108 protein-coding genes, 3 tRNA genes and 1 other RNA gene (2 of these 112 cut by a window edge) are annotated in these 112645 nt (G+C 74.5%); 51 read left to right on the top strand and 61 right to left on the bottom strand.

The window, feature by feature from the left end; translation table 11 throughout:
• From acs to J3473_RS06540, 3 genes are all read left to right on the top strand, one after another.
• Window positions 1-222 carry the end of an acetate--CoA ligase gene (gene acs, locus J3473_RS06550; RefSeq protein WP_207022401.1) on the top strand. 1746 nt of this gene lie to the left of the window's left edge, so only the last 222 of its 1968 coding nucleotides appear in the window; its start codon lies off the left edge, out of view; the stop codon is at window positions 220-222.
• Window positions 223-444: 222 nt separating this feature from the next.
• Window positions 445-1812 (top strand): Na+/H+ antiporter NhaA, encoded by a 1368-nt coding sequence (gene nhaA / locus J3473_RS06545; protein ID WP_207022400.1) that lies wholly within the window; start codon window positions 445-447, stop codon window positions 1810-1812.
• Between the two features lie 48 nt (window positions 1813-1860).
• Window positions 1861-2250, top strand: coding sequence for a phage holin family protein (locus J3473_RS06540; protein ID WP_207022399.1), 390 nt, complete (start codon window positions 1861-1863; stop codon window positions 2248-2250).
• 16 nt (window positions 2251-2266) lie between these two features.
• On the opposite strand, the gene J3473_RS06535 is transcribed toward J3473_RS06540, so the two are convergent.
• Entirely contained in the window at window positions 2267-3478 is a 1212-nt protein-coding gene (locus J3473_RS06535; protein ID WP_207022398.1) for a MarP family serine protease, read from the bottom strand.
• Window positions 3475-4179: a CoA pyrophosphatase gene (locus tag J3473_RS06530; RefSeq protein WP_207022397.1), complete on the bottom strand. Its 705-nt coding sequence runs from the start codon at window positions 4177-4179 to the stop codon at window positions 3475-3477. Before J3473_RS06530 ends, J3473_RS06535 begins: the two co-directional genes overlap by 4 nt.
• A gap of 172 nt (window positions 4180-4351) precedes the next feature.
• Here J3473_RS06530 and J3473_RS06525 point away from each other — a divergent pair, with 172 nt between their 5' ends.
• Window positions 4352-6073 (top strand): thiamine pyrophosphate-dependent enzyme, encoded by a 1722-nt coding sequence (locus J3473_RS06525; protein ID WP_207022396.1) that lies wholly within the window; start codon window positions 4352-4354, stop codon window positions 6071-6073.
• A 3-nt stretch (window positions 6074-6076) separates the two neighbouring features.
• Here the strand turns inward: J3473_RS06525 and nth are convergent, their stop codons facing one another.
• The gene (gene nth / locus J3473_RS06520) at window positions 6077-6865 is read right to left on the bottom strand and encodes an endonuclease III (RefSeq protein WP_030526532.1); all 789 of its coding nucleotides are present in this window, start codon (window positions 6863-6865) and stop codon (window positions 6077-6079) included.
• 114 nt (window positions 6866-6979) lie between these two features.
• Between nth and J3473_RS06515 the strand changes: the two genes are divergently transcribed.
• A complete protein-coding gene (locus J3473_RS06515; RefSeq protein ID WP_286175981.1) occupies window positions 6980-7657 on the top strand; it encodes a Crp/Fnr family transcriptional regulator in 678 nt (225 codons plus the stop codon).
• 124 nt (window positions 7658-7781) lie between these two features.
• On the opposite strand, the gene J3473_RS06510 is transcribed toward J3473_RS06515, so the two are convergent.
• The 4 genes from J3473_RS06510 to J3473_RS06495 all read right to left on the bottom strand — a co-directional run bounded on the left by J3473_RS06510 (window position 7782) and on the right by J3473_RS06495 (window position 10041).
• Entirely contained in the window at window positions 7782-8618 is an 837-nt protein-coding gene (locus J3473_RS06510) for an MBL fold metallo-hydrolase (protein WP_207022395.1), read from the bottom strand.
• Between the two features lie 95 nt (window positions 8619-8713).
• A complete protein-coding gene (locus J3473_RS06505) occupies window positions 8714-9421 on the bottom strand; it encodes an NUDIX domain-containing protein (RefSeq protein ID WP_242525719.1) in 708 nt (235 codons plus the stop codon).
• The gene (locus J3473_RS06500; RefSeq protein WP_207022394.1) at window positions 9414-9887 is read right to left on the bottom strand and encodes a RidA family protein; all 474 of its coding nucleotides are present in this window, start codon (window positions 9885-9887) and stop codon (window positions 9414-9416) included. Before J3473_RS06500 ends, J3473_RS06505 begins: the two co-directional genes overlap by 8 nt.
• A 1-nt stretch (window position 9888) precedes the next feature.
• Window positions 9889-10041, bottom strand: a complete 153-nt coding sequence (locus J3473_RS06495; protein WP_157577275.1) for a DUF4177 domain-containing protein — start codon at window positions 10039-10041, stop codon at window positions 9889-9891.
• A 47-nt stretch (window positions 10042-10088) separates the two neighbouring features.
• On the opposite strand from J3473_RS06495, the gene J3473_RS06490 reads away from it, so the two are divergent.
• The 3 genes from J3473_RS06490 to J3473_RS06480 are packed head-to-tail and all read left to right on the top strand — an operon-like array spanning window position 10089 to window position 13096.
• Entirely contained in the window at window positions 10089-10877 is a 789-nt protein-coding gene (locus J3473_RS06490) for a S9 family peptidase (protein WP_207022393.1), read from the top strand.
• Window positions 10878-10907: 30 nt separating this feature from the next.
• Window positions 10908-11921 (top strand): ArsA-related P-loop ATPase, encoded by a 1014-nt coding sequence (locus tag J3473_RS06485; RefSeq protein WP_207022392.1) that lies wholly within the window; start codon window positions 10908-10910, stop codon window positions 11919-11921.
• Window positions 11921-13096, top strand: a complete 1176-nt coding sequence (locus J3473_RS06480; protein WP_207022391.1) for an ArsA family ATPase — start codon at window positions 11921-11923, stop codon at window positions 13094-13096. The genes J3473_RS06485 and J3473_RS06480 overlap by 1 nt, the downstream gene beginning before the upstream one ends.
• Before the next feature lie 181 nt (window positions 13097-13277).
• Here J3473_RS06480 and J3473_RS06475 read toward each other — a convergent pair whose 3' ends face one another.
• Complete coding sequence (locus J3473_RS06475; RefSeq protein ID WP_051750177.1) at window positions 13278-13601, bottom strand: WhiB family transcriptional regulator; 324 nt, start codon at window positions 13599-13601, stop codon at window positions 13278-13280.
• A 235-nt stretch (window positions 13602-13836) separates the two neighbouring features.
• Here J3473_RS06475 and J3473_RS06470 point away from each other — a divergent pair, with 235 nt between their 5' ends.
• Window positions 13837-16257, top strand: coding sequence for a transglycosylase domain-containing protein (locus tag J3473_RS06470; RefSeq protein WP_207022390.1), 2421 nt, complete (start codon window positions 13837-13839; stop codon window positions 16255-16257).
• Window positions 16258-16329: 72 nt separating this feature from the next.
• On the opposite strand, the gene J3473_RS06465 is transcribed toward J3473_RS06470, so the two are convergent.
• Window positions 16330-16794 carry a GatB/YqeY domain-containing protein gene (locus J3473_RS06465; RefSeq protein ID WP_207022389.1) on the bottom strand — a complete coding sequence of 155 codons (465 nt, stop codon included), beginning with the start codon at window positions 16792-16794 and terminating at the stop codon, window positions 16330-16332.
• Between the two features lie 79 nt (window positions 16795-16873).
• Here J3473_RS06465 and J3473_RS06460 point away from each other — a divergent pair, with 79 nt between their 5' ends.
• Both J3473_RS06460 and J3473_RS06455 read left to right on the top strand, forming a co-directional pair.
• Complete coding sequence (locus J3473_RS06460; protein ID WP_207022388.1) at window positions 16874-17854, top strand: metallophosphoesterase; 981 nt, start codon at window positions 16874-16876, stop codon at window positions 17852-17854.
• Between the two features lie 109 nt (window positions 17855-17963).
• Window positions 17964-18037, top strand: a tRNA-Pro gene (locus J3473_RS06455).
• 263 nt (window positions 18038-18300) lie between these two features.
• On the opposite strand, the gene J3473_RS06450 is transcribed toward J3473_RS06455, so the two are convergent.
• The gene (locus tag J3473_RS06450; RefSeq protein WP_242525718.1) at window positions 18301-20199 is read right to left on the bottom strand and encodes a potassium transporter Kup; all 1899 of its coding nucleotides are present in this window, start codon (window positions 20197-20199) and stop codon (window positions 18301-18303) included.
• A 169-nt stretch (window positions 20200-20368) separates the two neighbouring features.
• Window positions 20369-21517, bottom strand: a complete 1149-nt coding sequence (locus J3473_RS06445; protein ID WP_207022387.1) for an ROK family protein — start codon at window positions 21515-21517, stop codon at window positions 20369-20371.
• A gap of 94 nt (window positions 21518-21611) precedes the next feature.
• On the opposite strand from J3473_RS06445, the gene J3473_RS06440 reads away from it, so the two are divergent.
• Window positions 21612-22922 (top strand): DUF1479 domain-containing protein, encoded by a 1311-nt coding sequence (locus tag J3473_RS06440; RefSeq protein ID WP_030526518.1) that lies wholly within the window; start codon window positions 21612-21614, stop codon window positions 22920-22922.
• A gap of 46 nt (window positions 22923-22968) precedes the next feature.
• On the opposite strand, the gene J3473_RS06435 is transcribed toward J3473_RS06440, so the two are convergent.
• A complete protein-coding gene (locus J3473_RS06435; protein ID WP_207022386.1) occupies window positions 22969-24558 on the bottom strand; it encodes an alpha-amylase family glycosyl hydrolase in 1590 nt (529 codons plus the stop codon).
• A gap of 258 nt (window positions 24559-24816) precedes the next feature.
• Between J3473_RS06435 and J3473_RS06430 the strand changes: the two genes are divergently transcribed.
• The gene (locus J3473_RS06430; protein ID WP_207022385.1) at window positions 24817-26163 is read left to right on the top strand and encodes an HNH endonuclease signature motif containing protein; all 1347 of its coding nucleotides are present in this window, start codon (window positions 24817-24819) and stop codon (window positions 26161-26163) included.
• Window positions 26164-26174: 11 nt separating this feature from the next.
• Here the strand turns inward: J3473_RS06430 and J3473_RS06425 are convergent, their stop codons facing one another.
• Window positions 26175-26597 (bottom strand): hypothetical protein, encoded by a 423-nt coding sequence (locus tag J3473_RS06425; RefSeq protein ID WP_207022384.1) that lies wholly within the window; start codon window positions 26595-26597, stop codon window positions 26175-26177.
• A gap of 64 nt (window positions 26598-26661) precedes the next feature.
• Between J3473_RS06425 and J3473_RS06420 the strand changes: the two genes are divergently transcribed.
• Window positions 26662-26868, top strand: coding sequence for a hypothetical protein (locus J3473_RS06420; protein WP_207022568.1), 207 nt, complete (start codon window positions 26662-26664; stop codon window positions 26866-26868).
• 65 nt (window positions 26869-26933) lie between these two features.
• On the opposite strand, the gene J3473_RS06415 is transcribed toward J3473_RS06420, so the two are convergent.
• The 4 genes from J3473_RS06415 to J3473_RS06400 are packed head-to-tail and all read right to left on the bottom strand — an operon-like array spanning window position 26934 to window position 32309.
• Entirely contained in the window at window positions 26934-29105 is a 2172-nt protein-coding gene (locus J3473_RS06415; protein WP_207022383.1) for an alpha-galactosidase, read from the bottom strand.
• Window positions 29102-30031 carry a carbohydrate ABC transporter permease gene (locus tag J3473_RS06410; protein ID WP_207022382.1) on the bottom strand — a complete coding sequence of 310 codons (930 nt, stop codon included), beginning with the start codon at window positions 30029-30031 and terminating at the stop codon, window positions 29102-29104. Before J3473_RS06410 ends, J3473_RS06415 begins: the two co-directional genes overlap by 4 nt.
• Window positions 30028-30936 (bottom strand): carbohydrate ABC transporter permease, encoded by a 909-nt coding sequence (locus J3473_RS06405; protein WP_207022381.1) that lies wholly within the window; start codon window positions 30934-30936, stop codon window positions 30028-30030. The genes J3473_RS06410 and J3473_RS06405 overlap by 4 nt, the downstream gene beginning before the upstream one ends.
• Window positions 30937-30956: 20 nt before the next feature.
• Window positions 30957-32309, bottom strand: coding sequence for an ABC transporter substrate-binding protein (locus J3473_RS06400; RefSeq protein WP_030526509.1), 1353 nt, complete (start codon window positions 32307-32309; stop codon window positions 30957-30959).
• A 235-nt stretch (window positions 32310-32544) separates the two neighbouring features.
• On the opposite strand from J3473_RS06400, the gene J3473_RS06395 reads away from it, so the two are divergent.
• The 6 genes from J3473_RS06395 to J3473_RS06370 all read left to right on the top strand — a co-directional run bounded on the left by J3473_RS06395 (window position 32545) and on the right by J3473_RS06370 (window position 38742).
• On the top strand, window positions 32545-34533 hold the full coding sequence (locus J3473_RS06395) for a beta-galactosidase (RefSeq protein WP_207022380.1): 1989 nt from the start codon (window positions 32545-32547) through the stop codon (window positions 34531-34533).
• A complete protein-coding gene (locus J3473_RS06390; RefSeq protein WP_030526507.1) occupies window positions 34533-35336 on the top strand; it encodes a DeoR/GlpR family DNA-binding transcription regulator in 804 nt (267 codons plus the stop codon). Before J3473_RS06395 ends, J3473_RS06390 begins: the two co-directional genes overlap by 1 nt.
• A complete protein-coding gene (gene galT, locus J3473_RS06385; protein WP_207022379.1) occupies window positions 35333-36451 on the top strand; it encodes a galactose-1-phosphate uridylyltransferase in 1119 nt (372 codons plus the stop codon). Before J3473_RS06390 ends, galT begins: the two co-directional genes overlap by 4 nt.
• A gap of 231 nt (window positions 36452-36682) precedes the next feature.
• Window positions 36683-37315 carry a ScbR family autoregulator-binding transcription factor gene (locus J3473_RS06380; protein WP_207022378.1) on the top strand — a complete coding sequence of 211 codons (633 nt, stop codon included), beginning with the start codon at window positions 36683-36685 and terminating at the stop codon, window positions 37313-37315.
• Between the two features lie 37 nt (window positions 37316-37352).
• A complete protein-coding gene (locus J3473_RS06375; RefSeq protein ID WP_030526504.1) occupies window positions 37353-37961 on the top strand; it encodes a flavodoxin family protein in 609 nt (202 codons plus the stop codon).
• Window positions 37962-38061: 100 nt separating this feature from the next.
• Window positions 38062-38742: an HNH endonuclease family protein gene (locus J3473_RS06370; RefSeq protein ID WP_242525717.1), complete on the top strand. Its 681-nt coding sequence runs from the start codon at window positions 38062-38064 to the stop codon at window positions 38740-38742.
• Between the two features lie 87 nt (window positions 38743-38829).
• Here J3473_RS06370 and J3473_RS06365 read toward each other — a convergent pair whose 3' ends face one another.
• The 7 genes from J3473_RS06365 to J3473_RS06335 all read right to left on the bottom strand — a co-directional run bounded on the left by J3473_RS06365 (window position 38830) and on the right by J3473_RS06335 (window position 46490).
• On the bottom strand, window positions 38830-39135 hold the full coding sequence (locus J3473_RS06365; protein WP_207022377.1) for a hypothetical protein: 306 nt from the start codon (window positions 39133-39135) through the stop codon (window positions 38830-38832).
• A 47-nt stretch (window positions 39136-39182) separates the two neighbouring features.
• Entirely contained in the window at window positions 39183-39911 is a 729-nt protein-coding gene (locus tag J3473_RS06360) for an aspartate/glutamate racemase family protein (RefSeq protein WP_030526501.1), read from the bottom strand.
• Window positions 39908-41152, bottom strand: coding sequence for a carboxylate--amine ligase (locus J3473_RS06355; protein WP_207022376.1), 1245 nt, complete (start codon window positions 41150-41152; stop codon window positions 39908-39910). Before J3473_RS06355 ends, J3473_RS06360 begins: the two co-directional genes overlap by 4 nt.
• 94 nt (window positions 41153-41246) lie before the next feature.
• Complete coding sequence (locus J3473_RS06350; protein ID WP_242525716.1) at window positions 41247-41993, bottom strand: class F sortase; 747 nt, start codon at window positions 41991-41993, stop codon at window positions 41247-41249.
• Window positions 41990-42958 carry a DUF4397 domain-containing protein gene (locus J3473_RS06345; protein ID WP_207022375.1) on the bottom strand — a complete coding sequence of 323 codons (969 nt, stop codon included), beginning with the start codon at window positions 42956-42958 and terminating at the stop codon, window positions 41990-41992. The genes J3473_RS06350 and J3473_RS06345 overlap by 4 nt, the downstream gene beginning before the upstream one ends.
• 68 nt (window positions 42959-43026) lie before the next feature.
• Window positions 43027-44454 (bottom strand): hypothetical protein, encoded by a 1428-nt coding sequence (locus tag J3473_RS19720; RefSeq protein WP_207022374.1) that lies wholly within the window; start codon window positions 44452-44454, stop codon window positions 43027-43029.
• Between the two features lie 356 nt (window positions 44455-44810).
• Window positions 44811-46490 (bottom strand): phospholipase D family protein, encoded by a 1680-nt coding sequence (locus J3473_RS06335; RefSeq protein WP_207022373.1) that lies wholly within the window; start codon window positions 46488-46490, stop codon window positions 44811-44813.
• A gap of 112 nt (window positions 46491-46602) precedes the next feature.
• On the opposite strand from J3473_RS06335, the gene J3473_RS06330 reads away from it, so the two are divergent.
• Window positions 46603-47292 carry a response regulator transcription factor gene (locus tag J3473_RS06330; protein ID WP_207022565.1) on the top strand — a complete coding sequence of 230 codons (690 nt, stop codon included), beginning with the start codon at window positions 46603-46605 and terminating at the stop codon, window positions 47290-47292.
• Between the two features lie 2 nt (window positions 47293-47294).
• On the top strand, window positions 47295-48515 hold the full coding sequence (locus tag J3473_RS06325; RefSeq protein WP_207022372.1) for a sensor histidine kinase: 1221 nt from the start codon (window positions 47295-47297) through the stop codon (window positions 48513-48515).
• Between the two features lie 232 nt (window positions 48516-48747).
• On the opposite strand, the gene J3473_RS06320 is transcribed toward J3473_RS06325, so the two are convergent.
• The 5 genes from J3473_RS06320 to J3473_RS06300 form a co-directional block, all read right to left on the bottom strand.
• Window positions 48748-48981 carry a hypothetical protein gene (locus J3473_RS06320; protein WP_030526495.1) on the bottom strand — a complete coding sequence of 78 codons (234 nt, stop codon included), beginning with the start codon at window positions 48979-48981 and terminating at the stop codon, window positions 48748-48750.
• A gap of 13 nt (window positions 48982-48994) precedes the next feature.
• Entirely contained in the window at window positions 48995-50194 is a 1200-nt protein-coding gene (locus J3473_RS06315; RefSeq protein ID WP_207022371.1) for a pyrophosphate--fructose-6-phosphate 1-phosphotransferase, read from the bottom strand.
• A gap of 173 nt (window positions 50195-50367) precedes the next feature.
• Window positions 50368-51054: a YoaK family protein gene (locus tag J3473_RS06310; protein ID WP_207022370.1), complete on the bottom strand. Its 687-nt coding sequence runs from the start codon at window positions 51052-51054 to the stop codon at window positions 50368-50370.
• Between the two features lie 7 nt (window positions 51055-51061).
• A complete protein-coding gene (locus J3473_RS06305; RefSeq protein ID WP_207022369.1) occupies window positions 51062-52147 on the bottom strand; it encodes an aspartate-semialdehyde dehydrogenase in 1086 nt (361 codons plus the stop codon).
• Between the two features lies 1 nt (window position 52148).
• Complete coding sequence (locus J3473_RS06300; protein WP_207022368.1) at window positions 52149-53423, bottom strand: aspartate kinase; 1275 nt, start codon at window positions 53421-53423, stop codon at window positions 52149-52151.
• A 299-nt stretch (window positions 53424-53722) separates the two neighbouring features.
• On the opposite strand from J3473_RS06300, the gene J3473_RS06295 reads away from it, so the two are divergent.
• Together J3473_RS06295 and J3473_RS06290 are read left to right on the top strand one after the other, a co-directional pair.
• Entirely contained in the window at window positions 53723-54853 is a 1131-nt protein-coding gene (locus tag J3473_RS06295; RefSeq protein WP_207022367.1) for an NAD(P)/FAD-dependent oxidoreductase, read from the top strand.
• 130 nt (window positions 54854-54983) lie between these two features.
• On the top strand, window positions 54984-55616 hold the full coding sequence (locus J3473_RS06290; protein WP_207022366.1) for a DUF5994 family protein: 633 nt from the start codon (window positions 54984-54986) through the stop codon (window positions 55614-55616).
• A gap of 37 nt (window positions 55617-55653) precedes the next feature.
• On the opposite strand, the gene J3473_RS06285 is transcribed toward J3473_RS06290, so the two are convergent.
• The 5 genes from J3473_RS06285 to J3473_RS06265 form a co-directional block, all read right to left on the bottom strand.
• A complete protein-coding gene (locus J3473_RS06285; protein WP_207022365.1) occupies window positions 55654-56229 on the bottom strand; it encodes a DUF5063 domain-containing protein in 576 nt (191 codons plus the stop codon).
• Complete coding sequence (gene recR / locus J3473_RS06280) at window positions 56222-56824, bottom strand: recombination mediator RecR (RefSeq protein WP_030526487.1); 603 nt, start codon at window positions 56822-56824, stop codon at window positions 56222-56224. The genes J3473_RS06285 and recR overlap by 8 nt, the downstream gene beginning before the upstream one ends.
• A 68-nt stretch (window positions 56825-56892) precedes the next feature.
• Window positions 56893-57114 (bottom strand): heavy-metal-associated domain-containing protein, encoded by a 222-nt coding sequence (locus tag J3473_RS06275; RefSeq protein ID WP_030526486.1) that lies wholly within the window; start codon window positions 57112-57114, stop codon window positions 56893-56895.
• A 74-nt stretch (window positions 57115-57188) separates the two neighbouring features.
• Window positions 57189-57884, bottom strand: a complete 696-nt coding sequence (locus tag J3473_RS06270; RefSeq protein ID WP_207022364.1) for a 1-acyl-sn-glycerol-3-phosphate acyltransferase — start codon at window positions 57882-57884, stop codon at window positions 57189-57191.
• Entirely contained in the window at window positions 57881-60082 is a 2202-nt protein-coding gene (locus tag J3473_RS06265; RefSeq protein ID WP_207022363.1) for a DNA polymerase III subunit gamma and tau, read from the bottom strand. The genes J3473_RS06270 and J3473_RS06265 overlap by 4 nt, the downstream gene beginning before the upstream one ends.
• Before the next feature lie 85 nt (window positions 60083-60167).
• Here J3473_RS06265 and J3473_RS06260 point away from each other — a divergent pair, with 85 nt between their 5' ends.
• Genes J3473_RS06260 through J3473_RS06250 form a run of 3 tightly spaced genes read left to right on the top strand, consistent with a single transcriptional unit; the run spans window position 60168 to window position 63124 of the window.
• Window positions 60168-60812, top strand: a complete 645-nt coding sequence (locus tag J3473_RS06260; protein ID WP_242525715.1) for an ABC transporter ATP-binding protein — start codon at window positions 60168-60170, stop codon at window positions 60810-60812.
• Window positions 60809-62257: a hypothetical protein gene (locus J3473_RS06255; protein ID WP_207022361.1), complete on the top strand. Its 1449-nt coding sequence runs from the start codon at window positions 60809-60811 to the stop codon at window positions 62255-62257. Before J3473_RS06260 ends, J3473_RS06255 begins: the two co-directional genes overlap by 4 nt.
• Window positions 62258-62293: 36 nt before the next feature.
• A complete protein-coding gene (locus J3473_RS06250) occupies window positions 62294-63124 on the top strand; it encodes a DsbA family oxidoreductase (RefSeq protein ID WP_207022360.1) in 831 nt (276 codons plus the stop codon).
• Between the two features lie 22 nt (window positions 63125-63146).
• Here J3473_RS06250 and ffs read toward each other — a convergent pair.
• Window positions 63147-63243, bottom strand: an RNA gene (ffs, locus tag J3473_RS06245) — signal recognition particle sRNA small type.
• Between the two features lie 211 nt (window positions 63244-63454).
• Between ffs and J3473_RS06240 the strand changes: the two genes are divergently transcribed.
• From J3473_RS06240 to J3473_RS06230, 3 genes are all read left to right on the top strand, one after another.
• On the top strand, window positions 63455-64816 hold the full coding sequence (locus J3473_RS06240) for an MFS transporter (protein ID WP_207022359.1): 1362 nt from the start codon (window positions 63455-63457) through the stop codon (window positions 64814-64816).
• 255 nt (window positions 64817-65071) lie between these two features.
• On the top strand, window positions 65072-66196 hold the full coding sequence (locus tag J3473_RS06235; RefSeq protein ID WP_207022358.1) for a ScyD/ScyE family protein: 1125 nt from the start codon (window positions 65072-65074) through the stop codon (window positions 66194-66196).
• Between the two features lie 129 nt (window positions 66197-66325).
• Window positions 66326-66790, top strand: coding sequence for a DUF3817 domain-containing protein (locus J3473_RS06230; RefSeq protein ID WP_036828659.1), 465 nt, complete (start codon window positions 66326-66328; stop codon window positions 66788-66790).
• Between the two features lie 4 nt (window positions 66791-66794).
• Here the strand turns inward: J3473_RS06230 and J3473_RS06225 are convergent, their stop codons facing one another.
• Complete coding sequence (locus J3473_RS06225; RefSeq protein WP_207022357.1) at window positions 66795-67562, bottom strand: hypothetical protein; 768 nt, start codon at window positions 67560-67562, stop codon at window positions 66795-66797.
• Window positions 67559-68377: a hypothetical protein gene (locus J3473_RS06220; protein ID WP_207022356.1), complete on the bottom strand. Its 819-nt coding sequence runs from the start codon at window positions 68375-68377 to the stop codon at window positions 67559-67561. Before J3473_RS06220 ends, J3473_RS06225 begins: the two co-directional genes overlap by 4 nt.
• Before the next feature lie 101 nt (window positions 68378-68478).
• On the opposite strand from J3473_RS06220, the gene J3473_RS06215 reads away from it, so the two are divergent.
• From J3473_RS06215 to J3473_RS06195, 5 genes are all read left to right on the top strand, one after another.
• Window positions 68479-68566: transfer RNA gene (locus J3473_RS06215), tRNA-Ser, on the top strand.
• Between the two features lie 257 nt (window positions 68567-68823).
• Window positions 68824-69543: a hemerythrin domain-containing protein gene (locus J3473_RS06210; protein ID WP_207022355.1), complete on the top strand. Its 720-nt coding sequence runs from the start codon at window positions 68824-68826 to the stop codon at window positions 69541-69543.
• Complete coding sequence (locus J3473_RS06205) at window positions 69540-70478, top strand: GNAT family N-acetyltransferase (protein WP_207022354.1); 939 nt, start codon at window positions 69540-69542, stop codon at window positions 70476-70478. Before J3473_RS06210 ends, J3473_RS06205 begins: the two co-directional genes overlap by 4 nt.
• A gap of 56 nt (window positions 70479-70534) precedes the next feature.
• Window positions 70535-71215, top strand: a complete 681-nt coding sequence (locus J3473_RS06200; RefSeq protein WP_207022353.1) for a hypothetical protein — start codon at window positions 70535-70537, stop codon at window positions 71213-71215.
• An 8-nt stretch (window positions 71216-71223) separates the two neighbouring features.
• On the top strand, window positions 71224-74397 hold the full coding sequence (locus J3473_RS06195) for an AfsR/SARP family transcriptional regulator (protein ID WP_207022352.1): 3174 nt from the start codon (window positions 71224-71226) through the stop codon (window positions 74395-74397).
• A 128-nt stretch (window positions 74398-74525) separates the two neighbouring features.
• Here J3473_RS06195 and J3473_RS06190 read toward each other — a convergent pair whose 3' ends face one another.
• The 11 genes from J3473_RS06190 to J3473_RS06140 all read right to left on the bottom strand — a co-directional run bounded on the left by J3473_RS06190 (window position 74526) and on the right by J3473_RS06140 (window position 87546).
• Window positions 74526-75611 (bottom strand): hypothetical protein, encoded by a 1086-nt coding sequence (locus J3473_RS06190; protein ID WP_207022351.1) that lies wholly within the window; start codon window positions 75609-75611, stop codon window positions 74526-74528.
• Window positions 75612-75625: 14 nt separating this feature from the next.
• Complete coding sequence (locus J3473_RS06185) at window positions 75626-76558, bottom strand: BadF/BadG/BcrA/BcrD ATPase family protein (protein WP_207022350.1); 933 nt, start codon at window positions 76556-76558, stop codon at window positions 75626-75628.
• A 13-nt stretch (window positions 76559-76571) separates the two neighbouring features.
• Entirely contained in the window at window positions 76572-77507 is a 936-nt protein-coding gene (locus tag J3473_RS06180; protein ID WP_084696521.1) for a carbohydrate ABC transporter permease, read from the bottom strand.
• Entirely contained in the window at window positions 77504-78403 is a 900-nt protein-coding gene (locus J3473_RS06175; RefSeq protein ID WP_036828654.1) for a carbohydrate ABC transporter permease, read from the bottom strand. The genes J3473_RS06180 and J3473_RS06175 overlap by 4 nt, the downstream gene beginning before the upstream one ends.
• A 97-nt stretch (window positions 78404-78500) precedes the next feature.
• Window positions 78501-79793, bottom strand: coding sequence for an ABC transporter substrate-binding protein (locus J3473_RS06170; RefSeq protein ID WP_207022349.1), 1293 nt, complete (start codon window positions 79791-79793; stop codon window positions 78501-78503).
• A complete protein-coding gene (murQ, locus tag J3473_RS06165) occupies window positions 79790-80788 on the bottom strand; it encodes an N-acetylmuramic acid 6-phosphate etherase (protein WP_207022348.1) in 999 nt (332 codons plus the stop codon). Before murQ ends, J3473_RS06170 begins: the two co-directional genes overlap by 4 nt.
• A 57-nt stretch (window positions 80789-80845) precedes the next feature.
• The gene (locus J3473_RS06160; RefSeq protein ID WP_030526470.1) at window positions 80846-81721 is read right to left on the bottom strand and encodes a MurR/RpiR family transcriptional regulator; all 876 of its coding nucleotides are present in this window, start codon (window positions 81719-81721) and stop codon (window positions 80846-80848) included.
• Between the two features lie 9 nt (window positions 81722-81730).
• Window positions 81731-83455: a serine hydrolase gene (locus J3473_RS06155; protein WP_207022347.1), complete on the bottom strand. Its 1725-nt coding sequence runs from the start codon at window positions 83453-83455 to the stop codon at window positions 81731-81733.
• Complete coding sequence (locus tag J3473_RS06150; protein WP_207022346.1) at window positions 83452-84756, bottom strand: exo-beta-N-acetylmuramidase NamZ domain-containing protein; 1305 nt, start codon at window positions 84754-84756, stop codon at window positions 83452-83454. Before J3473_RS06150 ends, J3473_RS06155 begins: the two co-directional genes overlap by 4 nt.
• Before the next feature lie 32 nt (window positions 84757-84788).
• Complete coding sequence (locus J3473_RS06145) at window positions 84789-86606, bottom strand: glycoside hydrolase family 3 protein (protein WP_242525713.1); 1818 nt, start codon at window positions 86604-86606, stop codon at window positions 84789-84791.
• A 97-nt stretch (window positions 86607-86703) separates the two neighbouring features.
• Complete coding sequence (locus J3473_RS06140) at window positions 86704-87546, bottom strand: helix-turn-helix transcriptional regulator (protein ID WP_207022345.1); 843 nt, start codon at window positions 87544-87546, stop codon at window positions 86704-86706.
• A gap of 53 nt (window positions 87547-87599) precedes the next feature.
• Here J3473_RS06140 and J3473_RS06135 point away from each other — a divergent pair, with 53 nt between their 5' ends.
• From J3473_RS06135 to J3473_RS06125, 3 genes are all read left to right on the top strand, one after another.
• A complete protein-coding gene (locus J3473_RS06135) occupies window positions 87600-87971 on the top strand; it encodes a VOC family protein (RefSeq protein ID WP_207022344.1) in 372 nt (123 codons plus the stop codon).
• A gap of 217 nt (window positions 87972-88188) precedes the next feature.
• A complete protein-coding gene (locus J3473_RS06130; RefSeq protein ID WP_207022343.1) occupies window positions 88189-90096 on the top strand; it encodes a propionyl-CoA synthetase in 1908 nt (635 codons plus the stop codon).
• Between the two features lie 104 nt (window positions 90097-90200).
• A complete protein-coding gene (locus tag J3473_RS06125) occupies window positions 90201-90593 on the top strand; it encodes a hypothetical protein (protein WP_030526463.1) in 393 nt (130 codons plus the stop codon).
• 19 nt (window positions 90594-90612) lie between these two features.
• Here J3473_RS06125 and J3473_RS06120 read toward each other — a convergent pair whose 3' ends face one another.
• Window positions 90613-92262, bottom strand: a complete 1650-nt coding sequence (locus J3473_RS06120; protein ID WP_207022342.1) for a helicase HerA-like domain-containing protein — start codon at window positions 92260-92262, stop codon at window positions 90613-90615.
• A gap of 71 nt (window positions 92263-92333) precedes the next feature.
• Here J3473_RS06120 and J3473_RS06115 point away from each other — a divergent pair, with 71 nt between their 5' ends.
• The 3 genes from J3473_RS06115 to J3473_RS06105 are packed head-to-tail and all read left to right on the top strand — an operon-like array spanning window position 92334 to window position 93413.
• On the top strand, window positions 92334-92624 hold the full coding sequence (locus J3473_RS06115) for a type II toxin-antitoxin system VapB family antitoxin (protein WP_030526461.1): 291 nt from the start codon (window positions 92334-92336) through the stop codon (window positions 92622-92624).
• 7 nt (window positions 92625-92631) lie between these two features.
• Window positions 92632-93177 (top strand): LytR C-terminal domain-containing protein, encoded by a 546-nt coding sequence (locus J3473_RS06110; protein WP_207022341.1) that lies wholly within the window; start codon window positions 92632-92634, stop codon window positions 93175-93177.
• 50 nt (window positions 93178-93227) lie between these two features.
• Window positions 93228-93413 carry a hypothetical protein gene (locus J3473_RS06105; protein ID WP_207022340.1) on the top strand — a complete coding sequence of 62 codons (186 nt, stop codon included), beginning with the start codon at window positions 93228-93230 and terminating at the stop codon, window positions 93411-93413.
• Window positions 93414-93417: 4 nt separating this feature from the next.
• On the opposite strand, the gene J3473_RS06100 is transcribed toward J3473_RS06105, so the two are convergent.
• From J3473_RS06100 to J3473_RS06085, 4 genes are all read right to left on the bottom strand, one after another.
• A complete protein-coding gene (locus J3473_RS06100) occupies window positions 93418-94041 on the bottom strand; it encodes a DedA family protein (protein ID WP_242525749.1) in 624 nt (207 codons plus the stop codon).
• Between the two features lie 394 nt (window positions 94042-94435).
• Window positions 94436-94525, bottom strand: a tRNA-Ser gene (locus J3473_RS06095).
• Between the two features lie 125 nt (window positions 94526-94650).
• Window positions 94651-94905: a GlsB/YeaQ/YmgE family stress response membrane protein gene (locus tag J3473_RS06090; protein ID WP_030526458.1), complete on the bottom strand. Its 255-nt coding sequence runs from the start codon at window positions 94903-94905 to the stop codon at window positions 94651-94653.
• Window positions 94906-95010: 105 nt separating this feature from the next.
• On the bottom strand, window positions 95011-95460 hold the full coding sequence (locus J3473_RS06085; RefSeq protein WP_207022563.1) for a nucleoside deaminase: 450 nt from the start codon (window positions 95458-95460) through the stop codon (window positions 95011-95013).
• Between the two features lie 52 nt (window positions 95461-95512).
• Between J3473_RS06085 and upp the strand changes: the two genes are divergently transcribed.
• The 5 genes from upp to J3473_RS06060 all read left to right on the top strand — a co-directional run bounded on the left by upp (window position 95513) and on the right by J3473_RS06060 (window position 100108).
• Window positions 95513-96154, top strand: a complete 642-nt coding sequence (gene upp, locus J3473_RS06080) for a uracil phosphoribosyltransferase (protein WP_030526456.1) — start codon at window positions 95513-95515, stop codon at window positions 96152-96154.
• 131 nt (window positions 96155-96285) lie between these two features.
• Entirely contained in the window at window positions 96286-96453 is a 168-nt protein-coding gene (locus J3473_RS06075) for a hypothetical protein (RefSeq protein WP_169742028.1), read from the top strand.
• 3 nt (window positions 96454-96456) lie between these two features.
• On the top strand, window positions 96457-97455 hold the full coding sequence (locus tag J3473_RS06070) for a PH domain-containing protein (RefSeq protein ID WP_207022338.1): 999 nt from the start codon (window positions 96457-96459) through the stop codon (window positions 97453-97455).
• A 73-nt stretch (window positions 97456-97528) separates the two neighbouring features.
• Window positions 97529-99016: an amino acid permease gene (locus J3473_RS06065; RefSeq protein WP_030526454.1), complete on the top strand. Its 1488-nt coding sequence runs from the start codon at window positions 97529-97531 to the stop codon at window positions 99014-99016.
• A gap of 156 nt (window positions 99017-99172) precedes the next feature.
• Window positions 99173-100108 carry a hypothetical protein gene (locus J3473_RS06060; protein ID WP_207022337.1) on the top strand — a complete coding sequence of 312 codons (936 nt, stop codon included), beginning with the start codon at window positions 99173-99175 and terminating at the stop codon, window positions 100106-100108.
• Window positions 100109-100194: 86 nt separating this feature from the next.
• Here J3473_RS06060 and purF read toward each other — a convergent pair whose 3' ends face one another.
• Window positions 100195-101811 (bottom strand): amidophosphoribosyltransferase, encoded by a 1617-nt coding sequence (gene purF, locus J3473_RS06055; protein WP_207022336.1) that lies wholly within the window; start codon window positions 101809-101811, stop codon window positions 100195-100197.
• 79 nt (window positions 101812-101890) lie between these two features.
• Window positions 101891-102133, bottom strand: a complete 243-nt coding sequence (locus J3473_RS06050) for a hypothetical protein (RefSeq protein WP_030526451.1) — start codon at window positions 102131-102133, stop codon at window positions 101891-101893.
• 182 nt (window positions 102134-102315) lie between these two features.
• On the opposite strand from J3473_RS06050, the gene J3473_RS06045 reads away from it, so the two are divergent.
• From J3473_RS06045 to J3473_RS06030, 4 genes are all read left to right on the top strand, one after another.
• Window positions 102316-103902 carry a molybdopterin-dependent oxidoreductase gene (locus tag J3473_RS06045; RefSeq protein ID WP_207022335.1) on the top strand — a complete coding sequence of 529 codons (1587 nt, stop codon included), beginning with the start codon at window positions 102316-102318 and terminating at the stop codon, window positions 103900-103902.
• A gap of 381 nt (window positions 103903-104283) precedes the next feature.
• On the top strand, window positions 104284-104931 hold the full coding sequence (locus tag J3473_RS06040; RefSeq protein ID WP_207022334.1) for a fasciclin domain-containing protein: 648 nt from the start codon (window positions 104284-104286) through the stop codon (window positions 104929-104931).
• Window positions 104932-104953: 22 nt separating this feature from the next.
• Entirely contained in the window at window positions 104954-105556 is a 603-nt protein-coding gene (gene sigK, locus J3473_RS06035; protein WP_207022333.1) for an ECF RNA polymerase sigma factor SigK, read from the top strand.
• A complete protein-coding gene (locus J3473_RS06030) occupies window positions 105553-106335 on the top strand; it encodes an anti-sigma factor (RefSeq protein ID WP_030526447.1) in 783 nt (260 codons plus the stop codon). The genes sigK and J3473_RS06030 overlap by 4 nt, the downstream gene beginning before the upstream one ends.
• 22 nt (window positions 106336-106357) lie before the next feature.
• Here the strand turns inward: J3473_RS06030 and J3473_RS06025 are convergent, their stop codons facing one another.
• On the bottom strand, window positions 106358-107221 hold the full coding sequence (locus J3473_RS06025) for an LLM class flavin-dependent oxidoreductase (RefSeq protein WP_242525712.1): 864 nt from the start codon (window positions 107219-107221) through the stop codon (window positions 106358-106360).
• Window positions 107218-107595 (bottom strand): sterol carrier family protein, encoded by a 378-nt coding sequence (locus J3473_RS06020; protein WP_030526445.1) that lies wholly within the window; start codon window positions 107593-107595, stop codon window positions 107218-107220. The genes J3473_RS06025 and J3473_RS06020 overlap by 4 nt, the downstream gene beginning before the upstream one ends.
• Window positions 107596-107638: 43 nt before the next feature.
• Between J3473_RS06020 and J3473_RS06015 the strand changes: the two genes are divergently transcribed.
• The gene (locus J3473_RS06015; RefSeq protein WP_207022332.1) at window positions 107639-108445 is read left to right on the top strand and encodes a spermidine synthase; all 807 of its coding nucleotides are present in this window, start codon (window positions 107639-107641) and stop codon (window positions 108443-108445) included.
• 23 nt (window positions 108446-108468) lie between these two features.
• Here the strand turns inward: J3473_RS06015 and J3473_RS06010 are convergent, their stop codons facing one another.
• From J3473_RS06010 to J3473_RS05995, 4 genes are all read right to left on the bottom strand, one after another.
• Window positions 108469-110589 (bottom strand): xanthine dehydrogenase family protein molybdopterin-binding subunit, encoded by a 2121-nt coding sequence (locus J3473_RS06010; RefSeq protein WP_242525711.1) that lies wholly within the window; start codon window positions 110587-110589, stop codon window positions 108469-108471.
• Window positions 110586-111587 (bottom strand): xanthine dehydrogenase family protein subunit M, encoded by a 1002-nt coding sequence (locus J3473_RS06005; RefSeq protein ID WP_207022331.1) that lies wholly within the window; start codon window positions 111585-111587, stop codon window positions 110586-110588. Before J3473_RS06005 ends, J3473_RS06010 begins: the two co-directional genes overlap by 4 nt.
• Window positions 111584-112090 carry a 2Fe-2S iron-sulfur cluster-binding protein gene (locus J3473_RS06000; protein WP_030526441.1) on the bottom strand — a complete coding sequence of 169 codons (507 nt, stop codon included), beginning with the start codon at window positions 112088-112090 and terminating at the stop codon, window positions 111584-111586. The genes J3473_RS06005 and J3473_RS06000 overlap by 4 nt, the downstream gene beginning before the upstream one ends.
• Before the next feature lie 151 nt (window positions 112091-112241).
• Window positions 112242-112645, bottom strand: the 3' end of a protein-coding gene (locus tag J3473_RS05995; RefSeq protein ID WP_207022330.1) for a winged helix DNA-binding domain-containing protein. Its footprint extends 715 nt past the window's final position; 404 of the gene's 1119 nt are visible here — the last part of the coding sequence; its start codon lies off the right edge, out of view; the stop codon is at window positions 112242-112244.

Below are 112645 nucleotides of genomic sequence, written 5' to 3'. Positions count from 1 at the left end.
GTCCAGGAGCTGCGCAACCACGTGGCGAAGGAGATCGGCCCGATCGCCAAGCCGCGCCAGGTGATGATCGTCCAGGAGCTGCCGAAGACGCGCTCGGGCAAGATCATGCGCCGCCTGCTCAAGGACGTCGCCGAGAACCGCGAGGTCGGGGACGTCACGACGCTCGCCGACAGCTCGGTGATGAACCTCATCAAGCAGGGGATGTCCTCCGGCTCCGACTGACGCCGGACCCTCCCGACGGGGCGCCACCCACGGCGGGTGGCGCCCCGTCGCGGGTCCGGCTCCGCGGCCCACGCCTCGACGGGCGGGCGTCCGGCTCGTGGCCGACCGGGAGGGGCCCGCCCGCGCCCCGGTAGACTCGGAAGCGGTGCGCCGGGAAGTCTGGTCGGCAACGACCTCGCCGCGCCCGCCCGCGGCCCCCGCCCCTCCGTCAGGAGCCGCCCGATGACCTCCGCACCGCCCGGCCGCCGCCCCGAGGGCCACCGCCTCCTCTCCCGCCCCTCGACCTGGGCCGAGACCCAGTTCGTCGCCAACGCCCTGCGCACCGAGACCATCGGCGGGGCCGTCCTCCTCGGCGCCGCCGTCGTCGCGATCATCCTCGCCAACAGCCCCCTGAGCGACGCCTACTTCTCGCTGCGCGACACCGAGATCGGCACCGACTGGTTCCACCTGCGCCTCAGCCTCGGCCACTGGGCGGCCGACGGCCTGCTCGCGATCTTCTTCTTCGTCGCCGGGCTCGAGCTCAAGCGCGAGTTCCTCGTCGGCGACCTCCGCTCGCCCGCCAAGGCGGCCGTGCCGGTCGTCGCCGCGTTCTGCGGCGTCGCCGTCCCCGCCGTCGTCTTCGTCGGCGTCGTCACCCTCATGGGGGGCGAGGGGGACGCGCTGCAGGGCTGGGCCATCCCGACGGCCACCGACATCGCCTTCGCCCTCGCGGTGCTCGCGGTCATCGGCTCGCACCTGCCGTCCGGGCTGCGCTCGTTCCTCCTCACGCTCGCCGTCGTCGACGACCTCATCGCCATCACGATCATCGCGGTCTTCTACACCTCCGACCTCGACCCGATGATGCTCCTCCTCGGGCTCGTGCCGCTCGCCGCGTTCGCGGCCCTCGTCCAGCGCCGGATCGCGGCCTGGTGGCTGCTCGTGCCGCTCGCCGCGCTCACCTGGGCCTTCGTCCATGCCTCCGGCGTCCACGCCACCGTGGCCGGCGTCCTCCTCGGGCTCGTCGTCCCGGTCCGCCCGCGCAAGCGCGGGGTGCCCGCGGTGAGCACGCTGCCGGCCGACACCGACGTCGCGCACCGCTTCGAGCACCGCATCCGCCCGCTGTCGGCCGGCGTCGCGGTGCCCGTGTTCGCGTTCTTCGCCTCCGGCGTGGCGGTGCTCGGCGGCGGTTTCGGCGAGACGCTGCGCGACCCGGTGGCCATCGGCGTCGTCGCCGGCCTCGTCGTCGGCAAGCTCGTCGGCGTCCTCGGGTCGACCTACCTCATGGCCCGGTTCACCCGCGCCCGGCTCGACGACGACCTCGCGTGGTCCGACATCGCCGGCCTCGCCATCCTCACCGGGGTCGGGTTCACGGTCTCGCTGCTCGTCGGCGAGCTCGCCTTCGGGGCCGGCTCCGCGCGCGACGAGCACGTCAAGCTCGGCATCCTCCTCGGGTCGCTCACCGCGGCCGCGCTCGCGTCGGTCATCCTCCGGCGGCGCAACGCCGTCTACCGGCGCATCCACGAGCAGGAGACCCGCGACGACGACGGCGACGGCGTGCCGGACTGCTTCCAGGAGGAGCACGCGGGCCCCGGCTCCACGAGCACTCGGTAAGGTCGGCACGTACCGCTCCGCAGGACCCACGACACGAGCTGAGGACGCATGGCACCCGAGAGCACCGAGCGCACCATCGGACAGCTCGTCGCCGACGCGACGCACGACGTCCAGGGCATCGTCAAGGGCGAGATCGCCCTGGCCAAGGCCGAGGTCGCGCAGGGCGCCAAGAAGGTCGGCGTCGGGGCCGGGCTGCTCGCCGGGGCGGCGTTCGTCGGCCTGCTCGGGCTGGTCTTCCTCTTCCACACCCTCGCCCAGGTCCTCGCGATCTGGCTGCCCCTGTGGGCCGGCTACCTCATCGTCACGGTGCTGATGTTCGTCGTCGCCGGAGTGCTCGCCCTCCTCGGCAAGAACGCGCTGCAGAAGGCGAAGCCCGCGCCCGAGAAGGCCATCGCCCAGGGCAAGGAAACGGTGGCCGCGCTCAAGCACCAGGGCTGAGCGCCGGCCGGTCCGCTCAGGCCGCCCCGCGGCACTGGCCGGTCGAGACCGTCGGGTCGCCGACCGACGAGCCGCGCACGACGGGCGCGAGCTCTGAGTACGTCATCGCGTACCCGGTCTGCGGGTCGTCGAGCGAGGTCGCGAAGACCATCCCCACGACGTGGCCCTCGGGGTCGACCATCGGGCCGCCGGAGGCGCCGCGGCGGACCTCGGCCCGCAGGGAGTAGATCTGGCGGACCGTGCCGTCGCCGCCGTAGATGTCGCCGCCCTTCGCCTCGAGGACGCTGCGGACCCGGGCCGGCCCGACCCAGAGGCCGTGGTCGCCGGGGAAGCCCGCGAGCACGGCGTCGTCGCCCCGGCCCAGCGCGTCACCGCGGGTCAGCGCGGGCGCGTCGAGCTTCGAGGTGACGACGACGGCGACGTCGCGGTCGGGGTCGAAGCGCACGACCCGGCCGGTCACCTCCGGGCCCGTGCCGCGCACGCTGAGCCGCACCGTCCGCGCCCCCGCGACGACGTGCGCGTTGGTGACGACGACCCCCGGCGAGAGCACCCACCCGGAGCCCACCTGGGTCTGCCCGCACCGCGGCGAGGAGGCCCGCACGTGGACGACCGAGCGCAGCGCCCGCGACACGACGGCGTCCTCGACGAGCGCGCGGTCAGGCGCCTGCACCGAGGCGATCGGCTCGGGCCCCAGCCCCTCGAAGACGCGGGGGAAGCCGCCGCGGTCGAGGGCCTCGGTGAGGTCGTCGACGAGGGTCTGCGCCGAGCGCGGCACGACGGCGTCGACCGTGCGCACGACTGCCGAGGAGGCGATGGCGTTGCGCAGGCCCACCGGGCCGCTGACGCGCGCGGCCCCGGCGACCACCCAGACGACGAGGACGGACGCCACGAGCACCGCGACCGCGCCGAGGAGGTTGTCGACGAGCCGCAGCCCGGCCATCCCGATGACGGTGCGGACCCGCGAGGCGAGCAGGAGCATGAGCCACTGCCCGAGCGTCGCGGCGACGAGGACGATCCCGATGAGCAGGAGCGTCCCGGCCGGGCTGCCGAGGTCGATGCCGCCCCGGCCGTCGATCAGCCCCGGGGCGACCTTGACCGCGGCGAAGGCCCCGGCGAGCAGCCCGACGAGCCCGAGGACGGCGGCGACCAGCCCCTGGCGCCATCCGCTCCAGGCGTAGGCGAGCAGGACGAGGGCGAGGACGACGTCGAGGACGGTCGAGCCGGTCACGGCGCGTCCTCGGTCTCCGGCGGGTCGGGGCGCTCCTCGGCCCCGCGCATCCACGGGGAGCGCACGCGGTCGGGCAGCGCCCGCTCGTGGGCGTGGTCCCACGGCCGGGTCAGGCCGGCGAGGTCGAGGAGGGTGTCGAGGAGCATCGCGGTGAAGCCCCAGACGAAGAGGCCGTCCACCTCGAACCCGGGGCCCCGGTAGGGGCCGAAGACGGTGGTGAAGCGGTGGCGGGGGTCGAGCAGGTCCTCGACCGCCACGCGGTCGACGCGCGCGACCTCGGCGGTGTCGACGACCCCGACCGGCACCGGGCGCGGCCACCAGCCGAGGACCGGGGTCACGGCGTTGCCGCTCGGTGCCAGGTGCAGCGCCGGCAGGGCCGCGAGCACCTCGACACCCGCCGGCTCGAGACCGACCTCCTCCTGCGCCTCGCGCAGGGCCGCGCCGACCGGGCCGTCGTCACCGGGGTCCATCCGGCCGCCGGGGAAGGAGACCTGCCCCGGGTGCGAGCGCAGCGTGTGCGCGCGCTCGGTGAGGACGACGTCGGTGCGCCCGTCGGGGCCGGGGCCGAAGAGCACGAGGACCGCCGAGGACCGGGCACCCTCCGGGGGCGCCGGGTGCTCGGCGAACCAGGGGTGGGCCGCGACGTCCGCCCGGGTGGCGAGCCGCCTCAGCCACGCGGGTGCGGAGGTCATGGGCGTCATCGTAGGCACGCCGGATGTGCGTGACCCGGGAGTCCGCCGGGAGCGCCCGGGCGCGGGCGCGACCGGCCCGGCGGTGTCGCGGGCGGCCGCGCGGGGTAGCGCTGAGGTGACGGGCCGGGCACCGCCCCGCGCGGCGCCCGGTCCACACCCATCCGCCACCGGGAGGACCCCCATGAGCACCGTCGCCGAGCACATCGTCACCGCCCTCGCCGAGCACGGCGTCACGCACGTCTGGGGTGTCGTCGGCGACGCCCTCAACCCGCTGACCGACGCCATCCGCCGGGAGGAGCGGGTCGAGTGGGTGGGCGTGCGGCACGAGGAGGTGGGCGCCTTCGCGGCGAGCGCCCAGGCGCAGCTCGGCGCCCCGCTGGGCGTCGTCATGGGCACGGTCGGGCCGGGCTCGGTCCACCTGCTCAACGGTCTCTACGACGCGAAGAAGTCGCACGCGCCGGTGCTCGCGATCTGCGGCCAGGTGCCGTCGGGCGACATCGGCACCGACTTCTTCCAGGAGGTCGACAACGACGTCCTGTTCTCGGACGTCGCGGTGTGGGCCCGCACGCTCACCTCCGTCGAGCAGCTGCCGCACGTCCTCGAGCAGGGCGTCAACGCGGCGCTCGCGCAGGGCGGCGTCGCGGTCCTGACGATCCCCGGGGACGTCGGTGACCTCGAGCTGCCGCAGGACACCCCGCTCCCCCGCTTCGCCCCGGCCGGGGTGCCCGCCCCGGCGCCCGAGGTGCAGGTCGCCGCCGTCGCCGAGCTGCTCGCGGGCGACGCCGAGGTCACGCTGCTCGTCGGGCACGGCGCCCTCGGTGCGCGCGAGGAGGTGCTCGAGCTCGCCGAACGCCTCGCGGCCCCGATGGTCCTCACCCTCAAGGCCAAGGAGGGGCTCGAGCGCGACAACCCCTACGAGGTCGGCCAGTCCGGGCTCATCGGCAACCCGGCCGCCGCGCACGCGATGGACTCCTGCGACGTCCTCGTGCTCATCGGCAGCGACTTCCCCTACCGCGACTGGTACCCGAGCGGGAAGACCGTCGTGCAGCTCGACGTGCGCGGCTCGCACATCGGTCGGCGCGTGCCCGTCGACCTCGCGCTCGTCGGCGACGCCGCGGGGACGCTGCGGGCCCTGCTGCCCCGCCTCACCCCGCGCACGGACCGCGGCCACCTCGACGCGGCCCGTCGCGAGTACGAGCAGTGGCACGAGCGGCAGCGCTCGCTGCTCGACCCGGGCCACGACCGGCGCCTGCTCGGCCGGGTGCGCGCGGTCTTCGACAACCCGGACACCCGGATCCGGCCCGAGGCCGTCGCCGACGCGGTCGACCGGCACGCCGCCGACGACGCCGTCCTCACCGCCGACACCGGCATGTCGACGGCCTGGGTCGCGCGCCACGTGACGATGCGCGGCACCCGCCGCCTCGTCGGGTCCTTCAACCTCGGGTCGATGGCCAACGCGGTGCCGATGGCCCTCGGCGCGTCGGCGCTCGACCGTGACCGCCAGGTCGTCGCGATGGCCGGCGACGGCGGCCTGATGATGCTGCTCGGCGACCTGCGCACGGCCGTCACCTACCGGCTGCCGGTCACCGTCGTCGTCTTCGACAACGGGCGGCTCGGGATGGTCAAGCTCGAGCAGGAGCAGGGCGGCCTGCCCGAGTTCGGCACCGAGCTGGACAACCCCGACCTCGCCGCGGTGGCCACGGCGATGGGCCTGACCGCGCGGCGGGTCGAGGACCCCGCCGACCTCGACGACGCCGTGCGGTGGGCGCTCGGGCACGACGGGCCGACGCTCCTCGACGTCGTCACCAACCCCGACGAGGTCGCGGTGCCGCCGAAGCCGACCGTCTCGCAGGGCTGGGGCTTCGCCATCGCGAAGACGAAGGAGGCGTTCGAGAGCCGGTGAGGGTCAGGCGTCGTCGGGCAGAGGGCCCGGTGGGGGGTCGGGCAGGACGGCGCCCGGGGCCAGCTCGAACTTGAGGAGCTTCGCGGCCTTCTCGGGGTCGGTCTCGCCCTCGCCGTACGCGGGGCACCACCGGGTGACCGGGCAGGCGCCGCACGCCGGCTTGCGCGCGAAGCAGGTGCGCCGGCCGTGGAAGATGACGACGTGGCTGAGCATCGTCCAGTCGCTCTTCGGGATGATCGCGGCGACGTCGGCCTCGACCTTGACCGGGTCGGTCTCCTGCGTCCAGCCCCACCGCCGGACGAGGCGGCCGAAGTGCGTGTCGACGGTGATGCCGGGGACACCGAAGGCGTTGCCCAGCACGACGTTCGCCGTCTTGCGGCCGACCCCCGGGAGCGTCACGAGGTCCTCGAGCCGGCCGGGGACCTCGCCCCCGTACCTCTCGACGACGGCCTGGGCGAGGGTGATGACCGAGTTGGTCTTGGCCCGGAAGAAGCCGGTGGGCCGCAGGACGGCCTCCATCTCGGCCCGGTCGGCCGCCGCGAGCGCCTCGGCGGTGGGCCAGCGCGAGAAGAGGGTCGGCGTCACCGTGTTGACCATGACGTCGGTGGTCTGCGCGGAGAGGACGGTGGCCACGAGCAGCTGCAGCGGCGTCTCGAAGTCGAGCTCGCAGTGGGCGTAGGGGTACCGGTCCAGCAGAGCGCGGTACGTGCGGCGGGCACGGCGGGTGCGGGCGACCGGCGACTCGTCACCGGTGGCCGCGCGGCGGACGGCGGGCGAGGGACGGACGGGCACGGCGACAGCCTAGGGCCGGGCCCCGACAGACCACCCCTGGCGACCGGTCCGGGCGCTGCCCGGGGGCCGCGACCACCCGGCCCCCGACCTGCCCGTTCTGGCACACTGTCCGACGTGGACCACGACGTCGTGCGCAAAGCCCCGCTCCTGTCCCCCCTCGACGACGGTGCGGCGGAGGGGCTCATCGCGCAGATGAACCCCTCGCGGCTCGAGCGCGGCGACGTCCTCTTCCACGAGGGCGACCAGGGCGACCGGCTCTACGTCATCGGCGAGGGCAAGATCAAGCTCGGGCGCACGAGCACCGACGGCCGCGAGAACCTCCTGGCCATCCTCGGCCCCGGCGAGATGTTCGGCGAGCTCTCGCTCTTCGACCCCGGGCCCCGCACGGCCACCGCGACCGCCGTCGCCGAGACCCAGCTGCTCTCGATGGGCCACGAGCAGCTCAAGGACTTCCTCCACGAGCGCCCCGGTGTCGCGCTCACCCTGCTCAGCGCGCTGGCCCGCCGGCTGCGCCGCACCAACGACGTCCTCGCCGACCTCGTCTTCACCGACGTCCCCGGTCGCGTCGCCAAGGCCCTGCTCGACCTCGCCAAGCGCTTCGGCCGCCCGGTCGAGGAGGGTGTCATGGTCTCGCACGACCTCACCCAGGAGGAGCTCGCGCAGCTCGTCGGCGCCTCCCGCGAGACGGTCAACAAGGCGCTCGCCGACTTCGCCTCGCGCGGGTGGCTGCGCCTCGAGGCGCGCGCCGTCCTCCTCATGGACGTCGAGCGCCTGCGCCGCCGCGCCCGCTGACCCGCCTCACCCCCTCGCCCCACCCGTCACGCGCGTATCGGGTCACCCGATACGGGCGCGCTCTCCCCCGGAACGGTTCCCGGGTGAAGCGCAGGCGTATCGGGTCACCCGATACGCATGGGGTTCACCAGGGGATGCCCAGGTGGTCCAGCTGCGCGCGGATGGACATCCGCGCCGCCGGCCACACGTCCGGTGACACCTCGGCGTAGACGCGCCGCAGCACGCCCTCGACCGGGTCCGCCTCGGCCGCCGCGCCGTCGCGCAGCGCCTGCCGGACCTGCTCGAGCCGCTGCGCGCGGTGCGTCCGGTAGAACGCCACCATCGCCGCGGCGTCCGGGACGAGCGGGCCGTGCCCGGGGAGGATGCGCGTCACGTCGCCGTCCCCGGTGAGCGCGGCGATCCGCTCGAGCGACGCGAGGTAGGCGTCCAGCTCGCCGTCGGGGTGCGCGACCACGGTCGTCCCGCGGCCGAGCACCGTGTCGCCAGTGAGAAGCGCGTGGTCTGCCGGCAGGGCGAACGACACCGAGTCGGCGGTATGCCCCGGCGTCGCGACGACGCGCAGCTCGAGGCCGCCCACCGCGAGCACGTCCCCGTCGCCGAGGTCGTCGTGGCCGGCGCCGACCGCCCGCGTCGGGGCACCGGACAGCTCGGCGAAACGCGGGGCGGCCTCGGCGTGGTCGTGGTGGCCGTGGGTGAGGACGGTCAGCCCGACGCGCGCCCCGCGGGAGGCCACGAGGTCGAGGACCGCGCGCAGGTGCGCGTCACCGTGCGGCCCGGGGTCGACGACGACGGCCTCGCTCGAGCCCGGCTCGAGCAGCACCCAGGTGTTCGTGCCGTCGAGGGTCATCGGGCCGGGGTTGGGCGCGAGGACGCAGTGCGCCCGCTCGCCCACCGCTCCCCCGTCCCAAAGGTCCCGCACCGAGGCCGGCGGCTGCGCGGGGGACGATGACGACGGGGTCATCCGCCCACCCTAGGCCCGCCTTCTCCCCGTGACCTGCGCTGCTGCGGGTGCGGTCGCACGCGGACCCGCGCAGGTCGCGGGGAGGACGGACGGGGTCAGAGCGCCGTGACGAGGACGAGCGTGCCGTCCGGGTCCTGCTCGAGCACCGGCACGACGCGGCGGATGTCGGGGCGGTCGGCGAGGAAGGCCGCGGCGGAGTCGAAGCGCTCCAGCGCCTCGAGGGCCCAGACCTGCGGCGGCATCATCCGCACCTCGCCCCGCCCGGCGCGCTGCAGCAGGACCGACGCGCGGGCCCAACCGCCGCCGTCGCTCTCGCCGCTCGTCTCGCGGGCCTCCTGACCCTCCGGCATGCCGGCGGCGAGGATCCACGTGTCGTAGCGCCGCGGCTCGAACGCCGGCGTGACCCAGTGGCCGCGGCCGCGCAGCGCCGCGACCTCGACCCGCACGCCGCACTCCTCCTCGACCTCGCGGACGGCGGCCGCCGCGAAGGGCGCGGCCTCCGCCGGCGTCACGCCGAGGTGCGCGGCGAGGTCGGCGAGCCCGGGGGTCGCGGGGTCGAGCCCGGCGTCGGCGGGGTCGACGCGCCCGCCGGGGAAGACGACCATCGACGGCGCGAAGGCCATCGTGGCCACGCGCCGCTGGACGTAGACCTCCGGCCCGGCGTCGGTGTCGCGCACGAGCATCACCGTCGCGGCCGGCCGCGGCTCGGGCCCGTCGCCGGACCCCGCCTCGACCCAGGCGCGGGCCCGCTCGAGCAGGCCGGCGTCGCGCACCGGGCGGCGCAGGACGGTCGGCTCAGTCACGGACGTGGGCGATGACCTCGACCTCGACCGGGGCGCCGAGCGGCAGCGCCGCGACCCCCACGGCCGAGCGGGCGTGGACCCCGGCGTCGCCGAAGACCTTGCCGAACAGCTCGCTCGCGCCGTTGACGACACCGGGCTGACCGGTGAAGGACGGGTCGGAGGCGACGAAGCCGGTGACCTTGACGATGCGCTCGACGCGGTCGAGGTCGCCGACGACGGACCGGATCGCCGCGATGGCGTTGAGCGCGCAGACGGCCGCGAGCTCGGCCGCCTTCTCGGGCGTCACGAGGCCGACGAGCTCGCCGACCTGGCCGGTCGCGGGCAGCACGCCCTCGACGAACGGCACCTGCCCCGAGACGTAGACCCGCGAGCCGTCGAGCACCGCCGGGACGTAGGCCGCGAGCGGCGGCACGACCTCGGGGAGGGTGAGGCCCAGCTCGGCGAGGCGGTCCTCGACGGCACCCATGTCAGGCCTTCGCGCGCTTGAGGTAGGCGACGAGGTTGCCCTCGGGCATCGCGAGGACCTGGACGAGCTCCCAGCCGTCCTCACCCCACTGGTCGAGGATCTGCTTCGTCGCGTGGACGATGAGCGGTACGGTCGCGTACTCCCACTTCTGCATGCGCGCCACCCTAACCGCGGGGCCGGTCCGCGGCTACGGTGGCCGTGATGAGCGACGACGTCATGAGCCGACCCGCCCGCCAGCCCGACCGCACCGAGGTGACCGGGCCGGAGCAGACCGACGTCTACGACGTGTTCGAGCCCGACCCGCACCGGGCCCGCGGCTACACCGTCGCCCTCGTCCACGGCGGCTTCTGGCGGCCCACCCACGACCGCACCCACCTCGGCCCCCTGGCCGAGGCGCTGTCGCGCGACGGCTTCCACGTCGTCAACCTCGAGTACCCGCGGCCCGGGATGCCGGGCGGCGGCTGGCCCGGCACCGCCGACGCGCTGCTCGCCAACCTCGCGGCCGCCCACGCCGACACCGACCTGCCCGACGCCGTCGTGCTCGTCGGGCACTCGGCGGGCGGCCACCTCGTGACGTGGCTCGCCTCCGAGGACCGCGTCCCCGACCTCCTCGGCGCCGTCGCGCTCGGGCCGGTCGCGGACCTCGCGACGGCCGACCGGCTGCACCTCGGCGACGACGCCGCCCGCGCCTTCCTCGGCGGCTCCCCCGACGAGGTCCCCGACGCCTGGGCCGCCGCCGACCCCGGCCGGCTGCGCCTCACCGCCCCGGTCGCGCTCGTCAGCGGCGAGCACGACGACATCGTGCCGCCAGAGGTCGCCGAGGCCTACGCCGCGACCCGCACCGCGGACGACGCGAAGGCCACGACCGCCCTGGCCCGCGGCGCGGACCACTTCGACCTCGTCGACCCCGAGCACCCCGCGTACCTCCTGCTGCTCGCCGAGGTCGAGGAGCTCACCCTCGGCCGCGGCGGCCCGCACCACCCGGCCTGAGGGCCCGGCGGCCCGATCTAGGCTGGCCGCATGGCCGCCCCTCCTCTCGCGCGCGTCCTCGACGGTGTCCGGCTGCACGTCGTCACCGGCAAGGGGGGTGTCGGCAAGACGACGGTCGCCAGCGCGCTCGGGCTCGCCCTGGCCCGGCAGGGTCGGCGCGTCCTCCTCGTCGAGGTCGAGAACCGGCAGGGCATCAGCCAGACCTTCGGGGTGCCACCGCTCGGCACCGACGAGGTCCGCCTCGTCCAGGACCCCTCGGGCGGCGAGCTCTGGGGGCTGTCGGTCGAGGCCAAGGCCGCGCTGCTCGAGTACCTCCAGACGTTCTACAAGCTCGGTCGCGCGGGTGGGGCGCTCGAGCGGATGGGCGTCGTCGACTTCGCGACGACGATCGCCCCGGGTGTGCGCGACGTCCTCCTGACCGGCAAGGTCTACGAGGCGGTGGGCCGCACGACGGGCGGGAAGCGCGGCCAGGGCGCCCACGCCTGGGACGCCGTCGTCCTCGACGCCCCGCCGACCGGCCGCGTCGGCCGCTTCCTCGGGGTCAACGAGCAGGTGGCGGGCCTGGCGCGGATGGGTCCCATCCACCAGCAGGCCGAGTCGATCACCCGGATGCTCCGCAGCCGCCGCAGCCTCGTCCACGTCGTGACCCTCCTCGAGGAGATGCCGGTGCAGGAGACCGCCGACGCCGTCGCCGAGCTGTCGGCGGCCGGCTTCGGCCTCGGCGCCGTCGTCGTCAACCAGGTCCGCGAGCCGCTCCTGCCGGACGCCCTCGTCGACCGGCTGGCGCAGGACCCGGCCGGCCTCGAGGAGCAGGTGCGCGCCGACCTCGCGGCCGTCGGCGTCCGGTCCGGCGCCCGGACGGTCGGGGGGCTGCTCGCCGAGGCGGCCGACCACGCCGCCCGCGTGGCGCTCGAGCACGAGCTCGGTGGCGAGGTCCGCGGGCTGGGGCTGCCGACCGTCACCCTCCCGGCGCTGACGACGGGCACCGACGACGGCGGGGTGGGCGTCCTCGCCGACGAGCTGCACGAGCAGGGGGTCGGCTGATGGCCCCGCGCACCACCGCCGACGCCTTCGACGTCGACGCCCTCCTCGCCGACCCCGCCACCGGCATCGTCGTCTGCTGCGGCAGCGGCGGCGTGGGCAAGACGACGACCGCGGCGGCGCTCGGCGTGCGCGCCGCCGAGGCCGGCCGGCGGGTCGTCGTGCTCACCATCGACCCCGCACGGCGGCTCGCGCAGTCGCTCGGCCTGTCGACCCTCGACAACACCCCGCGCCCGGTCGAGGGCGTCGGCGCCGCGGCGGGCGGCTCGCTCGACGCGATGATGCTCGACATGAAGCGGACCTTCGACGAGGTCGTGCTCGCGCACTCGACCCCCGAGAAGGCGCAGCAGATCCTCGACAACCCCTTCTACCAGGCGGTCTCCAGCTCGTTCGCGGGCACGCAGGAGTACATGGCGATGGAGAAGCTGGGCCAGCTGCGCGCGCAGGCCGACGCCGACGGCACGTGGGACCTCGTGGTCGTCGACACCCCGCCGTCGCGCTCGGCCCTGGACTTCCTCGACGCCCCGAAGCGCCTCGGCTCCTTCCTCGACGGCCGCTTCATCCGCCTGCTCATGGCCCCCGCGAAGGCCGGCGGGCGGGCCTACCTCAAGGTGTTCTCGGTCGGCGCCAACCTCGCCGCGGCCACCCTCTCGAAGGTCCTCGGCGGGCAGTTCCTCAGCGACGTGCAGACCTTCGTCGCGGCGCTCGACACGATGTTCGGCGGCTTCCGCGAGCGCGCCGACGTCACGTACGCCCTGCTCAAGGAGCCCTCGACGGCGTTCGTCGTCGTCGCCGCCCCCGAGCGCGACGCGCTGCGCGAGGCCGCCTACTTCGTCGAGCGCCTCGAGGCGGAGTCGATGCCGCTCGCCGGCGTCGTCGTCAACCGGATGCAGCAGCTCGCCGCGCCGGGGCTCAGCGGGTCACGGGCGACGGCCGCGGCCGAGCAGCTCGAGGACCGCGCGGACGACGCCGACGCGGTGGGCCCGAGCACGGGGCCGACGCCGGCTCTCCTGCGGCTGCACGCCACGCTGGCCGAGGTCGCGGAGCGCCACGAGGCCCGGGTGCGGCGGTTCGTCGCGACCCACCCCGGCGTGCCGGTGCGCACGGTGCCGGCGGCCGCGACCGACATCCACGACCTCGACGGCCTGCGCGAGGTCGGCGCCGCGCTCGGCGGCTGAGGCCGGGACCCCCGGCCCGGAGGCCGCTCCCCGGACGCCCCTGGACACCCCCGGACGCACAAGGCCCCGGGGAGCCGACCGGTGCCCGTGACTGCAGGGGGTGCCACGGGCGTGCAGGGGGATGGTCGGCCCCACCGGGGGGTCTTGGGGTGGGAGGCGGCGCGCACGGCACCGCCTGCGGTCAGGCGATGGCGCCCTCGGCGCCACGGGCCTTCGCCGCGGACAGCAGCGCCGTCCAGGAGCGCACGTCGGGACGGCGGCGCAGCAGGGCGCGCCGCTCGCGTTCCGTCATGCCGCCCCACACACCGAACTCGGTGCGGTTGTCGAGCGCGTCGGCGAGGCACTCGGCCACGACCGGGCAGCCCTTGCAGACGATCTTGGCGGCGCGCTGCGCCTTGCCCTGGACGAAGAGCGCGTCGGGGTCGCTGCCGGCACACTTGCCGAGCGGCGCCCACTCCGTCACCCACTGCCCCTCGGTCGGGGCCGTCACCGGTGAGATGCTCATGTCCACCTCTCTTCGCTGTCTCGGGTCCTCGCCCCCCTCTCGGAAGAGGACATGCATAAACCGTAGGTTGATACCTGACCTGCAGGTATCGGCCGAAGCGGTCCCCCGCCTGGCCGAACGGACGACCCCCGTCACCGACCCCTGACCCACCGCTCCGGCGGGCCCTCGACGCCCACCCGCGCGCCGCCGTCTCGGCCCTCGGGCATCGTCAGGTCCCCGCGTTACCCTGTCGCGCATGGACGGACGTGCGCAGAACTTCCCGGCCGTGCTCAGGTTGCTCCTCGGTTTCGTGGTGCTGAGCACGGTCGCCGGCCTGCTGCTGGCGGGCATCGCCGTCCCCGCGATCGGGGCGAGCGGGCAGGCGGCCAAGAGCGGGGTCGACTTCTTCAACGACCTGCCGAGCGACTTCGAGGTCTCGCCGCTCGCGCAGCAGTCGAAGATCGTCGACGCGAAGAACCACGTCATCGCCAACCCGTACGACGAGAACCGCATCATCGTCCCGCTCAACAAGATCTCGAAGAACATGCGCAACGCGCAGATCGCCATCGAGGACGCGCGCTTCTACGAGCACGGCGGCCTCGACCTGCGCGGCTTCACCCGGGCGGTCGTCTCCAACGCCCAGGGTGGTGACGTGCAGGGCGCGTCGACGCTGACCCAGCAGTTCGTCAAGGTCACTCTCCAGGAGCAGGCGCTGCGCGCCGGCGACGAGCAGGCGGCCAAGGCGGCCGTCGCCGAGAACTACGGACGCAAGCTGCAGGAGCTCAAGTACGCGGTCAACGTCGAGGAGAACTTCACCAAGGACCAGATCCTCCAGGGCTACCTCAACCTCGTCTACTACGGCGACCAGGCCTACGGCGTCGAGGCCGCGGCCCTCAACTACTTCGGCGTGCACGCGAACAAGCTGACGCTCGGCCAGTCCGCCCTCCTCGCGGGCATCGTCCAGCAGCCCACCGCGTACAACCCGGTCATCAACCCCAAGCAGGCGCAGGCACGGCGCAACGTCGTCCTCACCCGGATGCAGCAGCTGGGCTTCGCCTCCGCCAAGGACGTCGCGGCCGCCAAGAAGCAGCCGGTCGAGAAGATGCTGCACAAGACGCCGGCCAAGGGCGTGTGCCACCGCTCGAGCGAGCCGTACTTCTGCGCCTACGTCATGGCCTACCTCCAGCACTCGCCGCAGCTCGCGGCCCTCGGCAAGACCCCCGAGGAGCGGCTCAAGCGGATCAACCAGGGCGGGCTGACCATCCGCACGACGCTCGACCCCGCGATGCAGAAGATCACCCAGCGCGAGATCACCAAGGCCGTGCCCGTGGGCAACAAGAGCAACCTCGGCGGCGCCATCACGGTCGTGGAGCCCGGGACCGGCAAGGTCCTCGCGATGGGCCAGGCCGCCGACTTCGACAAGAACCAGACCAACTGGAACGTCGACCAGGTCTACGGCGGCGGTCCCTACGGCTACCAGTTCGGCTCCACCGCGAAGATGTTCGGCCTCGTCACCGCCATCGAGCAGGGCATGCCGATGAACGCGCAGATCTTCACCCCGTTCGCCACGAACCACGTCGACCACGCCTTCGGCGGCCCCAAGGTCGTCGGTGCCCCGTGCGGCGCCGACAAGCCCTGGGAGGTCGGCAACGACTACGCCATCGGCGGCCGGATGATGTCCCTCTCCGAGGGCATCGCCAAGTCGGTCAACACGTGGGCGGCGCAGCTGAGCATCGAGGTCGGGCCGTGCAACGTCCTCGACACGATGAAGAAGATGGGCGTGCACATGGCCAACGGCAAGGAGGTCGACCGCACGATCTCCAACGCCACGCTCGGCTCGGGCACGACCACGCCGCTCGCCCTCGCCAGCGCCTACGCCACCCTCGCGGCCGACGGCACCTACTGCGAGCCGAGCCCGATCGTCTCGATCACCACGCCGGACAAGAAGGAGATCAAGGTCCCCAAGACCTCCTGCAAGCAGGTCATCAAGAAGGAGACCGCCGCCGCCGTGTCCTCCCTCCTCGAGGGCACGCTGAAGAACGGCGGCACGGCCGACGGCCTCTGGGACGTCAGCGCCCGCCCCGCCGCCGGCAAGACCGGGACGACCAACGGCCACAACCAGTCCTGGTTCGCCGGGTACACCCGCCAGCTCGCGAGCGCCGTCTGGATCGGCAACGTCAACGTCTCCGACAAGAACGGCAAGTTCTACTCGCTCAACGGCAAGTGCTTCGGCTCCTACGGCTGCTTCAGCCAGGTCTTCGGTGGCACGGTCTCCGCGCCGGTCTGGGCCAACACGATGAAGGCGCTCTCGAAGGGCATGAAGGTCGAGCAGTTCCCGACCCCCAGCTCGCAGACCCAGCGCGGCAACCTCGACCCGATCCCCAACGTCTACGCCCGCAACCCGGGCTCGGCCGCGGCGATCCTCCAGGGCGCCGGGTTCGGGAGCACGGTCGGCCAGAGCATCCCGAGCAACGCGCCGGTCGGCACGGTGGCGGGCACCTCTCCGTCCGGCGAGGCCGTCCGCGGCTCGACGGTGACCCTGCTCATCTCCTCGGGTGCGGCGGCCTCCCCCGCGGTCAACGTCAAGCCGACCCAGCCGGCGCAGACCAAGCCCCCGACCAAGGGCAAGCCCGGCAAGGGCAAGGGGGCTCCCAAGCCGCCGGGCGGCAAGGGCTGACGCCTGGCGCACGACGAGGGCCCGACCGGAGCATCCGGTCGGGCCCTCGTCGTGTCGGGCGGGAGGTGGGGGTCAGCGCCCCGCGAGGACCGCCTTGACGACCCCGGCGACCCGGCCGCCCTCGGCGCGGCCGGCGACCTCACCCTGGGCGGTCTTCATGACCCGGCCCATGTCGGCCATGCCGCTCGCGCCCGTGGAGGCGACGGCCCGCTCGACGATGGCCCGCAGCTCGTCGTCGCCGAGCTGGGCGGGCAGGTAGGCCTCGAGGACGGCGAGCTCGGCGTCCTCGACGTCGGCGAGCTCGGGTCGCTGCGCGTCGCGGTAGGCGGCCGAGGCCTCGCGCCGCTTCTTCGCCTCCTTGGCGACGACCTTGAGGACCTCGTCGTCGTCGAGCTCGCGGGCCTCGTCACCGGCGACCTCGGCGGTGGTCACGGACGTGAGGGCCATCCGCAGCGTGGAGGCGCGGACCTTGTCGCGGGCGCGCATCGCGTCGTGGAGGTCGCTCTGCAGCTTCGCCTTGAGGCTCTGGGCGTTCATGGGGCCACTCTCCCACCCGGGCGCGCGCGCGGTCACCCGGGATTCCCCGACGGGCGACGCCGTTTGCGAGGATGGACCGATGACGCCTCCCGCCCGCACCGCCCTGCGCGCCGTCGGCGGGCTCGTCGGCGCCGGCCTCGCGGGGGTGGCCTACGCCTCCCTCGTCGAGCGCACCTGGTTCGCCCTGCGCCGCTTCACCGTGCCCGTCCTGCCGGCCGGGTCGGCGCCGGTGCGCATCCTCCAGGTCTCGGACCTGCACCTCACGCCGGGCCAGCGCCGCAAGATCGACTGGGTCCGCTCCCTCGCCGAGCTGCGCCCCGACTTCGTCGTCAACTCCGGCGACAACCTCGCCCACCTCGAGGCCGTCCCGCCGCTGCTGCGGGCCATGGAGCCGCTCATGGAGTTCCCGGGGGCGTTCGTCCTGGGCTCCAACGACTACTTCGCACCGATCCCGAAGAACCCGGCGCGCTACCTGACCTCCCGCCACGCGACGGCGCCGCGGCCCCGGGGCGACCTGCCGGTCGGCGCGCTCGTCGACGGGCTGCGCGCGGGCGGCTGGGCGGACCTCGACAACGCCCGCACGGTCGTCGAGATGGGCGGGCACCGGGTCGAGCTCGTCGGGGTCGACGACCCGCACGTCGAGTTCGACCGCTACGACCGGGTCGCCGGCCCGGCCCGGGACGACGTCGCGCTGACGGTGGGGCTGGTGCACGCGCCCTACCAGCGCATCCTCGACGCGATGGTCGCCGACGGCGCCGGCCTCGTCCTCGCCGGCCACACGCACGGCGGTCAGCTCGCGCTCCCCGTCTACGGCGCGCTCGTGACGAACTGCGACCTCGACACCGGCCGCGCCAAGGGCGTCTCGCGCTGGTGGCCGGGGGCCGGTCCCGGCGGTGGCGAGGGCCGCGTGCTGCCCTCGTCGGCGGCGCCGGCGGACGCCGCGTGGCTGCACGTCTCCGCCGGCCTGGGGACCTCGCCGTACGCTCCGGTGCGCTTCGCGTGCCGTCCGGAGGCGACGCTGCTCACCCTCGTGGCGCACGGCGCGGACGACCTCGGCTGAGGTCGCGGGGCCTCTCGCGTGACCGTCGGGGGGACCGATTTCGGATGCTCGCGGGTGGTCGGCTATCCTCGGGTGTCGCGGCGGCCTTCGGGTCGTCGATGACGTGCCACGGGGTGTGGCGCAGCTTGGTAGCGCGCTTCGTTCGGGACGAAGAGGTCGCAGGTTCAAATCCTGTCACCCCGACATCACGAGAGGGCCGGGCCGGATCGACGGAGTCGATCCGGCCCGGCCCTCTCGCTCGTCGGGGGACAGGGTGCCGGGAGCGCGAGCCGGCGCCGACGGAGGAGGCGACGGGGAGCGCGGCGTCCTGTCACCCCGGCACCGCAGGACCACCCCGACACCGCGAGATCCTGCCAACCCCGCCTCGCCGCCCCTATCTCGCCTCGCCGCGCCGCCACACCACCCCGGCCGGGCGAGACCACCCCGGCACCGCGAGGTCAGGGCGGTCAGACGTGCAGCTGGGCGCCGACGACGACCGTGCGGGCGATCGGCAGGTGGAAGTACTCCGTGGGGTCGGCCGCGTTGTGCGACATCGCGATGTAGACGCGCTTGCGCCAGCGCGACATCCCGGGCCGGTCGGCGGCGTGGACGGAGACCCGCGAGAGGAAGTACAGCGCGGTGTCGCGGTCGAAGGAGAGGTCCGGGGTCTGCGCGGCGAGCGCGAGCGCGGCCGGGATGTCCTGCTCGTCGGCGAACCCGAAGTGCAGCCGGACGAGGCAGATGCCGTCCCACTCGTCGCCGAGGTCGTCGACGACGACCCGCTCCTCGTCGGGCACGTGCGGGACGTTCATCCGGATCGTGTTCGTGATGATGACGTTCTCGTGGAGCACCTTGTTGAAGTCGACGTTCTCGCGCAGCGACAGCGGGGTCGTGTCGTGGCCGGTGTGCAGGAAGACGGCGGTGCCGGGGACGCGGCGCAGCCCGCCCGCGTGCGCCTCCTCGAGGAACTCGGTGAGGGGTCGCTCGACCTTGGCCCGCCGCGCCTTGACGACGCGCTGCCCCTTGGACCACGTGAGCATGACGAACGCGATGACGGTCGCGAGCAGCACCGGCAACCAGCCGCCGTGGGTGATCTTCGTGGCGTTGGCGGCGACGAAGCTCAGCTCGACCCAGAGGAACAGCCCCCCGAACGCCCACAGCCGCCACCGGGGCCAGTCGAGCGCGGCGTCGGCGTAGACGAGGAAGAGGCACGTCGTGAGGGCCAGGGTCGCGGTGACGGCGAGGCCGTAGGCGACCGCCAGGTGCTCGCTGCTGCGGAAGCTGAGCATGAGGACGAGGACGCCCGCGAAGAGCACCCAGTTGATCGCCGGCACGTAGATCTGCCCGCCCTCGTGCTCGGAGGTCTGGCGGACGGTGAGGCGGGGCAGGAAGTCGAGCCGCTCGGCCTGCCGAGACACCGAGAAGGCCCCCGAGATGACGGCCTGCGACGCGATGACGGTGGCCGCCGTGGCGAGGACGACGAGCGGAAGCGTCGCCCAGTCGGGTGCGAGGTGGAAGAAGGGCCGGTCGATCGTCGTGGGGTCCTTGACGATGAGCTCGGCCTGCCCGAGGTAGTTGAGGGTGAGGCTCGGGAAGACGAGCCAGAACCACCCCGTGGCGATGGCCGGTCGCCCGAAGTGGCCCATGTCGGCGTAGAGCGCCTCGGCCCCGGTGATCGCCAGGACCACCGCGCCGAGGGCGAGGAAGCTGACGAGCGGGTGGGCCAGCGCGAACTGGAGCGCGAGGTGCGGGCTGAGCGCGAGCAAGGCCTGGGGGTAGGCGAGGACGTGCGGCAGCCCGAGCGCGGCGAGCGTGAGGAACCACAGGACCATGACGGGGCCGAAGAACCGTCCGACCCGGTCGGTGCCGTGGCGCTGGACGACGAACAGGACCGTGATGACCGCCGCGCCGAGCGGCAGCACCCACGACGTGAGCCCGGGCTCGACGACCTCGAGACCCTCGACGGCGGACATCACGGAGATCGCGGGCGTGATGACCGAGTCGCCGTAGAACAGGGCGGCCCCGATGACCCCGAGCACCATGACGAGCCGGAACCGCTTGCCGCCGGGGCGCACCGAGCGCCGTGCGAGGAAGGCGAGCGAGAGCACCCCGCCCTCGCCGTCGTTGTCGGCCCGCAGGACGAAGAGCACGTACTTGACCGACACGACGAGCGTGATGGCCCAGACGACGGTCGAGACAACGCCGAGCGCGTTGTCGCGCGTCGGCTCGACGATGCCGCCGTCGAGCGCGAAGACGGTCTGCATCGCGTAGAGCGGGCTCGTGCCGATGTCGCCGAAGACGACGCCCAGGGCCCCGAGCACGAGGGCGCGCCGGGTCGTGGTCGAGGGGGCGGACGGTGCGTTCACGGTGCCGAGCGTAGGCGGCGCAGGAGCCCGTCCCGCCCGGAGTCGAGGGCGGAAGCGGTCGCGGGGGCAACCTCGAACGCCCTCGACCCGGCACCGGCGCCCCCACCCCCGGGGTCGAGTGCGCAGGTGGTTGCCCTGGGTGCCGCGTGCGCACTCGACACCGAGGGGGTCAGCGCGCGGCGGACCCGGTGACGACGTGCTCGCGCAGCCGCCGCAGCGCCTCCTGCCGGGCGCCGGCGAGCGCGGGCTGCTCGCGCACCGCGGGCGGGCGCAGCGCGACCCGCCGGGGCATCGCCTCGACCTGCCGCGCCACCCGCTCCAGGAACGCCGGGTGCGACCCCCACACCCCGCCGAGGACGACGGCGGCGGGGTCGGTCAGCGCGACGAGCGCGGCGAGGACGCCACAGACGGCGCTCGCGAGCGCGTCGAGCGTGGCGGCGGTTGCGGCGTCGCCGTCACCGGCCTCGAGGAGGCCCAGGACGGCGGCGGTGTCGACGGCGGTGCTGCCGCCCTCGCGCAGGCCGAGCGCGCCGATGACGTCGGTGAACGGGCCGGCCCGCCCGTCGGGCCCGGTGGTCACGAGGTGCGCGACCTCCCCCGCGAGGCCGCGGGCGCCCCGCAGCACCACGCCGTCGGCGACGACGGCGCACCCGAGCCCGCGGTCGAGGTAGAGGTAGGCCAGCTCGCCCCCGCCGGCGGCGTCCGGGCCCGCCGCGGCGAGCTCGGCGCGCGCTGCCCAGTTGACGTCGTTGTCGACGACCACCTCGCCCTCGACGAGGGGCGCGAGGAGCGGGACGGGCGAGAGGTCGCCGACGAGGAAGGGCGCGTCGGGCAGGTGGACGAGCGCCCCGCTCGCGCGGTCGACGGGGTCCGCGGCGCTGACGACGGCCACGCGGACGGCGCCGGGGGCCGCGGCCGCCGCCCGGGCGACGACCTCGGGCAGGACGCGCTCGAGCCGGTCGGGCGTGGTGGGCAGGGCCAGCCCCTCCGTGGCCCTGCTCACCACCCGTCCGTGGACGTCGACGGCCTCGGCGCGCACGCCGTCGGGGGCGATGCTCACCGCCAGCGCGACGCCGAGGTCGGGGACGAGGTCGAGGATGGTGCCCGCGCGTCCGCGGCCTCCGGTGCGCTCACCGGTGTCACGCACGACGCCGGCCTCGGTCAGCCGGCGCACGCTCTCGCCGACGGTGGGCTTCGACAGGCCCGCCCGGGTCGCGATCTGCGCCCGGGTCAGCGCCGGCTCCTCGAAGAGCACCCCGAGCACGTGCCGGTCGGACAGCTGCCGCAGCAGCCGGAGCGAGGGCTTGGGGGGCTCCACGGCCGCGATCCTAGTAAGGACTCTTGCCGAGATCGACCCGTCGCGCCTACACTCGGGATTCAGTCAGGAGTCCTTACTGAGTGGAGACCGGCCGATGACGACCACCGCCACGCCCCGCGGGCAGCACGCGCAGCCCCTGCCTGCCCTCCCCCACTGGGAGGAGCCGCCCGCGGACCTGCGCGCCGCGACGCGGGAGGTCAAGGCCGCCCTGCGCGCCCGCCTGGAGGCCTCCGGGCGCAGCGTCGAGGAGGTCTTCGCCGTCGTCGAGGCGCGTGTCCGGGCGGCCGTCGAGGAGGTCGAGGCGCAGCGGGCGCGCGGCGAGGAGGTCTGGCCGGTGCTCGACTACGCCGACATCGCCTCGGGCGCGGTGACCGCCGCCGACCTCGACCGGCTGCGCCGCCGCGGCTGCCTCGTCGTGCGCGGCCACTTCCCCCGCGAGCAGGCCCTCGCCTGGGACGCCGGCATCGTCGACTACGTCGAGGGCAACCGCTTCTTCGAGGACTACCGCGGCCCCGGTGACGACTTCTTCGGCAGCGTCGGCTCGCGGCCCGAGATCTACCCCGTCTACTGGTCCCCCGCCCAGATGGAGGCCCGCCAGAGCGAGCGGATGGCCACCGTCCAGCGCTTCCTCAACGGCCTGTGGCGGCACGAGTCCGAGGGCACGACGTGGTTCGACCCCGAGCGCGACTCGCTCTACCCCGACCGCATCCGTCGCCGCCCGCCGGGCGCCGACTCGGGCGGCCTCGGCACGCACCTCGACCCCGGCACCCTCGACCTCTGGATGACGCAGGCCTACCAGCGCGCCTTCCGCCACCTCTTCGACGGCAGCGTCGAGCAGTACGACCCGTGGGACGCCGCGCACCGCACGGCCGGCCCGCAGTACCCCGGGACGACGATGTGCTCGGCCTTCCGGACCTTCCAGGGCTGGACGGCGCTCTCGGACATGGACCACGACCAGGGCGTCCTGCACACCGTGCCGGTCCCCGAGGCGATGGCCTACCTCATGCTGCGGCCGCTGCTCGCGGACGTGCCGGACGACGACATGTGCGGCGTCACGACCAACCAGGTCTTCCCGGCCTCGGAGCAGTGGCACTCGCTGCTGCTGCGCGCGGTGAGCGGCATCCCCGACGTCCGCGCCGGCGACTCCGTCTGGTGGCACTGCGACATGATCCACGGGGTCGACCCGGTCACCGACCAGCAGGGCTGGGGCAACGTCATGTACATCCCGGCGGCGCCGTGGTGCCCGCGCAACGAGGCGTACGCGGCGTCGGTGCGCGAGGCCTTCGCCGACGGCAGCAGCCCGTCGGACTTCCCGGCCGAGCACTACGAGCGCACGTGGCCGGACCGCTTCGCCCCCGAGCAGCTGAACCGCACCGGCCGCCGGGGCCTCGGCCTCGAGGACTGAGCGGCGCGGCGCCGGTGTCCGAGGCGGACGCCGGCGCCGCTCGCGCTCAGGGGCGCTCGAAGATCCCGTACGAGAAGCCGGAGGCCTCGGCGCGGCCCCCGTCGAGGCGAACCCCCTCGACCTCGAGGCCGCGCGCACCGTCCCACCCGGACGGCAGTGTGGCGGCGGCCGGCTCGCGCCGCGGGTTGACCACGACGAGGTGCGTGCCGCCCCGGACGTACACGAACGGGTAGTCCTCGGTCAGCACCTCGAGCGAGCCCTCGGGCTGCAGCGCCGGGGTGGCGTGCCGCAGGGCGAGCAGCCGCCGGACGAGGTGCAGCAGCGAGCCCTCGTCCGCGCGCTGGGTCGCGACGTCCGGGCGCTCGGGCGAGGGGTCGAGCGGCAGGTAGAAGTCCGCCTCCGGCGCGGTGGAGAAGCCGGCGCCGGGCCCGGGCTCCCACTGCATCGGCGTCCGGGAGCCGGTGCGGTCCTGCGTCGTCTGCAGGAGGCTGCCCTCGCGGTCCGGCAGCCCCTCGACGTAGCGCATCCCGATCTCGTCGCCGTAGTAGATCGTCGGCAGCGACGGCCACGTGGCGACGAACGCGAAGGCCGCGCGGGCCATCGGCGCGGTGCGCGGGCCGGTGACGAGGCGCGCGTAGTCGTGGTTGGAGGTCGGCAGGGCGACGTGCCCGCCGCCGACCCCGATGGCGTCCGTGGCCCGCCGCCACTCGCGCAGGAAGGTGTCGACGCCGCCGCTGCCCTCGGGGTCGAAGAAGTAGCGGTCGGTGTCCGTCCACGAGGGGTCGTACGTGCCCACGCCGGTGTGCCACAGGGAGCGCAGGCCCGGGCGGCCGAAGTGCAGGAAGAAGTCGGCGTGGAACCCGGCCGGCACCGCGACGGCGGGGTCGCCCCACTCCGAGAGCAGCGCCCGGTCGGGGTGCTCGCGGTCGAGCCACTCCCGCATCTCGGCCCACAGCCGCGCGGTCTCGACGTGCCCCGGGTCGTCCTTGACGAGCGAGGCCGCCATGTCGACGCGGAAGCCGCTGATGCCGAGGTCGAACCAGTGCGCCATGACGTCGCGCAGCGCCTGCCGGTTGGCCCGGGGGCCCTCGGCGTCGACCGGGTCGCGCCACGGCTGGCCGGGGTCCTGGCGGGCGTAGCCGAAGTTGAGCGCCGGCTGGCAGGGGTAGAAGTTCAGCTGGTAGTAGCCGCCCCGGCGGCCCGGCACGGGGCACCAGATGCCGGCCGGGGTCCCGACCCGCTCGTTCCAGATGTAGCGCCCGTCGGCCGGGTCGTCGACCCACTCGCGGAACCACGGGTGCTGGTCGCTCGTGTGCCCGGCGACGAGGTCGAGCAGGACGCGGATGCCGCGGCTGCGGGCGGCGTCGACGAACGCGGCGAGGTCCTCGTTCGTGCCGTAGCGCGGCGCGACGGAGAGGTAGTCGGCGACGTCGTAGCCGGCGTCCGCGAAGGGCGAGGCGAACAGCGGGCTGAACCAGACCGCGTCGACCCCGAGCCACGCGAGGTGGTCGAGCTTCTCCGTGGCCCCGGCGAGGTCACCGATGCCGTCGCCGTTGCCGTCCGCGAAGGTCTGCGGGTAGATCTGGTAGAGGACCGAGTTCGCCAGCCAGGCCGGCTGGGGGCGGGTGCTGGCCATCCGGCCACCATAGCCAGCCGCTGGTGGTCGTGGGCTGCTCGGTCGTCCACAGGTCGCTCGTCGCCCGCTCGTGGTCCACAGGCGTGTCCTCGGGCCCGGCCGGCTGTCAGTGCTGGATGGGATCATGGTGGCATGTCAACGGGGACAACCGAACTCGCGAAGCGCCGCTCCGCGATGGAGGCTGCCGGCGATGCGTTGACGGGTATCTCGGAAGTGCTGTTCGGGGCGGTAGGAGCGGAGCTGGGTGAGCTGTTGGGAGTGGCCGACCGGCTCGCGGCGCTGGCCTCGGCGGCGCGGGTGGCGGTCGCGGTGGAGGCGGTTCGTCGGGGTGAGGTCGCGGGGGCCGGGGTGCAGGAGTGGGTGCGCGGGCTCGCGCCGTCGCTGCGCCAGGGCGGGGCGGTCGCGGTGGCGCGGATCGCGGTGGACGTCGCCGCGGCCGGGTCGGGCCCGGACCGTCCCCCGGCAGAGGACTCACCGCTGGGGATCGTCTGGGACGCGGTCCGCGACGGGCGCCTGGAGGCCGGCACCGGATGCGCGGTCCTGCGCGAGAGCGCCCGGGTGCAGCCGCTGCTGCGCGACGAGGCGCTCCCGACCGTGGCCACCGCGCTCGTCGACCTCGCGCAGCAGCACGGGACGGCGCTGATGCGCGGGCTCCGGCCACGGCTGATCTCGCAGTACGGCCACCACGGCGCCTTCGACGACCTGCAGGCCCGCCTCGCGCCCTCGGCCCGGCTGTCGATGCCGCACGTGGAGTCCGGCGACCTGACCGAGTACCAGCTGTGGATGACCCCGGAGCAGGCGGCCACCCTCGAAGCCGCGATCGGGCCGCGGTCCGCGCCCCGCCCGGACGAGCAGACCGGTCAGCGAGACCTGCGCCCGGCCGGGCAACGCCGCGTCGAGGCCCTGACCGAGGTCTGCACGATCGCGAGTGGCGTCGAGGCCGAGGCCCGGGCCGGGTCCCCCGCGACGCTGCACGTCGCGATGAGCCTGGCCGACCTGCAGGCCTGGACCGGCGCCGGCGAGGTCCTCGGCTCGGTCGCCACCGGCACCCTCCTCGGCCCGGACACCCTGCGCCGCCTGACCTGCGACGCCGCCCTCGTCGCGCACGTCCTGGGCACCCAGGGCGAACCCTTGGCCCTGGCCCGGCTGCTGCGGCTCTTCACCCGGGCCCAACGCCGCCACCTCCTGATCCGCGACCGCGGCTGCACCTACCCCGGATGCACCGCCCCCGCCGCCTGGACCCGCGCCCACCACGTCCGTCACTGGGCCGACGGCGGCCCGACCGATGTCCTCAACGCCGCCCTGCTCTGCCAACGCCACCACACGACGGTCCACCGACGTCGGCTCTGGGCCGAGGTTCGGCAACAGCCCGACGATCGCGGCCGCCACGTCGTCTGGGACCTGACCGACGGCTCCTACGACCGCGCCCTCGCCGCTCTGCCACCCCCGACGCCCGATGAGCCGGTTCTGTCGGCCACGGACCACTTCCCGGACGACCCCCCGGACCTGCACTTCGACACCTGGCGGCATGCGGTGACTCACGGCAGCCGGGCCACCCGCGCCGCCGGAACGCAGGCGCAACCCACCCATCGCTCATGCCGATGAGCGGACGGGGGCTACTCCGCTGCGGCGACAGCGTCGAGCCAGACTTGACGAAAGTCCAGCGGTGGGGCCTGGTCGGTGGGAGCCAAGCAGACGAGCCCCTCGGGGCGATCGTTCTTCCACGTTGAAGGAGCCATGAAGATGGCGCGAGCGCGACGCCGTTCGACGGTGCGGGCGTTCTCGTCGGACGACTCGCCAATGAGGTCGGCCTCTTCGGCTGCCCAGCGGTTGAGGTGCTCCGAAAGGACGTACACCTCAATCCAGCCGTGATCGAACCACGTGAGAAGGCAGCGTGCGCAGTCCTCTGGAGGCCAGGGGCCATGTTGCACGATGCCGTCGCGGGTGTAATCGCGCGCACCGCCCGGGAGCTCGAAGAGGAAGGCGCCTTCGTGAACGGCCCAGAGCATCCCCTGATGCAAGTCCTTGGTCTCATCCACCGTGGCATGGTGCCAGCAAGCGTCCACTCGTGCCGCGGATGGCTAACCTCTCCCCGTGAAGCGGATGGTGGTGGACGGTGAGCGCTTCGAAGTCACCGAGCGTGCCGGCGAGCCCGGCGTCTACGACCTCCTCTGGGTCTCGGGGCCCCATGAGGGATACGGGTTCACCAGCTCCACGGACGGCGGTGACGTCCAGACAGATGCTGTGCTCGAAGACGCCGTCCGCAACTTTCTGATCCAGGTGGATCGCAGGACTGGCTACATCGACTGAGCAGCCTCAGCTTCCGCGCTGGGGGCGGGTGCGGGTCATCGCTCCACCCTGGCCAGCGGGCCTGCTCACGCCCCGTCGACGGAGGTCAGGTGCAGGAGGTACCCCTGGCCCGGCGCGAGGGCGGGGACGGGTAGCCCGTGGTCGTCGAGCACCGCACCCGCGACGAGGATGCCGTCGTCGCCCTGCGCCTGCTCGAACCACCGCGGGCCCCGCACCTGCTGGCTCTCCGGCAGGCCGGCCTCCGGGCGCACGCGCACCCGGTAGCGACGGGCCGGGTCGAGCCCCGGCAGCGGCACCGCCCCGGGCGTGACCCCGCGGCCGCTGACGACCCGGACCACGGTGAGCGCGGCCGCGGACCGGTCCGCCGCGACGACGCCGCCGACGACGAGCGAGGGGTCGGGATGGTCCGAGCGCATGACGTCGCCGGTGTGCAGCAGCGGCCGCAGCTCGCGGTAGAGGCCGCTCCACGCCCGCAGGGCGTCGAGCTCCTGCGGCGAGCAGGTCGAGATGTCCCACTCGAGGCCGGCGTGCCCGCCGAGCGCGACGAGCATCCGCAGCGAGAGGTCGAGGTCGCGGTGCGTCGTGTGGGCGCGGGGCGGCCCGACGTGCGTGCCCATCCGCTCCGGCGGCACGAGCAGGCCGGTCCACCGCTGGATGGCGACCCGCTCGAGGGCGTCGTTGCAGTCCGAGGTCCACACGCGGTCGGTGCGCGCGAGGACGCCGAGGTCGACGCGGGCCCCGCCGCTGGAGCACGACTCGATCTCGAGCGCGGGGAACCGCTCGCGCAGCGCGTCGAGGAGCCGGTAGGTCGCGCGGGTCTGGGCCGCGACGGCGGGCCGGTCGGTGCCGGTGGCGTCGGTGCGCACGGCCTCGTGGAGGTCGCGGTTGTGGTCCCACTTGACGAAGTCGACGCCGTACGTGCCGATGACGTCCGACATCGCGGCGAGGACGTGGTCGAAGGCGTCGGGGTTCGCGAGGTCGAGGACGTGCTGGTGGCGCGAGGGCGGCGTCGGACCGGCGGCCGGGCCGAGGACCCACTCCGGGTGGGCGCGGACGACGTCGGAGTCGAGGTTGAGCATCTCGGGCTCGAACCACAGCCCGAACTCCATCCCGAGGCCCTTGACGTGCTCGACGAGCGGGCCGAGGCCGTCGGGCCAGACCTCGTCCGAGACCTGCCAGTCGCCGAGGCCACGGGTGTCGTCGCGGCGCGACCCGAACCAGCCGTCGTCGAGGACGAAGCGCTCGACGCCGATGGACGCCGCGGTGTCGGCGAGCCGTTGCAGGTGCCCGAGGTCGGTCTCGAAGTAGACCGCCTCCCACGTGTTGAGGACGAGCGGGCGGGGGCGACCGGCGCGGTAGTCCGCCCCGGCGCGCTGGTGGCGCACGAGGCGCGCGGTGAGGCCGTCCAGGCCCGCGTCGGACCAGACCGCGACGACGTCCGGGGACGTCCAGGTCTCGCCCGGGCCGAGCCGGACCTCGCCGGACTCCAGCGCCTCGCCCGCGCCGATGACGGCCGCGTGGGCGCCGGCGCCCTCGGGGAGGCGCTCGACGAGGTGCTCGTGGTGGCCGCTCCAGGCGGCGTGCACCGACCAGACCTCACCGTGACGGAAGCCGAACCCGGTCGTGCCGGCGGTCATGAGCAGCGTCGCGTCGTGGCCGGTGCGGCCGCGGCGGCCGGTGCGCAGCCAGGTGCCGTCGGCGACGAGGCGCCGCTGCGGCGTGCGCTCGCGCACCCAGCGCCCGCTGAGGTCGAGGACCTCCTCGGCGCGGGCCGGCAGCGGCAGGAGGGTGCGCAGGGCCGCGACCTCGAGCGGCGCCGTGCCGGCGTCGGCGGTCGACGTGACCGAGGTCGACGTCGTGAGCACCCCGTGCTCGTCGAGCGCGAGGACGAGCTCGACGACCGCCTCGCTGTCGACGGCCTCGGCCCGCACCGTCGCGCGCCCGCCACCGCCGGTGACCGTCGCCACCCAGCGCGGGGCGGCGGCGCCCCCGGCGCGGTGCAGGGCGATGCCGGGCGTCCCGAGCCAGCCGTCGCCGGAGGTCGGCAGGACGGTGAGGTCCCACGGCTCGTCGAGCGCGTTGTTCGCGACGGGGGTGTCGCGCAGCAGGGCCAGGTCGGCGGCCGCCGCGTCGGGGAGGTCGGCGCCCCAGTGCAGGACGGCGGGCAGGCCGTGGTCGCGGTGGGCGAGGACGAGGGCGACGCCCCCTCCCCGCAGGACGGTGTGGTCGGCGCTCACCCCTTGGTCGACCCGAGCGTCAGGCCGGAGACGAACTGCTTCTGCAGGACGAAGAACACGACGAGGACCGGCAGCGCCACGAGGATGGATCCTGCCGCGACGAGGTTGGTGTCGGAGAAGAACTGCCCGCGCAGGTTGTTGAGCGCGCTGGTCACCGGGTACTTGTCGCCGCGCGAGATGAGGACGGTCGCCCAGAAGAACTCGTTGTAGATCCACGTGACCTGGAGGGTCGCGAGGGCCGCGAGGGCCGGGCGTACGAGCGGCATGGTCAGCTGCCAGTACTGCCGCCACACGCTCGCGCCGTCGAGCTCGGCCGACTCGTAGATCTCGTGCGGCAGCGTCTTCATGTAGTTGCTGAGCACGAAGGTGCAGAAGCCCAGCTGGAAGGCCGTGTTGACGAGGATGAGCGCCCAGAAGCTGTTGAGCATCGTCCCGCTCGAGCTCATGAACTCCGGGAGGGGGATCTCGCGGAACATCCGGAACACGGGGATGAGGAGCGCCTGCGGCGGCAGCAGGTTCGCCGCGAGGAAGATGCCGAGCAGGGTGAGGTTGAAGCGGTACGAGAACCGCGCGAGGACGAACGCGACGAGCGAGGACAGGAACAGCGTCAGCGCCACCGCCGGCACGGTGATGAGGAGCGAGTTCTTGAAGTGCAGGCCGAAGTTGCCTCGGCTCCACGCGTTCTCGTAGTTGGCGAGGGTCCATCCACCGAACGACAGGTACCCGTTGGTCTGCGTGTACGAGTAGTCGCGGAAGGAGTTGTAGAGGGCCCACAGCAGCGGGAACAGCCAGGCGATCGCGAGGACGAGCATGATCACCGTCGCGACCTTGCCCCGGCGCTTGTTGAGGACGCCGCCGGAGGGCCCACGGCCCCCCGGGCTCGAGGGGCGGCTCTTCACGGGGGCCGGGGGTGCGGTGGTGGTCATCGGCGGTCCTCCCGGAAGACGATGCGCAGGTAGATGGTGATGAACACCGACGAGATGACCATCATGATGACGGCGAGCGCCGACCCGAAGCCGTAGCGCGTGGCCTCGCCGATGACGTTCTGCGACACCAGCGCCGAGATCAGCTCGAGGCCGTTGCGGCCCTTGTTGATGATCCAGACGAGGTCGAACGCGCGGAGCGACTCGATGACGACGATGACGAGGACGATCATGTTGATCGGGCGCATGACCGGGAAGATGACGTTGAAGAACGTCTTGACCTCGTTCGCGCCGTCGACGGCCGCCGCCTCGCGCAGCGACCCGTCGACGCCCTTCAGGCCCGCCAGGTAGATGAGCATGATGTAGCCGGTGTGCCGCCACGCGGTGGCGACGAGCACGGCCCACAGGTTGACGTCGGGGTCGCCGTACCAGTCGACGTTGCCCTTGAAGAGCTCGTTGATGAGGCCCTGGTCGGTCGAGTAGAAGAGCTGCCAGATGAAGCCGACGAGCGCCAGCGACAGCACGACCGGCAGGTAGAACGCGGTCTGGTAGAACCGGCTGCCCCACATCTCGCGGTCGAGGACGACCGCCAGCACGACCCCGAGGATCGTCGGGAAGACGAAGAGGAAGACCAGCCAGATGAGGTTGTGCTGGATGGCCGGCCAGAACGGTGGGTAGATCGTCGCGATGTCGACGTAGTTCTTCGTCCCGACCCACTGGATCGAGCTGAACTTGAACCCGTTCCACTTGGTGAACGACAGCGCCACCGAGGCCACCGCCGGCAGCCAGACGAGCCAGACCACGAGGATCGTGGGGACGCCGATCATCAGGGAGATGACCAGGCGGTCGCGCGCTCCTCGCTTCTTCTCGACCCGTCGTGACTGCCGGCGTGCGGTCCTGGTGGCCATCGTTCCTCCTCGTCCCCGGCTCAGCCGAGGATGGACGCGGCCTGCTGCTGGATGGACGACGTGACCTTGTCGATGTCGTTCGGGTTCTTGATGAAGTCCTGGAGCGCGACGGTGACGACGGTGTTGGCGAGGTCGGCGTTGGTGTCGCGGTCGAGGAACTGGGCGATGTTCTTCGCGTTCTGGACGACCTCGACCGACTTCTTCTGCAGCGCACCGTACTTCGCGGTGCTGGCACCCGAGTTGGCGGCGATGAACGGCGCCGAGCCCGCGTTGTTGCCGGCGTCCGCGGCCTCGGCGCTGCCGAGCCACTTGATGAACGCCTTGCCGGCCTCGGTGTCCTGCGCGCCCTCGGCGACGCAGAAGCCGTCGATCGGGGCGTCGAGCGCGTCGGCGCCGATCGTCGAGTCGAGCGCCGGGAAGGTGAAGAAGTCCAGGTCCTCCTGCGCCTCGGTCGGGACGCCGTCGACGACGAAGGTGCCGAGGAGGTACATCCCGCACTCGCCCTTGGACATCGAGGTCGCGGCCTCCTGCCAGGTGCGGCCGAGCGAGTTCTCCTGGTGGTAGGGCAGGAGGGTCTTCCAGGTCTCGAAGACCTTCTTGACCTCGGGGCTGTCCCACTTCTGCTCGCCCTTGGTCAGCTGCATGTGGAAGTCGAAGCCGTTGAGGCGCATGTTGAGGATGTCGAAGGTGCCCATCGGCGCCCACGCGTCCTTGGCCGCGAAGGCGAAGGGGGTGATCTTCTTGCCCTGCATGTCGGTCATGAGGGCGTTGAGCTCGTCCATCGTCTTCGGCTCGGTCCAGCCGTTCTTCTCGAAGACCGACGGGCGGTAGAAGACGGCCCACGGGTAGTAGCTGATCGGGACGAAGTACTGCTTGCCGTCCGACGCGGTGGAGGCCTGCTTGAAGGCGTCGCTCATGCCGTCGATGGGCCACACGTCGCTGAGGTCGGCGATCTGGCCCGCCTCGGCGAACTGCGACATGCGGAAGCCGGCGAACCACGTGAACACGTCGTCCGGGCTGCCCTGGAGGTAGGTGGTGATGCTCTCCTGGAAGGTGTTGTGGTCGACCGCGTTGACCGAGACCTGCACACCCTCCTTCTTCGCGTAGGCGTCGGCCATGCCCTGCAGGCGCTCGTAGGCCGGCCCGGAGCCCTTGGCCTCGTTGACGCCGAACTTGACGTTGCCGGCCTTGGCCGAGGCGCCGCCGCCGCTCGTCGAGGGCGAGTCGTCGCTGCCGCAGCCGGCGAGGGAGCCCGCGCCGAACAGGGCGCCGGCACCGAGGGCGCCCGACAGGAGGGTCCGGCGGTTCACCCCGCGGACGGAGGCGGGAAGGGAGCTCGCGAACCGGGGGTCGCGCGGGGCCGGGCGTGCCATGGGTGTCTCCTTTGACGAACGTGCCGCTCCTGACAGTTTCGATCAGAAACGAACAACCGATGGCTCCAGAGTGTGGAGTCGCGCCGCGAGGGTGTCAAGGGTCGTGACCAACCTTTGACCTTCGGAAACCACGGGCACAGCCCAATTGGCGTCTCACCCGCCGCGGTGGCTCGTCGCGTCGGTGGATGTTCGTATCTGTTGACAGATGTCGATTCCGCGCAACACACTGTCCGCCATGCGTCAATGGCCCGACGACCGCGTCGCCTTCGGTGGGGACTACAACCCGGAGCAGTGGCCGCGTGCGGTGTGGGACGACGACATGCGGCTGATGGCCGCGGCCGGGGTCAGCTTCGTCACCCTCGGCGTCTTCTCGTGGTCGTGGCTGGAGCCGACCAAGGGCGAGTACGAGTTCGGCTGGCTGGACGAGGTGATGGACCTCCTCCACGCGCACGGCATCGCCGTCGACCTCGCCACCGCCACCGCCACCCCGCCGCCGTGGCTGAGCGCCGCCTACCCCGAGATCCTCCCCGTCGACCGTGAGGGTCACACCCTCTGGCCGGGCAGCCGGCAGGCCTGGTGCCCGTCGTCGCCGCTCTACCGCGAGTTCGCCCTCGCCCTCACCGACCGGATGGCGCAGCGCTACCACGACCACCCGGCGCTCGCGATGTGGCACGTCTCCAACGAGTACGCCTGCCACAACCTGCCCTGCTACTGCGACACCTGCGCGGTGTTCTTCCGGCGCTGGCTCGAGCGCCGCTACGGGACGCTCGACGCCCTCAACGAGGCGTGGGGCACGGCCTTCTGGAGCCAGCGCTACACCGCGTGGGACGACGTCCTGCCGCCGCGGATCACGACGACGTTCGGCAACCCGACCCACGAGCTCGACTACCACCGCTTCGGGTCCGACACCCTGCTCGACTTCCACGTCGCCGAGAAGGAGGTCATCCGCCGCCACTCCCCCGACGTGCCGGTGACGACCAACTTCATGACGATGAGCGGCTTCCGGCTGCTCGACTACCACGACTGGGCGCCGCACCAGGACGTCGTGAGCACCGACCACTACGTCGTCGACGCGCTCGAGCACCCCCGCGCCGAGCTCTCGTTCCACGGCGACCTGACCCGCGGCCTCGCCGGCGGCGCGCCGTGGATGCTCATGGAGCACTCGACGAGCGCGGTCAACTGGCAGCCGGTCAACCCGGCCAAGCCACCGCGCGAGACCCTCCTCGACAGCCTGACCCACGTCGCCCGCGGTGCGGACGCCCTCGGGTTCTTCCAGTGGCGCCAGTCGCGCGCCGGCTCCGAGAAGTTCCACTCCGCCCTCGTCCCCCACGCCGGCGAGGACAGCGACCGCTTCCGCGAGGTCTGCGAGCTCGGCGCCGTCGCCGGGCGGCTCGGCGAGCTCGTCGGCTCGCGCGTCGAGGCCGACGTCGCCGTCCTCTGGGACTACGAGGCGCAGTGGGCGGTCAGCGGGCCGTGCATGCCCTCGGCCGCGCTCGACTACCCGCAGGCCGCGCACACCGTCCACCGCCTGCTGCGCGACGCCGGCGTCACGTGCGACGTCGTCCACCCCGACACCGACCTCTCGGGCTACCGGGTCGTCGTCGTCCCGACGCTCTACCTCGTCTCCGACCCCGCGGCCGAGCGCATCGCGGCGGCCGCCGCGGCCGGGACGCACGTCGTCGTCACCTACTTCTCCGGCATCTCCGACCCCGACGACCACGTCCGGCTCGGCGGCTACCCCGGCGCCTTCCGCGACCTGCTCGGCGTCCGCGTCGAGGAGCTGTTCCCGCTGCGGGTCGGCGAGTCCGTCGCCCTCGCCGGAGGCGGCAGCGGCTCGGTGTGGTCCGAGGACGCCCGCGTCCGCGACGCCGAGGTGCTCGACTCCTACGCCGACGGGCCGCTGGCCGGCCGGGCCGCCGTCACCCGCCGCACCGTCGGTGAGGGCGCCGCCTGGTACCTCGGCACGCTGCCCGACGACGCCACCCTCGCCGCGCTCCTCGCCCGCGTCACCGACGAGGCCGGGGTCGCGCCGGTCGCCGACGTGCCGGCCGGTGTCGAGGTCACCCGCCGCCGCTCCGCCTCGGGCTCCTGGCTCTTCGTCCTCAACCACACCGACGCCGGCTGCGAGGTCGCCGTCACCGGCCACGACCTCGTCGCGGGCGCCGACGTGGGCCCGGTCACCACCGTGGCGGCGCGCAGCGCGGCGATCGTCCGGGAGGCCTGATGCTCGCCAGCCAGCGCCGCGCCGCCATCCTCTCGATCGTCGAGGAGCACGGCGCCGCCCGCGTCTCCGAGCTCGTCGACCAGCTCGGCGTCTCGGACATGACCGTCCGCCGCGACATCGAGCGGCTCGACGGCGACGGCCTCCTCGAGCGCGTGCACGGCGGGGCGGTCGCCATCACCCCACGCGCCACCGACGAGCCGGGCTTCACCGCGAAGTCGACGCTCATGACCGCCGAGAAGCAGGCCATCGCGCTCGAGGCCGCGCGGCTGGTCCAGCCGGGCGCGACGATCGGGATCTCGGCCGGCACGACGACCTACGAGCTGGCCCGCGCCGTCCGCGACGTGCCCCAGCTGACCGTGGTCACGAACTCGGTCCCCGTCGCGCAGCTGCTCCACGAGTCGCAGTCGGCCGCGCACGTCGTCGTCCTCACGGGGGGCGTCCGCACGCCGTCGGACGCGCTCGTCGGGCCGGTCGCCGTCACCGCCCTCGCCGGCCTGCACGTCGACCGGCTCTTCCTCGGCGCGCACGGCATCGACCGCGCGGCGGGCCTCACCACGCCCAACCTCGTCGAGGCCGAGACGAACCGGGCGCTCGTCCGCTCGGCCCGCTCGGTGTGCGTGCTCGCCGACCGCTCGAAGATCGGGATCGTCGGCCTCTCGACCTTCATGGACCTCTCCGAGGTCGACACGCTCATCACCGACTCGGGCATCCCGGCCCGGGCGCGGCAGGTGCTCGTCGAGTCGGTCGAGCACCTCGTCCTCGCCGAGCCGGGCCGCCCCCGCCAGGTGGGCGACGCCGGATGACCCGGACCCGCACGGTCCGGCGCACGGTCCGCTCGCTCGCCGACGGCCGCGAGATCATCTACTTCGACGACTCCCCGGACGCGCCGGAACGCACCGCGGTCGACCGGCGCGAGCTCGGGCCCCGGGCCTCCGCCGGGCACGTCCGCTACGACGCGCTCGTCGGCGACTGGGTGGCCGTCGCGGGGCACCGCATGAACCGCACCTTCCTGCCGCCCAAGGACGAGTGCCCGCTCTGCCCGACCGGGCGCGGCAGCGTCCCCTCCGAGATCCCCGACGCCGAGTACGACGTCGTCGTCTTCGAGAACCGCTTCCCCTCGTACGCCCCCGTCGCGCTCGACGACGTCGTCGCCCCCCAGGGGTACCTGCACCGTCCGGCGCACGGCCGCACCGAGGTCGTCTGCTTCACGAGCGACCACGACTCCTCGTTCGCGGCGCTCGGCCCGGAGCGCGCCCGCACCGTCGTCGACGTCTGGGCCGACCGCACGGCCGAGCTCGGGGCGACGCCCGGCGTCGAGCACGTCTTCTGCTTCGAGAACCGCGGCCAGGAGATCGGGGTGACGCTGCACCACCCCCACGGTCAGGTGTACGCCTACCCCTACGTCCCCGCGCGCACCGCCGAGATGCTGGCCCGGGCCACCGAGCACCACGCCCGCACCGGTCGGCTGCTCGGCGCCGACCTCCTCGCCGCCGAGCGCGCGGACGGCTCGCGCGTCGTCCTCGCCGGCGAGCACTGGACGGCCTACGTCCCCTACGCCGCGCGCTGGCCGGTCGAGGTGCACCTCGCCCCCCACCGCGACGTCCCCGACCTCGTCGCCCTCGACGACGCCGAGCGCGACGAGCTCGCCCACCTCTACCTCGAGCTCCTGCGCCGCCTCGACGGCTACCACGTCGGCGACGACGGACCGGTCCGGCTGCCGTACATCGCCGCGTGGCACCAGGCCCCGGCGCGCACCGGCCGCGAGGTGTCGCGCCTGCTGCTCCAGGTGATGTCCGTCCTGCGCGGACCCGGCAAGCTCAAGTACCTCGCGGGGTCCGAGAGCGCGGTCGGTGGCTGGGTCACCGACACCCGGCCCGAGGCGGTCGCGGCGCGGCTGCGCTCGCTCGCCGGCGCCTGACGCCGGCAGAGGCGCCCGGCGGAGTCCCTGCGCTCCGCCGGGCACCGCCGTGCGGACCCCTCGCCCCTCCTCGAGCGGTCACGCACCCCCTGCGAGGCGTGGCGTGCGCATCGTACGACATAACCGACCAGCCGGTCTGTTGTCGTTCGTCGACGACCGGCACAGCCCGGCCACAGACGGCACGCGTAGCCTCGTCGGCGACCGACCCGGCCGACGAGAACGAGGAGCCACGTGCCCCGGCAGCAGCGGGCCGTCGCCACGCGCAGCAGCATCCTGCGCGCCGCGGCGGCCGTCATCGAGCGGCGTGGCTACGGGGCCGCGACGGTCGCCGAGATCGTCCGCGAGGCGGGCATCACCAAGGGCGCGCTGTACTTCCACTTCGCCTCGAAGGAGGCCCTCGCCGAGGCCGTCATCGCCGAGCAGGGCGAGTGGCGCACGCAGCACGGCCCGGACGCCGACGCCCCGGTCCAGGCCGTCGTCGACCTCGCGTACTCCTTCGTCGAGGCGCTGCTCACCGACCCGCTGATGCGCGCGAGCGTCCGGATGACGCTGGACCGCGTCGCCGCGGACGAGGTCATCCGCGCCGGCTACCTCGGCTGGATCGAGGCGGTCGCCGACCTGCTGCGCGAGGCCGAGACGGCCGGGTCCCTCGTGCCGGGCACCGACCCCGAGCGGTTCGCCTACGTCGTCACCTCCGTCGTCACCGGCATGCAGCTGACGAGCGAGGCCCTGACCGGCCGGGCCGACCTGATGGAGCGGGTCGAGGACTTCTGGCGGCTCGTGCTGCCGGTCCTCGTGCGCCCCGCGGAGCTCGCGGGCGTCGACCCACGGCCACCGGGGTTGCGCACCGCCGAGGCCGGGTAGCACCACGGGGACCGCACCCCACCCCGATCGGAGAACCGTGGCCGACCTCACCGCCCTCGTCCTCAGCTGCACCCTCTCGCCCTCCCCCGCGCCCTCGAGCACCGAGCTGCTCTCGGGCCAGCTCCTCGAGGCGCTCGCCGAGCACGGCGTGACCGGCTCGACCGTCCGCGTCGTCGACCACGACGTCAAGCCCGGCGTCGAGGCCGACATGGGCGACGGCGACGCCTGGCCGGCCATCCGACGGCAGGTGCTCGCGGCCGACATCGTCGTCCTCGCGACGCCGACGTGGATGGGCCAGCACTCGAGCGTCGCCCAGCGCGTGCTCGAGCGCCTCGACGCCGAGCTCGGCGAGTCCGACGACGAGGGCCGCCTGCTCACGTACGGCAAGGTCGGCCTCGTCGTGGTCGTCGGCAACGAGGACGGCGCGCACCACATCTGCGCCGTCGCCTACCAGGGGATGAACGACGTCGGCTTCACGATCCCCGCCAACGGCTGCACCTTCTGGAACGGTGAGGCGATGACCGGCACCGACTACCGGGACCTCGACGAGACGCCCGAGCAGACGGCCTCGGCCACGCGGACCGCCGCCGCCAACGCCGCGCACCTCGCCCGCGTCCTGCGGGAGCGGCCCTACCCGGCGTCCTGACCCGGCGCTGACCGACCCGGCAGACCCCTGACCGGACCGGTACCGCACGCTCACGCACGCTTGGGCCGGGGCTGACCCCCGCCGAGCAGGCTGTCCCCCCGTGAGCACCCCCACCGCCGCCCCGCCCGCCCGTCGTCCCCGCCGTCGCCTCCCCCGCGGGCTGCGCCGGGCGGCGGCCGCCCTCCTGCTCGCCACGCTCGGTGCGCCCGCCGCCGCGAGCGCCGCGCAGGCGCTCCCGCCGGCGCCCCCGAGCGTCGCCGACGCCCGCGAGCAGCTGGCCGGGCTGCACGTCGGCTACGAGGACAACGTCGGCTACGACCGCAGCGCGTTCACGCACTGGGTCACCATCAGCGGCACGTGCGACACCCGCGAGACGGTGCTGAAGCGCGACGGGTCGGGCGTGACGACGGACTCCTCGTGCCACGCGACCTCGGGCACCTGGCGCAGCGTCTACGACGACACGACCTTCACCGACTCCTCGTCGCTCGACATCGACCACGTCGTCCCGCTCGCCGAGGCCTGGGGCTCCGGTGCCAACCTCTGGACCGACGCCGAGCGCAAGGCGTTCGCCAACGACCTGGCCATCCCGCAGCTCGTCGCGGTCTCGGCCTCGAGCAACCGGAGCAAGTCCGACCAGGACCCGGGCGAGTGGGTGCCCCCGGCGAGCGGCTGGCGCTGCGAGTACGCCCGGTCGTGGATCGAGGTCAAGTACCAGTACGACCTCGAGGTCGACAGCCGCGAGAAGACGGCCCTCACCGGGATGCTCGACGCGGACTGCTGACGACCCGCGCCGCCCCGACCTCGCCCTGCCGGGCCGACCTCGCCTCGCCGCCCCGACCTCGCCTCGCCGAGGTGTCCTGACGCATCGTCAGGACGAGGTGACCCCGGCACGACGAGACGTCCCCGGCGCGGCGGACGTCCGTTGCCGGCGGGCGCGGACGAGCGCGACGACGCCGCAGCCGAGCAGCCCCGCCGGGAGGAGGAACGGGGCGGCCATCATCCCGAGGAGGACGACGGCGTCGGCCGGCGGGAGGGTGCAGCCCCACCCGAGTCCCTCGCACTGGCCGTCGGCGTTGTGGTCGGGCAGTGAGAGGTGCAGCACCGCGACGGTCGCCGCCGGCAGCAGCCAGAGCACGCCGAGGACGACGAGGTACGGGCGGAGGGAGCGCAGCATCCGTCCACCGTGCCACGCCCGGCGGGTGCCCGCCCGAGCAGGAGTGCTCAGGCGCGCAGGCGCCCGCCGGCCCGGCGGATGGTGGCGACGGCCACGGCGTCGATGGAGTCGACGACGAGCGGGTCCTCGACCCCGAGGTCGCCCCGCAGCACCGACAGCTCGGTGCAGCCGAGCGCGACGGCCTCGGCCCCCTTGGCCCTCAGGTGCTCGACGAGCGCGTCGAAGCGGCTGCGCGACACCGGGTTCCCCGCCTTGACGCCGTCGTAGATGACGCTCATCGTCTCGCGCTGCTCGTCGGGGTCCGGCAGGACGAGCTCGACACCGGCGCGCTCGGCGGAGCGGGCGTACGTGCCGGCCGCGAGGGTGCCGTCGGTCGCGAGCACGCCGAGGCGGCGCAGGCCCGGGACGGCCGCGCGGGCGGCGGCCACGGTCTCGTCGACGGTGTCGAGGACCTCGATGTCGACGGCGGCGCGCATCTGGTCCACCCAGACGAGCGCGGTGTTGCAGGGGATGGCGACGAACGTCGCGCCGGCACGTTCGAGGGCCCGCACGTCGGCGACGAGCGCGGGCTCGGGGCTCTCGTTCTCGCCTCGGAGGAAGCCGGTGCGGTCCGGGATCGAGCCGTGCTGCCACACGAGGAGGTCGACGTGGTCCTGGTCGCGGCGCGCGTCGGTCAGCTCGACGACGCGGCGCAGGAAGTGGACGGTGGCGGCGGGTCCGAGGCCGCCGAGCACGCCGCCCGGCTGCCCCGGCACCGGGACGTCGGCGCCGGTCATCGGCGGTCCGTGAAGTGCGCGCGGAACTTGCGGACCTGGTTGAGGTGGTAGGCCGCGTTGTACGCGCGCCGCTTGAGCGTGAGGTCGGGGGCGTAGACGTTGGGGTCGCTCGCCCGACCGCTCTTCATCAGCCCGATCGCCTTGTCGCGCAGCGCCTCGTCGAGGACGTAGTGCTTGACGACGTACTTCGGGACGAACGCGAAGAGGTGCTCGCCGCGGGCGATCGTCAGCCCCTCCATCGGCTCGTGGCGCACCCAGTCGCGGACGTACCACTCCGAGACGTTGTGGCCGCCGGCCGTCACGTAGAAGTTCGAGCGGCCGAGGCGGACGTTGATCTCGAAGAACTTGTACGTGCCGTCGCGCCGGTCGTACTTGAGGTCGAAGTTGCTGAACCCGACGTAGCCGATGTGCTCGAGGAAGCGCTTGGCCTGCTCGACGACCTCGTCGATCTCGGTCGTGATGATGACGCAGGGGTTGCCGATGGCCAGCGGGTGGTGCTCCTCGAGGAGGACGTGCCCGACCGACCCGAAGACGACCTTCCCGTCGCGGTCGGAGTAGCAGGTGAGCACCCGCATGTTCGTGTCGTCACCCGGGACGAAGTCCTGGAGGAGGAAGTTGCCGTCGTAGCTGCTGGCCCGCACCCGCCGCAGGGTGTCGGCGAGCTCCTCGGGGGTGTCGCAGACGTAGACCTTCTTCTTCCCCTCGAAGCTCGCGTAGTGGTACAGCGCGCTGTCGGCGGGCTTGGCGACGACCGGGAACTCCCACGGCAGGTCGCGCTCCTCCCCGTGCTCGCCCGAGCAGTCGACGACGATGGTCGCCGGGTGCGGCACGCCGACCTCGTCGAGGATCCCGTAGAAGACGTCCTTGCGCACGATCCGGTCGAGCAGGTCCAGGTCGATGTACGGGATCGTGAACCAGGCCGAGAGCCGGTCCTTGTGCTCGATGATCATCCGCACGTACCAGTCGCCGGCCGCCACGAGCAGCAGCGGCGGGCGGCCCTCGCCCCCGTGCTCGCGCCCGACCCGCTCGAGCTCGCGCACGAAGGTGTCGGCCTCCTCGAAGCCCGGCACGAGGACGTGGTCGCACAGCGTCGAGAGGGCGACCGGGCCGCCCTCGCTCATGTTGACGACGAGCGGGCGCACGCCGTACGCCTCGTGGAAGGTGCGCACGAGCGTGTAGGCGGTGATGTCGCCACCGAGGACGACGGGGCGGAAGTCGGTGGCGGGAGCGGCAGGAGGCACGCGTGGGGTCCTTCGCGGCAGGGGGCGTCTGGCTCGGCCACCCATGATCCCCCATCGGCCGGGCCGGGCCGAATCGCCGCGCGACCCGGCGCGCTCAGGAGGCGAAGACGACGGTGTTGTCGGTGTAGTGGCCGGTCACCGGGTCGATCTCGCCGCTGCACGTCACCAGGCGCAGGACCGGGCCCGGCTGCGGGCCGTAGACAGCCTCGGTCGGGAAGTCGTCCTTGGCGACCTGCACCGAGGAGCGCACGGTGAAGCGCACGACGTCGCCGTCGCGCTGGACGACCTCGACCTCGTCGCCCGGTCGCAGCTCGCGCAGGCGGACGAACACCGCCGGCCCGGTGTGGGTGTCGACGTGGCCGGCGATGACGGCCGGCCCGCGCTGCCCCGGAGCGGCGGCGGCCGTCAGCCACCCGGCGAGCGCGGGGTCGCGCGGCACCTCCATCGTCCCGTCGGGGGCGATGCCGAGGTCGACGAGGCGCGAGTCGACCCCGATGGCCGGGATGCGCACTCGCGCGGGGCGGTCGCCCGGCGCCGCCGACCCACCGGTCGCCCGGGCCGGGAGCGAGGCGTCGTTCGGGCCGCGGCGCGTGACGGCGACCGAGTCAGGGACGTCGGGGGTCGGCCAGGCCTCCGGGGCGAGCTGGGCGAACCCCCCGGGCCCGGCGACCGTGGCCCGCGCGGTCGGGGAGGGGCTCACGGCCGGGACGGAGCCCGCGACGACCGGGCCGGCGAGGCGGGCGGGCTCGTCACGGGTCGCGGCGACCGCCGCCACCGCGAGACCGCCCGCGGCGGCCACGGCCGCGCCGGCGGTCAGCAGGCGGGTCGCCGCCGGGGTCACCAGACCGGCCCCGGGCGCGGACGACGGCGCCGCCCGACGACCGTCAGCAGGAGGAAGATGCTCGTGCTCAGGGCGCCGACGGTCAGCCCGCCGCGCACGGCCGCGTCGCCGGGCCGGCTCGCCACGCCGCCGAAGCCGGTCTGCACGCCGTCGACCGGGGCGGTGCTCGCCCCCATCGCGTCGGAGACCGGCTTGAGCACGACCCCGCCGTTGCCGTCGCCGAGGACGAACACCGTGTACGTGCCCCCGCGGGTGACGTCGACCTTCGCGTCGATCGGGGTGATGTCGGCGCTCCCGCCGGTCGTCGTCAGCGTGAGGTCCCACGAGCCGACGGGCACCGTGCGGTAGGGGGTGGGCTGCCCGTAGGCGGCGTCCTGCGCGATGACCGGGCCCCCGTCGGCGCGCACCGAGAGCGCCGAGACCTCGGGCAGCGCGGGCACGAGGCGCACCCGGGCCGAGCCGGAGGCGACGCCGGACGGGCGGTCGGTGATCGTCTCGACGCGGGGGTCCTTCTTCGTCCCGCCGAGCGCGGCGAGGGTGACGGCCTCGCCGGCGCGGGCCTCGAAGGTGCCGGTGAGCACCGGCGGCCCGTCGGTGCCCGAGCCGGCCGGGCGGATCGTCACGGCGTAGACGCCGGCCGGCACCTGCCGGTAGTCCCCGATGCCGCCGTACCCGACGGCGGGCTCGAGCACGCGGGTCTGCCCCTCGGCGACGGCCTCCGGCACGCTGCCCGCCGGCACGTCGGACAGGGCCGACCCCGCGAAGGGCACGAGGCGGATCGTCATCGTCCCCACGCCGGGGACGAGGTGTGCGGCCCGCACCCAGGCGGTCGCGGCCGCCGCCGGCGCGCGGTGCCCGGCGGCCGCGGCCGACGGGGCGGCCACGACGACCGCGAGGAGGGTGACGAGCGCGGCGAGGACCGCCGGCAGCGGGGTCCGCGGGCGACCCGTGGGGCGTCGAGACATGGTGGTCCTCTCGGGTCGGCGCCACCCCGGGGTGGGGCGGCCGCGTCGCGGGGCGGGTCGGTGAGTGCTCACGCGTCCTCCAGCGGGAAGGTGAGCAGGAGCATCGGCACGGCGCCGGAGGCCGTGCGCTCGTAGTCGACGAGCGGGTGGAACTCGGCGCGCTGGGCGTCGAGGACGGTGAGGAGGTCGGTGGTCGCGGGCGTGCCGCGGTCGGCCGGCCCGCCGTCGAGCCCGCTGATCCGGACGGTGCGCCGGAGGCCGGTGTCCGTGGCGTCGGCGGGCGGGAAGGCGTCGACCTCGACCGTCTGGGTGCCCGCCACGGTCGCGAGGGTGGCGAGGACCCGGGGGTCGACGCGCCCGGCCTCGAGGTCGGCCCGCGCGGCGCTGCTGAGCCGCAGCGCCGGGTTGGTCGCGAGCTGCGCCCCGGCCCGGGCGAGCTCGGGGTCGGCCGTCGGCGCGGGGGTCGGCGTGGCCGGCGCGGGCTCGGGGTCGACCGTGGGCGAGGCGGGGTCCGCCGTCGGTGGGGCGACGCTCGGTGCGGGTGTCGGGGCCGCCGGGTCGGCCGGGACCGAACCCGCCACGATCGTGAGGCCCGGGGGGCGGGTGAGCCGCGAGGCCCAGGCGGGCACGACGGCCACCGCGGCCGCCAGCGCCGTGACGGCGGCGACGGCGAGGACCGGCCGCCGCACGTCCCGTCCCCACAGCCGGGTGGGGCGGTAGCGGACGAACGCGTCGACGACGCAGAGCCCGAGGACGACGAGGGCGACGGCGCCCGCGGCGAGCAGGCCGGACGACCCGGCCCCGGGCACCGCCGCGACCACGAGCACAGCGACGCCGGTGAGGCCGAGCGGCCGGCCCCGGCGCAGCACGAGCGCGGCGACGACGACGAGCCCGCCCAGGAGGGCGGCGAGCCAGCCGAGCGCCAAGGGGTCGGGGTCGAGCGGGCCGACGGCGGCGGGCAGGCGCAGGCCGAGCCCGAGGGCGGCGCCGGCGGTCGCGAGCAGCGCCGCCACCCTCAGGGCGGTGGCCCGGGAGGTGGGGGCGGGCGCGCGCTCGGCCGCCCGGCCCAGGGCGAGGGCGGGGCCCGCGAGCGCGACGAGGAGGGCGGGGGCGAGTGCGACCGCACCGGCGAGCGCGACGACCCCGGTGACGAGACCCGGCGTGGACACCGCCCCGGCGGCGACGGCCGCGAGCCCGGCGACGAGGAGCACGCACGCCGTGAGGGCGGTCAGGTCACCGGCCGCGGCCGCGTCCTGGACGGGCGGGCAGAGCGGCACGAGGACGACGCCCGCGGCGGCCGCCCAGCGCGGCAGGTCGAGGCGGCGCGCGAGGGCCCACGCCGCGACGCACAGCAGGAGGACCACGACGGTCGCGAGGTCGTCGCGGACCTCGCCCCGGGCCGGTGGTGCGACCTCGCGGGCGACGGCGGCGAGGAGGAGCGCGGGCGCGAGCAGCAGCACGTCGAGACCCGCCCCGGCACGCACGTCCTGCGCCATCCCCGACTCCCTCCCGCGCACGGCGGACGGCAGGGTCGGACGAGTGGCCGTGGCGCCCCTGCCGCGCCGTACCACGAGGACCGTAACCCCGCGACCCGGGTGATGGGAAGACCCCGGGGTCGGCGGATTCGCAGGTCAGCCCGGCCCTCCGTCGCCAAGTCCGAGCCGTGCGCCCACCCCGCACGTGCGGGGTGACCGCGGTCGACGTGACCATCCAGCAGCGACAACCCCGCACGTGCGAGGTCATCGCGGTCCGGGAGTCGAACAGGCAACGACAAGCCCGCACGTGCGGGGTCATCGCGGTCCGGGTGTGGTCCGGAAGGGCCTGCTCCGTGCACCGCCGAGCCCCCGGTGGCTCAGTCCTGCTCGAGGCCGTTCGTCAGTCCGAGGGTCCCGTTGGGGTCGAAGAGGTCGTAGAGGCGGGGCGCGACGAGCTCCTGCCACCGGCCCAGCTCGGGCGGGCCGATGCGCCGCAGCCGCCCCGGCGGGCGGGGTACACCCGCGGCCCCCAGCGCGGGCCGGCCCCGCCGGCGCCAGCGGACCGCGGTGCCCTTGAGCGGCGCCTTGGGCCGCGGGACGTGCACCCGGCCCCGGGACGGACCGCCGTCGCCGTACCAGGCGTCGAGGGCGTCGGCCGTGCGGCTCATCAGCTCCCAGACCTCCATCGGGTCGTCCGGGACCTCGTCGGCGGCCAGGCCGACGTGCTCACCGACGAGCTCGCGCCGCAGCCGCCTGGCGAACGCGTCGCGGGGCGCGCCGCCGTCACCGCGGGCCCGGTCGTCCTGGATGGCCAGCGAGAGCTCGGAGTCGTTGGTCCACGAGCGCCGGTTGAAGTTGTCGGACCCGACGCTGGCCCACACGTCGTCGACGATGCACACCTTGGAGTGCACGTAGACGGGGTAGCCGGTCGGGCTCGTCAGGCCGAAGAGCGCGACCCGGTCCGGCGCCGCGTCGAGGAGCAGGTCCATCGCCAGCCGTCGGCCGTACAGCTGGGCGGCGAGCGACAGGCCGCCGTCCATGTCCGGGACGATCGGGATGACCGCCACGAGGTGGAGGTCGGGCTGCTCGCGCAGCGCCTCGCCGAAGTGCCGGCCCACCTCCTCCGACCAGAGGTACTGGTCCTCGAGGTAGACCAGGCGCCGGGCGGAGCGGACGGCCTTCGAGTTGCCCCGGGCGATGCTCCGCTCCCCCTCGGGGGCGAAGTCGAAGCCCTTCGCGATGAGCTCGGGGTAGGTCCGCAGCACCTGGACGGCCTCGTGGCCACCCTCGACGGGCGGCGGGGGTGGGGCCTGCGCGGGCAGCGGGCGGGGGTCGAGGTCCTCACCCTGCAGCCGGCTCGAGGCGAAGCGTCCCGGGTTGCTCGTCAGCGGCGTCGAGTCCTCCCACCGCTCGCGGAACGTCGTCTCGACGTCGTGCACGGCGGGGCCGGTGAGCGCGGCGTGGACGTCGTGCCAGGCCGGGCGCGGCCCGAACACCTGCGGCATCGCGATCGGCTGGGGGTCGCCGTCGTGGTCCACGGTGTCGCGACGGCTGTGGCAGAGGTCGATGCCGCCGACGTAGGCGATGTCGCGCGTGGGGTCGTCGCCGTGCCGCAGCACGACGACCTTCTGGTGGTGCGAGCCGCCGGGCGCGACGCGCATGTCGCGCAGGCACTGCCCGCCGGCCTCGTTGACCTCGATGCCGAGCAGCCGCGACTTCTCGGAGTGGAAGCCGAACCGCCGCCAGTGCGAGCGCCACAGCAGGCCGCGGACGGTCACCCCGCGGCGGGCCGCGGCGCTCAGGGTGGCGCTGAGGGTCGAGCCGGGGTCGTCGGTCAGCCGCTCGTCGGGGTCGCCGCGCCAGTCGGCGAAGAGGAGCAGGTCACCGGGGCCGAGCGCCGTGATCCGCTCGTGGAGCTCGGCGAAGTACGCGGCGCCGTGGACGATCGGCCGCACGTGGTTGCCGGTGCTCCAGGCGACGTCGTCGGGGTGGCGCGCATCGACCCGGGTGTGCGGGTTGCCACGCTCCTGCGGCAGGAGGAAGACGTCGGAGAGCATCGGGCCCATCCTGTCGGACCACGGCCCTCCGCGGGAGGGGCGGGTGGTGGTCCGCGTCATGGACCCGGCGATCGGCGCAGGTCGGCGCCCCTACGATGCCCTCATGGCCGGGTTGCGGGTGGTGCTCGCCGAGGACAACGCGCTGCTGCGTCGGGGGCTGGCGGCGCTGCTCACCGAGCACGACGACGTCGCGTCCGTCGTCGAGACCGGCGACCTCGACGAGCTGCTCGCCGCAGTCGCCCGCGAGCGCCCCGACGCGGTGCTCACCGACATCCGGATGCCGCCGACCCACACGGACGAGGGCATCCGGGCGGCCGCCACGTTCCGCGCCACGGCACCGGGCCTCGGTGTCGTCGTCCTCTCGCAGCACGCCGACGCCGACGGTGCGCTGTCGCTCGTCGCCGGCGGCAGCCGGGGGCGCGGCTACCTCCTCAAGGAGCGGGTGTCGGACGTCGACCAGCTCGTGTCGGCGCTCTCCGCGGTGCGTCGCGGCGAGAGCGTCATCGACCCGCACGTCGTCGACGCGCTCATGCAGCACCGGATGCGCTTCGAGGGACCGGTCGCACGGCTGACCGCCCGCGAGCGGGAGGTGCTCGGGCTCATCGCGACGGGGGCGTCGAACTCGGCGATCGCGGCCCGGCTGCACGTCACCTCGCGGGCCGTCGAGAAGCACATCAACTCGATCTTCAGCAAGCTCGACCTGCCCGAGGGCGAGGCCCTCCACCGGCGGGTCTCGGCGGTGCTCCTCTACCTCGCCGAGAGCGGCGCGGCCGGGATGGACCCACGGCCGGTGAGGCGCTGACCGTGCGACGGGTGCGGCTGCCCGGGTGGGTGCGCGGACCGGGCCCCGACGGCTCGACCGAGGCCCGGGTGCGGGCCTACCTCGTCCTCAACCTCGGGGCCATCTGGCTCTCCGTCGTCTTCCTCGTCGTCCTGGACCAGGCCATCGGGACGTCGGCCTCGTTGCGGCAGAACATCGTCGCGCTCGTCCTCGCGGGGTTCTCCTACGGCGTGGCCCTGGTGCTGGCCCGGCGGGAGCACCTCCGGGGCGCCGCCGCGACGGCGCTCGTCGCGACGTGGTTCGTCGCCTTCTCGCTCGCCTGGGCCACGCCCTTCACGACACCGGTGGCCCTGCTCGTGCTCCACGTCCCCTCGCTCATCCTCACCGACGCGCTGGGGCTGCGCCTGCGGACCGCCCTCCTCACCGCGACGATCGGGCTCACGGGGGCGCTCGTCGCGCTCGGCGAGTGGCGGCGTGCGGCGTGGACGGCCGACCACCCGGACCTGCCGATGACGCCGCTGCTCGTCGGGTTCTTCACCGTCGTCGTCGCGGCCGTGCTCGTCCTCGGCATCCGGGACGCCGTGCTCCGGCTGGCCCGCAGCCGCGACGAGCTCGAGGACTCCCGGGCCCGCCTCGCCGGCGCGTCCATCGAGGCCCGCCGCGAGATCGAGCGCGACCTGCACGACGGCGCGCAGCAGCGCCTCACCACGCTCGCGGTCGACCTCGGCCGTCTCGGCCGCGCCGTCGACCGGGACCCGGAGCAGGCCCGCGCCCTCGTCGCCGCCGTCCAGGAGCAGCTCGCGGAGGCCATCCGCGAGCTGCGCGACCTCGCCCACGGCATCTACCCGCCGCTGCTCGCGGAGCGCGGCCTCGCCGGTGCCCTCCCGGCCGCGGCGCGCCGCACGACGCTCCCCTGCGTCGTCGAGGTCGAGCTGCGCGGGGGCCGGCCCGCCCCGGAGGTCGAGGCCGCCGTCTACTTCTGCTGCCTCGAGGCGATGCAGAACGCCGACCGGCACTCCGGCGGCTCGCTCATCTCAGTGAGCGTCGACGACGAGCGTGGCCTGCGCTTCTCGGTGTCCGACGACGGGTGCGGCTTCGACGCAGCGGCGCGCGCGGACGCCAGCGGCATCACGGGGATGCGCGACCGGATCCAGTCCGCCGGCGGGGTGCTCGAGGTGCACTCGGTGCCGGAGGTCGGCACGTCCGTCGTCGGGGTGTTCCCGCCCCGCTCGCTGCCGCACTGAGCCCTCGACCGGTCCCGGTGCCCGGGGGTGGTGCCAGCACCACCCGGGAGCGGGGGGCCGACGCTACCGACAGCGCCCCGGGCGTGCGACAGAGTGTGCGCGTGACCGTCGCAGGGGACGGTGCACGCACACCACAGGGGCGAGCGCATGCGCCCGGGTGACGCCTGGTGGGCCCACGGACCGCTGTCCGTGGGCCCACCCGTGCGCTCGGCGTCCCGCGCGGGCGCCGGCGTCAGATGGCGAAGAAGGCGATAAAGACCGCGAACAGCAGCGGCACGCCGAACACGACGTCGAGGACGTGGAAGGGCACCCAGAACAGGTGCGTCACCTTCCAGCCGTAGTCCGCGTCCGGCCACTCCGGCGGCACCCAGCGCCGCGCGCGGTAGAGCCGCTGGCCGAGGAGGAGGGCGGCGTAGATCACGACGGCCACCCACCAGCCGTCGACGAACCCCGTCGTCTCCCTCATCGTCGTGGCCGGCTCACGCCTGGCCGATGGACCCCAGCAGATCGGTGAACCACGGCACGGTCGGGTCGAAGGCCTTGCCGCCGCGGATCCGGGGGAACTCGACCGGACGCAGCTCGTCGCCGCGCTCCTCGTCGTGGCCGATGACGCCGGCCTCGCCGCGCAGCGCCGCGTCGACCGCGAGGTCCGTGCACTCCTTGATGAGCGCGAGGTCGCGCTCGTTGGCGGGCGCGGAGCGGGAGAAGTAGCCGGACTTCTGGACCATCGTCTTCTCGGCGCCCAGGACCTCGGCGAACTGCTTGGCGAACCACGCGCCGGGGTTGACCTTGTCGAGCTGGACGTGGCCGAACGGGTCGCGCGGGACCTCCTGGCCGCTCGCCTCGAGCTGCGCGACGACCTCCTCGACGCCGGCGCCCTCGGAGAGGAAGACGTTGACGCAGCCGACCTCGTCCATGACGGCGCGCAGGCGGGCACCCTCGGCCTCGATGTCGATGTGCCGCTCGGGCACGAAGACGGCGTGGACGTCCCAGGCGCGCGGGTCGTTGCCGATCGCCGGCACGAACTCCTGCTCGCCGACCCAGCGGTGGTACTCGGCGGCCGTGGCGGCGGTCAGCCAGCCGCAGTGCCGGCCCATCACCTCGTGGACGATGAGCATCCGCGGGTTCGAGCTGTGCTCGGCGATGATGTTCTGCGCGAACCGGCTTCCCTGCTCGGCCGCGGTCCACGCGCCGAGGGACTGGCGGATCGGGACGACGTCGTTGTCGATAGTCTTGGGGAGGCCGACGACGGTCAGCTCGTAGCCGTTCTCGTGGAGGTAGGCGGCGAGGTCGGCGGCGGTCGTGTTGGTGTCGTCGCCGCCGATCGTGTGCAGGACGTCGACGCCGTCGGCGGTCAGGCGCTCGGCCGCGACGTGCAGCGGGTCCTGGCCCTCCTGGACGAGGCCGCGGCGCACGCAGTCGGCGACGTTGGTCAGCTTGACGCGGCTGTTGCCGATCGGGCTGCCGCCGAAGCGGTGCAGGAGGTGGGCCTTCTCGCGGACCTCGGGCGTGACCTCGACGTACTCGCCCTTGAGCAGGCCCGTGTAGCCGCCCGTGTAGGCGATGATCCGCACGTCGGGCGCGACCTCGGTGTACCGCTCGATGAGGCCGCCGACGGCCGACGAGAGGCACGGGGCCAGGCCACCGGCGGTGAGCATGGCGACGGTGCGGACGGTCATGGTGCGGGCTCCTTCGATGGCTGACGGTGCGGCACCGGCCATTCTGGCAACACCGGGGGTGATCGTGTGGCGGCGGTCACCATCGGGGACGGACGGCGGGGTCGGCGCGCAGCACCTCCCACGCCTCCCGGCACCTCCGCGGCGCCGCGGGAGCTCCTGCGTGGGCGGAGCGGTCAGCCGCGGACCCGGCGGCTGGCGAGCAGGACGAGGCCGACCGGCAGGAGCTGCGCCAGCGGCACCGCGACCGGCGCCCACCGCACGAGCGCCGCACCGAGCGCCGCTCCGCCGAAGAGCCCGGCGAGGATGGTCAGCGAGTGCCCGACGGCCCGCAGCCCGTGGCCGGAGACGAGGCGGCCGACGACGCTCGTCAGCGTGCCCGTGAGGTAGGTCGTCGAGAGCCCCGGCACCCCGAAGCGCTGGATCGCGCTGCTCTGGAGGCCGAGCGCCACCGCGTTGAGCGCGAGCAGCGGGAGGAAGGCGCCCTCCGGCGGGGCCGAGCCGAGCGCCCACCACGCGAGCGCGAACACCGCGAACAGGGCGAGCTCGACCGCGAGGGCGACGCGGACGCGCCCCGGCCACACCGGGTCGCCCGGCCGCGGGGTGCCCGCAACCCGGGCCCCGAGCGCGGCGCCGGCGACGAACGACGCGATGGCGACGGCGGTCAGCGCGAGGGCGGCGCCGTCGCCGTGGGCCAGGCCCATCCCGAAGAGCACCATGTTGCCGGTCATGACGCTCGTGAACGCGCTGCCGAGGGCGAGGAAGCCGACGGCGTCCGTGGCGCCGCTGGCGACCGCGAGCACGACGACGAGCCCGTCGCGGACGGACGTCGGCGCCGGGGTGCGGGACGCGGTCGCGGCCACGCCCGCGTCAGAGCGCGGCGGCGACGAGCTCGGCCGTCTGCACCATGTTGAGCGCGGCGCCCTTGCGCAGGTTGTCGCCGCAGATGAACAGGTCGAGGGTCGTCGGCGCCCCGGGGTCCTGCCGGATGCGGCCGACGAAGCGCGGGTCGGCGCCGACCACGTCGTTGGGCGTGGGGAACTCCGGCTCGTCCGGGTCGTCGAGGACGACGACGGCCGGGGCCTCGACGAGCGCCTGGCGCGCGGCCTCGACGTCGACCTTGCGGCCGAACGAGGCGTGCAGCGAGACCGAGTGCGACGAGACGACCGGGACCCGCACGCACGTGGCCGAGACCGGCAGGCCCGGGAGGTCGAGGATCTTGCGGGTCTCGTCGCGGACCTTGACCTCCTCGGAGGTCCAGCCCGCCCCGAGGTGGTGCCCGACGAAGGGGACGACGTTGAGCGCCAACGGCGCCGGGAACGGCGAGTCCTCGCCGAGCTCGTGCTCGACGAGCCGGCGCACGTCGCCCGGCCGGGTGCCGAGCTCGCGGTCGGCGACGACGACCTCGAGCTCGTCACGCAGCCGGGCCATCCCGGCACGGCCGAGCCCGGAGGCGGCCTGGAAGGTCGTGACGACGAGCTCGGTCAGCTCCCAGCCGCTGTGCAGCACGGCGAGGACGTCGATCATCGTCATCACCGTGGCGCCGGGGTTGGCGATGATCCCGCGCGGCCGGTCGGCGACCCGCCGAGGGTTGACCTCGGGGACGACGAGCGGCACGTCGGGCGCGGTGCGGAAGACCGTGCTGTTGTCGATGCACACGACCCCCTTGGCGGCCGCGAGCTCGACCCACTCGCGGGCGATGCCCGGCGGGATGTCGAAGATCGCGACGTCGAGGCCGTCGAAGAACTCCGGCGCCACCGCCTCGACGGTCAGCTCCTCGTCGCCGACCCGCAGCGTCGTCCCGACGTCCTCGGCGCCGGCGGCGACCCGCAGCTCGCCCCAGACGTGCCGGTGCATCGGCAGGACCTGGAGGACGACCCGCCCCACGGCCCCGGTTCCGCCGACGACCCCGAGCGTGGGGCGCCGGTCGGTGCGGTGCGTGGTCGTGGCGGTCACGTCAGCGGCCGGTGCCCCCGTAGACGACGGCTTCGCCCTCGCTGGAGTCCAGCCCGAACGCGGTGTGGACGGCGCGCACGGCGTCGTCGAGGAGCTCGTCGCGGGTGACGACGGAGATGCGGATCTCGGAGGTCGAGATCATCTCGATGTTGACGCCGGCGACCGCGAGCGCGTTGAAGAACGTGGCGCTGACGCCGGGGTTGGAGCGCATCCCGGCGCCGACGAGGCTCAGCTTGCCGATCTGGTCGTCGTACTGGATCTGGCTGAAGCCGACCTCGGGCTGGATGCGCTGGAGGGCCTGGACCGCCGTCTTGCCGTCGGTCTTCGGCAGCGTGAAGGAGATGTCGGTCAGGCCGGTCTCCACGGCGGAGACGTTCTGGACGATCATGTCGATGTTGATCTCGGCGGCGGCGACCGCCTCGAAGATCTTGGCGGCCATCCCCGTGCGGTCGGGGACGCCGACGACGGTGACCTTGGCCTCGCTGCGGTCGTGGGCGACGCCGGCGATGATCGGGGCTTCCACGGGGACTCCTTCGGGGGCGGGCTGGTCGGAGACGACGGTGCCGGTCTTCTGCGAGAACGAGGACCGGACGTGGATCGGGATGTCGAAGCGGCGCGCGTACTCGACGCTGCGCAGGTGGAGGACCTTCGAGCCGCTCGCCGCGAGCTCGAGCATCTCCTCGTTCGTGATGCAGTCGAGCTTGCGGGCGGCCGGGACGATGCGCGGGTCGGCGGTGAAGACGCCGTCGACGTCGGTGTAGATCTCGCAGACGTCGGCCGAGAGGGCCGCGGCCAGCGCGACGGCGGTCGTGTCGGTGCCCCCACGTCCGAGCGTCGTGATCTCCTTGGTGTCCTGGCTGACGCCCTGGAACCCGGCGACGATGACGACGTGCCCCTTGCCGAGGGCCTCGGTGATGCGGCCCGGCGTGACGTCGATGATCTTCGCCTTGCCGTGGACGCTGTCGGTGATGACGCCGGCCTGGCTGCCGGTGAAGCTGCGCGCGCTGTGGCCGAGGTCGGTGATGGCCATCGCGACGAGCGCCATCGAGATGCGCTCGCCGGCCGTCATGAGCATGTCGAGCTCGCGCGGGGGCGGCAGCGGGCTGACGTCCTGGGCGAGGTCGAGGAGCTCGTCGGTCGTGTCCCCCATCGCCGAGACGGCGACGACGACGTCGTTGCCCGCCTTCTTCGTCTCCGAGATGCGCTGGGCGACGCGCTTGATGCTCTCGGCGTCGGCGAGCGAGGAGCCGCCGTACTTCTGGACGACGATGGGCACGGTGGTTCTCCCGGGTCGTGGCGCTGGAGGGTCGGCACCACTCTAACGAGGTGTCCACGGACCGGACCGCACGCCCACGATCCGGATGCCCGCCGCCGTGCACGAACCGACGGACGTGTCGACTGCTGCACACGCGGACCTCCCCTTTTCGGGGTCACCCCGAAATGTCCACGAGACCCCGGTTCGGTTCCGGGGTCTCGTGGACGAAGCCCTGTGTCGGGCTCCGGGACCCGGACGCGGGGAGCATCCCGGTGACGCGAAGGCCCACGTCGGCCGGGGTGCGGCGCTAGCGTCGAGCCATGTCGATCGTCATCGTCGGAGCAGGGCTCGCCGGAGCGACCGCCGCCACCGAGCTGAGGGAGCAGGGCCACACCGGCCCGATCGCGCTGCTGGGCAGCGAGGAGCACCCGCCGTACGAGCGGCCGCCGCTCTCGAAGAGCTACCTCCTCGGCGAGGACCCCTTCGAGAAGGCCCTCGTCCACCCCCGCGAGTGGTACGCCGAGCACGACGTCGACCTGCGGCTCGGGGTGACGGCCACCGGCCTCGACACCGACGCCCACGTCGTGACGACGTCCGCCGGCGACGTCACCTACGAGCGGCTGCTCCTCGCGACCGGCGCCGAGCCCCGCGTGCTCGACGTCGCCGAGGACGCCGGCGTCCCCGTGGCCTACCTGCGCACCAAGGACGACTCCGACCGGCTGCGCGAGGCCTTCGCGAAGGGCCGCAAGGTCGTCGTCGTGGGCGGCGGGTGGATCGGGCTCGAGGCCGCGGCCGCCGCCCGCCAGGCCGGCGCCGAGGTCACCCTCTACGAGACCGAGGACCTGCCGCTCGTCCACGTCCTCGGCCCGACGGTCGCCCAGGTGTTCGCCGACCTGCACCGCGAGCACGGTGTGCAGCTGCGCCTCGGCACCGAGGTCACCGCCGAGCACCTCGAGGATGCCGACCTCGTCGTCGCCGGCATCGGTGTCAAGCCGCGCGTCGACCTCGCCCACTCGGGCGGCCTCGACGTCGACAACGGCGTGCTCGTCGACTCCCGCCTGCGCACGTCGGTGCCGTCGGTGCTCGCCGTCGGCGACATCGCCAACCACGCCCACCCGCGCCTCGGGCGGCGCATCCGGGTCGAGCACTGGGACACCGCGATCAAGCAGGCGAAGGTCGCCGCGCACAACCTCGCGGGCGGTGACGAGGAGTACGAGGAGATGCCGTACTTCTTCACCGACCAGTACGACCTCGGGATGGAGTACGTCGGCAGCGCGAGCGAGGACGACGAGGTGGTCGTCCACGGCAGCCTCGAGGACCGCGAGTTCCGCGCCTTCTGGCTGCGCGACGGCGACGTCGTCGCGGCGATGCACGTCAACGACTGGGACGCGGGGGACGTCATCAAGGAGGCCGTCGACTCCGGCGAGCTGCCCGAGGACGAGAGCGACTGAGCGCGCCGCCCTCCGGATCCTCCACAGGGGTACGGTGGGGGTGACAGGGACCGACCCGTGCGGGCCAACTCGTGGCCCACCTGCTCTGTGGACGACCCACCAGCGGTGTTCGCCGCCGAACGGACCCCTCATGTCCCTGCCCCTCACCGAGACCGACTCGGTCCGCCTGTCGCTACGCCTCTCCCCGGGACAGGTGGTCATCGAGGGAGCGTGGTGGCCGCGCTCGCTGCGGCTCGAGGACGAGCTGCCGCCGCTGGACCGCGCCGTCCGTGACGCCACCGGTGCCGGCATCGCCCGGTTCGCGTACACCCTCGGGACGTGGACCGACCAACCGCGCAAGGTGCACGCCGCCTCCCACCTCATCAAGCTGGGCTGGTTCACCAGCGGGCGCTTCCCGGACAGCGTGGACCTCAGCCTGGACGACTACCGCCGCGTCGTGCTCGTCGTCGTCCCGCCGGATGCCGGCGCGGCCGAGTCCGCCGCCGCCATGTCGGCGTTCGACCTCGACGGGACCCGGTCGACCTCCACCGAGGGCACGCAGCCCCCGCCGTACCACTCGCCGGACCTGCCGTCGGAGCTCGCGCAGCAGCTCCTCTCGACGAAGGAGACCGTCCGTCAGGCGATGCTGCGCGTCCGGGGGATCGCCGACGCGGGCACCCGGGCCCGGGCGGCGGCCGTCCTCGAGGTCGACCTCACGCTGGCCGCCACGGAGGCCCGCACCGTCGTGGACCAGGCCGAGCCCGCGACCGACGCGCGCGCCTGACCGCACCGGCCGGACGGCCCCCCGCCGCCTCCCGCCCTCAGGGGTGCAGCGCGTCGAACTCCGCCTCGGCGACGGCGTCCGCGTCGGCGTCGAGGCGGACGTGCGCGAGCAGGCCGTGGACGACCCGCAGCGAGGACGCGGCGCGCTCGCCCCAGAGCGACAGGTAGCTGAACTGCCACCACCAGAGGGCCTCGAGGGGGCGGCCGGCGTCGTGGTGCTCGAGCCCGTGGGCCAGCGCGGCGGCGACGTCGACGAGGTCGTTGCTCACGGTGCCGACACCGAGCTCGGGCGTGGTCAGGGGGTCCACCACGTCGGCGTACTCGTCGAGGCCGTCGAAGAGGTTGCGCAGGTTCTCGCGCAGCGGGTCGAGCTCGGGGTCCGGACCGGGGTCGGGCTCGAAGCGCTCCTCCGGCACGACGTCCTCGACGGCGCCGAGGCGGGCCCCGGCGACGAGGACCTGGGAGAGGGCGAGCAGCAGCATCGGCAGCGCGGCGCCGGGGGCCTCCCCGGCCGCCACCTCGCGGATGGTGACCAGGTAGGTGCGCGCGTCGACGGCGGTCTCGGCGGCCAGCTGGCCCCAGTCGCCGCCCATCACCCCGGGGGCCTCAGACATCGAGCAGCCTCCGTCCCTCGAACGCGCGGCCGAGCGTCACCTCGTCGGCGTACTCGAGGTCGCCACCGACCGGCAGGCCGGACGCGAGCCGGGTGACACGCTGGACGCCGATGTCGCGGAGCATCCGCGAGAGGTAGCTGGCCGTCGCCTCGCCCTCGAGGTTGGGGTCGGTGGCGATGATGACCTCGGTCACCACGCCGTCGCCGAGCCGCGCGAGGAGCTCACGGACGCGCAGGTCCTCCGGGCCGATGCCGTCGATCGGGCTGATCGCGCCGCCGAGCACGTGGTAGCGGCCGCGGAACTCGCGGGTGCGCTCGATGGCGACGACGTCCTTGGGCTCCTCGACGACACAGATCGAGCTGTCGTCGCGGCGCGGGTCGGCGCAGATCCGGCAGCGCTCGCCCTCGGCGACGTTGAAGCAGACCGCGCAGAAGCGCACCCGGGCCTTGACCTCGGACAGGGCGTGCGCGAGCCGCTCGACGTCGGCGGGGTCGGCCTGCAGGAGGTGGAAAGCGATGCGCTGGGCGCTCTTGGGGCCGACGCCCGGCAGCCTGCCGAGCTCGTCGATGAGGTCCTGGACCGCGCCTTCGTACACGCCGACGAGCCTACGGCCTCAGCGGCCCGGAGGGCGGCTCGGGGCGCGCGGGTGCGGCGCGGCGCGGGTCAGGCCGAGACGAGCGCGTAGTCGCCGGCCTCGTCGAGCGCGGCGGCGACCTCGGCACGGGTCAGCTCGCGGCCGGTGACGGTGACGACCGACTCGCCCCCGCTCACGACCTCGACCGCCACGTCGTCGACGCCGTCGAGGGCGGTGAGCTCCTCGGTGACGGCGTGGGCGCAGTGGCCGCAGGTCAGGCCGGTGGCGCGGAACTGCTGGGTGCTCGGCACGGGCCGGCTCCTCTCGTCGACGGATACCTCCCCCCAGTATGCGCCGGACCCGTCCGACCGGTGCGGGGCGGGCCTCAGATGCCGACGGCGGCGCCGGTGCTCTCGGGCGGGAGCTCGTTGTGGGTGTCGGCGCGCTCCTGGCCCGTGAGGCCGGCGATGGCGTCCATCACCGCGTCGGTCATCAGGCGGCGTGCCTTGCCGGCCGGAAGGTCGGCGTACGGCTCGGGGTCGATGGGCGGGCCGAACGAGACGCGGACCTTCGCCCGCCGGGGGAAGCTGCTGCCGACCGGCTGGACCTCGTCGGTGCCGACGAGGCCGACGGGGACGACCGGCACGCCGGCCGTCAGCGCCAACCAGGCGACCCCGGTGCGGCCCTTGTAGAGCCGGCCGTCGCGCGAGCGCGTGCCCTCGGGGTAGATGCCGAAGGCCCGCCCGGCGCGCAGCACCTCGAGCGCGGCGTCGAGCGACTCCTGCGCCGCGCGCGAGGAGTGCCGGTCGACGGGGATCGCCTCGATGGCCTCGAAGAAGCCGCGCCGCACGGCGCCGCCGAGGCCGGGCCCGGTGAAGTAGTCGGACTTCGCGAGGAAGCTGACCGGCCGCGGAGCGACGATCGGGATGGCGAAGGAGTCGATGAACGACAGGTGGTTCGACGCGAGGACGACGCCGCCGGTGCGCGGCACGTGGTGGGTGCCGGTGACCGTCGGGCGCCACACCAGCTTGGCCGTCGGTGCGACGACGAGGTGACCGGCCCGGTAGGCGACCCGGCTCACCGGTCGTGCTCCTGGATGACCGTGCCGCCGAGGATGCGCTCGACGACGGGCACGCCGACGTCGGAGAGGTCGTCGATCGACTCGTCGTCGTCGCTGATGGCGGTGTCGTCGACGACGTGCTGCTGCGCGACGACCTCCTGCTCGGACTCGGCCGCCACCGTGGCCCTGGCCTGCTCGAGCGGGCTGGCCCACGACGGAGCGGACTCCGGCGGCGGCGGGGCGTCGGACCAGCTCGGCGCCTCGGACCGGGGACCCGGGCCGGAGGCCACCCCCATCTCGGCCGGCGACGGGCCGCGGTCGCGTGTCGGCGTGGACGGCGAGGGGCCGTCCTGGTGCGAGGTCGCGGAGGGGTGCGAGGGCTCCGGGCCCGGGTCCGGAGGCGGCGGGACGTCGGCGGGCTCGGGGACGGGGGCCACCTGGACGTCGCCGGGACGGCCCTCGACCTTGGCGTCGACGCCGAGGACGTCGATGAGCGCCTGGCGCACGTACTCGGCGTGCGCCCCGCGACGGAAGGTCTCGGCGAGCCCACTCGTCGAGATCGCGAGCATGACGCGCACGCCGTCGTACTCGACGACCTGGGCGTTCTGCGAGACGAAGGTCCACGTGACGCGCTTGTGCCGGCTCAGCCAGTCGAGGACGTCGGGCCACGAGCGGCGGATCGCGTCGGTATCGAGGCCCCCGGGGCCGCGGCGCTCGGCCACGGAGGCGGCAGGGGCCTGCTGCGGCGGCGGGGCGGGCGCCGTCTGCGGCGGGGCGGACGCCTGCTGCGGCGGTGCCGGCCGGTCCGCCGGCGGCTGCGCCGACGGGGTGGGCGGCTGCTGCTGGGTCGGCGGGGGCGTGGGGGCCTCGCGCTCGGCGGCCGGCGGGGCCGGGTCCGGGCGCTCGGGGGCGGCCTCCGGCTCCGCAGGGACGGACGACGGCGCGGCCGGGGCCGGCGACGGGGCGGCCGGCGCCTCACCGACCGGTGCCGGGGCGGGCGCCGGGGCCTGCGCGACCGGGGCGGGGGCAGCGGGCGCCGCCGCGGCCGTCGGGACGCCCCCGACGTCGAGGCGGCGCTCGAGGCGGTCGATGCGTGCCGCGTAGCCCGACTCCCCCGCGGCGCCGGGCAGGAGGATGCGGGCCGCGAGCAGCTCGAGCTGGAGGCGCGGCGCCGTCGCGCCCGTCATCTCGGTGAGGCCGGCGTTGGCGACGTCGGCGGCCCGCGAGAGGGACCCCGCACCGAAGGCGGCGGCCTGCCGGCGCATCCGCTCGAGCTGGTCCTCGGGGACGTGCCGCAGCACCTGGGCGGCGCCCTCGCGCATCGCCTCGACGACGATGAGGTCGCGCAGCCGCTCGAGGAGGTCCTCGACGAAGCGGCGCGGGTCCAGGCCGGTCTCGACGACCCGGTCGATGGCCCGGAAGACCGCCGCCGCGTCGCCGGCCGCGAAGGCCTCGACGGTGGCGTCGAGCAGCTCGCCGTCGGTGAACCCGAGCAGCGCCGCGGCCGACTCGTAGGTCAGCCCGGCGTCGCCGGAGCCGGCCATCAGCTGGTCGAGGACCGAGAGCGAGTCGCGAACCGAGCCGCCGCCCGCGCGGACGACGAACGACAGGACGCCCGGCGCGACGGCGACACCCTCGCGCGCGCAGAGCTCCTCCATGTAGGACTGCAGCCGGGCCGGCGGCACGAGCCGGAACGGGTAGTGGTGGGTGCGGGAGCGGATCGTGCCGATGACCTTCTCGGGCTCGGTCGTCGCGAAGACGAACTTCACGTGCTCCGGCGGCTCCTCGACGATCTTGAGCAGGGCGTTGAAGCCCTGCGGCGTCACCATGTGCGCTTCGTCGATGATGTAGATCTTGAAGCGGCTCTGCGCCGGGCCGTACGAGGCCCGCTCGCGCAGGTCGCGGGCGTCGTCGACACCACCGTGGCTCGCGGCGTCGATCTCGATGACGTCGACGGTGCCGGGCCCGCCGCGCGCGAGCGCCACGCAGGAGTCGCACGTCCCGCACGGCTCGGGGGTCGGCCCCTGCTCGCAGTTGAGGCAGCGGGCGAGGATGCGCGCGCTCGTCGTCTTGCCACAGCCGCGTGGGCCTGAGAACAGGTACGCGTGCCCGACCCGCCCCGTCCGCAGCGCCTGCATGAGGGGCTCGGTCACGTGCTCCTGCCCGATGACGTCGACGAACGTCTCGGGCCGGTAGCGGCGGTAGAGGGCGGTGCTCACCCGGACGACCCTAGCCGTCGGCGCGGACACCGGGAACGCCCGTCCCGAGGCGTGTGGACGGCCCGCGGGTGAGAGGGTGAGGCCCGTGACCGGAACCCGCGTGGAGGTCCGCGACGCCTCGAAGGACATCGACGGCGCCGTCCTCCTGCACCCCACGTCCTTCGCCGTCGACGCCGGCTCCTGCGTCGTCCTGCGCGGCCCGAACGGGGCCGGCAAGACGACCGCGCTGCGGCTCGTCGCCGGGCTCACCTCGCCCTCGACCGGCACCGTCACGCTCGACGGCGAGCCGGCCGACGAGCGCCGGTCCGCCACCCGCGAGGCGGTCGCCGCGCTGCTCGGCACCCCGGCCGGCTGGCGCGACCTCACCCTCGTCGACCACCTGACCCTCGTCGACGCCTCGTGGGGCCGCGACCCCGCGACCTGCCACGAGCGGGTCCTCGCCGCGCTCGACGAGGTCGGCATCGGACACCTCCCCGACCGCTTCCCGCACGAGCTGTCGTCGGGGCAGACGCAGCTGTTCCACCTCGCGCTGACGCTCTTCCGCCCGGCCCGCCTCCTCGTCCTCGACGAGCCGGAGCAGCGTCTCGACACCGACCGCCGGATGCTCCTCGCCGGTCTCCTGCGTGCCCGCCGCGACGCCGGCACGACCATCCTCCTGGCCTGCCACGACCCGGCCGTCACGGAGGCGGTGGCCGACGGCGTCGTCGACATCGACCCGGAGCACCGGTGACCCACGCGTCGGGGCACGACGGGCCCGTCGGCACCGACCGCGAGCGTCTCGCGGACGTCCAGCACGTCCTCCACGGCGAGGAGGGCTCGGGCTCGTGGCGCTCGCTGCTCTACACGCTCTACGTCGTCGCGCTGCTCAGCGGCATCTACGGCTTCACCGTGCTGCGGGGCGTCGTCGAGGTCGCGGACCTGCCGGCCCGCGGTGTCTCGCTCGGCCCGACGTCCGGGGTCGGCGCCCTCGTCCTCGGCGGCGTCGCGGCCCTCGTCGTCGTCCTCGCGCTCCTGGCCCACGCGACCGGCCGGCGGCGCGGCCCGGTGACGCCCGACCTGCCCTGGCTCGACCACGTCGCGACCGGGCCCGCCGACCGCCGGCTCGTCCTGCGCGAGGCCTGGCGGCTGCCGGCCACGGGCCTGCTCGTCGGCGGCACGCTCGTGGCGTCGGTGCTCGGCGCCGCGGTCTGGGGCGGCGGGGCGGCCGGCCCCGCGGCCGCGGTCACCGGCCTCGCGGTCGGGGTGCTCGGGTCGACGACGGTGCTCCTCGCCTGGCTGGCCGGCCAGCTCGCGGCCGACGACCACGCCGGGATGCGCACCGGCGCCGCCCTGCGCACGGCGGCGCGCCCCGGGACGGCGCTGCGGGCGCTCGGCCTCGACGGGCTGCGGGCGCACAGCGCGCGTTCCGCCCGCCTCGGCGGCGGGGTCCTCGCCGGCGACCCGCGGGCGATCCGGCTCGAGGCCGCCTCCCCCGTCCGCCGCGGCCGGACCTGGCGGCTGCGCTCGCGCGGCCCGGTGCGGACGGTGCTCGCCCGCGACCTCCTCGGCCTGCGACGCCAGCCGTTCCTCGTCGTCGGCAGCGCCGTCCTGCTCCTCGCGGCCGGGGTCGCGCTCGGCGCCGTCGTCGCGGGGCGCCCGGGCAACATCGTCCCCGCGGCCCTCTGCGCGCTGCTGTTCCACCTCGGGGCCGGGCCGGTCGCGGAGGGCCTGCGCCTCCTCGGGGACACCCTCGGGGCGCCACGCCTGCTCGGCGGCTCCGTGACGCGGGAGGCGGTGGCGCACACCGCTGCCCCGGCCGCCCTCGTCCTCGTCGTCGCGGTCCCGGCCGCCGGCGTCACCGCCGGGCTGCTCGCGGGTGGGGTGGCCGCGGCGACGGCCGCGCTCGTCACGACCTCGGTCGGCGCCGTCGTGCTCGGGTCGCAGTGGCTGGCCGCCTTCCGGGTGATGCCGCCCTCGTTCGCCTTCCTCCCCGACGTCGGCCCGCAGGTGCTCCTCGCGTGGCTCGCCGTGCCGCTGCTCGTGTCCGCCGGGGCCGGGGTCGTCGTCGTCCAGACCCTCCTCGCGGCGACCGCCGGCGTACCGCTCGCCGCGGCGTCGGCCGCGCTCGCGGTGGTCGTCGTGTGGCTGCGCGCGCACGGCGTCCTGGGCCGCGCGTCCTCCGCCCACCGGGACTGAGCCCCGACCGTCAGGAGCGTGACCTACCCTCGGGGGGTGCGCATCGACGTCTGGTCCGACATCCTCTGCCCGTTCTGCCACCTGGGACGGCGCCACCTCGAGCTCGCCCTCGAGCAGTTCGAGCACGCCGACGAGGTGGGGGTCGTCTGGCACAGCTTCCAGCTCGACCGCAACGCGGCGGCCGTCGACGCCACCCCGCAGGTCGACCGCATCGCCGAGAAGTACGGCACGCCGCGCGAGCAGATGGTCGCGCAGCACGAGCAGATGGCCCGCGACGCGGCCGAGGTGGGTCTCGACTTCGCGTGGGAGCGCCTCGTCGGCGGCAACTCCTACGACGCCCACCGCCTGCTGCACCTCGCGCGCTCGCGCGACCTCGAGCAGCCGGTGACCGACCGCGTCCTGCGCGCCTGGTACTCCGAGGGCGCCGCGATCGGCGACCACGAGACCCTCGTCCGTCTCGGTGTCGAGGGCGGCCTCGACGAGCAGGCAGTCCGCGACCTGCTCGCCTCCGACGACTTCGGCATCGACGTCCGCACCGACGAGGCGCTCGCCGGCCAGATCGGCATCACCTCCGTGCCGACGTTCGTCCTCGACCAGAAGTACGGCGTCACCGGCGCCCAGCCCGTCGAGGTCCTCCTCCAGGCGATCCGCCAGGTCTGGGACCTCCAGGGCACCGAGCCCGAGATGCCCGCCGCCGGTGGCGGCTGCGGTGGTGGGTGCTGCGGCGGCGCGTGCGGCAGCGGCGGCGCCGCCGAGGCCGAGACGGCGCAGCCCGAAGCCACCGGCTGCGGGTGCGGTGCGGGGGGCTGTGGCGGGGTCTGCGGCCCCGACGAGCACGCCGTACAGGCCGAGCCCGCCACGCGCTGACCTCGCGCGGGGCGTCCCCGGACACGAGGACACCCCGCGTACCTGGAAGAGCCCACCTGCCCTTGCTGCATTCCTGCCCTGGGGGAGTTCAGTGGGGTACCACCACGCGGGGTGCCGGGCACGATCGTACGGGGTGAGCCGCGTCGGGCGGTAATCCCGGGGTGGCCTCACCCGCCCCGCCGGCCCGACGGCGCGTCGACGGCGCCGACGACCGCACCCCGTCGTCCCGCCGTCCGTGCTCGGGGGTGGCTCCCCGCACCACTCTCCTCGTCGAGATGTGTCCGTCACGCACGCCCCCCTCGACCGCGGACATCCCTACGGTTGCGGCTCATGTCCGACACCGTCGTCAGTCCCGCCGGCTCCGCGTCCCCGACGCCGACCCGCAGCAACATCGTCAAGATCGTCTTCGCCAGCGTCGTCGGCACCGCCGTCGAGTGGTACGACTTCTTCCTCTACGGCTCCGCCGCGGCCCTCGTCTTCGGCAGCCTGTTCTTCCCCGACAGCGACCCGCTGACCGGCACGCTCCTCGCGTTCGGCACCTACGCCCTCGGCTTCGTCGCCCGCCCGCTCGGCGGTGTCGTCTTCGGCCACTACGGGGACCGCGTCGGGCGCAAGAAGATGCTCGTCATCTCGCTGCTCATGATGGGCGGCGCGACCGTCGCGATCGGCCTCCTGCCGACCTACGCGACGATCGGCATCGCGGCGCCGCTGCTGCTGCTCCTGTGCCGCCTGGTCCAGGGCTTCGCGGTCGGCGGCGAGTGGGGCGGCGCGGTCCTCATGGTGGCCGAGCACGGCAAGGACGAGCACCGCGGCTTCTGGTCGAGCTGGCCGCAGGCCGGTGTGCCCTTCGGCAACCTCCTCGCGACGGGTGTCCTCTGGCTGCTCTCGGTCTTCCAGTCCGACGCCGCGTTCAACGCCTGGGGCTGGCGCATCCCGTTCCTCCTCTCGGCCGTCATGGTCCTCATCGGCCTCTGGGTGCGCGTCAGCCTCGAGGAGTCCCCCGTCTTCGCCGAGGCCAAGGCCGAGATCGAGTCCTCGGAGAAGGCCCATCTGCCGATCCTCGAGGTCCTGCGCCGCTACCCGCGTGAGGTCCTCCTCGCGATGGGCATGCGGATGACCGAGAACATCAGCTACTACATCTTCACGATCGTCGTCATCACCTACGTGACGACCTACCTCGGCGCGCAGAAGGGCGTCGTCCTCGGGGCGCTGCTCGCCGGCGCGGCGATGCAGTCGGTCCTCATCCCGGCCATCGGGGCCCTCTCGGACAAGGTCGGCCGCCGGCCGCTCTACCTCGTCGGCGCCGTCGGCGTCGGCGTCTGGGGCTTCGTCTACTTCGGGATGATCGACAGCCTGAGCGGGCCGCAGATCATGCTCGCGACGCTCGTCGGCCTGTTCTTCCACGCGCTGATGTACTCGCCGCAGGCCGCGTTCTTCTCGGAGCTCTTCGGCACCTCGGTGCGCTACACCGGCGCGTCGGTCGGCTACCAGCTCGCGTCGATCCTCGCCGGTGCGCTGGCACCGATCATCGCCCTGCAGCTCCTCGGCTCGACCGACGAGAAGAACACCGGTGCGGTCGCCGTCTACCTCGCCGTGGCAGCGGCGATCACCGTCGTCTCCGTCCTCCTCGCCAAGGAGACCAAGGCGACCTCGCTGCGGCACGACCGGGTGCTCGACGGGGCCCGCGACTGACCCCACCCCCTCCGCACGACCCCACGGACCCGGTCCGAGCCGACGCTCGGGCCGGGTCCGGCGTCTGCCCGGCATGGCTCGATCGGGCCATTGACCGGCGGCGCCGCCGGCCGGAAGCATGACCGCCGGCGCCTCACCGTGACCCGCAGGACCGGGGTCACCACCGCGGCGGCCGAGGGGGACCACCCACCTGCGCCGTCGCCCAGCACCGCCCACCGCGCGACCAGGGGGCCGCGCACCGCAGGGAGACCACGCATGACCAGACCCACCAGGATGCTCGCCGCGGTCGCGGCCGCGAGCGCGTTCCTCCTCGTCCCACCGACCGCCGCGTCGGCCCACGGAGGGCACCCCACGCCCCACCCGGTCCCGCGCTCGGACCAGCTCGCCGCCCCGTTCAACATCGACACCTCGGGCGGATCGGTGCTCGTCGCCGACGGCGGGCCCGGCCTCGTCGGGCGGCTCCAGCGCGACGGGTCGATCACGCCCATCGCGACCGAGCAGCCCGGGGCCTCCGGCATCGCCCGTTCCCGGGACGGCAAGCGGATCGCGTGGACGACGACGGTCACCGACTTCTCGACGTTCGAGAACTCCGAGAGCGGCCTGACCATCCGGGACGCCCGCGGCCGGACGACGTACGCCGACACCCACGCCTTCGAGGTCGCGAAGAACCCCGACTCGCGCATCCACTACGGGGTGCGCAACCCGAGCCAGTGCGTCACCGACGCCTTCACGGCGGCGCAGTTCCCGGTGTCCTACACCGGCGGCGTCGACTCGCACGCCTACTCGGTCGCCGCGACCCGCAGCGGCTGGGTGGTCGCCGACGCCGGCGCCAACGCCCTGTTCACGGTGACGAACAGCGGGCGCATCCGCACCCTCGCCGTGCTCCCGGCGCAGCCGACGACCTTCACGGCCGAGATGACCGCCGCGCTCGGCCTGCCCGACTGCGTCGTCGGCGTGACGTACCGGTTCGAGTCGGTGCCGACCGACGTCGAGGTCGGCCGGGACGGGATGCTCTACGTGACGACCCTGCCGGGCGGCCCGGAGTCGCCGGTCCTCGGCGCGCGGGGCTCGGTCTACCGCGTCGACCCGCGCACCGGCGAGGTGTGCCTCGTCGCGCGCGGCCTCCTCGGCGCGACCAACCTCGCGCTCGGGTCGCACGGCGAGATCTATGTCGCCGAGCTCTTCGCCGGACGCATCTCGGTGGTCCGCCACGGGAAGGTCCGGCCCTACCTCGACCTGCCCGGGGTCGTGGCCGTCGAGTCGGGCCGCAACGGCTCGCTGTGGGCCGCGACGCTCGGCAACGAGGACCCGCCGGCGCCCGGCACGATCGTGCAGATCTACGACGGGAAGAAGCACTGGCGCGGCTCCTGGAAGGGCTGAGCCACCCTCCACCGCAGGGCGGGTCGTCGTCGCGACCCGCCCTGCGGCGCGTCGTCGGCCGCCCCGGTCGCAGCGCTCCCAGCATCGTCACGGAGGATGGTGGCGCCCCCGCCACGACCCGAGGACGACATGACCCCCGCGACCCTGTACCCCGCGCTCGCCCGCACCGAGGCCGTCACCTGGGGCCTGCTGCTGCTCGGCATGGTGCTCAAGTACGTCACCCGGACGACCGAGCTCGGGGTCGCCGTCTTCGGGCTCGTCCACGGCGTCGTGTTCCTCGCCTACGTGCTCGTCACGGTCGTCGTCGCCCTCGACCAGCGCTGGTCGCGCCGGATGACCGCCCTCGCGCTCGTCGCGGCGCTGCCGCCGTTCGCGACCCTCTGGGTCGAGCGGCGCGTGGAGCGCAGCGGCCGCCTCGCGACGTCGTGGCGGCTCGCCCCCGGCGGCGACCGCCCGGCGCACGTGCTCGAGCGCGTGCTCGCTCGGGCCCTGTCGCGCCCGGTGCTCGCCGCGGTGGTCGGCGGGGCGCTCGTGCTCGTGGCGACGGCCGCGCTGCTCGTCGTCGGCCCGCCCGGAGGACGCGCCGGCGCCTGAGCGGCTAGAAAGACACCCCGGCCCCGAGGAGGCGCCGCACGCCCGCGACGACGAGCGGGACCGCCACCGAGAGCACGAACCCGAGGCCGAAGCCCGCCCAGCCGCCGAGCCGGCGCAGACCCTCGGGGTGGTGGCGCCGTCGCGTCACGAGCTCGAGGACGGCGAAGGCCCAGACCCCGAGCGGCACGGCCGCGCCGCACACCCACAACCAGAACCACCGGGTCCCCCAGCGCGGCGGCGGACCGGCGACGACGAGCCCGAGCACCCCAAGCGCGACGAGCGCCGGGAGGACGCCCCGCACCGGGTCGGGGTCGCCGACCTGCGAGGAGACCCCGCCCGTCCTGGAGCGCACCTCGGCGAGGAGCGCCTCGGGGCCGGACGTCGCCCGGACGTCGACGAGCCGCAGCGGGCCGACGAGGTCGGTCGTCCGGTAGGCCAGGGCGGTGCCGCCGCCGTCCGGTGCGCCGTCGCCGTGGACCGTCCACGTCGTCGAGTCCCAGAGGCGCGACCCGAAGCCGCCGCCGTCCTCCCGGACGTCCTCGACGAGGGTCGCGGCCACGACGCGCCCCTGCGCGAGGTCGAGCTGCAGCCGGTCGACGTCCACGGTCCGGACGGCGCCCGCCCACGCGAGGACCGACCAGGCCGTCGTGGCGACGAGGACGAGCAGCCCGGCCGCGAGACGCAGGACCTGCGGCGACGGACGTCGCGGGAGCAGCACGCGCCGGGCGAGCTCCGGCGCCCCGGGTGACCCGGGGGTGGTCTGCGCGCTCACGGCCGGACGACCCAGAGCCAGTGGGTGGCGTCGGCCAGCGCCGTGAGGAGCCCGGTCACGAGCAGGCCCCCCGCCACCGCGAGCAGCAGCCCGGTCCCTCCGCCCCGGCGTGGGCGCTGCCCTGCCGCGATGGCGGGGCCGGGCCGCAGCAGCTCGAGGACCGCGAAGAAGAGCATCCCGAGGCCGAGGGGGAGGAAGAGCAGCCAGCCCCAGAACCAGCGGGTCCCGCGTGTGGGCCGGGGCCCGACGACGACCGCCACGAGGGTGAACGCGAAGAGCGCCGCGCCCAGGAGCACCGGCACGTCGGTGCTGACCCCCGGTGTCTCGGGTGGCTCGACCCGCCCGGCTGCCGCGGGGATCCCGGCCGTCCGTAGGGCCGTGAGCGCCTCGCCCTCGGTGTCCAGGGTGGTCGAGGGGTCGACGACCCGGGTCGGCGACAGCACCGAGTCGACGGTGTACTGCACCGTGCGCGCTCCCGGGACGGAGGGGCTGTCGGGGTCCGGGGTGCCGTCGAGCCGGGCACCCGGCACGTTGAGCATCGGTTCGCTCGCCCAGGGCAGGTCGCGGTAGGAACCGGTGACGGCGACGACGCGCCAGTCGAGAACCCGCCCGGCCGCGACGTCGTCACGCAGTCGGTCGGGAGTGACCAGGCTCGTCGTGACCATCGCGGTGCTCACGAGGCACGCCGCCCACAGCAGCACGAGGACCGCCCCGTACACCCGGTCGCTGCGGCGGGGCGGGCGCGGTGACCCGTCGTCGGGCGGTGTCCAGGCGCCCCGTGGTGACCGCGTCGCGACCTTCGCCCCCTCGTCCATGCCCGGATGATGGCAGCGCCGCCGCCGGCTGTCGACCGCTCCTGCGGGTGTGCGCAGCCCCGATTTCTGGTGCACCCCCGCCCTCGGGTAGCCTCCTCGGCGGAGGATTCGCATAGTGGCCTAGTGCGCACGATTGGAAATCGTGTTGGGATAAAACCCTCGGGGGTTCAAATCCCCCATCCTCCGCCACCAGGAACCCCCCGGTCGCTCGCGACCGGGGGGTTCCTCGTTGCTCTCCCCCGGTCGAGGTGAAACCCGACCGCCAGAGGGTCTCTTGTCACCTCGACCCGCCGGCGCATCCCCGCGTCGAGGTGAAACCCGACCGCGAGGGGGTCCCCTTTCACCTCGAACCGGGCGCGGCAGCATCCGCCCCGTGGCCAGCTGCAAGCCATTCGCAAGCGGGCGGGTCCACCGTCGTCGGGACACGTCCCACGAGAGGAACCCCGATGACCGTCTCGCCCGCGAGCGCCCCCACCCCCGTCTTCCCCGGCCAGGCCGCAGCCCCCGAGGGCCCCTGCGACCTGACCGGCATGTACCTCATGCACCACGCCTTCCGGCGCGACCTGCGCCGGTTCGTCGAGGCCACCGCGACCACCTCGCCCGGGGAGCGCGACCGGTGGCAGGCGATGCAGCGGTGGTGGCGTCACGTCGACTCCTTCCTCGAGGAGCACCACACGAAGGAGGACGAGATCCTCTGGCCGGCGCTGCGGGCCCGCGTCGACGCGGGAGGGGCGGCCGTCCTCGACGCGATGGAGGAGGAGCACGGCCGCATCGACCCGCTGCTGCTCACCGCTCGGGACGGCCTGGAGGCGCTTGCGGCGGGCACGGGCGACGCGGCCCGCCGGCGGGAGACGGCCGAGGCCTTCACCGCCCTCGCCGGCCTCCTCGACACCCACCTCGCCCACGAGGAGCGCGACGCCGTCGCGCTCGTCCAGCGCCACCTGACGGCCGCCGAGTGGGCCACCCTGGAGAAGGCCGGTCTGGCCGCCAAGCCGCCGCCGGCCGCGCTGCTCTTCATGCTGCCGTGGGTCGCCGACGGCCTGCGTCCGGTCGACCTCGCCCCGCTGCTGTCCGGCCCGGCGGCGGCGCCGCTGCGCCTGCTGATGCGCCTCGGGCGCGGTCGCTACCAGCGGCTGGCCGACCGCGCCTTCGCGGGCGCCCGGTGACCCCGCCGACCCCGGCCGCGACCCCCGTCCCCCTCCCCCGCGCCGAGTCCCTGCCCGGCCTGACGACGCGACCGCTGCACCACACGGACGCGGCGGCGGTCCACGCCGTCGTCGCCGCGGAGGAGGTGGCCGACACCGGCCGGTGCGGGCTCGCCGTCGAGGACCTCGTCGCGGACTGGGCCCGCCCCGGCGCCGACCTCCCGGGACGCACCCTCGCCTATCTCGACGGCGGGCGGCTCGTCGGCTTCGCCGAGCTGGCCGGTCCGGGTCGCGCCGACGCCGGGGTGCTCCCGAGCCACCACGGCCGCGGCATCGGGACCGCCCTCGCGCGCTGGCTGCGCGAGCGGGCGCGGGCCGAGGGCGCGACGCACCTCGGGACCCAGGTGCCCCGCGACGGCGCGGCGGACCGGTTCCTCGCCGGGCTCGGCTACGGGGTGCGCTGGACCGCCTGGGACCTCGCCCTCCCGCCCGGGGTGTCGGTCCCGGCCCGTCCGCTGCCGCCGGGATGGACGCTGCACGACGCCGACGACGCCGCGCTCGTCGACGCCTGGCGCGTCGTCGAGGAGGCGTTCTCCGAGTGGGGGCCCCGCGAGCCGGTGCCGCTGGAGGACTTCCGCGCCCGGGTCCGCGCCCGGCCGGGGGCGGCCCCCTGGAACCTGCGGGTCGCGCGCGACGCCGCGGGCGCCGTCCGCGGCGCGGCGCACGTCGTGCTCGCCGGCGACGAGGCCCACGTGGCCCGCCTCGCCGTCGCCGCGGACGCGCGCGGACGCGGTGTCGGCCAGGCGCTGCTCGCCGACGCGCTCACCTGCGCGACGGCCCACGGCGCGCGCCGCTCCACGCTCTCGACGGACAGCCGCGGCAGCGCGCGCTCCCTCTACGAACGCGTCGGGATGGTCGTCGAGTCGACCTGGGTCCAGCGCGTGGTCGAGCTGTGAGCGGCGTGCAGGACGGCCGCAAGCGCGGTGCAAGCGGCCCCCGGGACGGTGGTCCCATGACCACCACGACACTGTTCCGCGGCTCGGCCTGGTGCCTCGTCGCCTCGTTCGTCCTCAGCCTCGCCGGCGGGGTGCTCCACCCCATCGTCGACGGCGCCTCCCACTCCGTGGACTCGATGCTCGCGCCGCTCTCCCCCGAGGCGCAGCTCCTCATCTACGCCGGCGCGATCCTCCTCATGCTCGGCCTGCCGGGCGTCTACCTCTGGTTCCGCGAGCCGCTTGGCCGGCTGGGCTTCGCCGGGCTCCTCCTCTACTTCGTCGGCAACGCGCTGAGCGCGCAGTCGCACCTCGTCGTCGAGGCGTTCGTCGGGCCGACCCTCGCGGCCGACCCCGGGGCGCGCCACCTCGTCACCGACGACGGCTCGATCGTCACGTCCGGGTCGTTCGTCGCGCTCCAGGTCGTCGGGGGGCTGGTCCTCGTCGGCGGGATGCTCGTCACGGGGGTGGCGCTCGTCCGGGGACGTGGCCTGCCGACGTGGCTCGGCGCGTTCCTCGTCCTCGGCGCGCTCGCGACCTTCGTGCCGCTGCCGGAGGTGCCGGTGCTGACGGGCCTGCTCATCGAGGTGCCGCGCGGGCTGACCGTCGCGGTCCTCGGGGTCATGATGCTGCGGTCGCTGCGGGCCCGCCCGGGGGCGGCCGTCGGCCACACTGTTCGCCACCCGTCCCTCACGAGCTGATCGGACCCATGCTGCGCGTCGAGTGCCTCGGCACGGTCCGGGCGCGGGCCGCCGGCCACCCCCTCGACCTGGGTGGCCGGCGGCAGCGCTCGGTCCTCGCCGTGCTCGTCACCGCCCGCGGTCGCACGGTCGCCGCCGACACCTTCGCCGAGGAGGTCTGGGCCGGCGAGCCCCCGCCGAGCGCGTCGAGCGCCCTCCAGGCGTACGTCAGCCGGCTGCGGACGCTGCTGGAGCCGGAGCGCCGACCGCGCGAGCCGGCGCGCGTCATCGTCTCCTCCCCACCGGGGTACGCGCTCGCGCTGCCCGACGAGGCCGTCGACACCTGGCAGGTCACCTCCCTCGTCCGCCGGGCCGGGGAGGCGGACGACGCGGCCGCGGTCGGGCTCGTCGACCAGGCGCTCGGCCTCTGGGTCGACGAGCCGTTCGCCGAGTTCGCCGACGAGCCGTGGGCGCGCGACGAGGTCGCCCGGCTCGTCGGGCTGCGGGCCCACGCGGTCGAGCTGCGCGCCGCCGCCGCGCTGCGCCTCGGCCGCGTCGCCGAGACCGTCGCCGACCTCGACCTGCACGTCCGCCGCCACCCCCTGCGCGAGTCCGGGGTCGCGCTGCACGCCCGGGCGCTCTACGCCGCCGGGCGGCAGGCGGACGCCCTGGCCGCGATCGGCGACCTGCGCCGCCGCCTCGACGACGAGCTCGGGGTGCGCCCCGGGCCAGAGGTCGCCGCCCTCGAGGTCGACGTCCTCGCGCACGCCGAGCACCTGAGGCCGCCCGCCCAAGCCGCCCCGGTGGTGCTCGCGCCCGCACCGGAGGCGGTGCCGTCCGACGACTCGCTCGTCGGGCGCGACGACGAGACGGCACGGCTGCTGACGGCGGTGCGGCGGGTGCTCGCGAGCGGCCGCCCCGGCGCCGTGTGGGTCGAGGGCGACGCCGGCATCGGCAAGTCGGCCCTGCTCGACGCGGTCTGCGACGCGCTCCTCGCGGACGACGACCCGCCGCGCGTCGTGCGGGCCCGCTGCCCGGAGGTGTCCGGAGCGCCCGCCGGCGTGCTGTGGGACGCCGTGCTCCCCCGCCCGGAGGGCACCGACCGCCTCGGCTACCCGCTCGCCGACGCCGTCACGGAGGCGGTGGGCCCCGGCCCCGTCGTCGTCGCCCTCGAGGACCTGCACCGGGCCGACGACCTCAGCCTCCAGGTGCTGCGCCACCTCGTGCAGACCGCCGAGGCACCGGTCGCGGTGCTCGGGACCTTCCGCGCCGACGAGGTCGGACCACACCTGACGGCGACCCTGGCCGTCACCGTCGACCGCACCGCCGAGCGGCTCTGGCTGCGCGGCCTGCCGGACGACCGCGCGCGCCTGCTGCTGCGCCGGAACGTGACCACCCCTCTCCCGGAACGGGTCTGGCGACGCCTGCTCGACCGCGCGGCGGGCAACCCGCTCTTCCTGCGGCAGCTCGGGCGCCTGGTCTCCGCAGAGGGAGCCGCCGCCGGCGAGCGCCTGCCGCACGGCGTCCGCGAGCTCCTCCGTCGGCGCGTCGAGCGCCTGCCCCCCGCCACGGTCGAGGTCCTCGGGCGCGCGGCCGTGCTCGGGCGCGACGTCGACGTCGACGTGCTCGTCGCCCTCGAGGAGGAGTGGTCGGGGCTCGCGGAACCGGAGGTCCTCGACCACCTCGACGCCGGGCTCGTCGCCGGGCTGCTCGAGGTGCAGGCCGACGGACGGCTCGCCTTCGGGCACGTGCTCGTCCGCGACACCCTCGAGGACACGGTCCCGCCGCTGCGCCGGCGCCGGGTGCACCGGACCGCCCTCGAGGTGCTGCACCGGCTGCGGCCCGACGCCGTCGAGCAGCTGGCCCGGCACGCCTCGGCGTCCCTCGACACGCGGACGGCGGCCGCCGCGCTCCCGGTCCTGCTCGAGGCCGCCGACCGGGGCGACGACGCCGGTGCGGTCCGGCACCTGCGCGAGGCCCTGCGAGCCCTGGACCTGCTCGGCGCACCTCGCGTCGAGCGGACGGCGGTCCGGCTGCCGCTCGTCGCGGCGCTCGCACGCTCCGGCGACACCCTCGCGGCACGCTCGGAGCGGGCGGTCGCCGTCGCCGAGGCACGCTCGGACGGGAGCGTGCTCGACGTCGCGCGCGCCTGGGCCTGGCCGGCCCCCCTGCTGTGGTCGCGCCGCGCGGCCGAGGACCCCGCGGAGGCGGCGCTCGTCGAGATCGACGACGTGCTGCGGCAGGTCCTGGAGCTGCCGCCCGGCCCCGAGCGCGACGCCCTCGTCGTCGAGCTGCGCTGCGCCGAGGCGCTCGAGAGCGACCCCGGCGACACCCGCCGCGTCGTCGCCGCGTCGGCGGCCGCGCTCGAGGTGGCCGACCGGCTCGGCGACCCGCTGCTCGTGTGCCGCGCCCTCAACGCGGCCTACCTCGGCACCTTCGCCCACCCGACCGACCACCTCGCGGGGACGGCCAGCCGGCTCGTCGAGGCCGCCCGCGCGGCCCGGCGCCTCGACTACGAGGCGGTCGGCCACTTCATGCTCCACTCGGCCGCGCTCGGCGAGGGCGACCTCGGTCGCGCCCGGCGGCACGCGCAGGACGCCCTCCGGGTGAGCACCCAGGGGCAGCTGTCCGAGATGCTCCTCGTCGACGCCGTCCTCGGGGCGACGACCGCGCTGCTCGACGGCGACGCGGAGGCCGCGCGCCGGCGGTTCGAGGAGGTGTGCGCCCAGATCACGGCGTCCGGCGACCCCAACGGGCCGCAGATCGAGCTCTGGGCACGCTTCTCGGTCGAGTTCGTCGTCGGCGACACCTCGGGCCTGCTGCCCCGGGTGCGGGCGATGGAGCCCCGGCTGCCCGTCGAGCTCAACGACCTCCTCGTCTGCGCGCTGCTCGACGCCGGCGACACCGACGCCGCCCGGGCGGCCTGGCGACCGGAGGACTGGCAGCGCGACGCGACGTGGCTCTTCCGGACGGCGGTGCGGGCGTGGATCGCGGTCCGGCTCGCCCACACCGACGTCGCCCGCCGCTGCCACGCCGACCTCCTGCCGTGGTCCGGGCAGGTGGTCCGCACGCTCAACGGCGCGCTCGTCCTCGGCCCGGTCGACCACTACCTCGGGCTGCTCGCCCCGCTCGTCGGCGTGCCCCCGCCCGCGCCCGCCGCGGGGACACCCGTGGGTCGGCTCGTCCCGGCCCGCCGCGCCTGACCCCGGTCGAGGTGAAAGCCGACCGCCAGAGGGTCCCCTTTCACCTCGACCCACGCGGGGCAGCATCCGGTTGAGGTGAAATCCGACTGCCAGAGGGTCCCTCTTCACCTCGACGCGCGGGCCGGCGCTCAGGCGAGGGGCAGGCGCTCCGCGACCCCGGTGCGCTCGTCGTGCAGCTCGACGAGGCGCTGCTCGTCCGGCCCCGGCACCGGCCCCGACGCGCTGACCAGACGGCAGACCGCGTACGAGCCGACCGCGGCCTCGTAGGTGTCGACCCAGCGCAGGTACCGGCGCTCCTCGGCGTCGTCGCGACACGGCCAGGGCACGGTCAGCGCGGCCTGCCCGATGCGGAACGGCTTGGGGGTCAGGCGGGCCCGGTAGCTGGCGTGCGTCGCGCAGAGCTCGACGTACAACGGGTCCGACTCGAGCTCCATCAGCAGCGCCCGGGCCTCGGGCGACTGCGGCGCCAGCCCGGCGCCGGTGACGACGACGCGCAGCCCGGCCGCCGTCCGGTAGACCCGCACCCCGAGCCCGGGATGGCGGCGCCCGAACTCCCACGCGTTCTCGGCGGCCAGGCAGTCGGCCACCGACGGCCCGCCCGGACCGGTGGCGGTGACGACCCGGCCCTCCTCGCCGGGCGGGTCGGGGTAGGCCTCGTACCCCGACGCGCCGGAGGACGACGACGCGCTCCCCGCCGGCCCGGCGACCGGCTCGGGGCCGTCGAGCCCGGCCGCGTCCTCGCCGGAGGGCTCCATCGGGGTGGGGTCCGGGCGGCCGAGCACGAGCCGGCGCAGGAAACCCCCGACCCCGCGGCCCCGGTCGCCTGCCGTCGACTGCGTCGCGCGACGCCGGGCGGCCGGGCGCTCGTCGGCGAGCTCGGGGCAGTCGACGTCGGCGATGAGGAGCAGGTCGGTGCAGAGGACCTCGCAGCCCATCCGGTTGCGGGTGACGACCCCGATGAGCCGGCCGTCGTCGGCGCGGACCTCCTCGAGGACGGGCTCGCGCAGCGGCGTGCGCGGGTAGTAGCCGCGCGTCTCGGGCAGGCGCCCCTCGCGCGCGACCCGCTCGAGGAGCTCGGCGAGCCGCTCGCGGCCCACCCGCTCGGCGTCCGCGTCGGACTCGGTCGACCAGCCCCACACCGTCAGCGGCGCGCCGGACCGCCCGAGGTGGGGGCTGAAGCCCTCGACCCGGACCCAGTGCTGCGGGATCTCCATGGCGCGAGAGTCTGTCAGGCGCCGGCGAGGTGCACGTACTGCGGATGCCGCGGCAGCCCACCGTCCGCGTCGAGCCGCGCGGCGAGCACGAGCGCGCCGTCGAGCGCGCCCCCGGCGGCCGTCTCGACCCGTGCACCGGCGGCGGCCACGACGGCCTCGACCTCGCGCCGCACCGCGGGGGCCGACAGCAGCCCGCCCGTCGCCACGAGCCGCGGCCGCGCGAGCCCGGCGGCGGCGGCGAGCAGCGACTCCCCGAGCGCGTGCCCGGCGGCGACGCAGACCCCGGCGGCGACGACGTCACCGGCGCCGGCGGCCGCGGTCACGAGCGGGGCCACGGAGGCGAGGGCCTCGGGTGCGTCGGCAGCGGTCATGACCCGACGCGGCCATCCCTGGCACGGCCCGAGCAGGTCCTCCGCGGCGGCGAGCAGCCCGGACGAGCCACCACCCACGCCGTCCCGCGACCGCAGCGCGGCGCGCAGGCCCTCCATCCCCACCCAGGCCGCCGACCCGCGGTCGCCGAGGACGTGGCCCCAGCCGTCGACCCGCGTCCAGTGCGCCGAGAAGTCCGAACCGAAGGCCACGGCCCCGGTCCCGGCCGCGACGACCGCACCGGGCACGACCTCGCCGAGGGCGCCGACGAGGCTCGCGACCGCGTCGCTGACGACGGCCGTCCGCCGGGCGCGCAGGGCGGCCGCGACCGCGCGCAGCACCTCGGCCGGGTCGGCGAGGAAGAGCAGCCCGCGCGTCGACCAGCAGACGGCCTCCGGGGCGTCGACCCCCTCGGCGTCGAGGAGCACCCGGGCGTCGGCGGCCAGCGCGGCGACGTCGAGGCCACCGGCGCCGACCCGCGCCCCGGCGGCCTGCCGCCGCTCCCCGTCGACGCCGTCGCGGCGCACGACGAGCCGCAGCCCGCTCCCCCCGACGTCGACCGCCACGACCGTGCTCACGGCCGTGAGCCGATCACTTGGCCATGCCCGCCGTCAACCCGGCGACGATCTGCTTGGTGGCGACGAGGAAGAGCACGATGAGCGGGATGGTCGTGATGACGAGCCCCGCGAAGACGGCCGCGTAGTTCGTCGCGTTCTCGCCGAAGAACGTCGTGAGGCCGACCGGCAGCGTGTACTTGTCCTGCGTGCGCAGGAGGACGAGGGGGAAGAGGAAGTCGTTCCAGATGGGGACGAACCGGAAGACCGCGACGGTCGCGACCGCCGGGCGCACGAGCGGCACCATGATCCGCCAGAAGGTCTGCCACGCGGTGGCGCCGTCGAGCGTCGCCGCCTCCTCGAGCTCGGCGGGCAGCTGCCGGAAGAACGTCGTGAGCACGAAGATCGAGAACGGGACGCCCGAGGCGCCGTACATCAGCGCGAGCCCGAGCCGGGAGTCGATGAGCCCCGCGCCGTCGAAGAGGTAGAAGATCGGCAGGATCGCGAGATGGATCGGGAGCATGAGACCCGACAGGAAGAGCGACTCGAGCCACCGGAAGATGCGCGAGCGACCCCGGGCGAGCGCGTACGCCGCCATCGTCGAGACGGTCGTCGACAGCAGCACCGCGCCGAGCGTCACGAGCAGGCTGTTGCCGAAGTACGTGGCGAAGTTGCCTGCGGTCCAAGCCTCCCGGTACGCGTCGAACGACAGAGGCCAGGGCGCGCCGAGCGGGTCGGAGATGAGGTCGCCGTTGCTGCGGAAGGAGCTGCTGAGCATGAGCAGCAGCGGGACGAGCGCGAACGCGGCGTAGACCCACAGCAGCACGCTCGCCGTGCGGCCGCCGACCGGCTTCTGCCGGCCGCGGGTCCCCCGACGCCCGGACGGGCCCTTCGGGGCGAGGACGCCGTCGGGGGTGCTCGTCACGTCGGTGCGCTCGTCGGCGGCACCGATGCCGGCGGGGACGACGCTCATCCGGTGATTCCCTTCTCGTGGCGGCGCAGGACCGCGGTGGCGCCGAACGCCCCTCCGAAGATGAGGAGGAAGAGCAGCGTCGCGAGGGCCGACGAGGTGCCGATGGCGTCGGTCGAGCCGGAGTCGAACGCGGTGCGGTAGAAGAGGAGCGAGAGGAAGTCGGTCGAGCCGGCCGGGTTGCCGGTCGAGCCGCCGAAGGCGTACGGCAGCGCGAACGCCTCCATCGCGAAGATGAACGTCAGGACGCTCACCGTGCCGATGGCCGGGACGAGGAGCGGGAGGACGACCCGGCGGAACGCCTGCCCGTTGGAGGCGCCGTCGACGCGCGCGGCCTCGGTCAGCTCGTCGGGCACGCCGCCGAGCGCCGCCCCGTAGAGCAGCACGGGGAAGCCGATCCACTGCCAGACGCTCACGAGGATGACGACCCACAGCGCGGTGTCGGGGTCGCCGAGCCAGGGCAGGGCCCACGACTCGAGGCCGACCTTGGTCAGCAGCGTGTTGACCGGCCCGAAGGTCGGCGAGAGCAGCAGCGTCCAGAGGTAGCCGATGACGATCGGGCTCACGAGGTAGGGCATCGCGTAGAGCGTCTGGAGCGCGCGACGGGTGCGGGCCCGGCGGTGCAGGAGGAAGGCGACCGTGAGGCCGATCGTGTTCTGCACGAGCATCGTCCCGACGAAGAAGAGGACGTTGTGCCACAGGGCGCGCGGCAGGTCGGTGGTGAAGGGGGCGCGGGTGAACAGCGCCGTGAAGTTCTCGAGGCCGACGAAGCCCTGGCGCGCCGTGCCCGCCCAGCCGTAGAAGGCGTAGGAGAACGAGGTGACCATCGGGTAGAGGACGAAGACCCCGAACAGGGCGAGGGCCGGGGTGACGAAGAGCAGTCCGGTGCGTCGGTTCATGGTCTTCCGGGGTGGAGGTCGGGGTGGGGTGGCCGACCGGCTCGCCCGGCGACCGACGCGGTGCACGCGCCGGTCGCCGGGGCCGGGGTCGGGTGGCTCAGCTCGTCGGCTCGAACCAGGTCATGACGCCCTCGTTGAGCTCGGTGCTCACCGTCTTGGCGTCCTTGCTGCCGAGGAACAGCTCCTGGGTGCCCTTGCCGAGCAGGTCGGTGCCCGAGGGCGAGCCGTACCGGAAGTCGGTGAGCAGCAGGTACGGCGAGCCGTTCGCGTCGAGGTTCGCGGCGACGTCCTTGAGGACCGGGTCGGAGTAGGTGACCCCGGGGACGGCCGAGATCTGCTTGATGTCGTCGGCGACCATCTGGCCGAACTCCGGCGTGGCCATCCACTGGACGAGCTTCGTGGCGGCCTCCTTGCGGGGCGACTTGGCGTTGACGGCGAAGTTGCCGTCGGCCCAGCCCGCGGTCGTCGCCTCCGAGCCGCTCGGGGCCCCCGGCGCCGGGGGCACCTGGAAGACACCGAGGTCCATCTCGGGGTTGGCGGTCTGCAGCGCGGCGAGGTCGTAGGAGCCGCCGGGGTACATCGCGGCCTTGCCGGAGGAGAACAACGTCATCGCGTCGGTGACGGCGACACCGGTGACGCTCTTCGGCATGTACTTCTCGAGGCCCTTGAGCACGTCGACCGAGGCGACGAAGTCGGGGTCGGTGAAGTCCTTCTCGCCGGACTGGACCGACTTCTGGAACGCGGCCCCGCCGAAGCGGCTCGCGCCGAGGACCTCGTGGACGATCGGGAGGGTCCAGTCGTCCTTGGCGCCGACGGCGAGCGGGGTGATGCCCTTGCCGAGCAGCGTGTCGTTGACCGACATGAACTGGTCCCAGGTGGTGGGGACCTGGATCCCGTTGTCCGCGAACATCTTCTTGTCATAGAAGAGGACCGTGGCCTGGCGGGCGAGCGGCACCGAGTAGAGCTTGCCGTCCTCCTTGCCCTTGGCGCCGGCGACGATGTTCTCGTCCCACGCCGAGAGGTCGACCGCGTCGTCGAGCGGCACCAGCGAGCCGGAGGCGACGGTCGTCTGGAGGCCACCGTAGGAGCGGACCTGCGGCACGTCCGGGCCGTCGGAGCCGGCGAGGCCGGTCGCGAGGATCTTGTTGTACTCGGTCGCCTTGAACGGCTTGAAGTCGACGGTCACGCCCGGGTTCTTCGCCTCGTAGGCGTCGAAGATCTTCTCGTACGCGGCCTTGTCCTCGACGCGCCAGGACCATACGGTCAGCGTCGTCGAGTCGCCGTCGGCGCCACCGTCGCCCGAGGACGACGAGGGCGCGCACGCCGCGAGGGCGAGGAGGCCGGCGCCCACCACGAGGGCGGTGCCGGTCCTGCGGGAACGGAAGGTCATGCGGGGTCTCCTGTCGGGACGTGGGCCGGGGGCCGTGGGGTGCTGCTGTCGGTGATGGCGGACGGGGTGCCCGGGGCGGGCACGGGGCCCGGGACGGGGAGGGCGGCGAGGGCGTGCGCGACCGATCCCTCGGCGGCCGCGAGGGCGCGCCGGGCGGTCGCGGCGTCGACGCCGGCGAGGAGGGCGACGAGGGCGGGCTTCAGCTCGCCGTCGCAGGCCTCGAGGGCGCCGCGGGCCTCGTCGTCGCCCGCCCCCGTGGCCTCGCGCAGGATGCGCACGACGCGCCCCCGCAGCTTCGCGTTCGTCGCGACGACGTCGACCATGAGGTTGGACCACGTGCGCCCGAGCCGGATCATCACGGCGGTCGAGAAGGCGTTGAGGACGAGCTTCTGGGCGGTGCCGGCCTTGAGGCGCGTCGAGCCGGTGATGACCTCCGGGCCGGTGTCGACCGCGAGGCAGTGGTCGGCGAGCGGGCCGAGCTCCGGCGACGGGTTCGCGGTGACGAGCGCGGTGACGGCGCCCCGCTCGCGGGCGAGCCGGAGGGCCCCGGCGACGTACGGCGTGCGGCCGGACGCGGTGAGCCCGACGACGACGTCCCCGGCGGCGACGTCGTCGAGGTCGGCGGCGCCCTGGTCGGCGTCGTCCTCGACGTTCTCGACGGCGCGCAGCAGGGCCGCCGGGCCACCGGCGTGGTGGGCGACGACGAGCCCGGGCGGGGCGTTGAAGGTCGGCAGCAGCTCGGCGGCGTCGAGGACCGCGAGCCGCCCTGAGGTGCCGGCGCCGACGTAGTGCACCGTGCCGCCGGCCCGCACCGCCGTCACGGCGGCGTCGACGAGGGCGGCGAGCTGCGGCAGCACCTCGGCCACCGCGGGCGCGACCCGGGCGTCCTCGGCGTTGAGCAGCCGCAGCACCTCGAGGGTGCCCAGGGCGTCGATGCCGACGGTGCCGGGGTGACGCTCCTCGGTGGGGGCCAGGACGGTCGCCTCGGTGATCACGGCGGCGATGTTACTTTCCTACGCACCCGGCGTCAATGGTGTGAACAAGTTACGTCCTCAGTAGCGGACGTGGTGCCCCGCGACCGCCCGACGGGTCTGCTCGACGGCGTCCTGCGCGCGGGCGAGGTCGTGCTGGGCGACGGCGATGTAGAGGCAGTCGACGACGGTGAGCGCCGCGATCCGGCTGGCCGTCGCGCCCGAACGCAGGCTCGACTCGCGCGCGGCCGTCGCGAGGACCTGGTCGGCCCCCTCGGCCAGGCGCGACACCGGGAAGTTGGTGACCGCCACGGTCGTGGCACCCCGGCTGCGGGCCAGCTCGAGCGCCTCCACCGTCTCGGTCGTCGTGCCGGAGTGCGAGATCCCGATGGCGACGTCGCCCGGGCCGAGCAGCGTCGCGCTCGTCAGCGCGATGTGGGGGTCGTTCCACGCGAAGACGACCGTGCCGATGCGGTGCAGCTTCTGCTGGAGGTCCATCGCGACGAGCGCGCTGGCCCCGATGCCGTAGACGTCGACCCGGCCGGCCCGCGAGATCGCCTCGGCCGTCGCGGCGAGGGCCTCGCGGTCGATGGTCTGCGCGGTCTCCTCGACCGCGCTGGCGTCGGCGTAGGCGACCTTGGCGATGACGTCGTCGACGGTGTCGTCGGCGCTGATGTCGCTGGTCGGCGCCGTCGGGCGTCCCCCGGTCGAGGCCTCGGCCAGCGCGAGGCGCAGCTGGGGGTAGCCGCGCAGGCCGAGGCGCTTGCAGAAGCGCAGCACCGTCGTCTCCGACGTCGAGGCGGCCACCGCGAGCTCGCTGATGGTGAGCCCGGCGGCCGCCCGTGGGTCGGCGAGCACCTGCTCCGCGACGCGGTCCTCGGCCGGTGAGAGCGAGGGCCGGACGCCGCGGAGCCGGACGAGGAGGGACGGTGCGCCGTCGGTGGGCTGGGTGGCCATGCGCACAACCTAGGACGCGCGCTGCACGACGCTCCACCCGCGGGGGTCGAACACGCCGGGACGGCGCTCGCCGTCGAGGAGCACCCGGTGCCCCGCGGTGGCCCGCACGCCGTCCACGAGCACACCGCGGCCGAGGTAGACGGCGTCGGTCGTCATCCGCCAGCGCAGTAGCAGGTCGCCCTGCGGCAGCTCGGCGCGCGCCTGCATCCAGCGCCGCCCGTGCTCGCCCGAGACGGTCCCGTCGGTCTGCTGCGCCGGCCCGCGGTCGCGCAGCGCGAACGGCAGGGGCGCCCACGTCGCGCCGTCGTCGGACGAGGTCTCGAGGGTGAGGACGTCGGTGTCCTCGGTGTCGACGAAGAGGTCGAAGCCGAGGCGCGCCCCGCCGCGCGGCACGTCGACGGGCGCGGTGAGCGTGGCCGTCGTCGCGTTCGTGCCACCGGCGGCCCAGGCCGTGCGGCCGTGGCGGGGGTCGACGGGCATCGCGAGCGCGAGACCGCGGGCCCACTCCTGCCGGGCGGTGTTGTTGCTCCCCCACTCCCGCGACGGGTGGACGCGGTTGGTCAGGAGGATCGCGAAGGACCGGCTGTCGAAGTCGATGACGATCGAGGTGCCGGTGTAGCCGGTGTGGCCGGCGGTCCGCGGCCCGGAGAGGGCGTCCATGTACCAGCGCTGGTCGAGCTCGAAGCCGAGTCCGTGCGCGTCACCGGGGAAGTCCTCGGTGAAGTTGGTGATGAGCATCTCGACGCTGCGGCGGTCGAGGATGCGGTGGCCCCGGTAGGTGCCGCCGTTGAGCAGCGCCTGCGAGAGCACGGCGAGGTCGTCGGCCGTCGAGAAGACGCCGGCGTGGCCGGCGATCCCGCCGAGGGACCAGGCGTTCTCGTCGTGCACCTCGCCGCGGACCATCCCGCGCGGCGGTGCGGTCTGGTACTCGGTCGCCGCCGTGCGGTCGCGGTCGGTCGGGTTGTAGCCGGTGTCGCGCATCCCGAGCGGGGCGGTGATGCGGTCGTGGACGAACCGGTCGAGGGGCTTGCCCGAGAGGCGCTCGACCATCACGCCGAGGGTGATGAGCTTGAGGTCGCTGTAGAGGTAGGTGGAGCCCGGCGCGTTGGTGGGCGGCTGGTCCATGACGGCCTTGATCCGCGACGGCACGTCCGGGTACTTCGACCACAGCGGCAGCCACGAGGTGAAGCCCGAGGTGTGGGTCAGGAGCATCCGCACGGTGACGTCCTGCTTGCCGTTGACGCCGAACTCGGGCAGGTAGGTCGCGACGGGCGCCTCGAGGTCGACGGTGCCGTCCTCGACGAGCTGGACGGTGGCGATCGAGGTGAAGAGCTTGCTCACCGACGCGAGGTCGAAGACCGTGTCGTCGCGCATCGGCTCCCACTGCTCGCGCGGGAGCTCGGTGGTGGCGTCCTTCCACCGCGAGGCCCATCCGCTCGCGTGGCGCGCGACGACCGCGCCGTCGTGGCCCATGACGCCGACGGCGCCGGCGTACATCGGGTGGCCACCCGCGGCGGGGGCCTCCTCGTGCGACTCGATGAGCCGCTCGGCCTCGGCGATGGGTGCCGGGTCGAGGCCGACGCGCTCGGGGGCGCGGTCGCGCAGGACGGTGTTGGCGGGCATGAACCCCTTCTCGGGTCGGTCGAAGTCGTTGGCGGACACCGGGCCCGCCGTCGCCACGGAGGCGGCGAGCACGCCGGCCACCGCGACGGCGCCCCAGCCGCGGCGGCTCACGCGCGGCCCCCGCGGTAGAGGAGGTACGGCCGGCGCCGGCGCTCGAAGGCGGCGAGCTCGGAGCGCCAGGCGGCGACGACCGCGTCGGCGGAGGCCCCCGCGTCCACCATCTCGCGCAGGCGCGGGGAGCCGGTCAGCTTGTCGACCCAGTAGGGGCGCTGCGGGTCGTAGGAGTCCTTGCGCCAGGCGAACTCGGGGTAGAGCGCCTTCGCCGCGACGAGCATCTCGGCGCCGAGCCGCGGCCCGTCGAGCCGCTCGGGGTCGGTGACGTGCACCTGCACGCCACCGCAGACGACGCCGACGTGCTTGCTCTGGATCGGGTTGAAGTACGCCTCCCGGAAGTCCACGCCCGGGACCCGGCGCGACTCGAGGCGCTCGGCCCAGCGGTGGTCGACGAACGGGGCGCCGACGAGCTCGAACGGCCGGGTCGTGCCGCGGCCCTCGGAGAGGTTGGTGCCCTCGAAGAGGCACGTGCCGGGGTAGACCAGCGCGGTGTCGGGGGTCGGCATGTTCGGGCTCGGCATGACCCAGGGCAGGCCGGTGTCGGCGAAGAGGGTGTCGCGGCGCCAGCCGGAGACCTCGACGACCTCGAGCGCGTCGCCGAGCCGCTTCCCCTCGTCGCCCTCGAGGAACTCACCGTCGAAGAAGCGCGCGAGCTCGCCGACGGTCATCCCGTGGACCTGGACGATCTCCTTGGCGCCGACGCCGGTCGTGAACGCGGTCGTCATCATCGGGCCGCGGGCGGTGCCGCCGATCGGGTTCGGCCGGTCGAGGACGACGAACGAGCAGCCGGTGCGGACCGCGGCCCGCATCGCCGTGTACATCGTCCAGATGTAGGTGTAGAAGCGCGCGCCGACGTCCTGGATGTCGAAGACGACGGTGTCGACGCCGGCCTCGCGGACCATCGCCGAGAGCGAGTCGGCCCCGGCGCCGTAGGCGTCGTAGACGGTGACGCCGGTGCGCGGGTCGGTGTGCGTCTCCTCGGCGTCGCCGGCCTGCGCCGTGCCGCGGAAGCCGTGCTCCGGCCCGAAGACGGCGCGCAGGTCGACCCGGCCCGACTCGTGCATCTCGTCGACGACGCTGCGCAGGTTCGCGAGGATGCCGGTTGGGTTGGTGACGACACCGACCTTCCGGCCGCGCAGGACCGACCAGCGGTCGGCGGCGGCGCGGTCGGCGCCGGTGGTGACGCCGCGCCCGTGGCCGGGTCGGCCGGAGGCGTGGGCGGCGGGGGCGCCGACCGCGGTGGCGGCGGCGGTGACGGCGGTGGCCGCGAAGAGGCTGCGGCGGTCCAGGGAGGTCATGGGTCTGCTCCTGATCGAGGGGGCGGGTCGGCTCAGTAGCCGAGGCCGTGGCCGAAGGGGTAGAGGACGGTGGAGGGGTCACCGGCGACGGGGACGTCGACCGGCAGCTTCCCCGTGGGGGCGACGGCGCCGGCGATGACGCGGGCGGCGGCCTCGAGCGCCACCGGGCTGTAGCTGTACGTCGCGAGGTAGGTCTCGGCGTCGCCGAGGTAGGCGATGTCGTAGGGGTCGCGGGTGGCCACGACGACGACCGGGACGCCGGTGGCGCGCAGGGCGGCGACGAGCTTCTGCTGCCCCCGGTTCTTGTCGGTGACGGCCGTGTCCCAGGCCTTCATCGTCGTGACGACGACGGCGTCGCGCCCGGCCGCGGCGGCCGCGGCCGCGGCCACCTGGGCGTCGGTCGGCGCGCTTCCGGTGACGAGCACGGTGCTCGTCGCACCCTGCGCGTCGAGGCCGGCAGCGAGGGTGCGGGTGGTCGTCTCGCCGTAGCCGGTGACGAGGAGGTCCTCGCCGCGCACGGCCATCGGGAGGACGCCGTCGTCGTTGCGGACGAGCGTGGTCGTCCGGTTCGTCACCGCTGCCGCGGCCGCGAGGTGCTCCGGCGTGCCGACGACGCGGTCGACCCGGCGCGGGTCGGCCCACGGACGCTCGACCACGCCGCGCTCGGCCTTGAGGGTGAGGACGCGACGGACCTTGGCGTCGAGGTCGCGGCGGCTGATCCGGCCGGACTCGACGGCGGCGACGACCGCCTCGAAGGCCTGGGGGAGGGCGGGGCTCATGAGCAGCTGGTCGACGCCCGCCTCGAGCGCTCGCACCGCCACCTCCTCGTCCCCGTACTTGTCGCGCACGCCCTGCATCTCGAGGGAGTCGGTGACGATGACGCCCTCGAAGCCGAGCCGCTCGCGCAGGAGGCCGGTGAGGATCGGCCGGCTGAGCGTCGCGGGGTCGCCGCTGTCGTCCAGGGCCGGGAAGGAGAGGTGCGCGGTCATCACCATGTCGATGCCGGCGGCGATCGCGGCCTCGAACGGCGGCGCGTCGATCTCCTCCCACTGCTGCCGGGTGTGGGTGATGACCGGGAAGGCGACGTGGCTGTCGGTGGCGGTGTCGCCGTGGCCCGGGAAGTGCTTGGCGGCCGACATGACGCCGCCGTCGCGCTGGTAGCCCGTGACCTGCGCGGCCACCATGTCGGCGGCGAGCGACGGGTCGGACGAGAACGAGCGGGTGCCGATGACCGGGTTGAGCGGGTTGACGTTGGTGTCGGCGTCGGGGGCGAAGTTGGTCGTGATGCCCATCGCCCGCAGCTCCTGGCCGGTGATGGCGGCAGCGGTGCGCGCGTCCTTCGTGCTGCGGCCGGCGCCGAGGGCCATCGAGCCGGGGAACTGGGTGGCCGGCGGGCCGATGCGGGTGACGACGCCCTGCTCCTGGTCGACGCCGATGGTCAGCGGCACGCGGGCCTTCGTGCGGCGGGTGAGCGCGGCCTTCTGGAGCCCGTTGCTCAGGGCGGTGATCTGGTCGGGGTCCTTGACGCTGTCGGTCCACGCGAAGTAGATGACGCCGCCGAGCATGTACTTCTGGACGACCTCGGAGGGCTTCGCGACGCCGTAGAGCGGCACGTTGCGCTCGTCGGGCGCGTCGGCGACGCTGCCGTAGACCTGCTGCACGAAGAGCTGGCCGACCTTCTCGCGCAGCGTCATCCGCGCCATCGTCGAGGTGACCCAGCCGTGGTGGTGACCGGGGCGCGGGTGGCCGGGGCGGTGGCCGCCGGCCGAGGCGGCGGGGGCGGCCGCGCCGGCGAGCGCGAGCGCCATCGAGGCGGTGAGGGCGGTGCGGCGGGTGGGCGTCGAGGGCACGGGGAACCTCCGGTGCGTAACTTGTTCACGTCATTGTGGGACGCGGTGAAACTTAGTCACACATCGAGGATCCGGCAACGGGAAGGACGTCCGACGCTCAGGAACGCCGGTCCCGATAGCGCCCGGGGGTGACCCCGACGAGCGCCGTGAAGTCGCGCGTGAAGTGCGCCTGGTCGTACCAGCCGTGGCGCACCGCGAGGTCGGTGAGCGTGCCGTCGTAGCCGGCGTCGAGCGCGTCGACGACGTCGTGCATCCGGTAGCGCGCGAGCACCCACTTCGGCCCGACGCCCACGTAGTGCGCGAAGAGCCGCTGCAGCCGACGGGTGCTGCACCCGTGCCGCTGTGCGACCTCGCCGACCGTGAGCAGCGCCGGGTCCGCGAGCATCGTGCCGACGACCGCGAGCACCTCGTCGTACCGCTCGTCGGGGCCGGGGTCGAGGGCCGCGAGGACCTCCTCGGCCGCCGCCTCCCAGGCGTCGGGGTCGTCGGCGAGCGCGGGGTCGGCGAGGCGGTCGACGAACGGAGCGGGCAGGACGGAGCGGGCGGCGACCGTCCGGTCCGACCACGCCGCGGCGTCGAGCCCGGTCAGCGCGGTGAGGCCACCGGGCCGGAAGCGCACCCCGAGCACCCGGCCGCGACCGCGCAGCTCGACGTCGAAGCGACGGGTGCTGACGCCCGTCACGACGACGCACTCCCCCGGCGGCACCCCGGGACGCGGGTGGGTGGTGACCTCGACCGTCAGCGAGCAGGTCGGGTGGGGCAGCACCTCGCTGACGTAGGACCGCCCGGGCGGCAGGTCCCAGGCGAGGCGCCAGTGGTTCTCGACCCACGGTGCGACCCCGGGGCCGGCCGGTCGCCGCGCGAGCGCGAGGTGGCGCGCGAGCTCGTCCGGGCGCAGCACCCCGCCGGTCGTCGCCGTCGCGTTCGTCCTATCCGGCACGGCGCCAGCCTAGGCATGCTGGGCGGCACCGACCCCGACGAGAGGACTCCCCCATGGCCACCGCCGCCCTCAAGATGGTCTCGCTCGACAGCTCCGACGTGCGCCGCGACGTCACCTTCTGGCACGCGGTGCTCGGCTGGGAGGTCGCGCACGAGCAGGACGAGTACGGGATGCTCACGAGCCCGGACGGTCTCGCGCTGGGCTTCGGCCTCGTCGAGGGGTACGAGGCGCCGGGCTGGCCGAACGAGCACGGCAGCAAGCAGTTCCACCTCGACCTCGCCGTCGACGACCTCGACGCCGCGGCGCAGGAGGTCGTCGGGCTCGGCGGCACCCTGCCCGACGAGCAGCCGGGTGAGACCTGGCGCGTCGTCCTCGACCCGAGCGGGCACCCGTTCTGCCTCACCCGCGCCGAGGCCTGGGGCTGACCGCCGCCCCACCCGCCCCACCTTTTCGGGGTCACCCCGAAATGTCCACGAGACCCCGGCTCCGAACCGGGGTCTCGTGGACGAACCCCTGTGTCGAACAGCGGCGACGCCGCCCGGCGCCGCTCCCCAGCCCGCTCATCGCCGCGTCCCGGCCGTCCACGGACTGGTGCGTCACGTTCCGTGGACGGCCGCCACACGACGGGCCGAGGATGACCCCATGAGCAACGGCGCCTACCGAGCGGCCCACGAGCGCTCGATCTCCGACCCCACCGCGTTCTGGAGCGAGGCCGCGCGGGCGGTCGAGTGGAGCACCCCGCCGACGACCGTCCTCGACGACAGCACCCCGCCGTTCTACCGCTGGTTCCGCGGCGGCCGGCTCAACACCTGCTTCAACGCGCTCGACCGGCACGTCCGCGACGGCCGCGGCGACCAGCCGGCCCTCCACTACGACTCCCCCGTCACCGGCACGACCGCCACGTTCACCTACGCCGAGCTCCTCGACCGGGTCGCGCGCTTCGCCGGCGCCCTCGCCTCGCTCGGCGTCGAGAAGGGCGACCGGGTCGTCGTCTACATGCCGATGGTCCCCGAGGCCGTCGTCGCGATGCTCGCCTGCGCCCGCCTCGGCGCGATCCACTCCGTCGTCTTCGGCGGCTTCGCGCCCGCCGAGCTCGCCGCCCGGCTCGAGGACGCGCAGCCCAAGGTCGTCGTCTCGGCCTCGTGCGGCATCGAGCCGAGCCGGGTCGTCGAGTACAAGCCGATGCTCGACGGCGCCCTCGACCGCAGCAGCCACAAGCCCGAGTCGGTCATCGTCCTCCAGCGCGAGCAGGCCCCGGCGCAGGTCGGCGTCCGCGACACCGAGTGGGAGGAGATGACCTGGGACGAGGTCGTCGCCGACGCCGAGCCGGTCGGCTGCGTCGACGTCGAGGCCACCGACCCCCTCTACGTCCTCTACACCTCCGGCACGACCGGCCGCCCCAAGGGCATCGTCCGCGACAACGGCGGCCACGCGGTCGCGCTGCGCTGGTCGATGGAGAACGTCTACGACATCGGTCCCGGCGACGTCTGGTTCACCGCGTCCGACGTCGGGTGGGTCGTCGGCCACTCCTACATCGTCTACGCCCCGCTCCTCACCGGCGCGACCACCGTTCTCTACGAGGGCAAGCCGGTCGGCACCCCGGACGCCGGCGCCTTCTGGCGGGTCGTCTCGCAGTACCGGGCCACGGCGATGTTCACCGCCCCCACGGCGTACCGGGCCATCAAGCGCGAGGACCCCACCGGCGCGCTGACGAAGGACCACGACCTCTCCTCGCTGCGATGCGTCTTCCTCGCCGGCGAGCGGCTCGACCCCGACACCTACGAGTGGGCGACCGACGTCCTCGGCGTGCCCGTCGTCGACAACTGGTGGCAGACCGAGACCGGATGGCCCATCGCCGCCAACCTGCGCGGCCTGGACCCGATGCCGATCAAGGCCGGCTCGCCGTCGGTGCCCGTGCCCGGGTACGACGTGCAGGTGCTCGACGAGTCGGCCCGGCCGGTGCCCCCGGGCACCGAGGGCGCCATCGCCATCCGGCTGCCCCTGCCGCCCGGCACGCTCCCGACGCTGTGGAACGACGACGAACGCTACGTCGCCGGCTACCTCTCGGTCTACGACGGCTACTACCTGACCGGCGACGGCGGGATGATCGACGAGGACGGCTACGTCTACGTCATGGGCCGCACCGACGACGTGCTCAACGTCGCGGGTCACCGGCTCTCGACCGGCTCGATCGAGGCGGCGCTCGCCGGCCACCCGGCCGTCGCGGAGTGCGCCGTCATCGGCGTCGCCGACGACTTCAAGGGGCAGGTGCCGCGCGGGCTCGTCGTCCTCAAGGGCGGGGTCGACGCCGAGGCCGACGGCGAGCGCATCCGCCGCGAGCTCGTCCAGCGCGTGCGCGACGAGGTCGGGGCGGTGGCGAGCCTCAAGCAGGTCGACGTCGTCGGCGCCCTGCCCAAGACCCGCTCGGGGAAGATCCTGCGCAAGACGATGCGCGAGATGGCCGACGGCAAGACACCCACCGTGCCCGGCACCATCGAGGACGCCTCCGTCCTCGACACCCTGGCGCCGGTCCTGCGACCCCGGGGGTGAGGGGCCGAGCGGGCGCGGCACCCCCGGTGTCGCGCCCGCGTCCGCTCCGACCCGGCGACGCACCGACCTCGCCACGAGGGCCCCGACCGGGTGACACTGGGACGGTGATCACCGTCGAGCTGGCCCGCGACCTCGTCGAGGCCGGCGTGCTGTGGGAGCCCTCGCCCGGAGACCGCTTCGTCATCGACACCGAGCTGCTGACCGGCGACGTCTTCTGGATCTCCGACCTGACGGTCGAGGTCCACTCCTACGGCGGCCGGTCGCTGCTGGGCTTCAACGGCACGACGGAGTGGGCGCTGGACTCGGTGACGCTCGACCAGGCCCTCTGGCTGCCGCGCGAGGACCAGCTGCGCGGGCTGCTCGGCAACCGGCTCTCAGCGGTGGTGCGCACGACCGAGGGCTGGCGCGTCGAGTACGCGACCGGCCCCGGCGACCTGCACTCCGTCGAGGACGCGGACCTCGAGTGCGCCTACGCGCGGGCGGTCCTCGCGCTCTGACCGCGGGTCCCGGTGCGGCTCACCGCCGTCGGGTGGTCCCGAAGATCGACCGGGTGATCTCGCGGCCCAGCGCCGTGCCGGCCGAGCGCAGCATCGAGCGGAACGCCGAGGACTGGACGACCTGCTCGACCATGCCCGGCTCCTGCGCCCGGCGGCGCTCCTCCGCGGCGCGCGCCTTCTCGGCCGCGGCCCGCTCCTTCGCCGCGGCCTGCTCGGCCGCCGCGCGGGCCCTCGCGGCCTCCTGCTCCGCCGCGGCGTCCGCCGTCGCGCGGGCCTCGGCCTCGGTCGCGGCCTGCTGGGCGGCGACGCGCTCCTGCGTGGCCTTGCCGAGCATCTCGGCGGCCGAGTCGCGCTCCTGCGCCTGCGCGTACTGCGCGGTCAGGGGCGAGGCGGCGACCGCGGCGTCGACGACGGCGTCGGGCGAGGGACCCATGAGCGACTCGGGGGCCCGCATCCGCGTCCACGCGACCGGGGTCGGGACGCCCTTCTCGGACAGGACGGTGACGACGGCCTCGCCGGTGCCGAGCGAGGTGAGCAGCTCGGCGAGGTCGTACTCGGTCCTCGGGTAGGTCTTGACCGCCGCCTTGAGCGCGGCCGCGTCGTCCGGGGTGAACGCCCGCAGCGCGTGCTGCACCCGGTTGCCGAGCTGCGCGAGGACGTCGGCCGGGACGTCCTTGGGCGACTGGGTGACGAAGAAGACGCCGACGCCCTTGGAGCGGATGAGGCGGACCGTCTGCTGGATGGCGTCGCGGAACTCCTTGGACGCGTCCGAGAAGAGCAGGTGCGCCTCGTCGAAGAAGAAGACGAGCTTCGGCTTGTCGAGGTCGCCGACCTCGGGCAGGTCGTGGAAGAGGTCCGCGAGCAGCCACATGAGGAAGGTCGAGAACAGCTGCGGCCGGTCCTGCACCGCCGGGAGCTCGAGCATCGAGACGAGACCGCGCCCGTCGGGGGCGGTGCGCAGCAGCTGGGCGGTGTCGAGCTCGGGCAGGCCGAAGAACGCGTCGGCGCCCTGGTCCGAGAAGGTGATGAGCTCGCGCAGGATGACGCCGGCCGTCGCCGACGACAGCCCGCCGAGCTCCTTGAGGTCGGCCTTGCCCTCGTCCGAGGTGAGGTGCTGCACGACCGCGCGCAGGTCGGCGATCGTGTCGAGGAAGAGCCCCCGCTTGTCGGCGTAGTGGAAGACCAGCCCGAGGCTCGACTCCTGGGTCGCGTTGAGCCCCAGGACCTTCGCGAGCAGCGTCGGCCCGAAGGTCGACACCGCGGCGCGCACCGGGATGCCCTTGCCCTGGCCGCCGAGGGCGAAGAACTCGACGGGGTAGGCGGTCGGGGTCCACGGCAGGCCGACCTCCTGCGAGCGGGACGTGATGCGCTCGTTGGCCTCGCCGGCGCTCGCCATCCCGGAGAGGTCGCCCTTGACGTCGGCGAGGAACACCGGCACGCCCTGGGCGGCGAGCTGCTCGGCCATCAGCTGGAGCGTCTTGGTCTTGCCGGTCCCGGTGGCGCCGGCGACGAGGCCGTGGCGGTTCATCGCCGAGAGCGGGATGCGGACGACCGCGTCCGGGTGGGCGGCGCCGTCGACGACCGCCGCGCCGAGCTCGAGGGACGGCCCCTCGACGGTGTAGCCGGCCCGGATCGCGTCGAGGAGGGTGGACTCGCTGCTGTCGCTCACCCGCGCCAATGTAGTGCGCGCCGGGGTTTCGCGGCCGGACCTCGCCCGCCCGGCCCCATAGAGTGGTCGGCGTGATCTTCAAGGCCGTCGGCGACGCGCGCCCGTACCCGGACCACGGGTACACGGGGCGGCAGTGGTCGAACGTGCCCCCGCGGCTCGTCCGGCTCGACGAGCTCGTGACGACCAAGCGCGAGCTCGACCTGCACGCGCTGCTCGCCGAGGACTCGACGTTCTACGGCGACCTGTTCGCGCACGTCGTCGAGTGGGAGGGCACCCTCTACCTCGAGGACGGCCTGCACCGCGCCCTGCGCGCGGCCCTGCACCAGCGCCCGACCCTGCACGCCCGCGTGCTGGCCCTCTGAGCCCGCCGTGAGCGAGTACGCGGACGAGGCGCCGGTCTCCGTCGAGGCCCGCCGTCGCCGCCGTCGTGCGGTCGTCGTCATCGGCGTCGTCCTGCTCGGCCTGTTCTTCGCCTTCTGGTACGCCCTCTCGTACTACCGCGCCGACGAGCAGGCGCGGGCCAACCGCCCGCCCGCTGCCACTTGTCGGCCCTACGACCCGGACGAGCGCGTCCCCGGTCAGGTCACCGTGAACGTGTACAACGCGACGAACCGCCCCAACCTCGCCTCGCGCACCGCCCAGCAGCTCGAGAAGCAGGGCTTCGTCATCGGCAAGGTCGGCAACGACACCTCGACGCGCAAGACCCCCGCCGTGGCCGAGGTGCGCTACGGCGAGGCCGGGCGCGCCGACGCCACGCTGCTGATGAGCCTCATGCCCAAGGGGGCCAAGCCGGTCCTCGACCAGCGGACCGACGGCAGCGTCGAGGTCGCGCTGGGCACGAAGTTCACCACCGTCCGGCCCTACGTCGCCCCCTCCGGGCAGCTGCCGATGTGCCCGGAGCCCTCGGCCTCCTGATCCCGCGTGCCGTCGCGCCCGCGCGACGCGGCGGCCCTACGCTGCCCGCCATGGACACGGGGACGTACTTCGCGACGGTCCGGGCGGCGGGGACGGCGCTCGCGGTGATGCTGCTCTCGCTGGCGGTGGCCGAGGCCGTCGTCGACGGCGTGTGGGTGTTCGTGCTGGCGGCGCTGCTGACCTTCGCCGGGTCGTGGGCCGCGGCCACGCTCGTCAACCCCCACGGGCGCCGCTGACCCCTCAGGCGCGCGCCGCGCGGTGGCTGCTGCGACGGCGGCGGTGGACGACCACCGCGACGAGGACGATGACCGCGACGACGACGAGCGAGCCGGTCCCGAGCCAGCTCTCGAGGCGCTGGTAGCTGCGGCCGGCGAGGTAGCCGCCGACGACGACCGTCGCCCCCCAGGCCAGCCCGCCGAGCAGGTTCCACACGAGGAAGGTCGGGTAGCGCAGGCCCGAGGAGCCGGCGAGCGCGGGGACGACCGCCCGCAGGAACGCGGTCCAGCGGGCGAGGAAGACCGACACCGCGCCGCGCCGCACGAGGAAGTCCTGCGCCTGCTCCACGCGCGGCCGGGCGCGGCGCAGCATCCGGGCCTCGGTGAGCCGCGGTCCGAGCACCCGCCCGACCTCGTAGCCGATGCTGTCGCCGACGACCGCGGCGCCGATGACGACGACCGCGACCCAGGGCAGCGAGGTGTGGCCGATCGCGGCCGTCACGCCTCCGAGGATGGCGGCGGTCTCGCCGGGCACGACGAAGCCGACGAAGAGGGCGTCCTCGACGAGGACGACGAGCCCGACGACGAGGTAGACGACCCACGCCGGCTGCCCGAGGATCTGCTCGAGGAGGCTGGACACGAGCGACATCATCCACCGCGCAGCCCGCTCGCGGGCCGGGAGTCGGCTGTGTCTCCGCTGTGGAGGTGGGCCCTCCCGGGATCCTCTCGCCACGGAAGGTTTCCCTTCCATCCCGCACGGTGTTCCTTGCGCTGCGGAAGGTTTCCCTTGCCCGCGGCAAGGTTTCCCTTCCACCCCGCAAGGTTTCCCTTCCGCGGCGCACGGTCCCGATGCGGGGTCGGGGTGACCTCGCCTTACCGGGGTGACCTCGCCGTGCCGGGGCGGCAGGACGGCACGGCACGGCGAGGGGACCGCGGCCGGGCGGGACCACCTCGGCACCGCAACATCACCCCGGCACGGCGCCCCGGCCCGGGCCCGGAGACGCGAGGCCCCCCGGGCGCGGTGCGCCCGGGGGTCCTGGTGCTGGCGGTGGCGGTGGGATTTGAACCCACGGAGGGCGTAAACCCTCACACGCTTTCGAGGCGTGCTCCTTAGGCCGCTCGGACACGCCACCGCCGGAGAGGCTACCCGAGCCCCGGGACCGGCCGGAAATCGGGGCCGGGGACGCCACGACGCCGCCCCCGCGGAGGGTGGGGGCGGCGTCGTGGACAGGCGGCCGGAGGGTTCGGCCGAGCCGGGTCAGGCCCGCTTGGTGACGGCCTTGACGGCGAACAGGAGGATGCACGCGCCGATGAGCGCGGTGATGAAGCTGACGATGATGCCGCTGCCGTCGGTGTCGACGCCGAACGCGCCGAGGAGGAAGCCGCCGATGAGGGCGCCGATGATGCCGACGACGATGTTGAGGATGATGCCCTGCTGCGCGTCGGTGTTCATGATCTTGCTCGCGACCCAGCCGGCGAGACCGCCGATGATGATCCAGCCGATGATGCCCATGGGGTGGCCCTTTCGTTCACACGTGCACGGCCCCGGTCGGAGCCGTTCGCTGTCGAACCTAGCAGGAACGTTCGACAGAGTTTCGACACGGTGCAGACGAACTGGTCAGGCGCCCGACGACGCCCCTCGGTGCCCCGCGAAGAAGTCGCGCACGACCGCCCCGCACTCCTCCTCGAGCACCCCGCCGACGACCTCGACCCGGTGCGTCACCCGCCGGTCCCGCGGCACGTCCCACACCGACCCGCACGCCCCGAGCTTGGGGTCCCACGCCCCGAGGACGACCTGCGCCACGCGGGCGAGGACGAGCGCCCCGGCGCACATCGGGCAGGGCTCCATCGTCACGACGAGCCGGTGGCCCTCGAGCCGCCACGTGCCGATGGCCCGCGCCGCGGCCCGCAGCGCGACGACCTCGGCGTGCCCGGTGGGGTCGCCCTCGGCCTCGCGGACGTTGAACCCCTCGCCGACGACGACGCCGGCGGGGTCGACGACGACCGCCCCGACGGGCACGTCACCGGCGGCCGCGGCGCGCCCGGCGAGGGCCAGCGCCCGGCGCATCCACGCCTCGGCGGCGGGGTCGGGTGGAGTCGGCACGCGCTAAGTTTCACCCATGCGCGTGATCAACCCGGACCACCGGCTCATCGCCCACAAGCTGACCTACCTCCGGGACAAGCGGACGGACTCGCCGACCTTCCGCCGCCTCGCCGAGGAGCTGATGACCCTCCTCGCCTACGAGGCGACGCGCGAGGTCCGCGTGGAGCCGTTCGAGATCGAGACGCCGGTCGCGCCCACGACGGGCATCAAGCTCTCCAACCCCAAGCCGCTCATCGTCCCGATCCTGCGCGCCGGGCTCGGGATGCTCGAGGGCATGGTCCGGCTGCTGCCGAGCGCCGAGGTCGGCTTCCTCGGGATGCAGCGCGACGAGGAGACCCTCGAGGCCGTCACGTACGCCAACCGCCTGCCCGACGACCTCTCCGGCCGCCAGGTCTACGTCCTCGACCCGATGCTCGCGACGGGTGGCTCGATGGCCGACGCCATCCGCTACCTCGTCGAGCGCGGCGCCGACGACATCACGGCCGTCACCCTGCTCGCCGCCCCCGAGGGGATCGCGCACCTCGAGGAGTCGGTCGCCGACCTCAGCGCGCCGGTCACCCTCGTCACCGGCGCCATCGACGAGAAGCTCAACGAGGTCGGCTACATCGTGCCGGGCCTCGGCGACGCGGGTGACCGCCTCTACGGCGTCGCGCAGTAGCCCGCGCCCCGGTCGGGGCCGGGCGCGACACGCCCGGTCCCAGCCACCTCGTCCGTCACACCCGTCACATCTGGGACGATCATCGGCGAGGCGTGCCCCACGCCGCGCCCGCACGCAGGAGGATCCACGCCATGCCCCCGGTCAAGAAGATCGTGATGTGGCTCGTCGTCGTCTTCCTCCTGTACGCGATCCTCACCTCGCCCGACTCCGCCGCGAGCATCTTCGGCTCGGCCTGGGACGTCGTCTCCAACGGCGTGAGCAACATCGGGCGCTTCTTCGACAGCCTGCTGAACGGCTGACCCGTGCGCCGGGCCCACTCCGTCACGGACGGGACCCCGGACAGCGTCGAGGTCGACCTCGAGGCGATGCCCCGGCGGGTGGCCCGCAGCCTCGAGCGGCAGCTCGCGCAGGGTGAGCGCATCGTCATCCGCACCCGCCAGCACCCGGCGGTCCTCCTGCGCCAGGCGCTCTGGCCCGCGGCCGCGTTCGTCGTCTACCTGTGGTTCGACGCCGGGCTGCACGTGGCCGAGCCCCTGCTGCGGCTGACCGGCATCGTCCTGCTCGTCGGCCTGGCCCGGCTCGGCTGGGCCGAGCTGCAGCGGCGCTACCGCTGGATCGTCGTGACGAACAAGCGCATCCTCCGGCACGAGGGCGTCCTCGACGTCAGCGTGCCGATGATGCGGCTCACCAAGGTCACCGACATGACCTACCGGCGCCCGCTCGTCGGTGAGCTGCTCGGGTTCGGCACGATCATCATCGAGAGCGCCGGCCAGGAGCAGGGCCTGCGCGAGCTGACCTTCATCCCCGAACCCGACCACGTCAACGCCGCCCTCAACTCCGAGATCTTCGGTGAGAAGCCGCGCGAACGCCGTTCCGGCACAGGGCGGTCGTGGCCGAAGCTGCCCCGGCGTCCGCGCCGCCGCGATGACGGACCCGACGGGCCCGACGGCTCGGACGGGCCCGACGACGGCGGCGGTGGCCCGCCGCGTGGCCGCGGCCCGCGCGGCACGGACCCCGGCGTCCCCGGTGGCGGGGTCTCGGTCACCGACCCCGGCTACCCGTCGATGCCCACGAGCGGGACGACCCGCGCGCCGGAGTCCTGGTACCGCAGCTCCAACCTCGCGCCGCGCTCGCTCGGCGACACCGGCGAGATCCCGGTCGTGCGCACCGGTTCTCGCTCCGAGGACGTGCCCTTCGACCAGGACTCCACGGCGGGGGCCGCCCCTCGCGGGGCCGACGACGACCACGCGCGCGCCATCCCGCTCTACCCGCCGCGGGAGTGGGTCGACGAGCGACCCTGACCGCAACCCCCGCAGGGGGTTCGGTGTCCGCTAGCGTCTCGGCTGCCGAGAGCACCGACGACGGGAGCGTGTCATGGGCGTCATGCGGACCAAGACGATCGAGGAGTCGATCAAGGAGACCGAGGACCCGGAGTTCCAGCTCAAGAAGAAGCTGTCCGCCCTCGACCTCACGGTCTTCGGGATCGGCGTCATCATCGGCGCCGGCATCTTCACGCTGACCGGTCGCGCGGCCGCCGACTACGCGGGCCCGTCGATCGCGATCTCGTTCGTCCTCGCCGCGGTCTGCTGCGGGCTCGCGGCGCTCTGCTACGCCGAGTTCGCCTCCACCGTGCCGGTGTCCGGGTCGGCGTACACTTTCTCGTACGCGTCCCTCGGCGAGATCGTCGCGTGGATCATCGGCTGGGACCTCCTGCTCGAGCTGATGCTCGGCGCGAGCGTCGTCGCCCAGGGCTGGTCGCAGTACGCGACGCTCCTGCTCGACAAGTTCGGCGTCACCGTCCCCGAGGCCGTCGCCCCCGGCTCGCACTTCGACCTGCCGGCGTTCGTGCTCGTCGCGCTGCTCACCGCGCTCATCGCGATCGGCATCAAGGAGTCGCTGCGGGTCAACCTCGTGCTCGTGGCGGTCAAGCTCTTCATCGTCCTCTTCGTCATCTTCGCCGGCCTGGCGTTCGTCAACAGCGCGAACTACTCGCCGTTCGTCCCGCCGGCCACCGCGGGCGAGCAGACGAGCGGCCTGACGGCTCCGCTCATCCAGGTGCTCTTCGGCCTCGAGCCGACGACGTACGGGGTGCTCGGCATCGTCTCCGGCGCGGCCATCGTCTTCTTCGCGTACATCGGCTTCGACGTCGTCGCGACGACCGCCGAGGAGGCGAAGAACCCGCAGCGCGACCTGCCGATCGGCATCATCGCCTCGCTCGTCATCTGCACCGTCCTCTACGTCGCGACGACGCTCGTCATCACCGGGATGGTCAAGTACGACAAGATCAACCCGGACGCCGCGCTCGCGGCGGCCTTCGAGTCGGTCGGGAAGCCGGGGTACGCGACCCTCATCGCCGCCGGCGCCGTCGCGGGCCTCATGACCGTCGTCATGACGCTGATCATCGGCGCGACCCGCGTGACCTTCGCGATGTCCCGCGACCGGCTGCTGCCGCCCTCGATCGGCCGCACGAACCCGCGCACCGGCACGCCCGTGCGGCTGACGCTCGCCATCGGCACCGTCGTCGCCCTCGTGGCCTCGCTGACGCCCATCGGCAAGCTCGAGGAGATGGTGAACATCGGCACGCTGTCGGCGTTCGCGCTCGTCTCGCTCGCCGTGCCGGTGCTGCGCAAGCGCCGCCCCGACCTCCAGCGGGCCTTCAAGGTCCCCGGCAACCCCGTGCTGCCGGTCCTCGCGGCGCTCATCAGCATCTACCTCATGCTCAACCTGTCGGTCGAGACGTGGCTGCGGTTCCTCATCTGGATGCTGCTCGGCTTCGGCATCTACTTCTTCTACGGGTACAAGCGCTCGCGGCTGCACGGTCGCACCGACGAGGACGACGCCAAGGTCGCCGCCGACGCCTGACGCCTCCGGCCCACCCCGTTCGAGGTGAAACCCGACCCTCTCGCGGTCGGGTTTCACCTCGACCCGCCTGTCCACAGGGTCGGCTCACCGTGAGGCTCGTCCACAGATGCCCCCGCGGGACTGGCCGCGACCGTGCCGCCGATGCACGCTCGCCGGATGGACGCACCTCCCACGACCACCGCCCGGCGACGGGCGGCGCGCGACCGCGCCGTCGGCTACGGCGGCGTGCTGTCGCGAGCCCTCCTGCGCTCCGTCGGGGTCGACCACCGGATGGTCCGGCGCGAGCTCGCGGCCGAGCGCTGGGCCGCGCACGGCGTGCAGACCGTCGCGACGTCCACGGGGCCGCTCGACGACGTCGCCCGGCGGTGGAGGGCGGTCTGGGAGGTCGGTGAGCAGATCGCGGCCGTCGACGGCGTCACCGCGCTGCAGCACGCCGGACTGACCGGGTACGACGACGACCGGGTGCACGTGTCCGTCCGGCACACCGCCGAGGTCGAGGACGTGGAGGACGTCGTCATCCACAAGGTCGCGCGGCGGGTGCCGGACGAGCTCCTGCCGTCGGGTCTGCCGAGGACCCGCGTCGCCGTCGCCGCGGTGCGGGCGGCCCACTGGGCGGTCAGCGACCGGCAGGCGGCCCTGCTCCTCGTCCTGCCGGTGCAGCAGCGCCTGTGCACCGGCGAGCAGCTCGTCGCGGCCGCCGACGAGGTCCGGATGCGCACCCGACGGGCGCTGGTCCCCCGCCTCGCGCGCGACGTCGCCGCGGGCGCGCACTCCCTCGGTGAGCTCGATGTCGTCGCGGCGTGCCGTCGTCGCGGGCTCCCGGAACCGTCGCGTCAGACCATCCGGCGGCTGCCGGGTGGTCGGGCCTACCTCGACGTCGAGTGGCGCGAGGCCCGGCTCGTCGTCGAGGTCGACGGCGCGGGGCACCTCGCCGGCCTCCAGCCCGGTGACGACACGCTGCGGCAGAACACCGTCGCGCTCGGCGACGACCTCGTGCTGCGGGTCGGGCTCATCGCCTGGCGCCTCGACCCCGACCCGTTTCTCGACCAGATCTGCGCCGCGTACTGGTCACGGGTCCGGCGCGCCGCCTGACACCGCCACACCTCCACCGGGAGTCGAGGTGAAATGCGACCTTCTCGCGGTCGGGTTTCACCTCGAACCGCGGCGAACCGTCGGGGTCAGGGGCGCAGGACCGCCTCGGAGGCGCCGCCGCCGGCCGAGGTCTGCACCCCGTCGACGTCGAGCACCGGCACGTCGACGAGGGGCGCCTGCCGGTGCGGGTGCCGCTCCCCGAGCGGCCGCTGCGCGGGGGCGCCGTCGTCGTCGAGGGGCAGCTCCAGCTCGAGCACGCCCTTGCCGAGCCGGCCGTCCTCGGGCAGCGTCACCGGGTACTGCCCCGAGAAGCACGCCGTGCACAGGCGCTCGCGCGGCTGCTCGGTCGCCCCGATCATCCCGTCCTCCGAGATGTACCCGAGGCTGTCGGCGCCGATGGAGTTGCGCACCTCCTCGACCCCGAGGCCGGTCGCGATGAGCTCGGCCCGGGTCGCGAAGTCGATGCCGTAGAAGCACGGCCAGCGCACCGGCGGCGACGAGATGCGCACGTGCACCTCGGCGGCCCCGGCCTCGCGCAGCATCCGCACGAGCGCGCGCTGCGTGTTGCCGCGGACGATCGAGTCGTCGACGACGACGAGCCGCTTGCCCCGGATGACGTCGCGCAGCGGGTTGAGCTTGAGCCGGATGCCGAGCTGCCGGATGGTCTGCGACGGGGCGATGAACGTGCGCCCGACGTAGGAGTTCTTGACCAGGCCCTGGCCGTAGGGGATGCCCGACTCCTGCGCGTAGCCGATGGCGGCGGGCGTGCCGGACTCCGGCGTCGGCATGACGAGGTCGGCCTCGACCGGGTGCTCGCGCGCCAGCTGCCGGCCCATCTGGACCCGCGACTCGTGCACGCCGCGGCCGTTGATCGTCGTGTCCGGGCGGGCGAGGTAGACGTACTCGAAGACGCAGCCCTTGGGCTCGGCCTCGGCGAAGCGCTGCGAGCGCAGGCCGTCCTCGTCGATGGCGACGAGCTCACCGGGCTCGACCTCGCGGACGAACGAGGCGCCGACGATGTCGAGCGCCGCGGTCTCGGACGCCACGACCCAGCCGCGCTCGAGGCGGCCGATGACGAGCGGCCGGATGCCCTGCGGATCGCGCGCCGCGTAGAGCGTGTGCTCGTCCATGAAGACGAGGCAGAAGGCGCCGCGCAGCATCGGCAGCACCTCGAGCGCCGCGGCCTCGACGGTGCGGTCGGGGTCGGCGGTCAGCAGCGCGGTGACGAGCGCGGTGTCGGTCGTGTTGCCGCGGGCGAGCTCGCCGCGCTGGCCGTCGACGCGGTGGCCGGCGACGACGTCGCGCAGCTCGGCCGAGTTGATGAGGTTGCCGTTGTGCGCGAGCGCGACGGTGCCGCCGGCGTGCCCGTCGAGGGTCGGCTGGGCGTTCTCCCAGGTCGAGCCACCGGTCGTCGAGTAGCGGCAGTGGCCGACGGCGAGGTGACCGCGCAGCGCCCCGAGCGAGCGCTCGTCGAACACCTGCGAGACCAGGCCCATGTCCTTGTAGACGAGCAGGCGGCTGCCGTCCGAGGTCGCGATGCCCGCCGACTCCTGGCCGCGGTGCTGCAGCGCGTACAGGCCGTAGTAGGCGAGCTTGGCGACCTCCTCGCCCGGCGCCCAGACCCCGAACACGCCGCACGCGTCCTGGGGCCCCTTCTCACCGGGAAGGAGGTCGTGGCTGAGGCGTCCGTCTCCGCGTGGCACGTGCTCCATCCTCTCACGCGGCGGGCCGAGCCCCGGGGGAGTCCGGCCGCCGGACGGGAGCGCGGCCGGCGCGGAGGGGTCAGTCCCGGCGGGAGAGGCGCTCCAGGCCCAGCGCGAGGAGCGCGGCGAGGAGCGCGAAGAGGCAGGCGCCGAGGACGCCGAGGTAGCCGACGGCGGTCGTGGCCGAGTACTGCTTCTGCGCGAGGACCGTGTCGGTGTTCTCCAGCCAGCCGAAGTCCGCGACCGCGGCGCCCAGGACGAACCCGAGGACCGCGCCCGTGAGGATGAACGGGAGGAAGCGGGGAGGGCGGGCGGTCTTCACGGCTCCCACGGTAGGTGACGCGGCGGGCGCCGGCCGCATCCGCGGCGGCCGCCGTCGAGGGTTGGGCCGCCCGCAGGCATCCCGGGCGACCACCGCCCCGGACCCCCGGCGCCGCGGGAGGATGGTGCTCTCCCCGCCTGCCGCGCACCATCCGCCGGGCCCGCCCGCTCCGAAGGACTGCCATGACCACCACCTCCCCCCAGACCGCAGCCACGCAGCGGCCGGCCCGCGGCTGGTACGCGCTGGGCACGCTGCTCGCGACGGCCGCCGGGGCGGGCGTCGGCCACCTCGTCGCCGGCTTCGTGGCCCCCGAGTCCTCCCCCGTCCTCGCCGTCGGGTCCACCGTCATCGACGCCACGCCCACCCCCGTCAAGGAGTGGGCGGTCTCGACGTTCGGCACGGCCGACAAGCCGATCCTCGTCGGGTCCGTCACCGTCGTCACGCTGATCCTCGCCGGGCTCGCCGGTGTCGTCGCCCGCCGCCGGCGCACGCTCGGCCTGGCGATCGTCGGCGTCCTCGCCGTGCTGGCGCTCGCGGCCGCGGCCACCCGCCCCACCGCATCGGCCGTCTCGCTCCTGCCCGGGTTCGTCACCGCGGTCGTCGGCGTGCTGGCCGCCGGATGGTTCCTCGGCGTCCTCGACCGCTGGGGCGCTGCCTCGGCGGACCCGGCCTCGGGCGCCGGTCCCGACCGCACCGCCCACGGCGACGGCACGAGCGGGCGTCGCACCGTCCTCGCCGCGGCCGCCGGCCTCGGTGCGGTCGCCGCGACCGGTGGCGGCATCGGCCAGTCCCTCGCCCGCAGCACGGCGTCGACCGGTGACGTCGTCCTCCCGACCCCGGCGACGACGCTGGAGCCCCTCCCCCAGGGCCTCGAGGAGATGGTCCGCGGGGTGTCCTCGTTTCGCACGCCGAACGACGCCTTCTACCGGATCGACACCGCCCTCGTCATCCCCCGGGTCGGCACCGACGGGTGGAAGCTCACCGTCGACGGGATGGTCGACAACCCGTTCTCGCTGACCTTCGAGGAGCTGCTCAAGCTCCCGATGATCGAGAAGGACATCACCCTGACCTGCGTCTCGAACGAGGTCGGCGGCCCCTACGTCGGCTCCGCCCGCTGGCTCGGCGTCCCCGTCCGCGACCTGCTCGAGCGGGCCGGCGTGCAGCAGGGCGTCGACCAGATCTTCAGCGAGTCGACCGAGGGGATGACCATCTCGACCCCTCTCCAGGCGCTGATGGACGACCGCGACGCCCTCGTCGCCGTCGGGATGAACGGCAAGCCGCTGCCCCCGGTGCACGGCTTCCCGGCGCGCCTCGTGACGCCCGGCCTCTACGGCTTCGTCGGCGCGACGAAGTGGCTGACCAAGCTGACCGCGACGACGTACGCGCAGAAGACGGCGTACTGGACCGGCAAGGACTGGGCGACCGACGCACCCATCTACACCGAGAGCCGGATCGACACCCCGAAGCCCCTCTCGACCGCCAAGGCGGGGAAGATCGTCGTCGGCGGTGTCGCCTGGGCGCAGCAGCGCGGCATCGAGAAGGTCGAGGTCCGGGTCGACGGCGGCGACTGGGCCGAGGCGAAGCTCGGCAACGACGCCGGCATCGACTACTGGCGCCAGTGGTACTGGGAGTGGGACGCCCCCGCGGGACGCCACACCCTCGAGGTCCGCGCGACCGACGAGACCGGTGAGGTGCAGACCGAGAAGAGGCAGACGCCCTTCCCCAAGGGCGCGACCGGCTGGCACTCGGTGGTCGTCACCATCGAGTGACGGTCACTCCGATGCCCGGCAGCGCATCGGCCTGTCGGACAGCGTGATCCACGACACAGCGGCGGTCGGCTCCCCACGGAGCCGGCCGCCGCTGCCGTCCGTGCACGCGGTCGCCGGGACGGTACGCCGGCCCGGCCGACACACGAGTTCGTCTACGAGACAGGGCATCCGAGCCCTTGTCTCGTGGACATTTCGGGGTGACCCCGAAATGTCGAGGCCGGAGGGGTGGGTGGGACGCGACGGGGAGGGCGTTTCCGTGCCGGTCGCACGGGTGGTTCGGAGGCTCCTCGAAAAAAGTTGCCGTCCAACCCATCCGGCCACCGAGCAGCTCCGAACCAGATGTGTACGCAGGACAACGACACACCGCAAGGAGACACCCCCATGCGCAAGACCCGCCTCACCGTCGCCGCCCTGGCGCTCGCCCTCCCCCTGAGCCTCGCGGCCTGCGGCTCGGACGACAGCGCCACGAGCGGCTCGGGCACGAGCTCCTCCGCCGCCGCGACCTCCGCCGCCCCCTCGGCCAGCCCCTCGGACACCGCCACCACGGCCGACGCCCCGTTCGGCTCCGCCTGCTCGGCCGTCCCGGCCGACGGCGCCGGCTCCTTCGACGGCATGGCCCAGGACCCGGTCGCCACCGCGGCGAGCAACAACCCGGTCCTGTCCACCCTCGTCACCGCGGTCGGCGAGGCCGGCCTCGGCGACACGCTGAACAGCGCCAAGGACATCACCGTCTTCGCCCCGACCAACGACGCCTTCGAGGCGCTGCCCAAGGCCACGCTCGACGCGGCGATGAAGGACCCGAAGGGCCTGCTCACCACGGTCCTCACCAACCACGTCGTCGAGGGCCGGCTCTCCCCGGACCAGCTCGCGGGTGAGCACAAGACCCTCTCGGGCAAGTCGATCGACGTCATGGGCTCCGGCGAGGACTTCACCGTGACCCCGGGCGACGCGAAGATCGTCTGCGGCAACGTCCAGACCGCCAACGCCACGGTTTACATCATCGACAAGGTTCTCGTCCCCGAGAGCTGATCCATCAGCGATGATGAACGACATGACAGCCGCCTCCCCGGGACAGCCCACCACTGCACCCGGGGGGGCGGCTGCCCCCGCGTCCGACCTGGCGGAGCTGCTCCGCCGGTCGGCGCGGGGCGACGAGGAGGCGTTCGCCGCCCTGTACGACGCGACCTCACGGCGCGTCTTCGGGCTGGTGCTGCGCATCGTGCGTGACCACGCGATGAGCGAGGAGGTCACCCAGGAGGTGTACCTCGACGTCTGGCGCACGAGCTCCCGGTTCGACGCCGCGAAGGGCAGCGCCCTGTCGTGGCTGATGACCATCGCCCACCGCGCGGCGGTGGACCGGGTCCGCTCGAGCGAGGCGTCCCGCCGCCGCGACGACGCCCACGCCGTCGCGACCCGCGAGGTGGAGTTCGACCAGACCGCGGAGTCCGCCCAGACCTCCCTCGAGGGCCAGCGCGTGCGCCGGGCCCTCGCCACCCTCACCGAGGCCCAGCGCAGCGCCGTGGAGCTCGCCTACCTCGGGGGGTACACGCACACCGAGGTGGCGAAGCTCCTCGGTGTGCCCCTCGGAACAGCGAAGACCAGGATCCGGGACGGCCTCATCCGCCTCCGGGACACGTTGGGAGTACCGGCATGAGCCCCGACCTTCACCACCTCAGCGGCGCCTACGCGGTCGACGCCCTCGACCGCGACGAGCGTGACGGCTTCGAGCAGCACCTCGCCGCCTGCGCGGCCTGCCGCGCCGAGGTCGGCGAGCTCACCGACGCCGCGCACTCCCTCGGCGCCCTCACCGAGGCCACCCCGTCCGCCGAGCTGCGCTCCGCCGTCCTCGCCGGCATCACCCGCGTCCGCCCGCTGCCGCCGCTCGTCGCCGACGAGCGCGCCGACGAGCCGCCCGCCGTCGTCACGCCCGGCGTGCCCACGGTCGGCGAGGCCGCCGCCACCGGCACCGGAGCCCGGGTCATCCCGCTCTTCCGGCGCACGAGCACCTGGCTCGTCGCGGCCGCCGCCGCGGCGGTCGTCGCGGTGGGTGGCGTCGCGTGGAGCCCGTGGTCCGGCGACCAGCCGGCGCTCACCGCGATCCAGCAGGTCGAGCGCGCCCAGGACGCCGCCACGGTGACCAGCCACAAGGGCGCGACGACCGCGACCCTCGCCTACAGCCGGCAGATGGACCAGTCGGCGATCACCGTCACCGGGATGCCCCCGGCGCCGGACGGCAAGGTCTACCAGCTCTGGTACGTCGGCTCCGACGAGATCGCCCGCTCCGCGGGCTTCCTCACCCCGGCCGACGGCCGCGGCCAGGCCGTCCTCGACGGGCAGATCGACGGCGCCGCCGCGGTCGGCGTCACGGTCGAGCCGGCCGGCGGGTCGACCGCCCCGACGACGACGCCGATCCTCGTCATGGCCGTCGCCTGACGACGACCGAGCCCTGCGCGCGTCAGCGCCCGAGCGACCCCGCCACCTCCTCGAGGACGGCGGGGTCGCCCGCGTACGGGCCCTGCGCGCGCGGCCAGTGGCTGACGACGTCGGTGAACCCCAGCTCGGCGGCGCGCCCGGTCATCTCGGCGTGCAGCCCGGCCGACTCCAGCGAGAAGCGCGGCGAGGAGTCGAGGGAGAGGTAGCGGTCCAGCGGCCCGCGCCCGGCGGCCTGCACGGCGTCGTCGAAGCGCGCGACCAGCTCGCGGACGTGGTCGAACCACGCGTCGAGCGTGTCGCCCTTGCCGCCGTAGGTGACCCAGCCGTCGGCGTGGCGCGCGGCGAGCCGGACCGATCGCGGGCCGTTGGCGGCGACGAGGAGCGGCACGCGGTGGCGCACCGGCCCGGGCAGCGTGCGGGCGTCCTGCGTCCGGTACCAGGTGCCGTCGTGGTCGACGTGGTCCTCGCGCAGGAGCCGGTCGAGCAGCGGCACGAACTCGTGGAAGCGGTCGACCCGCTCGCGCAGCGCGAGCTCGGCGCCGAGCAGCCGGGCGTCGAGGTCGCCGCCGGTGCCGACGCCGCAGAGGAAGCGACCGCCGGTCAGGTCGTCGAGCGTGATGACGTCGCGCGCGTACGTGTAGGGGTGGTTCTGGTTGGGGGACGACACGAACGTGCCCAGGCCGATGCGCTCGGTCACGCCGGCCGCCGCCGCGAGGGTCGGCATCGCGCTGAACCACGGGCTGTCCGGCAGACCGCCCCACACGAGGTGGTCGTAGGTCCACGCGTGGTGGAAGCCCATCTCCTCGACGGCCCTCCACCGCGGCCCGCTGACGGCCCACGGCTCGTCGGTGAGGAGGACGACGCCCTGGCGCACCCCGGCGCTCACGCCCGGTCCTCCCGGCCCAGGGGCAGCAGCCCGGAGAGGTCGGCCCGGGTGCCGCTGACCCGCAGCACGCCCTCGGCGAGCGCCTGCGACCACGGGATCTCGCCCTGGACGAGGCGCAGCCAGGTCTCGGCGTCGGTCTCGACGACGTTGGGCGGGGTCCCGCGCGTGTGGCGCGGACCCTCGACGCACTGGATGACCCCGTACGGGGGGACCCGCACCTCGACGCTGTTGCCGGGCGCGCGGGTGGCGAGCTCCTCGAGGGCGTACCGGACGGCGGTGCCGCGCGTGGCGCGGTCGGTGCCGTCGGGGTCGGCGTGCCACCGGCGCAGGGCCGCGCGGCCGAGCTCGGGGTCGGTGCGGCGTCGGGGAGGCATGCCCCCGACGCTACCGAAGCGCACCGACGCATAGCCTTCCCCCGTGGGCGAGGTGCGGGTCGAGGTCGAGGGCGGGGTCGCCGCCGTGCTCCTCGACGGCTTCCCCCAGTCGGCCGTCGACCTCGACGACCCCACCGTCCTGCACTTCGAGTACGTGCAGCACCTCGCGCTCGTCGTCGACGCGCTCGCCCCGGCCGGGACGCTGCGCGTGACGCACGTCGGAGGCGGCGGGCTGACCCTGCCGCGGTGGGTGCACGCGACGCGGCCCGGCTCGCCGCAGATCGTCCTCGAGCCCGACGTCGCGCTGACCGAGCAGGTGCGCCGCGACGTCCCGCTCCCCCGCGGCCACCGGATGCGGGTGCGCCCGGTCGGCGGCGAGGAGGGCGTCGCCGCACTCGCCGACGGCAGCGCCGACGTCGTCGTCCTCGACGCGTTCGTCGACGGCCGGGTCCCCGCGGGCCTGACGACCGTCGAGTGGATGGCCGACGTCCGCCGCGTCCTCGCCCCCGCCGGCCTGCTGCTCGCCAACGTCACCGACGAGCCGGGGATGCGCTACGCGGCGCGGGTCGCCGCCGGCGCGCAGGAGGTGTTCGGGCACACCGCGTTCGTCGGGCTGCACGAGGTCCTCAAGGGGCGGCGCTTCGGCAACGTCGTGCTCGTCGCCTCCCCCGGCCCGCTCGACCTGTACACGCTGCGGCGCGCCGCCGTCTCCGCCGTCCTGCCGACCGGGGTCCTGCCGTGGGCCGACGTCGCCCGCCGGGTCCCGGGCGCGCGGCCGCTGCGCTCCGGGGACGGCACCGCGGTGCCGTCCCCGGAGCCCCCGGACCCGGGTGGGTGGCGGGTGCGCTGACCCCCGGCCTCCCGCGGGCGGGCTCAGGACAGGAAGCGGTCCGGCGTGAGCGGCAGCTCGCGGACCCGCACCCCCGTCGCGTGGTGGGTGGCGTTGGCGACGGCCGCCGCGGTGCCGACGATGCCGATCTCGCCGATGCCGCGCGAGCCCATCGGCGTGAAGGCCTCGTCGGACTCCTCGAGCCACTCGGCGTCGACGTCGAGCACGTCGGCGTGGGCGGCGACGTGGTAGCTCGCGAGGTCCTGGGTCACGACGTGGCCGGTGCGCGGGTCGCGCCAGGACTCCTCGAAGAGCGCGGCGGACAGGCCCATGACGAGGCCGCCGACGAGCTGCGAGCGCGCCGTCACCGGGTTGAGGACCCGGCCGACCGAGTACACGCCGAGCAGCCGCGGCACCCGCACCTCGCCCGTCCAGCGGTTGACCCTCGCCTCGCAGAAGACCGCGCCGAAGGAGTGGTTGGCGGTCTCGGTCTCGGCGGGACTCTTGGCCGCCGAGGCCGTGACCTCGGCGCCCGGGGCCGGGTCGGCGCCGTACTCCTCGCGGAAGCGCTGGGCCGCCGCGACGACGGTGCTGCCCCACGAGCTCGTGCCCGAGGACCCGCCGGCCACCGAGGCCGAGGGCAGCCGGGTGTCGGCGACCTCGAGGTCGACGGCGCCGGGGTCGACGCCGAGCGCGTCGGCGGCGATCTGCGTCAGCACCGTGCGCGCGCCGGTACCGATGTCGACGCAGCCGATGGCCACGCCGTAGCGGCCGCCCCCGAGCGCCGTGACGCGCGCCTCGTTGCCGGGCATCTTCATCGCGGGGTAGGTCGCGGCGGCGACGCCGGTGCCGACCCACCAGTCGCCCTCGCGGCGGGAGCGCGGCTCGCGGGGGCGGTCGGCCCAGCCGAACCGCTCGGCGCCGCGGCGCAGGCAGTCGGGGAGGCGGCGGACGTCGAACGCCTTGCCGGTCTCGGGGTCGAGGTCCGGCTCGTTGCGCAGCCGCAGCTCGACGGGGTCCAGTCCGCAGGCGAGCGCGAGCTCGTCCATCGCGACCTCGCCGGCGAACATCCCCGGCATCTCGCCCGGCGCGCGCATCCACGAGGGGACGGCGACGTCGAGGACGGCCAGCCGGTGGCTCGTGCGCCGGGCCGGGGCGGCGTACATCATCCGGCTCGGGGAGGCCGTCTGCTCGGCGAACTCCTTGACGGCGGAGGTCTGCTCCTGCACCCGGTGCTCGAGGCCGACGAGCCGGCCGTCGGCGTCGGCGCCGAGGCGCACGTGCGAGATCGTGGCGGTCCGGTAGCCGGTGAGGGCGAACATCTGCTGCCGGGTGACGGCCAGGCGCACCGGCCGGGGCCGCACGGCGTGCGCCGCGAGCGCCGCGGCGACGACGTGGGCGTGCGGCTGGCCCTTGCTGCCGAAACCGCCGCCGACGTAGGGGGCCCGGACGCGCACCTGCGTGGCCTCGAGGCCGAGCACCGGTCCGACGGTCTGGGCGACCCCGTGGACGCCCTGCGTGGAGTCGACGAGGTCGAGGACCTCGCCGTCCGTGCCGTCCTGCGCCCAGCGGGCGACGGTGGCGTGCGGCTCCATCGGGTTGTTGTGCTCGTGGGGGGTGCGGTAGGTCTGCTCGACGAGCACCGCGGCGCCCGCGAGCGCGGCGTCGACGTCACCGTCCTCGGTGTCGGTGTCCATCGCCGGGTTGACCGTCTCGGGCCGGTACGTCGCGTTGTCCTCGCGCAGCTCGGCCTCGTGCGGCTCCTCGCGGTAGGAGACCTCGACGAGCGCGGCCCCCTCGCGGGCGGCCTCGGAGGTCTCGGCGAGGACGAGCGCCACGACCTGCCCGCGGAAGTGCACGCGCGGGTCCTGGAGAATGGCCAGCTCGCCGTCGTCGGTGTCGGCCAGGCGCATCGCGCTCGTGTGGTCGAGGACGGCGACGACGCCGGGGTGGGCGAGGGCCGCGGCGGGGTCGAGGCGCTCGACCTCCCCCTTGGCCACGGTCGACTGGACGAGCCAGACGTGCAGGGGGTCGCCGGTGTCGTGGGCGGCGCTCTCGACGGCGTACGTGGCCCGGCCGGTCACCTTCTCGGGCCCGTCGACGCGGTCGAGGCGGGTGCCCATCGAGCGGGGCGTGACGGGGGTGGTGCTGGTCCGGGTGCTCACGAGGGGTCCTTCCCGGCGAGGCGGAGCAGGGTGCGCGTCGTGGCGCCCCGCAGCATCGGCAGCTTGTAGGCGGTCTGGTCGGTGGTGCGCGCGTCGGCGAGCTCGGCGTCGACGGCGGCGCGCACGGCGTCCTCGTCGAGGGCCCGCCCGGTCAGGGCCTCCTCGGCGATGGTGGCGCGCCACGGCTTGTGCGCGACGCCTCCCCACGCGATGCGGACGTCGCGGACGACGTCGCCGTCGAGCTCGAGCGCCGCCGCGACGGAGACGAGCGCGAAGGCGTACGAGGCGCGGTCGCGGACCTTGAGGTAGGTCGAGCAGCGGGCGGCGTCGGTGAACGGCAGCTCGACGCCCGTCACGAGGTCGCCGTGCTCGAGCGTAGTGTCGAGGTCGGGGCGGTCGCCCGGCAGGCGGTGGAGCTCGCGGACGGGGACGCGCCGCTCCCCCTGCGGGCCGCGGACGACGACGACGGCGTCGAGGGCGGCCATCGCGACGGCCATGTCGGAGGGGTGGGTCGCGACGCAGTGCTCGCTCGCGCCGAGGACCGCGTCCTGGCGGCCGTAGCCGCCGACGGCCGAGCAGCCGCTGCCGGGCTCGCGCTTGTTGCACGGCGTCGTCACGTCCTGGAAGTAGACGCAGCGGGTGCGCTGCAGCAGGTTGCCGCCGGTGCTCGCCTGGTGACGCAGCTGCCCGGACGCGCCCGAGAGCAGGGCGCGCGAGAGCACCGGGAAGGCCGAGCGGACGACCGGGTGCGCCGCGAGGTCGCTGTTGCGGACGTTCGCGCCGACGTGGAGGACGCGCCCGTCGGGGCCGTCCTGCTCCTCGACGCCGTCGAGACCGAGCCGGCCGACGTCGACGAGGCGGGCGGGCCGGGCGATGCCGAGCTTGAGGTGGTCGACGAGGTTGGTCCCGCCCCCGAGGTAGCGGGCGTCGGGGTCGCCGGACACGAGGGCGACCGCCTCCTCGACGTCGCTCGCGCGGACGTAGTCGAGCTCTCTCATGCCCCCGCCGCCTCCTTGACCGCGGCGAGGATGCCCGGGTAGGCGCCGCAGCGGCAGAGGTTGCCGCTCATCCGCTCCCGGATCTCGTCGTCGGTCAGCTCGACGTCGGCCTCGAGGTCCTCGGTGACGTGGCTCGGGTGGCCCTGCTTGGCCTCGTCGAGGACCCCGACGGCCGAGCAGACCTGACCGGGCGTGCAGTAGCCGCACTGGTAGCCGTCGTGCTCGAGGAAGGCCTCCTGCACGTGGTGCAGCGCGTCGTCGGCGGCGAGCCCCTCGGCCGTGACGACCTCCGAGCCGTCGAACGCCACCGCGAGCGCCAGGCAGGTGAGGTGGCGTCGGCCGTCGAGGAGCACCGTGCACGAGCCGCACTGCCCGTGGTCGCAGCCCTTCTTCGGCGAGGTGACCGCCAGCCGCTCGCGCAGCGCGTCCAGGAGGGTGGTGCGGGTGTCGACGGTCAGCTGCCGTCGGTGCCCGTCGACGGTGAGCTCGATGGTGGTGTCCATGCGGACCCCGTACCCACTCGCCGCCCTCCTGACCCCCTCGCCCACCCCCGCCGCCTCCACATTTCGGGGTCACCCCGAAATGTCCACGAGACCCCGGTTCGGAACCGGGGTCTCGTGGACGAAGCCCTGTGTCGTGCCCGCGATCGGCGGGTCAGGTCGCGGGGGCGGTGACGGTGAGGACGGGCTCGCGACCCAGCCAGCGGGCCAGCGCCGCCGCCTCGGCCTCGAGCGCGCGCCGCTCGGCCGGGGTCAGCGGCCGGTAGGGCGCCACCTCGACCTCCAGCGCCCCGCCCCGGACGGTGCGCCGCGCGGTGCCCGCGACCTGCGCGTCGACGACGAGCAGCCCGATCGACGGCTCCCGCCCCACCGGGTGCCGCCCCGCGACGTCGACGACGCGCCGGCTGTCCTGGTAGCCCCGGTACCACTCGTCGAGCAGGTGGACGAGGTGCACGCGCGGGGCCCTCGAGCGCGGTGGCGGCTCCTCCCCCGGGGCGTGCCACCAGGTGCGGCCGTCGTGCTCGAAGGACGCGAGGTCCTCGGCGGCCGCGGCGAGGC

It is taken from the genome of Phycicoccus sp. DTK01, from assembly GCF_017312765.1.
Classification (GTDB): Bacteria; Actinomycetota; Actinomycetes; order Actinomycetales; family Dermatophilaceae; genus Phycicoccus; species Phycicoccus jejuensis.
Note: the sequence above shows the minus strand (reverse complement) of the source record. Positions and strands in the feature narration are given on the sequence as shown.

Coding starts and splice junctions, on each gene's coding strand:
- nhaA (WP_207022400.1), top strand. CDS start 445: ATGACCTCCGCACCGCCCGGCCGCCGCCCCGAGGGCCACCGCCTCCTC.
- J3473_RS06540 (WP_207022399.1), top strand. CDS start 1,861: ATGGCACCCGAGAGCACCGAGCGCACCATCGGACAGCTCGTCGCCGAC.
- J3473_RS06530 (WP_207022397.1), bottom strand. CDS start 4,179: ATGACGCCCATGACCTCCGCACCCGCGTGGCTGAGGCGGCTCGCCACC.
- J3473_RS06525 (WP_207022396.1), top strand. CDS start 4,352: ATGAGCACCGTCGCCGAGCACATCGTCACCGCCCTCGCCGAGCACGGC.
- J3473_RS06510 (WP_207022395.1), bottom strand. CDS start 8,618: ATGACCCCGTCGTCATCGTCCCCCGCGCAGCCGCCGGCCTCGGTGCGG.
- J3473_RS06500 (WP_207022394.1), bottom strand. CDS start 9,887: ATGGGTGCCGTCGAGGACCGCCTCGCCGAGCTGGGCCTCACCCTCCCC.
- J3473_RS06495 (WP_157577275.1), bottom strand. CDS start 10,041: ATGCAGAAGTGGGAGTACGCGACCGTACCGCTCATCGTCCACGCGACG.
- J3473_RS06490 (WP_207022393.1), top strand. CDS start 10,089: ATGAGCGACGACGTCATGAGCCGACCCGCCCGCCAGCCCGACCGCACC.
- J3473_RS06485 (WP_207022392.1), top strand. CDS start 10,908: ATGGCCGCCCCTCCTCTCGCGCGCGTCCTCGACGGTGTCCGGCTGCAC.
- J3473_RS06480 (WP_207022391.1), top strand. CDS start 11,921: ATGGCCCCGCGCACCACCGCCGACGCCTTCGACGTCGACGCCCTCCTC.
- J3473_RS06475 (WP_051750177.1), bottom strand. CDS start 13,601: ATGAGCATCTCACCGGTGACGGCCCCGACCGAGGGGCAGTGGGTGACG.
- J3473_RS06470 (WP_207022390.1), top strand. CDS start 13,837: ATGGACGGACGTGCGCAGAACTTCCCGGCCGTGCTCAGGTTGCTCCTC.
- J3473_RS06465 (WP_207022389.1), bottom strand. CDS start 16,794: ATGAACGCCCAGAGCCTCAAGGCGAAGCTGCAGAGCGACCTCCACGAC.
- J3473_RS06460 (WP_207022388.1), top strand. CDS start 16,874: ATGACGCCTCCCGCCCGCACCGCCCTGCGCGCCGTCGGCGGGCTCGTC.
- J3473_RS06440 (WP_030526518.1), top strand. CDS start 21,612: ATGACGACCACCGCCACGCCCCGCGGGCAGCACGCGCAGCCCCTGCCT.
- J3473_RS06435 (WP_207022386.1), bottom strand. CDS start 24,558: ATGGCCAGCACCCGCCCCCAGCCGGCCTGGCTGGCGAACTCGGTCCTC.
- J3473_RS06420 (WP_207022568.1), top strand. CDS start 26,662: ATGGTGGTGGACGGTGAGCGCTTCGAAGTCACCGAGCGTGCCGGCGAG.
- J3473_RS06410 (WP_207022382.1), bottom strand. CDS start 30,031: ATGACCACCACCGCACCCCCGGCCCCCGTGAAGAGCCGCCCCTCGAGC.
- J3473_RS06405 (WP_207022381.1), bottom strand. CDS start 30,936: ATGGCCACCAGGACCGCACGCCGGCAGTCACGACGGGTCGAGAAGAAG.
- J3473_RS06400 (WP_030526509.1), bottom strand. CDS start 32,309: ATGGCACGCCCGGCCCCGCGCGACCCCCGGTTCGCGAGCTCCCTTCCC.
- J3473_RS06395 (WP_207022380.1), top strand. CDS start 32,545: ATGCGTCAATGGCCCGACGACCGCGTCGCCTTCGGTGGGGACTACAAC.
- J3473_RS06390 (WP_030526507.1), top strand. CDS start 34,533: ATGCTCGCCAGCCAGCGCCGCGCCGCCATCCTCTCGATCGTCGAGGAG.
- galT (WP_207022379.1), top strand. CDS start 35,333: ATGACCCGGACCCGCACGGTCCGGCGCACGGTCCGCTCGCTCGCCGAC.
- J3473_RS06365 (WP_207022377.1), bottom strand. CDS start 39,135: ATGCTGCGCTCCCTCCGCCCGTACCTCGTCGTCCTCGGCGTGCTCTGG.
- J3473_RS06360 (WP_030526501.1), bottom strand. CDS start 39,911: ATGACCGGCGCCGACGTCCCGGTGCCGGGGCAGCCGGGCGGCGTGCTC.
- J3473_RS06345 (WP_207022375.1), bottom strand. CDS start 42,958: ATGTCTCGACGCCCCACGGGTCGCCCGCGGACCCCGCTGCCGGCGGTC.
- J3473_RS19720 (WP_207022374.1), bottom strand. CDS start 44,454: ATGGCGCAGGACGTGCGTGCCGGGGCGGGTCTCGACGTGCTGCTGCTC.
- J3473_RS06335 (WP_207022373.1), bottom strand. CDS start 46,490: ATGCTCTCCGACGTCTTCCTCCTGCCGCAGGAGCGTGGCAACCCGCAC.
- J3473_RS06320 (WP_030526495.1), bottom strand. CDS start 48,981: ATGAGGGAGACGACGGGGTTCGTCGACGGCTGGTGGGTGGCCGTCGTG.
- J3473_RS06315 (WP_207022371.1), bottom strand. CDS start 50,194: ATGACCGTCCGCACCGTCGCCATGCTCACCGCCGGTGGCCTGGCCCCG.
- J3473_RS06295 (WP_207022367.1), top strand. CDS start 53,723: ATGTCGATCGTCATCGTCGGAGCAGGGCTCGCCGGAGCGACCGCCGCC.
- J3473_RS06290 (WP_207022366.1), top strand. CDS start 54,984: ATGTCCCTGCCCCTCACCGAGACCGACTCGGTCCGCCTGTCGCTACGC.
- J3473_RS06285 (WP_207022365.1), bottom strand. CDS start 56,229: ATGTCTGAGGCCCCCGGGGTGATGGGCGGCGACTGGGGCCAGCTGGCC.
- J3473_RS06240 (WP_207022359.1), top strand. CDS start 63,455: ATGTCCGACACCGTCGTCAGTCCCGCCGGCTCCGCGTCCCCGACGCCG.
- J3473_RS06235 (WP_207022358.1), top strand. CDS start 65,072: ATGACCAGACCCACCAGGATGCTCGCCGCGGTCGCGGCCGCGAGCGCG.
- J3473_RS06230 (WP_036828659.1), top strand. CDS start 66,326: ATGACCCCCGCGACCCTGTACCCCGCGCTCGCCCGCACCGAGGCCGTC.
- J3473_RS06220 (WP_207022356.1), bottom strand. CDS start 68,377: ATGGACGAGGGGGCGAAGGTCGCGACGCGGTCACCACGGGGCGCCTGG.
- J3473_RS06210 (WP_207022355.1), top strand. CDS start 68,824: ATGACCGTCTCGCCCGCGAGCGCCCCCACCCCCGTCTTCCCCGGCCAG.
- J3473_RS06200 (WP_207022353.1), top strand. CDS start 70,535: ATGACCACCACGACACTGTTCCGCGGCTCGGCCTGGTGCCTCGTCGCC.
- J3473_RS06195 (WP_207022352.1), top strand. CDS start 71,224: ATGCTGCGCGTCGAGTGCCTCGGCACGGTCCGGGCGCGGGCCGCCGGC.
- J3473_RS06190 (WP_207022351.1), bottom strand. CDS start 75,611: ATGGAGATCCCGCAGCACTGGGTCCGGGTCGAGGGCTTCAGCCCCCAC.
- J3473_RS06180 (WP_084696521.1), bottom strand. CDS start 77,507: ATGAGCGTCGTCCCCGCCGGCATCGGTGCCGCCGACGAGCGCACCGAC.
- J3473_RS06175 (WP_036828654.1), bottom strand. CDS start 78,403: ATGAACCGACGCACCGGACTGCTCTTCGTCACCCCGGCCCTCGCCCTG.
- J3473_RS06170 (WP_207022349.1), bottom strand. CDS start 79,793: ATGACCTTCCGTTCCCGCAGGACCGGCACCGCCCTCGTGGTGGGCGCC.
- J3473_RS06160 (WP_030526470.1), bottom strand. CDS start 81,721: ATGGCCACCCAGCCCACCGACGGCGCACCGTCCCTCCTCGTCCGGCTC.
- J3473_RS06150 (WP_207022346.1), bottom strand. CDS start 84,756: ATGACCTCCCTGGACCGCCGCAGCCTCTTCGCGGCCACCGCCGTCACC.
- J3473_RS06135 (WP_207022344.1), top strand. CDS start 87,600: ATGGCCACCGCCGCCCTCAAGATGGTCTCGCTCGACAGCTCCGACGTG.
- J3473_RS06130 (WP_207022343.1), top strand. CDS start 88,189: ATGAGCAACGGCGCCTACCGAGCGGCCCACGAGCGCTCGATCTCCGAC.
- J3473_RS06105 (WP_207022340.1), top strand. CDS start 93,228: ATGGACACGGGGACGTACTTCGCGACGGTCCGGGCGGCGGGGACGGCG.
- J3473_RS06100 (WP_242525749.1), bottom strand. CDS start 94,041: ATGTCGCTCGTGTCCAGCCTCCTCGAGCAGATCCTCGGGCAGCCGGCG.
- J3473_RS06090 (WP_030526458.1), bottom strand. CDS start 94,905: ATGGGCATCATCGGCTGGATCATCATCGGCGGTCTCGCCGGCTGGGTC.
- J3473_RS06085 (WP_207022563.1), bottom strand. CDS start 95,460: ATGCGCCGGGCGCTGGCCCTCGCCGGGCGCGCCGCGGCCGCCGGTGAC.
- upp (WP_030526456.1), top strand. CDS start 95,513: ATGCGCGTGATCAACCCGGACCACCGGCTCATCGCCCACAAGCTGACC.
- J3473_RS06075 (WP_169742028.1), top strand. CDS start 96,286: ATGCCCCCGGTCAAGAAGATCGTGATGTGGCTCGTCGTCGTCTTCCTC.
- J3473_RS06065 (WP_030526454.1), top strand. CDS start 97,529: ATGGGCGTCATGCGGACCAAGACGATCGAGGAGTCGATCAAGGAGACC.
- J3473_RS06060 (WP_207022337.1), top strand. CDS start 99,173: ATGGACGCACCTCCCACGACCACCGCCCGGCGACGGGCGGCGCGCGAC.
- J3473_RS06045 (WP_207022335.1), top strand. CDS start 102,316: ATGACCACCACCTCCCCCCAGACCGCAGCCACGCAGCGGCCGGCCCGC.
- J3473_RS06040 (WP_207022334.1), top strand. CDS start 104,284: ATGCGCAAGACCCGCCTCACCGTCGCCGCCCTGGCGCTCGCCCTCCCC.
- sigK (WP_207022333.1), top strand. CDS start 104,954: ATGACAGCCGCCTCCCCGGGACAGCCCACCACTGCACCCGGGGGGGCG.
- J3473_RS06030 (WP_030526447.1), top strand. CDS start 105,553: ATGAGCCCCGACCTTCACCACCTCAGCGGCGCCTACGCGGTCGACGCC.
- J3473_RS06020 (WP_030526445.1), bottom strand. CDS start 107,595: ATGCCTCCCCGACGCCGCACCGACCCCGAGCTCGGCCGCGCGGCCCTG.
- J3473_RS06005 (WP_207022331.1), bottom strand. CDS start 111,587: ATGAGAGAGCTCGACTACGTCCGCGCGAGCGACGTCGAGGAGGCGGTC.
- J3473_RS06000 (WP_030526441.1), bottom strand. CDS start 112,090: ATGGACACCACCATCGAGCTCACCGTCGACGGGCACCGACGGCAGCTG.